The following is a 113,430-nucleotide window of genomic DNA, read 5'->3' on the forward strand; positions in this document are numbered from 1 at the left end:
GCCTGGTGCGAAGAGCAGGCCGTAACGCTTGCCCGCACTCTGCCCGGAGACTGGCTGTGGGTCGGCAACGCCCCCGGCCTGCCGGTCAATTGCGCGCCTTCCGCGGTGCGCACGCTGTTAGGTCAGGAGTTTCTCCATGCGGTGTTTGACGCGCGAAGCGGTCTGGACGCCGAAGCGCTGGCGGTACTGGCAGGCACGCTGAAGGCGGGAAGCTGGCTGGTGTTGCTCACGCCAGACTGGACGGCATGGCCTGAACAGGCGGACAGCGACGCCGCACGCTGGAGCGACAGCCCTCAGCCCATCGCCACGCCGCATTTTATTCACCACCTCCAGAGAAGCATGCAAAGCGATGCGGAGGTCGTGTGCTGGCGTCAGGATCAGCGCTTCGAACTGAAACCTTTTCCCTTACGCCCACGCTGGCAAGCCGCCAGCGGCGCTCCGCAGCAGGAGCAGGAGAGGATACTGACGGAGCTGCTCGCCATGGCGCCCGGCGTGGCGGTCGTTACCGCGCCGCGCGGGCGAGGCAAATCGGCGCTGGCGGGCATGCTGCTGGCGCGTCTTGCAGGCTCCGGGCTGGTGACAGCGCCCTCCCGCGCGGCGACCGATGTTATCGCCGCGCATGCCAACGAGGCGTTTGAGTTTGTGGCGCCCGACGCGCTTCTTGCTGCGCTGCCTTCGCTTCATGCCGACTGGCTTATTATTGACGAAGCGGCCGCGCTGCCGGGGCCGGTGCTAAGAAAGCTGATTCACCGTTTTGCCCGCGTTCTGCTCACAACGACCATTCAGGGCTACGAAGGCACCGGACGCGGCTTCTTGCTAAAGTTCTGCGCCTCGGTGCCGCAGTTGCGCCAGTATTCGTTAAGCGCCCCGATCCGGTGGGCTATGGGCGATCCGCTTGAGCGCTTTATCGCCGGCGCCCTGTTATTTGACGATGAAGATTTTAGCGATGCGCCGCAGGGGGAAATCCACTTCAGCGTGGTGGAACAAACGGCCTGGGACCAGCAGCCTGAGCGGGCGGCTGGGCTTTATCGCCTGCTTTCGGGCGCGCATTACCGCACCTCGCCGCTGGATTTACGCCGCATGATGGATGCGCCGGGGCAGCGCTTTATCGCCGCTGCGACGGCGGAAAAAACCGTAGGCGCGCTGTGGCTGGTGGAGGAGGGCGGATTAGGCGACGCGCTGAGCCAGGCCGTCTGGGCCGGTTTTCGCCGCCCGCGCGGCAATCTGGTCGCGCAGTCGCTCGCCGCGCACGGCGGCGATCCGCTGGCGGCGACGCTGAAAGGCTGGCGCGTTAGCCGCATTGCGGTGCACCCGGCTCGTCAGCGCGAAGGAGCGGGTCAGGCGCTGGTGGCGTTTGCGCGTCGACATCTGCCCGCCTGCGACTATCTCTCCGTCAGTTTTGGTTATACGCCGGAGCTGTGGCGTTTCTGGCAAGCGTGCGGCTTTACGCTGGTGCGTTTCGGCAGTCACCGGGAAGCCAGCAGCGGTTGTTACACGGCGATGGCGTTATTCCCGCTCACCCCTGAAGGTGAATCGCTCACCCGTCTTGCGCACCAGCGGTTACAACGTGATGCCGGGTGGCTGCAACCCTGGGTGGAGGAAGCGCTGCCTGTCAGCGGTAAAGCGTCTACCCTTAATGAGAGTGACTGGCGGGAGCTGGCGGGCTTTGCCTGGGCCCATCGTCCGCTGGAAACGTCTGTTGGTAGCCTGCACCGTTTGCTGCACGCCAGTTCTTTGCCGTTGCTGGCGTTGCGGGGACGGCTGGAAAAGCGCCTGGCGCTAAACGTATTGTGTCGGCAGCTGCGGCTTTCCGGGCGCAAAGCGCTATTGGCGGTTCAGCGTCGGGAAGCGGCAATGGCGCTCGCTTCTCTCGATGCGGCGCGCGCGCAGGCGCTAAAAGAGTGGGTTTTGCAACTGCAATTTTTCCACTAACTCATTCAGTTAAATGGCATGGTCATTATCTCTGGCAGGCGTAGACTGCCTTCTGTTAACTAAGGAGACCGCCATGAAACCCGAACATTACATTGTGCAAAGTCCTGTCGCTCCGGCAAAACAGCTGCTGTTGCTGTTTCATGGCGTGGGCGATAACCCGGTCTCTATGGGCGAGATTGGCAGCTACTTCGCGCCGCTTTTCCCTGAAGCGCTGGTCGTTAGCATTGGCGGTCCTTGCGCAAGCGGCCCTGCGCCGGGACGGGAGTGGTTTTCGGTTCAGGATGTTACTGAAGAAAACCGCCAGCAGCGGGTTGATGCCGTGATGCCGACTTTTCTGAGCGTGGTGCGTTACTGGCAAGAGCATAGCGGCGTTGACCCCAGCGCCACGGCGCTGATTGGCTTTTCACAGGGTGCCATCATGGCGCTGGAAGGCATTAAGGCGCAGCCGGGACTGGCCGCCAGAGTTATCGCCTTCAATGGCCGCTTTGCCGAGCTTCCCGAGGAGGCCACCACCGCCACTACCGTGCACCTTATTCACGGCGAAGAGGACCCGGTGATTGACCCCCGCCACGCTCAGGCCGCCGAAGAGGCGCTGATTCGCGCGGGCGGCGATGTAACGCTGGACATCGTCGAAGACCTGGGACACGCCATCGATAACCGCAGCATGCAACTGGCGCTCGATCACCTGCGTTATACGGTGCCGAAGCACTACTTCGACGAAGCGCTGAGCGGCGGCAAACCGAAAGATGACGACATTATCGAAATGCTCTGAAATCGGAGCGCGGCAGTAATAAAAAAGGCAAGCCATCAGGCTTGCCTTTTTACGTTATCGGGCTTGCGAGTTATTTCTTTTTCGGCCAGTCGTCATCATCGTCCCACTTGTCGTTGAAGTCGCGATGCGGCGGGAGTTCCGGGCGGTTATCCATAAATTTTTTATGGTCCACCCGCTTTAAATCTTTAATGACGTTCAGCAGGACGCCGAGCAGAAAAACCAGCACCAGCACCCACCAGTATTTAGAAAGCCATTCCATGCGCCTGTCCTCTTTGCCGGAGCGCTTGTCAGGCGACAAGCTGCTCCATCACGCGTTGATACATACGAGCCAGCAGTTGCAGATCCGACGCCTTCACGCATTCGTTGATTTTATGAATGGTGGCGTTGACCGGACCAAGTTCGACGACCTGCGCGCCCATGCGGGCGATAAAGCGTCCGTCGGAGGTGCCGCCTGTGGTCAGCAACTGCGGTTTGATTTCATTATAGTGGTGAACGGCGTTTACTACCGCATCCACCAGCTTGCCGCGGTCTGTTAAGAACGGCTGCCCGGAGAGCCACCAGTCGAGGGTATAGCGCAGCTGGTATTTGTCCAGCAGCGCCTGTACGCGTTGCTGAATAATTTCCGCCGTCACCTGGGTGCTGAAGCGGAAGTTAAACTGTACAAACAGGTCGCCCGGGATAACGTTGTTGCTGCCGGTACCGGCCTGAATATTGGCGATTTGCATGCTGGTGGGCGGGAAGTAGGCGTTGCCCTGATCCCATTCGATAGCAACCAGCTCGTTCAGCATGGGAGCGGCGCGGTGCACCGGGTTATCCGCCAGATGAGGATAGGCGACATGCCCCTGCACGCCATGCACGGTCAGGTTGCAGGTAAGCGACCCCCGACGGCCGTTTTTTACTACGTCGCCAACCACTTCGCTGCTGGAAGGTTCGCCAACGAGGCAGTAATCCAGCCGTTCATTGCGCGCCATCAGCGTTTCCACCACCTTGACGGTGCCGTTAACCGCGCTCGCTTCTTCGTCAGAGGTGATTAAAAAAGCCAGCCGACCGCGGTGATGTGGGTACTGCGCAACAAAACGCTCCGCCGCCACCACCATTGCCGCAAGCGAGCCTTTCATATCGGCCGCGCCGCGACCGAACAGCATGCCGTCGCGAATGGTGGGTTCAAAAGGCGGATTGATCCAGCGATCGACATCGCCTGCCGGCACGACGTCAGTATGCCCGGCGAACGCCAGCGTCTCGCCTTTGCCGCGCCACGCCCAGAAATTCTGCGTGTCGCCGAAGTCCATGCGCTCTACCGTAAAACCGATGGCGCGCAGACGTTCGATAAGCAACGCCTGGCAGCCTGCGTCATCAGGACTCAGGGAGGGACGACGAATAAGCTGCTGCGTCAGCTCAATTACCGGGCAAGACATATTACTGGACCTCATTGAAATACTGCTGATAAGTGGATTCGCTGAAACCCAGCAGCATAGGCTTACCGGGCGTGCAGAGCAATGGTCGTTTGATAATTGCCGGCATCTCCAGCATCAGTTCGACGGCGGAATTCGCATCGGTAATCGCTGCGCGACGGGATTCATCGAGCTTGCGCCACGTTGTACCGCGCGTGTTCAGCAACGCTTCCCAGCCCAGTTCAGCGATAAATTTATGCAGCAGTTCTGCATCTATTCCATCGACGCGGTAATCATGAAAACGATAGTCAGGCTGGTGCATCTCCAGCCAGCGGCGCGCTTTTTTGATGGTGTCACAGTTTTTTATGCCGTACATAATCGTCATGCATGAATCCTTTTGGCTTTATGAGCGTTACTTAAACAAATAATTAGAACAATGTGTAAAATAAACCATAGCAGGCTAAATATAACGTAATTCGGGCGAGGCCGTGTAACAAATATAACCAGCTTGATACAAATTGAATAAAAGTTCGCCTTGTCAGTATTTCATCCCCTCACCAGACTTATTCAATATGCCTTAAATTAAATTTAATAATTAATCAGTTTGCTAATTAAATTTTTCACAGAAAATAAGGCAGATGAATATCAAACAGTTGTACGGCAAACGCCTTCAGAATGCGATCCAGGTTTCATTTTTCTGACAGGTTTGCAGTGCAACCCCAGAGCAGGCAAAGGCTGCAACGTATCGGGTAAATGTTTCTGAATATTGCTAAGCGTCACATTATGCCACAGCCATATTAGGCATATTAGGTTCATAACGGCGGATCATCAGGAGGAGTAATCAAAGCGATTGATTAAATTCTCTTCACACGCAGCGGCAAGTTTAGTAATATAGCAACAATAATAAGAGAGGTTGTTATGATTGAACATGAACTGGGGAACTGGAAAGATTTTATTGAAGCAATGCTTCGTAAATAATATCCAGTGAATGCACAAAGCACGTAAAATTAAAGAAAAACAGTGGTGAGTAACTCTCCCGCGATAAAACCGACAAAAAAGGCGACCTTACAGGTCGCCTTTTTATTGCTCGTTGCTCAGGCGTCGTGCGGCGGTCGTAGTGGAAAGCGGCGACGCACCAGCACAAAGAATAGCGGCACAAAGAAGATAGCCAGAACGGTGGCGGATATCATCCCGCCCATCACGCCCGTACCTACCGCATGCTGGCTTGCCGAGCCCGCGCCGCTGCTGGTGGCCATCGGCAATACGCCGAAGATGAAAGCGAGCGAGGTCATTAAAATGGGTCGCAGACGCTGACGGCACGCCTCAAGCGTGGCGCTGAGCAGATCCTGCCCTTTGCTGTTCATCTCATTGGCAAATTCCACAATCAGGATGGCGTTTTTGGCGGAAAGCCCGATTACCGTCAGCAGACCGACCTGGAAATAGACATCGTTTTCAAGCCCTCGCATCCAGGTGGCGAGCAGGGCGCCGATCACCCCGAGCGGCACGACCAGCATCACGGAAAAAGGCACCGACCAGCTCTCATACAGCGCTGCGAGACACAAAAATACCACCAGCAGTGAAATAGCATACAGGGCGGGCGCCTGCGCGCCGGAGAGGCGTTCCTGATAAGACATGGCGGTCCACTCCAGGCCAAAGCCGCCTGGCAGTTGGCGCACAAGGTTTTCCATAATCGTCATGGCCGTACCGGTGCTAACACCAGGCGCCGCTTCACCGACAATTTCCAGCGCCGAATAGCCATTGTAACGCTCAAGGCGCGGCGAACCCGTTTCCCAGCGCGAGGTCGCGAAGGCCGAGAAGGGCACCATGCCGCCTTCGCTGTTGCGTACATACCACTGATTAATATCAGACGGCAGCATGCGGAATTTGGCGGCCGACTGCACATAGACCTTTTTCACGCGGCCGCGATCCATAAAGTCATTCACATAGCTTGAGCCCCAGGCGGTTTGCAGCGTGTCGTTAATATCGTCGATGGCGACGCCAAGCGCCTGCGCCTTGCGCTGGTCGATATCAATCTGCAACTGCGGGCTGTCGTCGAGGCCGTTGTGGCGCACGCGGGTGAGCTGCGGGTTTTTCCCGGCCATGTCGAGCAGCCGATCGCGGGCCTGCATCAGCGCGTCGTGACCCGCCCCGGCATGATCCTGCAGCTCCATATCAAAGCCCGCTGAACTGCCAAGACCGCTGATAGCAGGCGGACTGTTAGCGAACACGCGCGCTTCGTTAATGCTGCGAAACGCTTTCGTCGCGCGCTCGATAATAGCATCGGCGCTGCCGGTATCCGGGTCACGCGCGTCCCAGTCTTTCAGGCGGATAAACATGCGCGCCACGTTCTGCCCGTTGCCGCCAGGGCCGGAACCCACGGTGGCGAAGACCGAGGTCACGTTCTCTTTCTCCTGGGTAAAAAAGTAGTGTTCGACTTTTTGCACCACTTTTAGCGTCTGCTGCTGGGTAGAGCCGCTCGGCAACTGTACGGAGGTGATAAACATGCCGCGGTCTTCCTGCGGCAGAAACGAGGTCGGCAGGCGTAAAAAGAGCACCACCATGCCGACCAGCAGCAATCCGTAAATCACTACCCAGCGAAAGCTGCGATGAAGGATTTTCGCCACCCCTTTTTCGTAGCGGTCGGCGTTGCGGTTGAAGACACGGTTGAACCAGCCGAAAAAGCCGCGCTGGCCGTGATGTTCGCCTTTATGCAGCGGTTTAAGAATCGTGGCGCAAAGGGCAGGAGTGAGGATCATCGCCACCAGCACCGAAAGCACCATCGCCGAGACGATGGTAATAGAAAACTGGCGATAGATAGCGCCGGTGGTGCCGCCGAAGAAAGCCATGGGGATAAATACCGCCGAAAGCACCATGGCGATGCCGACCAGCGCCCCCTGAATCTGGCCCATCGATTTTCGCGTCGCTTCGCGCGGCGATAACCCCTCTTCGCTCATGATGCGCTCGACGTTTTCTACCACCACGATGGCGTCGTCCACCAGCAGACCTATCGCCAGCACCATGGCGAACATGGTGAGAGTGTTAATGCTGTAGCCGAATGAATAAAGCACCGCGAACGTGCCCATCAGGACCACCGGCACGGCGATAGTGGGAATCAGCGTGGCGCGAAAATTCTGTAAAAAGAGGTACATCACCAGAAACACCAGCAGGATCGCTTCCAGCAGCGTTTTCACCACGTCGATAATAGACGCCTTAACGAATGAGGTGGTCTCATAGGCGACTTTGTATTCCAGCCCGTGCGGGAAATAGTTCGACAGCTCGTCCAGCCGGTCAAGCACCCGCTCCGCCGTCGCCATTTCGTTGGCGCCCGACGCGAGCTTCACCCCCAGTCCTGACGCGGGGTTACCGTTATAGCGGCTAAGGTAGTCATATTTCTCCGCGCCCATCTCCACCGTCGCCACCTGGCCCAGCGTCACCGTTGAACCATCCTGATTCACGCGCAGCGTAATATCGCGAAACTGCTCCGGCGTTTGCAGCAGCGACTGGGCGTTAATAGTGGCGTTAAGCGCCTGATTATCTACCGATGGCGTGCCGCCAAGCTGCCCGACGGCTATCTGGCTGTTCTGCGACTCTATCGCGCTTACCACGTCCTGCGTGGTGAGCTGAAAACTGGTGAGCTTGTTCGGGTCGAGCCAGATGCGCATTGAGTATTGCGATCCATAGGCGTCGATATCGCCGACGCCGTTTATGCGGCTTAGCGGGTCCTGAATGTTGCTCGCCACATAGTCAGCGATATCCTGCTTATCCATACTGCCGTCGGTAGAGACGAAAGCGATGGTGAGGATGTTGGTGTCGCCTGTTTTACGCACCGTCACCCCCTGATTTTGCACCGCCTGCGGCAGTTTACGGAGCGCCGATTGCAGCTGGTTTTGCACCTGCTGCACTGCTTCATCCGGATCGGTGCCTGCAAGAAAACTCAGCGTCACGGTAACCTGCCCCGTACTGCTGCTCTGCGATGACATATACATCAGGTTATCGAGGCCCGTCATGTTCTGCTCGATAACCTGGGTGACGGTGTTTTCCAGCGTCTGGGCGGACGCGCCGGGATAGTTAGCGGTAATGCGAACATTAGGCGGCGCCAGCTCCGGATACTGCTCGACCGGTAAAGACATAATCGACAGCGTGCCTGTAAGACAAAGCAGAATTGCCAGAACCCAGGCAAAAATGGGGCGATCGATAAAAAAATTCGCCATCAGAATCAGTACCTCTTAATACTTCGTATCGTTATTATTGGTAGCCGCAATCACTGTAGCGTTAAGCGACGGGTCAAACGTGGAGAAATTGAGGAGAAAGTGTAAATTATCATGCGGTTTTTGCAGGCTGCTGTCAGCCTGCAAGAGGCTCACTGCGTACGGGTGTTGAGAAACAAAACGGTAGCCGCCACGCGCGAGCGCACGTTAAGTTTACGCAGCAGGTTGCGGATATGCACTTTTACCGTTTCTTCAGAGATATGCAGCGTGGCGGCAATTTGTTTATTCGACAGCCCGCGCGCCACTTCCTGCAGCACATCAAGCTCACGCTCGGTTAACAGGACAAAGGGGCTGTCGCTTTTGCTTTTATCGTTACGTTCAGCAAGGTAGCGGCGCACTTGCTCGCTGAACGCATCGCCATGCGCTGCGCCGTGGCGAATGGCGCTAAGCAGCGCTTCCGGGTCGCTGTCTTTCAGCAGATAACCGTCCGCCCCGGCGTCTATCAGCGCATAAATATCGCTGCGGGCATCGGAAACGGTGAGCACGATAATCCGGGCGTTTACGCCGTCGCGCCGCAGGCCGTTCAGCGTATCCAGCCCGCTTAGCCCCTTCATATTCAAATCCAGCAGGATGACATCAGGCGACAGGCGGCTTGCGAGACTGATGGCCTCTACGCCGCTGCTCGCTTCGCCCGCCACGCTGAAATAACTGTCGGTTTCCAGCAGTTGCCGGATGCCGCGGCGCATCAGTGGATGATCGTCGACAATCAGCACCTGACAGGTGGGTTTTTCTGACATTGCGTGCTCCCGGGTATTAATCGTTATCGTCATTGTTGTTATCCGGCCTCCCTGCCGTTTGTTCGCCGCTAAGCGTGGTAAAACTCACGCTCACCAGCGTGCCGCCATTGCGCTGGCGGCTAATGGTCAGCGCGCCGCCTAACCTTTCGGCGCGCTCTCGCATGATAGTGAGCCCATAGTGGCCTTCAGGCTCATTCACGCTTTCGATGCCGCAGCCGTCGTCGTGAATATATACCGCATGATGCCCCTCCGGTGCGCTGACGCAGCTCACTGAAATCTCCTGTGCGTCTGCATGTTTTATCGCGTTCAGCACCGCTTCGCGGATTATCTGCAACAGATGCACCTGCTGCTGCGCATCCAGCGCCAGCAGCGACAGGCGGCAGTCGAGTCGGATAGTCGCTGCCGTTTGCGCGCGCAGCGGTTCAATCATCTCTTCCAGCGCCGCGGGAAAGTCCGCCTGCTGGAGCGTCAGGCGAAAGGTGGCCAGCAGTTCGCGCAGTTGCTGGTAAGCATCATTCAACGCGCGGGTAAAATCGCCGATGATACCCTGCGCCGCGCGGTTCTCTTCCGGCACGGCCCGTCGCAGCAGGGTAAGCTGAATGCGCAGATAAGAGAGTACCTGCGCCAGCGAATCGTGCAGTTCGCGCGCAATGGTGGCGCGCTCCTCCATCAGCAGCAGTTGCTGGGTGTGCTTTTGCGCCTGGTTAAAATAAAGCCCGCGGCCCAGCATGTTCGCGACGCTTTGCATCAGTTGCGGCGAGGGTTTGTCAGCCGTTTCGCCCTGCCAGCGCAGCTCGCCGAATCGGGTCTCCTGCATCGTGATAGGCAGCGTCTGCCAGGGCGCGTCCGCCTGCGCTTCGCCCTCCTGCAAACGCCACGTCGCGCCGACCGCCATCTCTACGCTGCTTACCGGCTCGTGCTCGCGGACAAGCTGGAGGATATGGCGAAAACAGCGGCGGTCGATGGTGCCGACGTTCAGCGCCTGCGAGCAGTGAAACAGCACCTCCAGCATGCGATTCGCCTCCTGCAGGCTGAGGGTTTTCTCCGCCACGCTCTCTTCAAGCGAACGGTAAAGCTTCTCCAGCTCGCCTGACATGCGCGTGAAGGTGCGGCCCAGCAGGCCGAGTTCGTTAGTCAGGCGGGTTTCCAGCGGCGGGTGATCGAATCGCCCCTGTTCAATGCGGCGGCTGGCTTCCACCAGCGCGCTAAGCGGCGCCACCACCTGCTGGTTAATGCGCCGCAGGGTGAAAAAGACCAGCAGCAAAATAGCGCCGAAGCCCAACAGGCAGATGGCGACCACCAGCAGCATTTTTCGCTCGGCGTAGTGTTGCAAAGCCAGAACGAAGCTGTCGATTTGCGCTACGTAGCTTGCGATATTCTGCCGGTACCAGATGATGTCGCCGCGCGCCAGACGGGCATCCATTTGCCGCCAGCGATCGTGGAGCAGGGCATAGCTTTCCTGTACCTGCATCGGCACCCAACGGTGGTGAAGCTGCTGAAAAACGGGGGAGTCAAGCGTCCGGCCATATTGCTGACGGTGCAAGGCCAGTTGCGGGTCGTTCGCCTGTAAGTCATACCCCAGTCGGTAGCTTTGCATACGTAAGGAACCCGCAATGTTGACCGCCTCGGCGTCGCGCAGGCTGCTGGCGAGCGTAAGCAGCGCTACGCCGGTGGAAAGCAGCGAAAGCAGAACGATACAGAAAAAAGCGCGTGCCAGGCTTTTCGAGACCGGACGTTTAACAATCACCGGGGAGTTCCTCATCTTAACTGTGGACGCAACCTACCAGAAAGCGAGGCCGGGGAAAATGCGTGAGGTCCGGGTTAACTCCTTTATCTACGCGATCATTGCGGCACGTCACGAACGCCGCGTCTTGCCGGGTTTTTTTCCCCAACAGCCACCGCTTCCAGCGCGAAAGCCGGAGTTTGCGCCTGGCGCGCTGCAACCTTGATCCCGCATCGTGATTTACCCCTAAAGAGGGATGCCTGACTACTCCCTTGTAACTTAATGTTACGCCGCAATAAAAGCCGCACTTAATGCGGGGATACCCACTTTCGCGGCGCCTGCCGCAGCGCAAAACAGGGAAGGGAAATGGCGGAAATGTCGAGACGTGGCCTACTGACCGGACGCAAAGCGCCGGTTATTCGTCCGCCCTGGAGCGGGTCGGAAAGCCATTTCACCGAACGGTGCAGCCGTTGCAACGCCTGCCTGAACGCCTGCGAAACCGGTGTCCTGCGCGCTGGCGCAGGCGGCTTTCCACAGCTTGATTTTACCCATGCCGGCTGCACATTTTGCTACGCCTGCGCCGCCGCCTGCCCGCAACCCATTTTTGCTGAGCGAAGCGCCCGTCCCTGGGAATACCAGCTTGCTCTCAGCGCACAATGTCTCGCCCTGCATCGGGTGGAGTGCCGCTGCTGTCAGGATGTCTGCCAGACGCAGGCCATCCGTTTTACACCTGTGTTGACCGGCGTCGCGATACCGCATATCGCGCCAGAAGCGTGCAATACCTGTGGCGAATGCCTGCGCGCCTGCCCGGTGTCGGCATTAAGCCTGAGGATAACGCATGACCGCTGAATGGCACGTATGTGGATTACTGGTTCAGGCTCGCCCCGGTGATATCGCGGCGGCGGCAAAGAGCATTAGCGCGCGGCCTGGCTGCGAGGTCGCCGCGCAGGATGAGGCTGCGGGCAAGCTCGTGGTTGTAATGGAAGCCGCGACCAGCGCGGCGTTATTAGCCAACATTGAGTCGGCGCGCCAGCTTGAGGGCGTACTGGCTGTGTCGCTGGTTTATCACCAGCAGGAAGCATGTGAGGAACACCATGAAACTCAGTCGTCGTAGCTTTATGAAAGCTAACGCCGTCGCCGCAGCGGCAGCGGCAGCGGGCCTCAGCGTACCTTCAGTCGCCCGCGCGGCGGCGGGCGATGCGCAGACTATCAAGTGGGATAAAGCGCCGTGTCGCTTTTGCGGCACCGGTTGCGGTGTGCTGGTGGGCACGCAAAATGGCAAGGTCGTGGCAAGCCAGGGGGACCCGGACGCGCCGGTCAACCGCGGCCTTAACTGCATTAAAGGCTACTTCCTGCCAAAGATAATGTATGGCAAAGATCGCCTGACGCAGCCTCTGCTGCGCATGAAGGATGGCCAGTTCGATAAAGAAGGCGAGTTTACGCCCGTCAGCTGGGAGCAGGCCTTCGATATTATGGAAGAGAAGTTTAAAACCGCGCTGAAAGCGAAGGGGCCGGAAGCCATCGGCATGTTTGGCTCCGGCCAGTGGACCGTCTGGGAGGGATACGCTGCCGCCAAGCTTTTCAAGGCGGGATTTCGCTCCAACAACATCGACCCGAACGCGCGGCACTGCATGGCGTCCGCCGTTGTGGGCTTTATGCGCACTTTCGGCATGGATGAGCCGATGGGGTGTTATGACGATATCGAACAGGCGGATGCTTTTGTGCTCTGGGGCTCCAACATGGCGGAGATGCACCCTGTTCTCTGGTCGCGCATCGCTAACCGCCGCCTCTCTGACAGCAGCGTCAATGTTTCGGTGCTCTCGACCTTTGAACACCGCAGCTTTGAACTGGCGGATAACGGCATGGTCTTCACGCCGCAAACCGATCTCGCCATTCTTAACTACATCGCTAACTACATTATTCAAAACGATGCGGTAGATAAGACGTTCCTCAGCCAGCATGTGAATATCAAACGCGGCGCCACGGATATTGGCTATGGGCTGCGTCCCAGCCACCCGCTGGAGCAAGCGGCGAAAAACCCCGGCTCCGACGCCGCCGAACCGATGAGTTTTGACGAGTACAAAGCGTTTGTGGCGGAGTATACGCTGGAGAAAACCAGCGCCCTGAGCGGCGTGCCTGCCGACCAGCTGGAAGCGCTGGCGAAGCTTTACGCCGACCCGGATAAAAACGTCATCTCCTACTGGACGATGGGGTTTAACCAGCACAGCCGCGGCGTATGGGCAAATAACCTTTGCTACAACCTGCATCTTCTGACCGGCAAAATCTCGAAGCCCGGCTGCGGGCCTTTCTCCCTGACGGGCCAGCCTTCCGCCTGCGGCACGGCGCGCGAAGTGGGGACGTTCTCCCACCGCCTGCCTGCCGACATGGTCGTGACAAATGATAAGCACCGCGACATCGCCGAGCAGAAATGGAACCTGCCAGCGGGCACTATTCCGGCGAAAGTCGGCCTGCACGCCGTGGCGCAGGACAGGGCGCTGAAAGACGGCAAGCTCAACGTTTACTGGGTGATGTGCAACAACAACATGCAGGCCGGGCCGAATATCAATCAGGAACGTATGCCAGGCTGGCGCGATCCGCGCAACTTCGTGATCGTCTCCGATCCCTATCCAACGGTGAGCGCGCTGGCGGCGGATCTGATCCTGCCGACCGCTATGTGGGTGGAAAAAGAGGGCGCTTACGGCAATGCCGAACGTCGCACCCAGTTCTGGCGTCAGCAGGTTAAAGCGCCAGGCGAGGCGAAATCGGATCTCTGGCAGCTCGTTAACTTTGCGAAGCGTTTTAAAACCGACGAGGTGTGGAGCGAAGCGCTGCTGGCGCAAAAGCCGGAGCATCGCGGCAAGAGCCTTTATGAGGTGCTGTTTGCAAGCCCGGCGATAAGCCGCTTCCCGCTGAGCGAGCTGGCGGAGGACCAGCTTAACGATGAGTCCCGCGAATGCGGGTTCTATCTGCAAAAAGGGTTGTTTGAAGAGTACGCAAGCTTTGGACGCGGACACGGCCACGACCTCGCGCCGTTTGATGATTACCACAAGGCGCGCGGTTTGCGCTGGCCGGTCGTGAACGGTCAGGAAACACAGTGGCGTTACAGCGAAGGACACGATCCCTATGTCAAAGCGGGCGAGGGTTTTAGGTTCTACGGCAAACCGGACGGCAAGGCCGTTATCTTTGCGCTGCCTTACGAGCCTGCGGCGGAATCGCCGGATAAAGAATATGACCTGTGGCTCTCTACTGGTCGCGTGCTGGAGCACTGGCACACCGGCAGCATGACGCGCCGCGTGCCGGAACTGCACCGTGCGTTCCCGCAAGCCGTGCTTTTCATTCATCCGCTGGATGCAAAAGCGAGGGGATTCAGGCGAGGGGACACCGTAAAAGTGGTCTCCCGTCGTGGCGCAGTCACATCGATTGTTGAAACCCGCGGCCGCAACCGTCCGCCGCAGGGGCTGGTCTATATGCCGTTTTTCGATGCCGCGCAGCTGGTAAACAACCTGACGCTTGACGCCACCGATCCGCTCTCGAAAGAGACGGATTTCAAAAAGTGCGCCGTGAAGCTTGAGAAAGCCTGAGGCGTAACGGCGTTACCGCGGCGCGGCGAGAGGCTGCGCCAGAGCGAGTTTCATAATAATGACAGAGGGAATTCGGGAGCTAATCATGAAGAACCATTTCCTGAAAAAGGGGCTGTTTTATTGGGCGGCGCTGTTGCTGCTCTTAAGCGGCGCGGCATGGGCGGCTGGCGGCATGGATTTTAGCCAGTCGCCGGAAGTGTCGGGCACCCAGGAGGGCGCTGTGCGCATGCCGAAGCAGCAGGAGCGAATGGCGCTGAACTATGTTAATCAGCCGCCGCTGATCCCGCACAGCGTGGATGGCTACCAGATAAACACCAACACTAACCGATGCTTGCAGTGTCACGGCGTGGAACACTACCGCGCCACGGGCGCGCCGCGCATAAGCCCAACCCACTTTATCGACAGCGAAGGCAAAGTGCTGGCGGGCGTCGCGCCGCGTCGTTATTTCTGTCTGCAATGCCATGTGCCGCAAACGGACGCGTCGCCCATTGTCGATAACACCTTTACGCCGTCTAAAGGCTTTGGTCAGTGAGGCGCGCCATGAACCCTTCCCGCAAACCTGGCGTACTTAAACGCCTGTGGCTGTGGTGGCGCCGTCCGAGCCGTCTGGCGCTCGGCACGCTGCTGCTCATTGGCTTCGCCGCCGGCATTATTTTCTGGGGCGGCTTTAATACCGGCCTTGAAATGACCAACCGTGAAGCGTTTTGCATCAGCTGTCATGAGATGCGCAATACCGTGTATCAGGAATACATGCAGACGGTGCACTACAGCAACCGAAGCGGGGTGCGCGCCACCTGCCCGGATTGCCATGTTCCCCATGAATGGGCGCCGAAAATGGTGCGTAAAATTCAGGCCAGCAAAGAGCTTTACGCCAAAGCGTTTGGCTTAATCGACACGCCGAAAAAGTTTGAAGATCACCGGCTGGCGATGGCGCAAAATGAATGGCGGCGAATGAAAAACAACAATTCTCAGGAGTGCCGCAACTGCCATAATTTCGATTTTATGGATTTCAGCGCGCAAAAAACCGTGGCGGCAAGCCTGCACGATAAAGCGATTAAAGCAGGGCAAACCTGCATCGACTGTCATAAAGGCATCGCTCATAAGCTGCCGGATATGGCTGAGGTGAAAAACGGCTTTTGAGTCCCTCTCCCCTGATGGCAGGGGAGGGGTTTCAGACGCCTTCGCGCGACAAATCCCTTCCGGCGGCTTACTATAAACGACCCGACAGTGTTGAACAGGAAGCCGCGATGTCGCTCAACATTACTCTTGTTAAAGATAAAATCCTCTCCGAAAACTATTTTGTCCTGCGCAACGTGACCTATGACCTGACGCGAAAAAATGGCGAAGTTATCCGCCACAAGCGCGAAGTCTATGACCGGGGCAACGGCGCCGCCGTTCTGCTTTATAACCGCGAAAAGCAAAGCGTGGTGCTGATTCGCCAGTTCCGCGTCGCCACCTGGTTGAACGGCAACGCCGACGGTATGCTAATAGAAGCCTGCGCGGGCCTGCTTGATGACGACGAACCGGAAGTTTGCATTCGCAAAGAGGCGATTGAAGAGACGGGCTATGAAGTCGGCAATGCCACTAAGGTCTTTGAACTTTATATGTCGCCGGGCGGCGTTACCGAAATTGTGCATCTTTTTATCGCCGAATACAGCGACGCACAGCGCGCCAGTGCGGGCGGCGGCGTGGAAGACGAAGAGATAGAAGTGCTGGAAATGTTGTTCAGCGACGCGCTGGCACAAGTAAAAAGCGGGGAAATCCGCGACGCTAAAACGGTGATCTTGCTACAGCACCTGCATGCCAGTGGAATAATGTATTGATTTCGCGAGGCAATTAAACAGGTATTTTAAATGAATCAATCCGATAAATCTGATTGAGCAGCCTGCGGCAGGCGATGAAGATAGGCGCATAAATCCTCAGTTGACCTCTTTTTGTTCAGGGTATGTGCCGTTCATGTCGTCTCGCCTTTTTCCATTGCTTACGTTTTTTTTGTTTCTGGCGCCCTGCGCTTTCGCCGCGCCAGTACAAAAAAACTTTACCGACTGGCAAGTTACCTGCAACAACCAGAACTTTTGCCAGGCCCGCAACACCGGCGAGCACCAGGGCCTGGTGATGACGCTCTCCCGCAGCGCCGGCGCGCGGGCCGATGCGCAACTGCGTATCGACTTCGGCAACCTTAACGGCCTGAATAAAATCCCGCCTAAAACGCCGCCCATTGCGCCGCGTCTGTTGCTTGATGATAAATCGTTGACGCCTGCGGGTGATAAATGGCGCATCAGCCCTAACCGCATGGCTACCGACGACCCGACGACCATCAACGCCTTTTTGACGCAGATACAGGAAGCCTCCGCCATTACGCTTAAGGGCGGCGCAGGTAACCTTTCACTTGCCGGGCTCAAGGCGGCGTTAATGTTTATCGATGCGCAGCAAAAGCGCATCGGCAGCGAAACTGCATGGATCAAAAAGGGTGACGAGCCGCCGCTTAGCGTGCCGCCTGCGCCTGCGCTCAAAGAGGTCGCTATCACCAACCCGACGCCTACGCCGCTCTCCCAAAGTGAGCTTAACGATCTGCTTGATTACGGCGCGTGGCGCATGAACAACAGCCAGTGTTCGCTGGACCCGGCGCGGCGCGAAGTGCGCGTGTCAGCGTTAAGCGATGACAAAGCGCTGATGATAATCAGCTGCGAAGCGGGCGCGTATAACACGGTCGATCTCGCCTGGCTGGTATCGCGCAAAAAGCCTTTCGCCTCCTGGCCGGTCAGGCTGCGGCTGCCCTTTACGCCCGCGAGCGATAACCCGGATCTGGAGCTGATGAACGCAACCTATAACGAGAAAACCAAAGAGCTCGCCACGCTTGCCAAAGGGCGCGGGATGGGCGACTGCGGCGTCGCCACACGCTGGCGCTATGACGGACAGCGTTTTCGGCTGGTGCGCTACGCCGAAGAGCCAAGCTGCGACGGCTGGAACGGCCCCGACAGCTGGCCCATTCTCTGGGTAACAAAATAATCCCGTTGTTGCCGCTGCGCTTTTTTGCGTATATTTTCGCGGACTTAGCAAGACAAAAAGAGGCGGCGGCAAATGGCGGTTACTGGCAGCAAAGGGATGCGCGGCGCGGCGGCGTTGATGTTCTTTTTACCTCTGGCCTGCGCTGGCGCGGCGTTGACGCCGCAGGATGAGCAGGAAATAGGCAAGCTTATCGCGCAGTGGAACGTTTTTAAAAATCGTCCGCAGGCGGCCTCTGCTGCCGCTCTGTATGCCGGGCAGATTACGTTTTATGGCAAAACCCTGCCATTGAGCGCTGTGGTTGAGCAGAACGCGGCGTTTGTGCAGAAACATCCTCACTACACCCAGAAAATCGTCAACAGGCTGACCATTGACGCGCTTGATGAGGCGCAGCCCGCCGCGCAGGTGACTTTCGTGAAAGCCGCAGGGCTTGAGGCATCCAGCGAGCGTTACTACCCGGCGACCCTGCTGGTGGCAAAGCAGGCTGAAGGCTGGCGCATCCGTGAAGAAAGCGACTGGATAACCGAGTCTAACCAGCAAAAAGAAAAAGATTACCGGGTCGCGGGCGGGCGCTTTAATGGCGTGACCAAAAGCTATGCCTGGCTGAGCGCAAGCGATCCCAAAACCGGCGGCGTTTGCGATGAAAGCGGCGACTGCGAGTGCGACGTCTGGAACAGCGACCCGGCGATAGCGCCTGCGAAGCTGCCCTCCTGCATCGGCGGCGGGGTCGAAACTCTTGCCGGGCTGGATGAGAGCGGCCGCGATCGCCTGCTCATTTACCCCCAATGGTGGACCAGCGCCTGGAGCGTGGCTTATCTCTATGACATTCAGCAAAAACAGTGGGTAAAGGCCATCCCTTCGTTTTCAATGAATACCAATGTGCAGGAAAACGCGCAGGGGAAAGAACTGGTCGCCCGTGACGCGCGACATCCAGGCCAGGTCATCGTGGCGCAGGCGAAATGGGACGAAGAGAAAGAGGATATTGTGATTGAGAAAGCGTCCGTGCCGCTCAACGTGCTTAATTAAAAGTGTGGCGATTCAGCCCGGCGGCTGAATCGCCAGCAGCTTTACTTCTTAAGCACTTTTTTTGCTTTTTCCACCACGTTCTCTACCGTAAAACCGAAGAACGGGAAGAGTTTTTCCGCGGGCGCAGATTCGCCATAGCCAGTCATGCCGACAATCGCGCCCTTCAGGCCGACATATTTGTACCAGTAATCCGCAATGCCCGCCTCCACGGCTACGCGCGCTTCCACGTCGGAAGGCAGCACCGACTCTCGGTACGCTTCATCCTGGGCTTCAAACACGTCGGTGGAAGGCAGCGACACCACGCGCACCTTATGGCCTTCGGCGGTCAGTTGTTCCGCCGCCTGCATGGTAATTTCCACTTCCGAACCGGTAGCGATGAGGATAACGTCCGGCTTGCCGTCGCTCTCTTTCAGCACATAGCCGCCGCGGGCAATATTCTCAACCTGCTCCGGCGTACGGTCCATCTGCGCCAGGTTCTGGCGAGAGAGGATCAGCGCGGTCGGGCCGTTATGGCGTTCCACGGCCGCTTTCCAGGCCACCGCCGCTTCCACCTGGTCGCACGGGCGCCAGCTGGTGAAGTTCGGCGTTAGCCGCAGGCTCGCCAGCTGTTCCACCGCCTGGTGCGTCGGGCCGTCTTCGCCAAGACCAATCGAGTCGTGGGTATAAACCATAATCTGGCGAGCGCTCATCAGCGCGGCCATGCGCGCCGCGTTGCGGGCGTACTCGACGAACATCAGGAAGGTAGCGGTATAAGGTACGAAGCCGCCATGATGGGCAATGCCGTTGGCGATAGCCGTCATGCCGAATTCACGCACGCCGTAATGGATATAGTTACCCGCTTCGTTTTCCTTAAGCGATGTTGAACCCGACCAGATGGTGAGGTTGCTTGGCGCAAGGTCCGCTGAACCGCCGAGCAGCTCCGGCAATGACGGGCCGTAAGCGTTAAGCGCGTTTTGCGACGCTTTACGGGTGGCGATTTTCGCCGGTTCCGCCTGCAGCTTCTTAATGTAATCCTGGGTAAGCTGCTCCCAGTTCTCCGGCAGGCCGCCGCTCATGCGCCGGTTAAATTCTGCCGCCAGCTCCGGGTGCGCTTTTTCATAAGCGGCGAATTTGTCTTTCCAGCTCGCTTCCTGCTGCTGGCCTTTTTCGCGAGCATCCCAGGCCTGGTAGATCTCCTGCGGAATTTCAAACGGCGGATAGTTCCAGCCAAGCTGCTTGCGCGTCAGCGCCACTTCTTCTTCGCCGAGCGCCGCGCCGTGCGCTTCCTCTTTACCTGACTTATTCGGCGAGCCAAAGCCTATCACCGTACGGCAGATAATCAGCGAAGGCTTGTCCTTCACGCTCTGCGCCTCTTCGATAGCGCGCTTGACCGCCTGCGGGTCGTGGCCGTCAATCTCATGGACCACATGCCAGTTGTAGGCTTCGAAGCGCTTCGCCGTATCATCGGTAAACCAGCCTTCGGTTTCGCCGTCAATGGAAATACCGTTGTGGTCGTAGAAGCCAATCAGCTTGCCAAGCCCCAGCGTGCCCGCCAGCGAGCAGACCTCGTGCGAGATGCCTTCCATTAAGCAACCGTCGCCCATGAAGACATAGGTGAAGTGGTCGACAATCTCATGATCCGGACGGTTGAACTGCGCCGCCAGCGTGCGTTCGGCAATTGCCAGGCCTACCGCGTTCGCCAGCCCCTGGCCGAGCGGCCCGGTGGTGGTTTCCACGCCCGGCGTATAGCCGATTTCCGGGTGGCCGGGCGTTTTGGAGTGGAGCTGGCGGAAGTTTTTCAGCTCTTCCATCGGCAGGTCGTAGCCTGAAAGATGCAGCAGGCTGTAAAGCAGCATAGAGGCGTGACCGTTAGAGAGAATAAAACGGTCGCGGTCATACCATGCCGGGTTGGTCGGATTGTGCTTCAGGAAATCATTCCACAATACTTCGGCGATATCCGCCATGCCCATCGGCGCGCCCGGATGGCCGGACTTCGCTTTTTGCACCGCATCCATACTCAGGGCGCGGACGGCGTTAGCTAACTGCTGTCGTGACATGTTTCACTCCATGGCAAAGTTAAAGTTTGGCGGCGAGCAGATCTTCCAGCGCGCGCTGGTCCACGGCGAACTGGCGAATGCCCTCGGCAAGTTTTTCAACGGCCATCGCGTCCTGGTTATGCTCCCAGCGGAACTCCGCTTCGGTCAGCGGTTCCGGACGGCGGTAGCCTTGTTTATTGGGGATAAGCTTGCGTTCCACGACGTCCTCTTTTTCCTGCAACTCTTTAAGCAGGTTAGGGGAGATGGTCAGACGGTCGCAGCCCGCCAGCGCCAGAATCTGCTCGGTACGGCGGAAGCTTGCGCCCATAACGATGGTGTCGTAATTGTGCTGTTTGTAGTAGTCGTAGATATTGCGCACCGACTTCACGCCCGGGTCTTCATCCACGACATACGGGTCCATCGGCTTGCGGCTGTTGTACCAGTCGTAGATACGGCCGACGAACGGCGAAATCAGATAAACCCCCGCTTCGGCGCAGGCGCGCGCCTGGGCGAAGGAGAAGAGCAGCGTCAGGTTGCACTTGATGCCCTCTTTCTCCAGCTCCTCAGCGGCGCGGATGCCTTCCCAGGTTGAGGCGAGTTTGATCAGAATGCGATCCCGGTCGACGCCTTGATCCTGGTAAAGCTCTACCAGGTGGCGCGCCTTCTGCATGCTTTTTTCTTTATCAAACGACAGGCGGGCGTCCACTTCCGTGGAAACGCGGCCCGGGATGCTTTTCAGAATTTCCGCACCCACATTGACCGCCAGCTTGTCGCTCGCTTCGGCGACCTGCTGTTCCTGCGTTTTACCGCGCTGCTTGCCCCAGGCGAGCGCATCTTCGAAAAGGTGTTGATAATGCTCAAGACTTGCGGCTTTCAGCAGCAGGGAAGGGTTAGTGGTCGCATCCTGCGGCTGATAGTGCCGGATGGATTCAATGTCGCCGCTGTCGGCGACTACGGTGGTGAATTGTTTGATGCCTTCTAGCTGGTTCATGGTCAATACTCCTTGAAAAGCAAATGCTTAGCAGAGCGTTTCCTGACACGCTCCGGAAAAACTCATAGAGAACATAACTAAAAAGCATAGCAGACGAGCGTGGCGTTGCTTCTGGCGTTAGGTAACATACTCTCTATAAATTGCTAACATTCCTTACCTTACGGCCGGGAATTTTGGGAGCGTTCAAAGTTTACGGCGTCGCAAGCAGCCATACTATTCGCCTCTCAGGCGTGCCAGTGACGGTTCGCCCCTCTGACCTTACTGAAAGACAGATAAAAAAGGATCGAACAAATGGATGATCAACTGAAGCAAAGCGCCCTCGACTTCCATGAATTTCCGGTGCCCGGAAAAATTCAGGTCTCGCCTACCAAACCCCTCGCCACGCAGCGCGACCTGGCGCTGGCCTATTCGCCGGGCGTCGCCGCGCCCTGTCTTGAGATTGCGGCGGACCCGCTGGCGGCGCACAAATATACCGCCCGCGGCAACCTGGTGGCCGTTATCTCCAACGGTACGGCGGTGCTTGGGCTTGGCAACATCGGCGCGCTGGCCGGCAAGCCGGTGATGGAAGGCAAAGGCGTGCTGTTTAAGAAATTCGCCGGTATCGATGTGTTTGATATCGAAATCGACGAACACGATCCGGATAAACTGATTGATGTGGTGGCCGCGCTCGAACCCACTTTCGGCGGCATTAACCTCGAAGACATCAAAGCGCCTGAGTGCTTCTATATTGAGCAGAAGCTGCGCGAGCGCATGAACATTCCGGTGTTTCATGATGACCAGCACGGCACCGCGATTATCTGTACCGCTGCGGTGTTAAACGGCCTGCGGGTGGTGAAAAAGACTATCTCCGACGTGCGGCTGGTGGTTTCCGGCGCGGGCGCCTCCGCTATCGCCTGTATGAACCTGCTGGTGGCGCTTGGCATGCAGAAGCACAACATTGTGGTCTGCGATTCCAAAGGCGTTATCTACAAAGGCCGTGAAGCGAACATGGCGGAGACCAAAGCCGCCTATGCGATTGACGATAACGGCAAGCGCACGCTGGGCGAGGTAATTGAAGGCGCGGATATTTTCCTGGGCTGCTCCGGCCCGAAAGTACTCACCCAGGAGATGGTAAAACAGATGGCGGATTCGCCGCTTATCCTGGCGCTGGCGAACCCGGAGCCGGAAATCCTGCCGCCGCTGGCGAAAGAAGTGCGTCCGGACGCCATCATCTGTACGGGGCGCTCGGACTATCCGAATCAGGTCAACAACGTGCTCTGCTTCCCGTTCATCTTCCGCGGCGCGCTGGATGTGGGCGCGACCGCCATTAACGAAGAGATGAAGCTCGCTGCGGTACACGCCATTGCGGAACTAACCCACGCCGAGCAAAGCGAAGTGGTCGCTTCCGCCTATGGCGACCAGGAGCTTTCGTTCGGGCCGGACTACATTATCCCGAAACCGTTCGATCCGCGTCTTATCGTGAAAATCGCCCCTGCGGTGGCGAAGGCGGCGATGGATTCCGGCGTGGCGACGCGGCCGATTGATGATTTCGAAGCCTATAAAGACAAGCTCACCGAGTTCGTTTACAAAACCAACCTCTTTATGAAGCCGATTTTCTCCCAGGCGCGCACCGATCCGAAACGCGTCGTGTTAGCGGAAGGGGAAGAGGCGCGCGTGCTGCACGCCACGCAGGAGCTGGTCACGCTTGGCCTGGCGAAGCCGATTCTGGTGGGCCGCCCGAGCGTCATCGAAATGCGTTTGAAAAAGCTGGGCCTGCAAATTCAGCCCGGGGTGGATTTTGAGATAGTGAATAACGAATCGGACCCGCGTTTTAAAGAGTACTGGAACGAGTACTACACCATCATGAAGCGTCGCGGCGTCACCCAGGAGCAGGCGCAGCGCGCGGTGATCGGCAACACCACGGTGATTGGCGCGATCATGGTTCATCGCGGCGAAGCGGATGCGATGATTTGCGGCACCATCGGTGATTATCACGAACATTTCAGTGTTGTTCAGGAGATTTTCGGCTATCGCGAAGGGGTAAAAGCGGCGGGCGCGATGAATGCGCTGCTGCTGCCGAGCGGCAACACCTTTATCGCTGATACGTATGTTAATGACGACCCTGCGCCGGAACAGCTGGCGGAGATTACCGTGATGGCGGCGGAAACCGTGCGTCGGTTTGGCATTGAGCCGAAGGTAGCGCTGCTTTCGCACTCTAACTACGGTTCGTCGAATTCACCCGCCGCCACCAAGATGCGTGAAACGCTGCGGCTGGTGCGCGAGTGTGCGCCGGAGTTGATGATAGATGGCGAAATGCACGGCGACGCGGCGCTGATTGAAAGCATCCGCAACGACCGCATGCCGGACAGCCCGCTGAAAGGTTCCGCCAATATCCTTATCATGCCGAACGTGGAAGCGGCGCGAATTAGTTACAACTTACTTCGCGTTTCCAGCTCCGAAGGGGTGACCGTCGGGCCGGTCCTGATGGGCGTGGCGAAGCCGGTGCATGTGCTGACGCCTATCGCCTCGGTGCGCCGCATTGTCAATATGGTGGCGCTGGCGGTGGTGGAAGCGCAGACGCAGCCGCTGTGATCGGTTGTTAAACGTAACGCTCCGTTCTCTTGCTGGAGCGGCGGCTTTCGCCCTCTCCCCGTTGGGGAGAGGGGCGGGGTGAGGGGTATCTGTGGGGGCGGTGAAAGGTGCCGTTCGCTTTTGCGTCGCGTTCACATGAAATCTCGCATCCCGCGAACGGGTTAAGGGGGCTCGCCGCCGCCCCCTTAACAATCCCGGCTCGCGGCAGAAGGGCAGCCGCAGGAAAACCCCCGCATCCGCGTTGGTTGTGAATTCTGGATTTTCGTAGGATGGATAAGCGAAACCGCCTCTCTTTTTCCGATGGCGCACTGGCGGGTGGCGGCTGCGCTAACCCGCCTTACGGCAGAGTCAACCTCTAAGCCGTTCTTTTGCTGGAGCGGCGGCTTCTCCCTTTCTCCACTGGGGAGAGGGGCGGGGTGAGGGGTATCTGTGCGGGCGGTGAAAGGTGACGTTCGCCTTTGCGTCGCGTGCACATGAAATCTCGCATCCCGCGAACGGGTTAAGGGGGCTCGCCGCCGCCCCCTTAACAATCCCGGCTCGCGGCAGAAGGGCAGCCGCAGAAAAAAAACCTCGCATCCGCGTTAAGACTTGGAATTCAGGTTATTTTTTGTAGGATGGGTTAGCGCTGCGCTATCCGTTCTGCACCACGAGGGAAAAGAGCGGTTAACGCCGCCCCAACGGTACAACCAGCGGCGTACCCGCCACCGGGTCTTCGATAATCATGCAGCGCAGACCGTAAATCGCCTCAATCAACGCTGGCGTCACTATCTCCTTCGGCGCGCCTTCCGCCACGATTTTCCCTTCCCGCAGCGCAATCAGATGCGTCGCGTAGCGGCACGCCTGGTTAAGGTCATGCAGCACTGCCGCCAGCGTATAACCCTGCTCGCGGTTCAGCTCGCTCAGTAGCTCCAGCAAATCTATCTGGTGGCTGATATCAAGCCAGGTGGTGGGTTCATCCAGCAGCATGATAGAGGTTTCCTGCGCCAGCACCATGGCTATCCAGGCCCGCTGCCGCTGGCCGCCGGAGAGGGTATCCACGCCAAGATGCGCAAGCGAAGCCACGCCCGTCGCCGCCATCGCCTTTTGTACCGCGCGCTCATCTTCCTCGCGCCAGCGGGTAAACAGCGGCTGGTGGGGGTATCGTCCGCGCGCCACCAGCTCCTGCACCGTAATATCCCCCGGCGCGCTGGCGTTTTGCGCCAGCAGCCCAATGCGCCGGGCGACCTCTTTCGTGGCGTAGCGCTGGATCTGCTCGCCATCCAGCCACACGCTGCCCGCCGCAGGCTTCATCAGGCGGCTTAAGGTGCGAAGCAGCGTCGATTTGCCGCAGCCGTTCGGGCCGATGATGGCGGTAAACTGGCCGTCCGGGATTGTCACGCTGAGGTTTTCGGCAACGAGGTAGTCGCCATAGCCCAGCGTCAGGGCATCGCCATGCAGGCGCGTTAAGGTGCTCATCGCTTACGGGACTCCTGAATCAACAAGGCGATAAGATAAAGACCGCCGAGGCTGACGGTGACCACGCCCACCGGCAGCTGATAAGGGGCAAAGAGGTGCTGCGCGCCAAGGTCGGCGGCGAGCAACAGCAGCGCGCCGCAGAGCGCCGACTGGAAAAGCCCCCAGCGGGCGGTGCGGCTCAGACGGCGGGCGATGTGCGGCGCCACCAGCGCGACAAACGAAATGGGGCCTGCAAGCGCCGTGGCGGCGGCGGTCAGCACGACGGCGACCAGCATCAGCAGCAGGCGCGAGCGCTCAACCGGCACGCCGAGCGCGCAGGCGCTGTCGTCGCCCATCTCTAAAAGCCGCATCCGGCGCACCAGCAGCGCGCTCGCCAGCAGACCCAGCAGCATCAGCGGCGCGGCGGGGAACGTTTTGCTCCATGTGATGCCGTTAAGCGACCCGGCGTTCCACAGGCCTGCGGACAACGCCGTCTCAAGCGAGGCCTGCAATAAAAGCCAGGTATTGAACGCCACCAGCATGGCGCGCAGGCCGATGCCGATGATAATCAGCCGGAAGGTGTCGATGCCGTTTCGCCAGGCAAGCGCCCAGACGGCAAGCGAGGTAAGGATGCCGCCCGCCATCGCCGCCGCGGCGATGGCCGTCTGATGTTGACCAAACAGCACCATCGCCACCAGCACGCCGCTCCAGGCGCCGGTATTAAAACCCATCACATCCGGGCTGCCTAAGGGGTTACGCATTAAAGACTGAAAAATCGCGCCGCTGACGCCAAGCGCCGCGCCGAGCAGCAGCGCCATCGTCACTCGGGGCAAACGCCACTCCATGACAATGAGGGATACGTTACGTGGGGCATCGCCCCGTAGCGCATCCGCGACCTGAGCGATGCTCAGCGAAACGGCGCCCTGGCCCAGCGCCCATACGGCAAACGCGGCGCTGAGCAGCAAAAACAGGCCGCTGACCAGCCATAAGCGAGGAGAAGCCTTCATAACGACACCCCGCCGCGACGGCGGCGCACCAGATAAATCAGCACCGGCGCGCCGATAAACGCGCTCACCACCGAAACGCGCATTTCACCCGGCACGATCAGCCGGCCAATCATATCGGCCAGCAGCAGCAGGGCGGGGGTGGCGAGCAGCGTAACCGGCAATGACCAGCGGTGATCCGGCCCCACCAGCCAGCGCGCCATGTGCGGCATCATCAAACCGATAAAGGCGATGGGACCGACGGCCGCCGTCGCGCTGGCGCACAGCACCGTTATCACCAGCAGGCCAAGCAGCTGTGTGCGCACCACCCGGCTGCCGAGCGCGGTCGCCGTATCGCTGCCCATGCTCAGGCTGTTTAGCGCGCGGCTTAATCCCAGCGCCAGCGCCATGCCCGACAGCACCGGCAGAACGATGATTTTGAGGGTAGAAAGCGTGCGAATGTCGAGCGAACCCGCCTGCCAGAAGCGCAGCCTGTCGTAAACCACCGGGTTGAGCAGCGAGACGCCGCTGGTAAAGCCTTCCAGCACGGCGGTAAGCGCGACGCCAGCCAGCGTCAGACGCACCGGGCTGAGCTGACCGCCGCCTGCGCTGCCGGTAAAGGCGACGATAAGCGAGGCGCACAGCGCGCCGGCGAAGGCAAAACCCAGCAGGGAAAGCGAAGAGGAGGCGCCCCACAGGGCGGCGCCGATGACGATAGCGAAACTCGCTCCGGCGTTGACGCCAAGCAGGCCCGGGTCCGCCAGCGGGTTGCGAGTGAGGGTTTGCATCAGCGCGCCCGCCACGCCCAGCGCGCCGCCCGCGAGCAGGCCCGCCAGCGTTCGCGGCAGCCGCGCATCAAGCACAATGGTGCAGTCCGCGCTCCGGCACTGACCGCTCAGGGCGTCCAGCACCACCGACAACGGTATGGACTTAGCGCCCACCAACAAACTTAACGCCGCGATAAGCAGCAAAAAAAGAAAAAGGCCCAGCAGGGAGAAAGCCCGTGCTGAAAACCGTGAGGCCGACATAACGCACATCCCATAACGATAATGATAGTTATTATCACTCTTATCGGGCTATGTTAGCATGGGCGTCCCGTTAATCGGTAAGGAAAATTCGCTCTCAAGGCCCTGTAATGAACCGACATTCGCTGTTGCTCAACCTGAGTTTATTGAAAACCCATCCGGCTTACCGCGCTGTCTTCCTGGCGCGTTTTATTTCCATCCTCGCGCTGGGGCTGCTCGGCGTGGCGGTGCCGGTGCAGATCCAGACGCTCACCGGCTCCCCTTTTCAGGTGGGGCTTTCGGTCACGCTCACCGGCGGGGCGATGTTTATCGGCCTGATGACCGGCGGCGTGCTGGCGGACCGCCATGAGCGCAAAAAACTGATTCTGCTGGCGCGCTCCACCTGCGGCGTGGGGTTTATCGGGCTGTGGATTAACGCCATGCTGCCTGAGCCTTCGCTTGTCGTCATTTACCTGCTTGGCCTGTGGGACGGCTTTTTCGGCGCGATTGGCGTCACGGCGCTGCTGGCCGCCACGCCCGCAATTGTCGGGCGAGAAAATTTGATGCAGGCGGGGGCGATTACCATGCTGACGGTGCGTCTGGGGTCGGTTATTTCGCCGCTTATCGGCGGCCTGCTGCTGGCCTCTGGCGGCGTAACATGGAATTACGCGCTGGCGGCGCTCGGCACCTTCATCACGCTGCTGCCGCTGCTTACGCTACCAAAACTGCCTGCGCCGCAGATGCAGCGCGAGCATCCGCTAAAGGCGCTGGCGAGCGCGTTTCGCTTTCTGCTGGCAAGCCCGGTGGTGGGCGGCGTGGCGCTTATCGGCGCCCTGCTCACGATGGCGAGCGCGGTGCGCGTGCTTTATCCGGCGCTGGCTAACCACTGGCAGATGGCGAGCGGCGAAATCGGCGCGCTTTACGCCGCCGTACCGCTGGGGGCGGCGGCAGGCGCTCTCACCAGCGGTCGGCTGGCGCACTCCACGCAGCCGGGGCGCGTTATGCTCTTCACTTCCGTGCTGGCGTTCGTCGCGGTAGGCATTTTCAGCCTGATGCCGTTCTGGGGCTTAGGGGTTGTCTGCCTCGCGCTGTTCGGCTACCTGAGCGGCATCAGCTCGCTGGTTCAGTACACGCTGATTCAGACGCAGACGCCGGACCACATGCTCGGGCGTATTAATGGGCTGTGGACCGCGCAGAACGTAACGGGCGATGCGATTGGCGCGGCGCTGCTGGGCGGCATGGGCGTTGCGCTCTCGCCGGTCAGCTCGGCGAGCGTCAGTGGAATGGCGCTGGCGGTTGCAGGCGTTGCGCTTACGCTGCTGTTAAGCGAGCTTCGCCGCCTGCGGCAGCCGCCGCCGCAATTGGTGAAGCCATAAGAGAAGGGGCCGTGCGGCCCCTTTTTTACGCTTTAAATAACGTCGCCAGCCGTTCGAGTATCAGGCTCGCGCTGTAATAATCCAGGCGGAAGGTCTCTGGCCCCAGCGCATAAACGCGCTGGTTTTGCACCGCGGGCAGATGAGAGAGCAGGGCGTTGCCGGTAAGCGCCTGAGCGTCTTTTTCATCGCTGGCGAAGAGAAAGAGCGATTCGCCGTTCAGCCCCGCAGCCAGGTTTTCACCCCCCAACTGTACGATGTCATGGCGCTTGCCCATGCTGCTAAGCGCAGGCAGCAACGGCGGCGTCGCGAGGGTAAAGCCCAACTGCTGCAACAGCTGCCCCTGAGCGGACATCGGCGTAAAGAGGTTCGCCCCATGCGCGGCGGCGTTGTAGACCAGCGCGCTCACGGGCTGCGGCGGCAGCTTCATGTGCGCTTTCACCTGGTCAAGCTCTTGCGCGAAGCGTGCAATGCGCGCCTGCGCCTCTTTCTCATGGCCGGTTATCTGCCCAAGCTGGGTTAACAACTGCTGCCAGCTTTTGTCGTCGTAATTGATGATAAGCGTGGGGGCGATAGCGGAGAGCTGTTCGTAAAGCGCCAGCGCCGAGTCGCCGCCGGTGGCGCTGATTAAAATCAGGTCCGGCATCTGCGCCGCTACCGCCTCGGCGTTCGGTTCGCCAATGTACAGGCGCTGCACGTTACGCTTTTTCGCAATCTCTCCCCACTGGCGCAGAAAGCCCTGGTCGTCCGCCAGCCGGTTGCCGGGCGTGGTCGCGCCGCTTGCCACCACGGGCGCGTCCAGCGCCAGCAGCGAACCAGTCAGGGTTACGCTTGTGGAAACAATGCGCTGCGGCGCTTTTTCCAGCGTTTGCACGCCGCGGCTGTCGGTCACCTGACGCGGCCATTCCGCCGCCTGCGTGAGTGAGGAAAATCCTAAAACCAGTGCACTGAAAAGCAGCAGCGCCCGTCGGGCGAAATGGGAGATCACAGCGTTGCATCCTGTAAAAAGCAAGGTTAGTAATGCTTCTCATTTTCACTATTTACCGCAGCGATGCAAGCGCGCCGCTTAACGGAAAATGTGGCGTCGGTTGACATGCCCGGCGTTTCGTCTTAGGTTACGCCACCAAATACAAATGATAACAATTATCAGTTCTCTTATCATTTTTGGAGGAGCGCATGGACACGTCTTTGGCTGAGGAAACGCAAGTGGGGAGGATAACCCTTTCACCAGACAGCTTTTTCTTCATGTCGCCGTATCGCAGCCTGGCCACTTCCGGCTGTTTCGCCCGGTTGACGACGCCTGCCGCCGATGGCGCCGATCGCAACGGAGCCTTCCAGAAGGCGTTGCAAAACCACTTCACCGCCGCCCGCGCGCAGGGCGTCAGCAACCCCATCGTCGTCGGCGCCATTCCGTTCGACACCCGCAAGCCTTCGGCGCTGTTTATTCCCCAAACGTGGCGCGTCTTTAACCGCCAGCGTTATCGCAGCAGCGTAAAGCCGCAAAAACCGCTGCAGGTAACGCGCCGTCAGGCGATTCCTGAACAGCCGCAGTTTATGGAGATGGTGGCCCGCGCCGCCGCGCTTACCGACACGCCGCGCGTCGATAAAATCGTGCTGTCGCGCCTTATCGATATCACGACGCAAGACGCGCCCGACAGCGTTGCGCTGCTGGAGCGGCTTATCGCCCAGAACCCCACCAGTTTTAATTTCCACGTGCCGCTGGAAGCGGGCGGGGCGCTGCTTGGCGCAAGCCCGGAGCTGCTGCTGCGCAAATCGGGCGAGTGTTTCAGCTCGCTGCCGTTGGCCGGTTCCGCCCGTCGCATGCAGGATGAAGCGCAGGACAAGGAGGCGGGTAATCAACTGCTGCGTTCTGCGAAAGACAGGCATGAACATGAGCTGGTGACGAAAGCGATGAAAACCGTGCTGGCGCCGCGCAGCCGCCTGCTCAGCGTGCCGGAAACGCCGGCGCTTATCACCACGCCCACCCTCTGGCACCTTGCCACCGCCATTGAAGGCGAGACGCAGGACGCCCGCGATAACGCGCTAACGCTCGCCTGCCTGCTGCACCCGACGCCCGCCCTGAGCGGCTTCCCCCATGAGATAGCCAAAACGCTTATCGCCGAGCTGGAGCCGTTCGACCGTGAACTGTTCGGCGGCATTGTCGGCTGGTGCGATGACCAGGGCAATGGCGAGTGGGTGGTGACTATCCGCTGCGCGCAGCTTAACGGCAACCGCGTGCGGCTTTTCGCCGGCGCAGGCATTGTGCCCGCCTCTGAGCCACAGAGCGAATGGCGCGAAACCGGCGTCAAGCTCTCGACCATGCTCAACGTATTTGGACTGAATGAAGGAAGCCCTGCATGACCCTCCCTTATACCCGCTGGCCAGATGATTTCGCCGTCCGCTACCGTGAAAAAGGCTACTGGCTGGATCTGCCGCTCACCGATATTTTAAGCCGCCACGCCAGCAGCGACGCGACGGCGCTGGTAGACGGCGAGCGCCGCTTCAGCTATCGCGAGCTGGAGCAGGCCGCCACGCGTCTTGCGGGCGCGCTGCAGCGCCGCGGGCTGAAAACCGGCGATACCGCGCTGGTGCAGCTTGGCAACGTTGCGGAGTTTTACATCACGCTGTTCGCGCTGTGGAAAATCGGCGTGGCTTCCGTTAACGCGCTTTTCAGCCACCAGCGCACCGAGCTTGACGCCTACGCCAGCCAGATTGCCCCGGCACTGCTGATTGCCGACCGCGAGCACGGCCTGTTTGGCGACGACGCCTGGCTTGAAACGCTGAAAGCCAGAACGCCTTCGCTGCGCGTTATCGCCCTACGCAACGACACGCTGGAAGCGCTGATTGACGAGCCGGCAGATAACATTGTCGCCTCGCCTTCCGCGCCGGATGAAGTGGCTTTTTTCCAGCTTTCCGGCGGCAGCACCGGCACGCCAAAGCTGATTCCGCGCACGCACAACGACTACTACTACAGCATTCGCCGCAGCGTAGAGATTTGCCGTTTTGATAGCGAAACGCGCTACCTCTGCGCGCTACCCGCCGCCCATAACTACCCGATGAGCTCGCCCGGCGCGCTCGGCGTCTTCTTTGGCGGGGGCTGCGTGGTGCTGGCGAGCGACCCGAGCGCCACGCTCTGCTTTCCGCTGATTGAACAGCATCAGATTAACGTCACCGCGCTGGTGCCGCCCGCCGTCAGTCTCTGGCTGCAGGCGGTGGGGGAAGGGGGTTCTGACGCGCAGCTCGCCTCGCTGAAGCTGTTGCAGGTTGGCGGCGCTCGCCTTTCCGATTCTCTCGCCGCGCGTATTCCGGCGGAGCTCGGTTGCCAGTTGCAGCAGGTGTTCGGCATGGCGGAGGGGCTTGTGAACTACACCCGCCTGGACGACCCGGATGAGCGCATCTTCACCACCCAGGGGCGCCCGATGAGCCCGGATGACGAAGTCTGGGTCGCGGATGAAAACGGCGAACCGCTGCCGCCCGGCGAAGTCGGCCGCCTGATGACGCGCGGCCCTTATACCTTCCGCGGCTACTACAACAGCCCGGAACACAACGCCCGCGCCTTTGATAAAAACGGCTTTTACTGCTCGGGCGATCTGATCGCCATCGATGAGCAGGGCTACATCACCGTAAAAGGGCGCGAGAAAGATCAGATCAACCGCGGCGGCGAGAAGATCGCAGCCGAAGAGATCGAAAACCTGCTGCTCAGCCATGAGGCTATCGTTCATGCCGCGCTGGTCTCGATGGAAGACAGCCTGATGGGCGAGAAAAGCTGCGCTTATATCGTCACCTCCCGCCCGGTAAAGGCGGTGGAGATCCGCCGCTTTCTGCGTGAGCTTGGCGTCGCCGATTTCAAGCTGCCGGATCGCGTGGAGCGCGTCGACGAACTGCCGCTTACGCCCGTCGGCAAAGTGGATAAAAAACAATTGCGTCAGTGGCTGGCGGCGCGTCAGTCCGCATCTGAGTAAGGAGAGAACATGGCTATTCCAAAACTGAACGCCTATGCATTGCCGACAGCGGCAGACATGCCACATAACAAAGTCCAGTGGGCGTTTGAGCCAGACCGCGCGGCGCTGCTTATCCACGACATGCAGGACTATTTCCTTAACTTCTGGGGTGAAAACTGCCCGATGATCGAGCAGGTTGTGGCGAATGTCGTCGCGCTGCGTCAGTTCTGCAAACAGAACGGCATCCCGGTTTACTACACCGCGCAACCTAACAACCAGAGCGATGCCGACCGCGCGCTGCTGAACGACATGTGGGGCCCGGGGCTAAACAACCATCCCGATAAACAAAAAGTGGTGGATGCCCTTACCCCGGACGCAGACGATACCGTGTTAGTGAAATGGCGCTACAGCGCGTTTCACCGCTCGCCGCTGGAGCAGGCGCTGAAAGAAGCGGGTCGCGACCAGCTGATTATTTGCGGCGTCTATGCGCACATTGGCTGCATGATCACCGCAACAGACGCCTTTATGCGCGACATTAAGCCCTTTATGGTGGCGGACGCGCTGGCGGACTTCAGCCGTGAAGAGCACCTGATGGCGCTGAAATATGTCGCAGGGCGCGCTGGCCGCGTGGTGATGACCCGCGATATCGCGGCGAAAGCCGAACTGCCGCAGAGCAAAGCGGAACTTCGCGCGTTGATCCTGCCGCTGCTGGATGAATCCGACGAGCCGGAAGATGATGAGAACCTTATCGACTACGGTCTCGACTCCGTGTGCATGATGGCGCTGGCCGCCCGCTGGCGCAAAGCGCATGGCGATATCGACTTCGTCATGCTGGCGAAAAACCCGACGCTGGACGCCTGGTGGGCGCTGCTCGCCCGGGAGCCGCAGGCATGAGCCTTGATTTTAGCGGCCAGACGGTCTGGGTGACCGGCGCGGGCAAAGGCATCGGCTACGCCACGGCGCTGGCGTTTGTGGAAGCGGGTGCAAGCGTCGTGGGTTTCGACCTCGCCTTTGAACAGGAAAATTATCCGTTTGCGTGCGAAACGCTGGATGTGGCGGACGCCGCCGCCGTTGCGCGTACCTGCCAGCGTTTGCTGGCGGCAGAAAAGCGCCTCGATGTGCTGATTAACGCCGCCGGCATTTTGCGTATGGGGCCGACGGACGAGCTTTCCGCCACCGACTGGCAGCAGACCTTTGCGGTAAACGTTGGCGGCGCGTTTAACTTCTTTCAGCAGACCATGGCGCAGTTTCGCGCGCAAAAGGGCGGGGCTATCGTCACGGTAGCCTCTGACGCCGCGCACACGCCGCGCATTGGCATGTCCGCCTATGGCGCGTCGAAAGCGGCGCTGAAAAGCCTGGCGCTGACCGTAGGCCTCGAGCTTGCCCCCTTCGGCGTGCGGGCGAATCTGGTTTCGCCTGGCTCAACGGATACCGATATGCAGCGTACGCTCTGGAAGAGTGAAGATGCCGAACAGCAGCGCATTCGCGGCTTCGCAGAGCAGTTCAAGCTCGGTATCCCGCTGGGTAAAATCGCCCGTCCGCAGGAGATTGCCAACGCTATCCTGTTCCTGGCGTCCGCCCAGGCGAGCCACATTACGCTGCAGGATCTCGTTATCGACGGCGGCTCAACGCTGGGGGCATAGATGATCTGGAAACGGCACATGACGCTGGAGGCGCTTAATGCCACCAGCGAAGGGACGATGGTGGCGCATCTTGGCATCGTTTACACCCGGCTTGGCGACGACCTGCTTGAGGCGACCATGCCGGTGGACGCCCGCACCCATCAGCCGTTCGGCCTGCTGCATGGCGGCGCCTCGGCGGCGCTGGCGGAAACGCTGGGTTCAATGGCGGGTTATCTCACCACCCGCGACGGTCAGTGCGTGGTCGGCACGGAGCTTAACGCCACCCATCACCGTGCGGTTTCGCAGGGCACGGTGCGCGGCGTTTGCCAGCCGCTGCACCTTGGCAGGCAGAGCCAGAGCTGGGAGATTGTGATTTTCGACGAGCAGGGCAGGCGCTGCTGCACCAGCAGGCTGAGTACGGCGGTGCTGGGGTAAAGGAGCGTGACTTGCAGGACATCCGTCTTGTTGCCTTTGCATACGTTGAGGGTGCGCAGACGGTGAAAGGTTCTGTTCGCCGGAAGATGGTTTTTATATTTCACCTTCCATCAGGCGAACATGCTAAGGGAGCTCGTCGCCGCTCCCTAAACCATCCCGGCTCCCGGCTTAAAATCGCCCCTCTTCGGGGCAGACCTTCCGCGCTGTCATCTGGCTTCGGGTCGGTCATGCCGGGGCCATCCGGCGTGTCCGGTCCGCCGCCAGCACGGAAGGCGGTTTTGAAGCTGGAGAAAGCCCTCGCTGCACCGCTGATTTTTGGCTCACCTGCGCATTCGCATCAGAAATCGTGTTTAAACTCCCAGGGACAAGCAGCCGTCCCCGGGTTTTCCCTTCGCCCCTTCCCGTGATCCCGCTAGCAGACTGACGTAAATCCCTGCGCCAACCCCGCGTTTCTCCAGTAGCCAAGTTGTTAAATCTTCTGTCGTGATATAGAAACAAAATGTAACACCTCTGTTTCATTCCACCTTCACTGAAGGGACAATTCTTATGACGAATTCAGGGAAATACTTGCTGTGGGCGGGGCTCTCCGTGGCGGCCGCCTTCGCGATGGGCTACATCGCGCTTAACCGCGGCGAGCAAATTAACGCGCTGTGGATAGTGGTCGCCGCTGTCTGCATCTATCTCATCGCCTACCGTTTTTATGGTCTCTATATCGCAAAACGCGTGCTTGGCGTGGACGCCACGCGCATGACGCCCGCCGTGCGCCATAACGACGGCCTCGACTATGTGCCTACCGACAAAAAAGTGCTGTTCGGTCACCATTTTGCCGCCATCGCTGGCGCAGGCCCGCTGGTGGGGCCGGTGCTGGCGGCGCAGATGGGCTATCTGCCGGGCATGCTCTGGATCCTCGCAGGCGTGGTGTTTGCCGGCGCGGTGCAGGATTTCATGGTGCTGTTTGTCTCAACCCGTCGCGACGGCCGCTCGCTTGGCGAGCTGGTGAAAGAAGAGATGGGCAACACGGCGGGGGTTATCGCGCTGATAGCCTGCTTTATGATCATGGTGATTATCCTCGCCGTGCTGGCGATGATCGTCGTGAAAGCGCTTACCCATAGCCCGTGGGGAACCTATACCGTCGCCTTTACCATCCCGCTCGCTATTTTTATGGGCATCTATATTCGCTATCTGCGTCCCGGACGCATTGGCGAGGTTTCCGTTATCGGCCTCGTTATGCTGGTCTTCGCTATTATTTCCGGCGGCTGGGTAGCGCAAAGCCCGACATGGGCGCCGTACTTCGATTTCACCGGCGTGCAGTTGACCTGGATGCTGGTAGGCTATGGTTTCGTGGCGGCGGTGCTGCCGGTCTGGCTGCTGCTCGCCCCGCGTGATTACCTCTCCACCTTCCTGAAAATCGGCACCATTATTGGTCTTGCCATCGGCATTCTGATTATGCGCCCGACGCTGACCATGCCGGCGATGACGAAATTTATCGACGGCACCGGGCCGGTGTGGAGCGGCAACCTCTTCCCGTTCCTGTTTATTACCATCGCCTGCGGCGCAGTTTCCGGCTTCCATGCGCTGATCGCCTCCGGCACCACGCCGAAGATGCTGGCGAACGAAAATCAGGCCTGCTTTATCGGCTACGGCGGCATGCTGATGGAATCGTTTGTCGCCATTATGGCGCTGGTTTCCGCCTGCGTGATCGACCCGGGCGTTTACTTCGCCATGAACAGCCCGATGGCGGTGCTGGCGCCTGCCGGTACGGCGGACGTGGTGGCTTCGGCGGCGCAGGTGGTCAGCGGCTGGGGCTTCCAGATAACGCCGGATACGCTTAGCCAGATAGCCGCTGACGTGGGCGAACAAACCATTATCTCCCGCGCGGGCGGCGCGCCGACCTTAGCCGTCGGCATGGCCTATATTCTGCACGGCGCGCTCGGTGGGCTGATGGATGTCTCGTTCTGGTATCACTTCGCGATTCTGTTCGAGGCGCTGTTTATTCTGACCGCAGTGGACGCGGGCACCCGCGCGGCGCGCTTTATGCTGCAGGACCTGCTGGGGGTAATTTCGCCCAACCTCAAGCGTACCGAGTCGCTACCCGCTAACCTGCTGGCGACGGCGCTCTGCGTGCTGGCGTGGGGCTACTTCCTGCACCAGGGGGTGGTGGACCCGCTTGGCGGCATCAACACCCTCTGGCCGCTCTTCGGTATCGCCAACCAGATGCTGGCGGGCATGGCGCTGATGCTTTGCGCCGTGGTGCTGTTCAAGATGAAGCGCCAGATGTACGCCTGGGTGGCGCTGTTGCCGACCGCCTGGCTGCTTATCTGCACGCTGACGGCGGGCTGGCAAAAGGCCTTCAGCCCGGATAATAAAGTCGGCTTCCTGGCCATTGCCAACCGCTTCCAGGCGATGATCGACAGCGGTAATATTCCGGCGCAGTACACCCAGGCGCAATTGAGCCAGCTGGTGTTTAATAACCGTCTTGATGCCGGGCTGACCATCTTCTTTATGGCGGTGGTCGTCGTGCTGGCGCTCTTTTCGCTAAAAACCGCGATGAAGGCGCTGAAAGAAAATCGCCCGACCGCCAGGGAGACGCCGTACGAGCCGATGCCTGAGAACCTCGACCGCGTTGTCACCGAAGCGAAAAGCGCGCATTAAACCTGTAACGTATATATGTCTCTCCCCTTTTCCTCAGCATTGTGGCTGAGGGGGAGGGGATAACGAGGATAAAACGATGTTCGATACCCTTGCCAAAGCCGGGAAATACCTCGGCCAGGCGGCGAAAATGATGATTGGCGTGCCGGACTACGATAACTACGTAGAGCATATGCGCGTCAACCACCCGGACCAGACGCCCATGACGTATGAAGCGTTCTTTCGGGAACGTCAGGATGCCCGCTACGGCGGCAAAGGTGGGGCGAAGTGCTGCTAAGCGCCGGTTAGCGGTACTGCACCAGTTGTTCCGGCTGGCAGCCATAGAGCGCCGCCAGTTTTTCGCGGGTACGTTTTTGCGGACGTGAATCAGGGGACTCCAGCTGCGAAACGGCAGACTGGCTGATGCCGAGTTTTTCAGCCACCTCCTGCTGCGACAGCCCGCGCCAGATACGCCAGGCGGCCTGTAAACTCACGTTCTGCTCGACTGTAATGCCAACCACCTCATGCGGCAGCGTGACGTCATCGTCGCTATCCGGCTCATATGGCAGTGACGCCAGCGCCTCGTCATCTTCCAGTTGCGCCAGCACAGACAGATAGAGCTCATAAGGGATGACCGCATATTCGGGTTTGCCCTGTTTATCATGAATAATTTGTGCGTTGAGCATATCGATCCCCCGTTAATTTAGGTAAGTCGTCGTGGTTCTGCGTTTCACTTCCAGAATGAGGCAGATAACCGGTACGCCTGCCACGCGCTCGTAGATAACCCGATAACTCCCCACCCGCAGCCGGTAACGGGGTTTCAGCCCCGCCAGTTTTACAATGTCCAGCCTGGTGTCTTCAGCGGCGAGCGCGGAGACCTTCTTATAGAGCGTAAGCCTGTCGCTTTCCGGTACGGCATTGAGTTGTTTGTACGCCCGCTTTGTCCATCTGATCTCCATGATGTTCCCTCACTCTATCCGCTTCCGTATTATAAGTAAAATATAAGAATATAAGCTTTTATCTGAAAGTGATTTGCTTATATGAAGTACGCTAAACGGGGAACGGGCGGGAGGAAAGCGGCAGCGAAAGGTTTCTCGTACCGTCTCGCAAAAACGCCTTCCGGGCGGAAGGCGTTGCGTATTCAGGCGGCTTCGGGTTTCGGCTCTTCCAGCCGCTGACGCTTGCGCAGCGACGGGAAGAGACGCATCCAGAGCCCCACCACCACCAGCGTGCCGATGCCGCCTATCGCCGCGGCGGGGACGGCGCCGAGCAGCGCCGCCAGCATGCCGGACTCAAACTCCCCAAGCTGGTTAGAGGTGTTGATAAAAATAGAGTTAACGGCATTCACGCGGCCCAGCATGTCGTTGGGCGTATCAAGCTGCACCAGCGCGCCGCGAATAACCATGCTCACCATGTCAAACCCGCCCGTGGCGAAGAGCGCGATAAGCGAAAGCCACAGGTTGCTTGAGAGCGCGAACACCAGCGTCGCCACGCCAAAACCGGCAACGCAGAGGAACATAATCATGCCGACGTTCTTTTCCAGCGAATGGCGGCTCAACCAGAAGCCCACCAGCAGCGCGCCGACGGCGGGGGCCGCGCGCAGCAGGCCCAAACCCCACGGGCCGGTATGCAGAATATCGTGCGCATAAATGGGCAGCAGCGCCGTAGCGCCGCCCAGCAGCACGGCAAAAAGGTCAAGGGAGATGACCCCCAGCACGTCTGGCCGCTCACGAATAAACTTCACCCCGGCGAAGAGGGTGGCGAGGCTTGCGGGCTGGCGCTTCGGCGGCGCCTGTTCATAACGCAGGCGGCTGACCATCGCAATAGAGATGAGGTACAGCACGGCGGTCAGCCCATAGACCACGTCCGCGCCAAAAGCGTACAGCAGGCCGCCCAGCGCCGGACCCATAATCATCGCCGCCTGGCTTGAAACCGCGCTCGCCGCCGTGGCGCGGGCCAGCAGGGCGGGCGGCACCAGGGCGGGCAGCATCGACTGCAATGACGGCGCCTCCATCACTTTCGCCACCGAAATTACAAAAATCAGCCCGAGAATGATATTTACATCCGCCAGATGCATCACCGTGACGGCGGTAAGGGCGCCGATGGCCAGCCATTCCACCAGTTGTCCCAGCAGCACCACGTGGCGGCGGTCGCGCTGGTCGGCGACGTGACCTGCCCAGAGCGCAAGCGTAACAGAGGGAAGAAACTGCACCAGACCTATCAGGCCGAGATAAAACGCGCTGTGGGTGAGCGCGTAAATCTGCCAGCCCACCACAATAGACAACATCTGGAAACCAAAGCCGGAGCAGGTGCGCGCCAGCCAGAAGGCGACAAACGAGCGGTGCGCCAGCAGCGACGCCCCGCCGTCAGAGTGTACAGAAGCCATAAACCATCCCATTAACGCAAAAAAAAGGCGGCGCGAGTAAGTGGTTTATCGCCGCATCAACAAGCTTTTAAGCCTACAGGGATTTTGCGAAAAGTGGCATGGCGGCGCGTGCTTTTCCTTAGCGTGCGAAGCTTTCCACTTTTTCAAACGCCGCGCGCAGGGCGGCAGGCGTTAGCGTCACCGGCAGGTAGTGAATCGACTCGACCGGGCGCAGCGTATGGGCAATCACGCGCTCCAGATCTGCGGCGTTGCGGATATCTACCTCCAGTTCGCCAAGCGTGGTCGGCAGGTTAAAGCGCTGATAGGCGTTAATCAGCTGCGCAAGCACCTCATCCTGGCCGAGCAGGGCGCTCTGCACCAGAATGCCGTAAGCCACCTTGGTGCCGTGGAGGAATTTCTCGGTCTGCGGCAGCACGGTGAGACCGTTATGCACCGCATGCGCCGCCGCCACGCGGGTGTAACGTTCGCCAAGGCCGCCCACCATGCCGCCGCCGGCGATAATCGCATCGACCACGTCGCGGAAATCCTGGGTCAGTTCGCCGCGCTGCTGGTCCGCCAGCGCCGCTTCGCTTTGCTCAAGCAGTACGTCGCGAATGGCCAGCGCGCCGTTAATGCCCAGGCGCACGGTCAGCGGCAGGGTTTCAGGCTCTGGCGCCAGCACCACCGCTTCATACCATTTGGCGAGCGTATCGCCGATGCCCGCCAGCAGATACTCCACCGGCGCGCGCAGGATAATCTCCGGCTCCACCAGCACCAGGTGGTTGGCATCGTTGAATATCTCAAAATGCAGCGCCTGGCCTGCGTCGTTATACCAGACCGAGAGCGGCGTCCAGGCGGCGCAGGTGGCGGCGATGGTCGGTATGGCGACGACCGGCAACCCCAGGCGGCGGGCCAGCGCTTTGGCGGTATCAAGCAGCGCGCCGCCGCCTACGCCAATGACTACCGCGCGGTCCTCTCCCGCTTCCTGCGCAAGCTTCGCCACATCGCTTTCGCTGCAGTGGCCCTGAAAGAGGCATTTTTTCGCGCCCGGGGCGTTAAACGCGTCCGGCAGAAAAGGCCGGGCGGCGGCAATAGCGCGTTCGCCATAAACCCAAAAAGCGCGGGAAAGTTGTTCGGGCGTGTAGAAGTCCGCAAGGCGCGCCAGCGCGCCTGCGTGAGAATAGTAGTTGGCCGGGCCGGGAACGACGCGAATATCAGTGTTGCTGCTCATGATGGTGTCCTTGTTATGTTTTCTCTCACCCTACCACAAACAGACTTCCAGACGTCTGATGTAATCGCGGCGGCATGTTGCATTTTTTTCATGATGCAGGGCGAAGCGCGCCGATCATGAATTATTTCGATGTTACTTCTGGACATCTGGACGGCTAATACTTTTTCGCTTTATCTTATGCCGATTCGTTCATTGCCAGCAGACAGGTCTGCGTGAAAAAGTGGCAAATCATCGCGTTATTACCACCCGGAGAGCCCCGCCATGCCTGTTTCGCAGCGCCTTGAAATGCGCGCTATCTCGATTGCCTTTGCCGGGTTTCAGGCGCTCACAAAAGTCGATTTCACGCTGCGCGGCGGCTCCGTCCACGCGCTGACGGGCGCCAACGGCGCGGGGAAATCGACGCTGATGGCGGTGCTGTGCGGCACCTATCCCGATTATCAGGGCGAGATCCTCATTGACGGCGAACCGGTGGTTATCCGCTCGCCGCGCGAGGCCAAAGCGCTTGGCATTCATCTGGTGCAGCAGGAAGTGGACGTCGCGCTGGTGCCGGGGCTGAGCATTGCGGAGAACATCATGCTCGACCATCTGGCGCAGCCCGGCCACTACTATCGCTGGCGCGCCATTCGCGCCAGCGCGCAGCAGGCGCTGGCGCAACTGGATGTCGTGCTCGACGTGAACCGGCGCATTGAGCGCTGCACCCTTGCCGAAAAGCAGCAAATTTTGCTGGCGCGCGCGCTTTCCCACCGCTGCCGTTTTTTAATTCTCGACGAACCTACCGCGCCGCTGGACCAGCATGAAAGCGAGCGGCTTTTCACTGTTGTGAAGCGGCTGCAGGGGCAGGGCATCGGCGTGGTGTTTATCTCGCACCGCATACATGAATTAAACGCTATCTGCGACACCCTGACGGTGCTGCGCGACGGCAGGCTGATTGAGAGCGGCCCGATGGCGGCGCTCAGCGGCGAACAGATAGTCGAGAAGATGCTCGGCCATGAACTAGCGGATATTTACCCGCCAAAGCGTCCAACGCCAGGCGACAAGACGCTGCTGCGCATCGAGGGGCTGCATGATGAAAGCCTGCTGCACGATATTTCCCTGCGCCTTAAGCGCGGCGAAATTCTTGGCATCGCCGGACTGGCGGGGGCGGGCAAAACAGAACTCTGCAAGGCGCTGTTCGGCGCGACAAAAAGCACGCTGCGCGCAGGCGAGCTGAACGGCAAGCCCTGGCGGCCGCGCGACCCGGCGCATTCGGTGGAGCAGGGGCTGGCTCTGATCCCTGAAGAGCGGCGCAAAGAGGGCATTTTTATCGACGAGCCGGTCGTCATGAACCTGGCGGTGAGCGCTGATAACACTTTCGCCCGCGCAAGCCTTTTTCGCCATCGCGAGGCGTGGCGCTGGGCGCTTGAAAGCATCGCGAAGCTTGGCGTGCGCACTACCGGCCCGGCGCAGCCGCTGCGTCGTCTTTCCGGTGGCAACCAGCAGAAGGTGGCCATCGGCAAATGGCTGCGCGGCCAGGCGGAAGTGCTGATTTTTGACGAGCCGACCAAAGGGGTGGACGTGAAAGCGAAAACCGACCTTTTCACTCTTATCGACCAGCTGGCCCGCGAAGGCAAAGGGATTATTTACGCCTCCGGCGAATTCGCCGAGCTGGTGGGCCTGTGCGACCGTATCTGCGTGCTCTGGGACGGGCGCATCGTCGCGGAGCTGGAGGGTAAACAGGCCAGCGAAGAGACCTTACTACTTTACTCCACCGGAGGAACCCCTGCGTGAGCAAAGCCGCAACCCTTAAGACGACGCCCTCGGCGCGTCATCAGCTGTTTGAATTTTTCTATAAGTGGGGAATGCTGCTTACGGTGGTGGCGCTGATTGCGCTGTTCGGCATCGCCTCCGACAATTTCCTCGACCCGTTCAATATCATCAACATTCTGCGCTCTATCGCCATTGTGACGGTGATAGCCATCGGCGTGTCGGTATCGCTCACCGTCGGCGGGTTTGACCTCTCCGTGGGCTCTACCGCCTCGCTTGCCAACGCGCTGGTGATTTCACTCTTTGTCTGGCACGGCTTCGGCACCACCGAGGCCATCGTCATCACGCTGCTGCTCTGCGCGCTGGTGGGGCTGTTCAACGTCTTTTTGATAGTGGTGCTGAAAATCCCCGATATGCTCGCCACCCTCGCCAGCCTGTTTGTGATTCAGGGCGTGGCGATGACTTATAGCTACGGCGGGTCGATTACCGAAAACATGGTGCTGCCGAGCGGCGAGATGGCGGAGGGGACTATCCCTGAAGCGTTCGGGCTGCTGGGACAGGTGCCAACCATTGTCATCATCATGCTGGTTGTCACCGTGGTGGCGCAGCTTGGCCTTTCGCTCACCACCCACGGGCGGCGCATGTACGCCATCGGCGGCAATCCGGAAGCGGCGCGCCTTTCCGGCATTCGCACTACCCGCTACAAAGTGGCGGCCTACATGATAGCGTCGCTGCTGGCGGGGCTTGGCGGCATTTTACTTGCTTCGCGCATCGGCTCTTCGCAGGTGAATGCGGGCGGCGGCTATTTGATGGACGCCGTCGCGGCGGCGTGGATAGGCTTTTCGCTCGCCGGAAGCGGCAAGCCGAACGCGCTCGGCACGTTAGTGGGGGCGGTGATTCTGGGCGTGCTCTCTAACGGGCTGGTGATGCTCTCGGTGCCGTACTACGCCATGGACATTATTAAGGGGCTGGTGCTTGCTGGAGCGCTTGCCATCACGTATATCCAGCGCCGTTAATCACAGAACAGGGAATTAATCATAATGAAAAAATTTACGCTCTCTTTACTGGCGCTGGGTCTCTTTTCCGCGCTGCCGGGATTCGCCGCCACGCCTGCGCCAGTGCCGGAGGCTATCGCTAACCACAGCGGGCCTGTTCGTATCGCCGTTATTCGCAACCTCGGCTCGGACGACAACACCACCCAGTTTGTGGCGGGCGCGATTCAGGAAGGGAAAAAGCTGGGCTTTAAGGTCAGCACGTTTCTCAGCAACGGCGACGACGCGAAATTCCAGGATTTCGTCAACCAGGCGATTAGCCAGAAGTATGACGGCATCATCCTCTCTCAGGGGCGCGACCCTTACTCCACTCAGCTTGTGAAACGCATTGTCGATGCCGGCATTAAAGTTTCCGTGTTCGATACCGCCGTGAACGGCGAGATCCCGGGCGTGACCGTCACCCAGCAGGATGACGCTTCGCTGACCAATCTCTCTGTCGGCCAGCTGGTGAAAGATTTCAACGGCAAGGCGAATATCATCAAGCTGTGGGTCGCGGGCTTCCCGCCGATGGAGCGCCGCCAGGCGGCGTATCAAGAGATCCTTAAGCAGAACCCGGGCATTAAAGAGCTGGAGTCCATCGGCGCGGTCTCCTCCGACGTGCAGGGCGACACGGCTAACAAAGTGGGCGCGGTGCTGGCGAAATACCCGAAAGGGCAAATCGACGCCATCTGGGGCGCCTGGGACGCCTTCAGTCAGGGTGCGTATAAAGCCCTGAAAGAGAACGGACGCACCGAGATTAAGCTCTACAGCATTGATGTTTCCAACCAGGATTTGCAGCTGATGCGTGAAGCGGGCAGCCCGTGGAAAGTGACCGTGGCGGTCGACCCGAAACTGATTGGCGCCACCAACGTGCGTCTTGTCGCCAACAAGATTGCAGGCGAGCCGACGCCGGCGACCTATGACTTTAAAGCCGCGGCTATCCCGCAGGCCTTGCTGGCGACTCAGGGTGGGGCGGTGAACGTGGCGAGCCTTGGCAAAATCATCCCAGGCTGGGGCCAGACGGAAGATTTTATCGCGCCGTGGTTCGCCACGCTTGAAGCGAAGAACAAATAATGGCCGCCCACTTACCGCAGCCCGAATACAGCCGCAATATGCGGCTGATTGGCCACTCCGACCAGGGCGGCCGCCCGGACGGCGTGCAGTTGATGGTCCACCGGGGCTTTGCGTACATCGGCCATATGGTGTCGCAGGGCTTTTCCATTGTGGACGTGCGTGACCCGAAAAACCCGAAGGCGGCAGGCTTTGTTCCCGCGCCGCCGGGCACATGGAACGTGCATCTCCAGGCGCATGACGATCTGCTGCTGGTTATCAACGCCCGCGACCTCTTTGCCGATGCCCGCTTCGCTGACGAGAAGGTTTATTACACCCGCTCGGTAGGCGACACGGTGCGCGATGTACAAGAGCAAGGCTGGAGCGCCGGGCTGCGGGTGTTTGATATCTCCACGCCCGATAAACCACGCGAGATTGGCTTTTTGTCGCTGAGCGGCATCGGCATCCACCGCATCTGGTATGTGGGCGGGCGCTGGGCCTATGTTTCCGCGCTCATTGACGGCTTTACCGACTACATCTTCCTGACCATCGATCTGGCCGACCCGCGTAAGCCTGAAGTGGCGGGGCGCTGGTGGCTGCCGGGCATGAACGAGGCGGCAGGCGAGCAGCCCATGTGGCCTGAAGGCAAGCGCTATGCGCTGCACCACGCGATTATCGCGGGCGATACCGCCTACGGCAGCTGGCGCGACGGCGGTCTGACTCTCCTGGATGTGAAAGACCGCAGCCAGCCGAAGCTTATCGCGCATCGCAACTGGAGCCCGCCGTTTGGCGGCGGCACCCATACCGCGTTGCCGCTGCCGGACCGCGACCTGCTGGTGGTGCTGGATGAAGCGGTGCTCGACAACCAGCAAGACGGCGAGAAGTTTATCTGGCTGTTTGATATTCGCGAGCCGTCGAACCCGGTGAGCATTTCGACTTTCCCGCAGCCGGATGAAGCGGATTACGTGGCGAAAGGGGCGCACTTCGGCCCGCATAATTTGCATGAAAACCGTCCCGGCAGCTTTATCAGCTCGACGTTGATTTTCGCTACTTACCAGAACGCGGGCGTGCGGGCTTATGATATTTCGAATCCGTATCGTCCGGTGGAGGCTGGCGCGCTGGTGCCTGCTGCGCCTGCCAGAATGATGGACACGCGGCCAGGCCGCCCGCAGGTGATTCAGTCCTGCGATGTGTTTGTCGACGCGCAGGGCATTATCTACAGCACCGACTACAACGGTGGGCTGTCGGTGATTGAGTATCTGGGGTAGGCGTTGGCGCTTTTGTTATGACCTTTACTCTCACTCTTTTCCAGGACGCTACCGGGTTAAGTCCCGTGTCCGTTGCTGAAAATGATTGTGAACACGCCTCCAGGCGTCAGCAACAAGCTGCCATCGAAATCACGCCTTTTACGTCACAAGCGCCGTAAAGCGCGCTCAGCGGGGTTAAAAGAAACTACCGGGACTTCTGCATTGTTGAAACCAGGTTTGGGCTAATCAGGGCGGGGATTGGCCAGGCAGAATATTTGGCGCTGCAACCGGCTACGTCGGGTATACGGCGTTTTCCCGCCACGGAGTGACAGACAATATTATCTGGCGCCTCCATGCCGCTAGCGCGGCATTTAAGGGCAGGCTGCGCACTGCATTAATAAGGAATGTCAGCTTTGTGCCAGGAGCGGACGTTTAAGCGACCAGTCTTATTGGTCAGGTTTATGCTTAGCATAAAAACCGTCCCATTGGGGACGGTTTAAAACGTAATGCTAAATGAGATTTTCAGCTAAATTAATCTAAAACCCTACAACAATGATTTATAATTCTTAATATCAATAAAAAAATTATGATGTTAATCGACTTTTGAATTACTCAAGTATTGTCTCATTCCCTCATCGATTGAATCCTTATGAAAAAGGGAATTCATTTCATTGTGAACGGCTGTCAATATTGTATCGACTTGCAGTGACAATTTTAGCAACTCATCCTTTTTTTCGTCTGTGTCAAATATCATTCTAGTGCCGTCAGGTACTTCCAGCTTCTTTGCTTCTTCAAAGTTATGCCATAACCAGTCAAGCCAGCGCTGAGTTTCACCTAGTATTGCAAGCTCATAGAAGTGACCTCTTAAGAGATTTCCCATATCAGCATGATACATAATAGAAGCAATATCAAAACTGCTGAGGTTTATTTCTACGCCTTCCTCATGCGCATCTGCTTTAATGTTTTTAAGTAATCTTATTGATTTCCTTAATCCGCCTAGCGTTGTTTTGCAACGGCTCTCAATATAATCAATATGAAGGAATGGCGTATTATAAATTCGTTGGTTATTCTTTATATTTAGAATTGCCACGCCCCTGTCAACTTCATTTCCTGTATCCTGATATCTGGCATTATTCCACCAAACAGCCGGAACTACATCCACATCTCTAGCTAAAGAGCCGCCGGTTATTTTTACTGCTTTGGAGTTTTCAGTATGAATCTTTGCAGCCGGGAACGCAGCCCTGAGACTATCTTCAATTTCTTCCCGTAAGATCTGAAGTACATCTACAGCTTTTTTCTTGGATAAAATATAACTGCTTGCTTTACTTCCTTCGTTTGAAAAAATGAATAGCTGTTCATCAATAGTAAGAATGTCTACATCGCTAACACCTTTGATATGGATGTTAAGCGGCACAGAACCCTGCAAACGAAATGAAGCTGAAATTCCCTTTTTTTCCAATCGGTTAGCAAGTTGATTTTCTATTCTCTTCCCTGTTTCGATGCTAACCCTTGTATAAACTGGATCAACTTCCTGCATGGCTCCTAATGCATATTTGGTAGCTGATTTCCCGGAAGCTCTGCTTTCCCAAGCTTCTTGTTGTCGAGATTTCTCCAGTAAGATCTCTCTGCTTTCAAGGCCGCTGTCCATTGCAAATATTTCATTTATCCCTCTTCTTCGTGTTCTTAAACGTTCGATTCGCGATGAAAAGTTATCGGCCATATTACAATTTCCTTAGCTTCATTGTCCCAAAGGTATTCCGACCTCTGCCATTAAAATACTCACCATCAGCAGTTGTCAGGCTCTTATTAAAAGTTAATTCTGCAAATCCCATATGTGGGCTTAACTCTTTTTCGTTTATTCTCGGATCATTTCTGTAGTTGTAAACTAACCGATAACCTATTTCGCCATCATATATGATAGAAGCAGCTATACTGTCAGAACCTGACTGTGAGGTTTGCAACCGTATATGAACTTTATCCCATGACTGGAATATTTTAATTTTAGCATTCCATGAAAAAACGTCTCCTTCCTTGTTTTCGCCGCGCCCTTCACAATCCCACTCTCCCGATAGATCCGGGACGTTAATAATTTTTGATATTAACTTCCACTTCCATAATCTTGAGTCAAAAATCCAGTAGAGAACCAGATACATTGTACCTGCACTAACGAGTGAAGATACTGTTGGGGTCATTACAGATTTCGCTTCAATGTAAGAATGACTTTCAAGGTAACTTAAAATAAAAAAGACTAGAATCCCTGATATCAGAGAAGCTAAGGAACCAATTATTTTACCTACCTTGCTCCTGTTAAAACCGCTTATAACAATATATTCATGGCTTTTCATATGACTCCTGAAAGTATGAGAGTGATAGATGTACCGTTAAGTTGCTCCTGAAAATGATAACATTATCTTATAAGAATTATCCTAATTCCACATAATTGTAAAATTTTCTTTCAAACCTAGACTCTACAATCAGTTGCATCAAGTCTGCTTGCCGGTCTTACCAAAAGATTTGGTAATTTGGTAAAATGCCTATTCTGCCGAATCGCCCCGCTGCGGCGCAGATCATTACATGTTGTGCCTCTCTCAGCTGGCAGACCTACCAGATATAGTGGTCAGGCGTGCAACGCCGGGGCAGGCCGCACCGGTTCCCCGGCTGCGCCATTCGGTAAAAATCCGGCGGAGGCTTTAACCGAATCAGATTTACCACCAGCGGAGTTTTTCAACTTGCTTTTTTGCAGACTTCCCAAGGGTGATGTGGAGTTAGAAAATGTCTTTGCTAACATTAATCTAACTTCCGCTTTTCGCTCAAAGCAGACCTTCACACTTTTCCGCTTCGTGGCAGGAGCTAATATCGCCAGGTCCGTACTGCATTGATTTTCAGGAAGCAGATTGCAATGGGTAGCAGGTCACAATGATTCAACGCCGCCTCTAAAGGCGGCATTTTATCCCAGCTAAGCACTATACTTAAAAGTCTTTTTCATTATGTTCCGCTTAATCGAACGCCCTGTAGACCGCTCACTCCCGACTGGACCTTATTAAAGAACTTTGATTCCGATTTTAACTGTGCCATCAGCTGTGTCGAACAGACGGTTACCGCTGCCCCATAGATGATGGGGGTGGCAGAAGCGTTGCGGGTAGTTAGTTGGCTACAAGGGAGAGGGGACCGAAAGGCGCGGTTGGCAAGGGCGGAGGATTTTCCCCCTCTCCCCGTCGGGGAGAGGGGAAACGTTTAACCGTACTGCCGCACCCGGGCGACCAGCTCGTCGGCGCTGTCGATGCGCGGGGCCAGCACAATCAGCGCTTTGCCAAGCTCAATGGCGTGGCGCAGGCAGGAGAGCTTCATCTCTTTATCCTGAATGGTGTCGATATCCGCCACGTGGGAAAGGCCGACGCTTCGGCGAATCAGCTCCGTACCGGCAAAGCCGATGGCGTCTGCCCAGACTTTCTTCAGAAACTCGCTGGCGTAGCCGGGGAAGGCGAGCGCCGCGTCGCGGGTCTTCTCACGCGCAAGCCACTGGAAGCGCTCGGCGAAGGTGTTCCACAGTTCGACAATATCCGCAAGACGCTGGTCGCGGCCGCTTGCCGCCTCGCGAATGCCAAGCTGTCCCGGCAGGCCGCAATAGTTCAGCAGCAGGTTGCCGATGGCGGTGCCGACGTCAAAACCGACCGGGCCAAAATAGCCAAACTCGGCGTCAATCGCCTTCAGGCTGCCGTCAGCGACAAAAATCGAGCCGCTATGGATATCGCCGTGCAGCAGCGCTTCGGCGTGAGAAAAAAAGCGGTGCTTGAGCGCGGCGACGGCGGTTTTGAGCTGCGCATCGTCACGCAGCGCCGCGACTTCCGGCTCCAGTTCTGCCGGATAGTTATTACGCTCATGAATCTGATACGGGTCGTTGAAGAAAAGATCTTCAGTGATTTCGCACATCTCGGGGTTGATAAAGCGCGCCACCTGGGCTTTTTTCTCGTGGGGATGGAGATAAAAATCGCTGGTATGAAACAGCGTCTGCGCCAGGTATTCACCAAGCTGGCTCGCCGCTTGCGGGTAATAGACGCCGCTTATCAACTCGCCGCGCCAGATGCGGTGGCTTGAGAGATCTTCCATTACCATCACCGCCAGCTCCGCGTCGTAATGGTGAATTTTTACCGTATGCTGCGGGCAATGTTTGTAGTGTTCGACCAGCGTCTGCGCTTCAAGCCGCGCGCGGTCGAGCGTCAGCGGCCAGGATTCGCCTACGCAGCGGACATAAGGCAGCGCCTGCTTGACGATAATGCGGCTAACGCCCTGGGTATCAAAAATTTTAAACACCAGATTGAGGTTGCCGTCGCCCACTTCCTGCGCTTCCACAAGGCTGGCCGGATCCGCCAGTCCGCCAAACTGTTGCGCGTAAGCCACTGCGTCGTGGGCCGTGAAGGTTCGGTAGTGCGACATTGCTAATATCCTCATGCAATCAGGTTATAAAGCCGTTCAGACGTCTATACATCCGTTTCGCATCCTGACACAATACGCCACAATAACGCAACAGGGATTTAACTCATGCAGACACTTCAGACAACCAGCCTGCGGGTGGTGGACAATAAGCTCTGGATCCTCGACCAGCAGGCGCTGCCGCAGCAGAAAAACTGGCTGCCCGCCGACAGCGTAGAGGCGCTGGTCGGCCATATTCATGCGCTGCGGGTGCGCGGTGCGCCGCTGATTGGCCTGTCGGCAAGCCTGCTGCTGGCGCTGCTGGGCGAACGCGGCCTGAGCCGGAAAGAACTGACCCATGCCCTCGAAACGCTGCGCGCCGCGCGGCCCACGGCGGTTAATCTGATGAATAACCTCGACCGCATGAAAGAGGCGCTGGCGCAGGAGAACGCCGCCGCCGCGCTGGAAGCCGAAGCGGTTCGCCTGGTGCAGGAAGACCGCGAACTGTGCGACCGCATCGCCCGGGCGGGCAGCCAGCTTGTGAAGCCAGGCAGCCGCCTGCTCACCCACTGCAATACCGGCGGGCTGGCGACAGCGGGCGTGGGCACTGCGCTTGGCGTTATCGCCCAGGCGTTTGATGAAGGTAAGGTCGCCAACGTCTGGGTGGATGAAACCCGACCTTTGTTGCAGGGTGGTCGCTTAACGGCGTGGGAGCTTGGCGAGCTCGGCATCCCTTATCAGCTGATTACCGACTCGATGGCGGCGAGCCTGATGGCGCAGGGGCTGGTGGACGCTATTTGGGTAGGCGCGGACCGTATCGCCGCCAATGGCGACGTGGCGAATAAAATCGGCACTTACAGCCTTGCGGTGCTGGCGAAGTTTCATCATATTCCGTTTTATGTTGCCGCGCCGCAGACCACGCTTGACCCGGATTGTCCGAACGGCGCGGCTATCCCCATTGAGCAACGGGCACCAGCCGAGGTGACGGGCGTGGCGGGCAGCTTTGGCGCGGTGCAGTGGGCGCCGGAAAATGCGCGGGTTTACAACCCGGCGTTTGACGTCACGCCAGCGGCGCTGATTAGCGGCTGGGTGCTGGACAGCGGGGTCGTGACGCCGGATGACGTGGCGAACGGACGATTCAAAAAATAACGGCGCCTTTTCAGGGGCGCCGCGGTAGTTATACCCACTCGCGAACCGGCAGGAAATCGCGGTAGAGGGCCGCTTCCGGGCTGCCCTCTTCAGGCTGGTAGTTGTACTCCCAGCGCACCAGCGGCGGCATCGACATCAAGATAGATTCGGTGCGCCCGCCGGTTTGCAGGCCAAACAGCGTGCCCCGATCCCACACCAGATTGAACTCTACATAGCGCCCGCGACGATAGAGCTGGAAGTCGCGCTCGCGCTCGCCCCAGGGCTGCGCCTTGCGACGTTCGACGATAGGCAGGTAAGCGTCCAGATAGCCGTTGCCCACCGCCTGCATAAAGCGAAAGCTGTGGTCGAAGTCAGGCGTATTGAGGTCATCAAAGAACAGGCCGCCAATGCCGCGCTGCTCGTTGCGGTGCTTAAGAAAGAAATAATCGTCGCACCACTTTTTGTAACGCGGGTAAACCTCTTCGCCAAAAGGCTGGCAGAGGTTACGCGCCGTTCGGTGCCAGTGCACGGCGTCTTCTTCAAAACCGTAAAAGGGCGTTAAGTCAAAGCCGCCGCCAAACCACCAGACCGGGTCAGCGCCCGGCTTCTCGGCGATAAAAAAGCGCACGTTGGCGTGGCTTGTCGGTACATAAGGGTTGCGCGGATGCACGACCAGCGAAACGCCCATCGCCTCGAAGCTGCGTCCCGCCAGCTCCGGGCGGTGCGCGGTGGCGGACGCGGGCATCGCATCGCCATGAACGTGCGAAAAGTTAACGCCCGCCTGTTCGAAGACGTTTCCTTCGCGCAGAACGCGGCTGCGACCGCCGCCGCCGCCCTCGCGCTGCCAGGCGTCTTCAACAAACGCGGCGCCGTCGATAGCCGCCAGCTGCTGGCAGATGCGGTCCTGCAAATCGAGCAGGAACGTTTTTACTAACTGAATGTCCGGTTGCATCGGTTAGCCTCGCTTCGAATGGGCTTTGTGGTTATCGAACCAGTTGAAATAGCTGATGACGCCGTTGGCGATAGCGGTAGCGATTTTCTGGCGAAACGCATTGGTGCCGAGCAGCTTTTCCTCTTCCGGATTGGTAATAAAAGAGGTTTCTACCAGCACGGAAGGAATGGAAGGCGATTTGAGCACCACAAACGCCGCCTGTTCGGTCGACCGGCTGTGCAGGCGATGCACCGGTTTAATCTGGCGCAGGATATGCGAGCCGAGCGTAAGGCTGTTTTTAATGGTATCGGTCTGCACCAGGTCGAACAGCACCTGTTGCAGATAGTGATCTTTATTTTTTACCCGGCTGCCCGCTACGTCGTCGGCGGCGTTTTCGCGATCGGAGAGGTATTTCGCCATGGCGCTACTCGCCCCGCGGTTAGAGAGCGCAAACACCGACGCGCCTGCGGCGGTGGGGCTGGTGAAACCATCGGCGTGAATCGACATAAAGAGATCCGCGCCATGCTGGTGGGCTATCTCCACCCGGTCATAGAGCGGAATAAAAGTGTCGTCGCTGCGGGTAAGGCGGGCGTCGATACCTCGCGCGCGCAGAATAGCGCGCACTTTTTTGGCAATCGCCAGCACCACGTGTTTCTCTTTTGAGCCGTTATGGCCAATAGCGCCGGTATCGATGCCGCCGTGGCCCGGGTCGAGCATCACCACGCGCTTCGCGCCCGCTTTTTTGGCTTTCGGCTTGCTGTGGCTGTTACTGGTGGCGAGCGGTTTCTCTTCTTTAGCAAGGGCTTTGTTAATGCCGGTAACCGTCAGGGCTGCGAGGCCCGTAAGCAGCAGCTGACGGCGCGATGTGAGTTTTTTTAAGGGCTTAATAGTGCTCATGCGTCCTGACTTCTGTTTTTATGGTCCCGCAGTGTTATAGCGTATCGCTCTTCAGGGGACGACATTCCGTAGCGGGAAAAGTTTTACTTTTCATTTCAAGGCGAGGCGAAAGGGTAGTATGCCATTTTTCGCGAAGTTTTGCCGGGGATATTGGCTATTGCAACAGATAGCGCCATAATCACTGTTTTTATTGCGCAAAAGATGGGTAATACCATGGAGATACGTGTTTTTCGCCAGCCAGATTTCGAAGAGGTCATTACCCTCTGGGAGCGTTGCGACCTGCTGCGCCCCTGGAACGATCCGGAAATGGACATTGAGCGCAAGCTGAACCACGACCCCGATCTGTTCCTGGTCGCCGAAGTGAACGGCGAGGTGGTGGGTTCAGTAATGGGCGGCTACGACGGACATCGCGGCTCGGCGTACTACCTGGGCGTACACCCGGAGTTTCGCGGACGCGGCATCGCCAATGCGTTATTAAGCCGTCTTGAGAAAAAACTCATCGCCCGCGGCTGCCCGAAAATCAACATTCAGATCCGCGAGGATAACGACGTGGTGCTGGGTATGTATGAACGTCTGGGTTACGAGCACCAGGATGTGATAAGCCTTGGCAAGCGGCTGATTGAAGACCAGGAATATTAATGGTCACCCGGCGCAGGGCCGGGTGAAAAGCGCTTAGCCTTTGGTCACTTTTTTCACGTCGATTTCAACGGAGTTCCAGTCTTTATCCACTTCCCCCTCGATACGCACTTTGTCGTTCGGGGTGACGGTGACGCCGTTCCAGACGTGATCGTCAATTTCCACATTGACAGAGCCGCTTGCGTCGCGGAACTCATAAAGCTCTTTGCCAATCTTACGCACGATGTTGCCTTCCAGCGCCACCCAGGCGTCATCGCGCAGGCTTTTTGCCTGTTCCACCGTCGTGCTGGCCGCATCCGGCCCAACGAAGCCGCCTTTCGCGGCGGCGGTGGTGTTATCCGGACCGCTAAACCCTCCCTTCTGGGCGATAGCCGGGGCCGCCGTCAGCGCGGCCGTCGCAAATAACAACGCAATGCTACGTTTTTTCATCTCAATCTCCTTTTGGTTATCTCGTGCGAAGCGCTTTCTTCGCACCCTTACAGGGTGACATAATTCTGCCTTTTATGACGGCGGATCCCGGAATTTATACATGTTTTTACCTTCCGATTACGACAGCCAGGGGCTGCTGAAGCTGCCCGCGCTGTTCTGGGGCGTGCTGCTGTTGCAAGCGCGCACCTGGGCGCTGTTTGTGCTGGCGGGCGCATCGCGGGAGCAAGGAGAAGCGCTGCTCGCGCTCTTTTACCCCGACCGCGCCGCCTTCTGGCTCGGCTTGCTGACCGGCGTGCCGGCGGCGCTGGCTTTTCTGCTAAGCGAGCGACGGGAGCGCTTCCCACGGCTATGGCACACCTGGCGCTGGGTGCTTATCGTTACCCAGGTCTGGCTGCTAACCTCACAGCTGTTTATGCTGGCAAACAATGAAGGGCAGAGCGGGGCGGCGATGATTCTGCTGGCCGCCGACCTCTTCGCGCTCTGGTGGCTTGGGTTTAACGCCCGGTTGCGCGCCTGCTTTACGCCCGATACAGATTAACCGGCACTTTTTTCGGTTTAGAGGTTCCAACAAGCGATAATGCTTAAGAAAGGGATAAAAAATGAAAAACCTGCGTTTGCTGCTCTGCGGTCTGCCGCTCGTGTTGACGGGCTGTTCCACGCTATCGAACGTACACTGGTCCGCCGCCGCGCCGTGGAACTGGTTTGGCTCGTCGCTTGAAGTGACCGAAAAGGGCTTAGGGGATATCACTGCCGACACGCCGCTGAAAGAAGAGGCGATCGCCGACGCGCTGGGCGATGATTATCGCTTGCGCAGCGGGATGAAAACGCAGGGCGGCGCAGTGGTGCGCTATTTCGAAGCGCTAAAGAATGACAAGCTTGCCGTAGTGGTTAACGGCGAAAACGACAAAGTCAGCCGTATCGATGTGCTGGATAACGATATCGCGACCGACAGCGGCGTGAAGATTGGCACGCCTTTCAGCGATCTGTATGACAAAGCGTATGGCGCCTGTAAAAAAGCGCTGGATGACGACAGCGACGGCGTGGAGTGTCAGGCGCCCGGCAGTCATCATGTCAGCTACGTTTTTACCGGCGAATGGCGCGGCCCTGAAGGGTTAATGCCTTCTGACGATGCCCTGAAAAAATGGACGCTGCACAAGATAGTCTGGCACCGTTAACGGCTTGTTTTAGCGCAACGCGCCGGCAAAAAAATCGGGTACAATAGCCCGATTCATGCCACCTTCGTGGCATCGTTTTTGCTGGAGGAGAGATGTCTCAGGTTCAAAGCGGCATTTTGCCGGAACATTGCCGCGCCGCCATTTGGCTGGAAGCGAAAGCGCAGGGCGATCGCGACGCGCTGCGTCAGGGCTGTAAAGCCTTCGCTGATAAAGTCGCGACCTTTCAGGCGCAGTTCCCGGAAGCCAGCCTCGGGGTGGTGATAGGCTTCGGCCATGACCTCTGGCGTGAATTAAGCGGCGGGGTAGGGGCACAGGAGCTGAAAAACTTTACCCCGCTTGGTAAAGGACTGGCGCCCGCCACCCAGCACGACGTGCTGATACACATCCTTTCTCTGCGCCATGACGTGAACTTTTCCGTGGCGCAGGCCGCGCTGGCGGCCTTTGGCGACACGCTCAACGTGCAGGAAGAAACGCACGGCTTCCGCTGGGTGGAAGAGCGTGACCTGAGCGGCTTTGTCGATGGCACCGAGAACCCGGCCGGCGAAGAGACGCGTCGCGCCGTTGCGGTGATTAACGACGGCGTGGACGCGGGCGGCAGTTATGTCTTTGTGCAGCGCTGGGAGCATAACCTGAAGCAGCTTAACCGCATGAGCGTGCCGGATCAGGAGATGATGATTGGCCGTACCAAAGTGGCCAACGAAGAGATTGACGGCGACGCGCGTCCGGTTACTTCCCATCTGACTCGCGTTGATCTCAAAGAAGAGGGCAAGGGCCTGAAAATTGTGCGCCAGAGCCTGCCTTACGGCACGGCAAGCGGCGTGCACGGTCTGTACTTCTGCGCCTACTGCGCGCGTCTTTATAACATTGAACAGCAGTTGCTGAGCATGTTCGGCGATAAAGACGGCAAGCGCGACGCCATGCTGCGCTTCACAAAGCCAGTTACCGGCGGTTACTATTTCGCCCCCTCTCTCGAGAGGCTTTTCGCGCTTTAACCCCCTCGCGGCGCGGCTTTCCGTCGCGCCGCTGGCTTATATCCTTTCGCAATTGCAAATCGCTAAACGGTATATAAAAGCGTTACAGCTTTAATGCCCGTTATAAATAAACTGATGCCTGATCGTCATCACATTTATAAGGGTGCGCAATGGCCGTTAAAATCACTAGAAAAGCATGGAGTGCAATCGCCATCTCTCTGTTAATGGCAGGACACGCTCAGGCAACCGAGCTGTTGAACAGCTCTTACGACGTTTCCCGCGAGCTTTTTGCCGCCCTTAACCCGCCTTTTGCGCAGCAGTGGGAAAAAGAGAATAACGGCGACAAGCTGACCATAAAGCAGTCGCACGCAGGCTCGTCCAAGCAGGCGCTGGCCATTCTGCAGGGCTTAAAAGCAGACGTTGTAACTTATAACCAGGTGACCGACGTTCAGATCCTGCATGATAAAGGCAAGCTCATCCCGGCCGACTGGCAAAGCCGTTTGCCGAATAACAGCTCGCCGTTCTATTCCACCATGGCTTTCCTGGTGCGTAAGGGCAACCCGAAAAATATTCACGACTGGAGCGACCTGGTGCGCCCGGACGTAAAGCTTATTTTCCCGAACCCGAAAACCTCCGGTAATGCCCGTTACACCTATTTAGCCGCCTGGGGCGCGGCGGACAACGCCGACGGCGGTGATAAAGCCAAAACCGAACAGTTCATGACGCAGTTTTTGAAAAACGTTGAGGTGTTCGATACCGGCGGTCGCGGTGCGACCACCACCTTTGTTGAACGTGGCCTGGGCGACGTACTGATTAGCTTTGAGTCGGAAGTGAACAACATCCGCAATCAGTACGAAAAAGAGGGTTACGAGGTCGTCGTGCCGAAGGTCAATATCCTGGCGGAGTTCCCGGTGGCGTGGATTGATAAAAACGTCAAAGCCAACGGCACCGAGAAGGCGGCGAAGGCTTATCTGAACTATCTCTATAGCCCGACGGCGCAGCAGATCATCACCAACTATTACTACCGCGTGAACAACCCGGCAGTAATGGACAAGCTGAAGGATAAATTTCCGCAGACCGACCTTTTCCGCGTGGAGGATAAATTCGGCGGCTGGCCGGAAGCGATGAAAACCCACTTCAACAGCGGCGGCGAATTTGACCGGTTGGTCGCGGCGGGGCGTAAGTAATGTTTGCAGTCTCTAAGCGTGTGTTGCCGGGCTTTACCTTGAGCCTTGGCACCAGCCTGTTGTTTGTTTGTCTGATTCTTCTGTTGCCGCTTAGCGCGCTGGTGATGCAGCTTGCCCAGATGAGCTGGGAGCAGTACTGGGAAGTGATTACCAACCCGCAGGTAGTGGCGGCGTATAAAGTGACGCTGCTCTCCGCGGCGGTGGCCTCGGTATTTAATGGCGTATTCGGGTTATTGATGGCGTGGATCTTAACCCGCTATCAGTTTCCTGGCCGTACGCTGCTGGATGCGCTGATGGACTTGCCTTTCGCCCTGCCGACGGCGGTGGCGGGCCTGACCCTCGCTTCGCTTTTCTCCGTGAACGGGCTTTACGGCGAATGGCTGGCGCAGTTCGACATTAAAGTGACCTATACCTGGCTTGGCATCGCCGTGGCGATGGCGTTCACCAGCATTCCCTTTGTCGTGCGCACCGTGCAGCCTGTACTGGAAGAGTTAGGCCCGGAATACGAAGAAGCCGCGCAGACGCTCGGCGCCACCCGCTGGCAGAGCTTTCGTAAAGTGGTGCTGCCGGAACTTTCTCCGGCGCTGATGGCGGGCGTGGCGCTCTCGTTTACCCGCAGCCTTGGCGAATTCGGCGCGGTGATTTTTATCGCCGGCAACATCGCCTGGAAGACCGAGGTCACCTCGCTGATGATTTTCGTACGGTTGCAGGAGTTTGATTACCCGGCGGCCAGCGCTATCGCTTCAGTGATCCTCGCCGCTTCGCTGTTGCTGCTGTTTGGCATTAACACTCTGCAAAGCCGCTTTGGCCGGCGCGTGGTAGGTCACTAATGGCTGAAGTTACTGAAGTGAAAAATTACGATCGCCCCGGCGTGAACTGGGGCAAATGGTTGCTTATCGGCACAGGCGTGCTGGTTTCCTGCCTGATCCTGCTGGTGCCGATGATTTCTATCTTCGCGCAGGCCTTTTCGAAGGGGCTGATGCCGGTGCTGGAAAATATCGCCGACCCGGACATGCTGCACGCCATCTGGCTGACCGTGCTGATCGCGCTTATCACGGTGCCGGTGAACCTGGTGTTCGGTACTTTGCTCGCCTGGCTGGTGACGCGCTTTGACTTTCGCGGCCGTCAATTATTGCTGACGCTGCTTGATATTCCGTTTGCCGTCTCGCCGGTGGTGGCGGGCCTGGTGTATCTGCTCTTTTACGGCTCTAACGGCCCGCTCGGCGGCTGGCTGGATGAACATGATATGCAGATTATGTTCGCCTGGCCGGGCATGGTGCTGGTGACTATCTTCGTCACCTGTCCGTTTGTGGTGCGCGAGCTGGTGCCGGTCATGCTGAGCCAGGGCAGCCAGGAAGATGAAGCGGCTATTTTGCTTGGCGCTTCCGGCTGGCAGATGTTTCGCCGCGTAACGCTGCCGAATATCCGTTGGGCGTTGCTGTATGGCGTGGTGCTGACTAACGCGCGCGCTATCGGCGAGTTTGGCGCGGTGTCGGTGGTATCCGGCTCGATTCGCGGCGAAACGCTTTCGCTGCCTTTACAGATTGAATTACTGCAGCAGGATTACAACGCGGTGGGTTCGTTTACCGCCGCCGCCCTGCTGACGTTAATGGCTATTTTGACCCTGTTTTTGAAGAGTGCGTTGCAGTGGCGCCTGAATAATCAGGAAAAACGCGGGCAACAGGAGGGAAATCATGAGCATTGAGATTGCCAATATTAAGAAGTCTTTTGGTCGCACCCAGGTGCTGAATGATATCTCACTGGATATCCCTTCCGGCCAGATGGTAGCGCTGCTGGGGCCTTCCGGCTCCGGTAAAACGACGCTGCTGCGTATTATCGCGGGGCTTGAGCATCAGACCAGCGGGCGCATTCGCTTTCACGGCACCGACGTGAGCCGCCTGCATGCCCGCGACCGTAAGGTGGGATTTGTGTTTCAGCACTATGCGCTGTTTCGCCATATGTCGGTGTTCGACAATATCGCGTTCGGCCTGACCGTGTTGCCAAGGCGCGAGCGCCCGAACGCGGCGGCTATCAAACAAAAAGTGACGCAGTTGCTTGAGATGGTGCAGCTTTCTCATCTGGCGGACCGCTATCCGGCGCAGCTTTCCGGCGGCCAGAAACAGCGCGTGGCGTTGGCTCGCGCGCTGGCGGTGGAGCCGCAAATCCTGCTGCTCGACGAGCCTTTCGGCGCACTGGACGCCCAGGTGCGTAAAGAGCTGCGCCGCTGGCTGCGCGAGCTGCACGAAGAGTTAAAATTCACCAGCGTTTTCGTTACCCACGATCAGGAAGAGGCGATGGAAGTGGCCGACCGCGTGGTGGTGATGAGCCAGGGCCATATCGAACAGGCTGATGCGCCGGAGCAGGTGTGGCGTGAACCCGCCACGCGCTTCGTGCTGGAGTTCCTTGGCGAAGTTAACCGGCTGAAGGGCACCGTGCGCGGCAGCCAGTTCCACGTCGGCGCACACCGCTGGCCGCTTGGTTTTTCTCCTGCGCACCAGGGGCCGGTTGACCTGTTCCTGCGCCCGTGGGAAGTGGACGTAAGCCGCCGCACCAGCCTTGATTCGCCGCTCCCGGTGCAGGTGCTGGAAGTGAGTCCGAAGGGACACTATATGCAACTGGTCGTGCAGCCGCTCGGCTGGTATGACGAACCGCTAACGGTCGTGCTGCGCGAAGACTATGTGCCGCACCGCGGCGAGCGTCTCTATGTGGGCCTGCAGCACGCCCGTCTTTACAACGGCGATGAGCGGATCCAGAGTGTTGCTCTGGCTGAGACGGCCTGATAGGTTAACGTCCTACACGACGAGCAAGCGGCCCCGTGGCCGCTTTTTTTATGCTTTGGACAGACTGACGTGAACACATTAGAACAGACTATCGGCAATACGCCTCTGGTGCGGCTGCAGCGGACCGGGCTGACCAACGGCGCCGAAATTTGGGTCAAGCTCGAAGGCAACAACCCGGCGGGTTCGGTGAAAGACCGTGCGGCGCTCTCGATGATTACCGAGGCGGAAAAGCGTGGCGAGATTAAGCCCGGCGACGTGCTGATTGAGGCGACCAGCGGCAATACCGGCATCGCGCTGGCGATGATAGCGGCCCTGAAAGGCTACCGTATGAAGCTGCTTATGCCGGACAACATGAGCATGGAGCGCAAGGCGGCGATGCAGGCTTACGGCGCGGAGCTGATTCTGGTAAGCCGCGAGCAGGGGATGGAAGGCGCGCGCGATCTGGCGAAAGAGATGGGCGAACGCGGTGAAGGTAAGGTGCTGGACCAGTTTAATAACCCTGATAACCCTTACGCGCATTACACCACCACGGGGCCTGAAATCTGGCGGCAAACCGAAGGGCGCATTACGCACTTTGTTTCCAGCATGGGGACAACGGGCACCATTACGGGCGTGAGCCGCTTTCTGCGCGAACAGGCGAAAAAGGTGACGATTGTCGGCCTGCAGCCGGAAGAAGGCAGCAGCATTCCGGGAATTCGCCGCTGGCCCCAGCAATATCTGCCGGGCATTTTCAACGCGTCGCTGGTGGATGAGGTGCTGGATATCAGCCAGCTTGATGCGGAGAACACCACCCGCGAGCTGGCGCGTAAAGAAGGACTTTTCTGCGGTGTGAGTTCCGGCGGGGCGGTAGCGGGCGCGTTGCGCGTTGCGCAGGCAAACCCCGGCGCGGTAGTCGTGGCGATTATCTGCGATCGCGGCGACCGCTACCTTTCGACCGGCGTATTCGGGGAAGAAAGCTACAGCCAGGGCGCAGGCATTTAACCGTGGCGGCGGACGCAAACGTCCGCCGGTTTAGATTTCACGTGGAATTGTCGCCGCCGCGTCCTCAAGCAGCCTGTCCAGGCTCTGCTGCGAAAGGTAACGTTTTACGGGCCTACTTACCCGGTGCAACGCTTTACCCGGCAGGGCAGGCATCGCATAAATGCTGACTACCCCGGGAAGATGCTCGTAAATAAGCAATCCATCCACCTGATAGCCATCTTTATCTTCAAACGCCGCGAGTTGTTGCTGCATCCGGTTACGGGCATTTTCATCGCCTCTGACGGCAAGGCGCAGCGCGTCTGCTGACAGACCCGGCGGCAGACGATAAAGATAGAGCACCTCAACCTGAGCGCTTTCCTCGCATAAAAAACAGGTTTCTCTTTCCGCTACTGATGGCGCTTTACGCAGCGCGGCGGTAAGGGCCTGGCCGTCGTTGAGCGGTGGGGCGGAAATGTCGATAAACGCCAGCACGTAAGGGCCGGGAGAACCCGCATAAAGCCATGGGGCGGGCAGCAGGGCAATGAAGCACAGCCAGAGGGAACGCCAGCGGCGCATAGTTCAAAGTCCGATAAGGGGCCGAAGGATAAAAAAATGGCGCCTTGCGGCGCCATTTTCGAATACGAGTCAGTCTTACTTCTTGATACGGATAACCGGCGTTTCGCCCACGGTTACGCTACCAGAGAGTTTGATCAACTCTTTGATTTCATCCATATTGGAGATAACGACCGGCGTCAGCGTAGATTTCGCTTTTTCTTCCAGCAGCGGCAGGTCGAACTCGATAACCGGGTCGCCTTTCTTCACACGCTGGCCTTCTTCAGCGAGACGCTTAAAGCCTTCGCCTTTCAGTTCGACGGTGTCGATACCGAAGTGAACGAACAGCTCAATGCCGCTATCGGATTCGATAGAGAACGCATGGTTGGTTTCAAAGATTTTGCCAATGGTGCCATCTACCGGCGCAACCATTTTGTTGCCGGTCGGTTTGATAGCGATGCCATCACCAACAATCTTCTCTGCGAACACTACATCCGGCACGTCTTCAATGTTAACGATTTCACCGGACAGTGGAGCAACGATCTCAATGGTTCCGGTGTCGCTATTGCCTTTATCACCGAACAGCTTACTAAATAACCCCATTAGCCTTCTCTCCTAAGCAGTAATTTGGGCCGCATCTCGTGGATTAGCAGATTGTTTTTTCTTCAATGAACTTGTTAACCAGCGTCATTAACTCGTCCGTTGTCGGTTGAGCAAGAGCCTGCTCTGCTAAAACCTTCGCATCTTCGAAGTTCGTGTTACGAATAATCTTCTTAATGCGCGGGATAGAAATGGCACTCATACTGAATTCATCCAGACCCATCCCCAGCAAAAGAAGTGTAGCACGTTCATCGCCAGCAAGCTCACCACACATGCCCGTCCACTTGCCTTCAGCATGAGATGCATCAATTACTTGCTTAATCAGGTTCAGCACAGACGGCGACATCGGCTGGTAGAGGTGGGAAATCATATCATTACCACGGTCAACTGCCAGGGTGTACTGCGTCAAATCGTTAGTGCCGATACTGAAGAAATCGACCTCTTTCGCCAGGTGACGAGCGATGGTCGCCGCCGCCGGGGTTTCTACCATCACGCCAATTTCGATCGTTTCGTCAAACGCTTTGCCTTCATCGCGCAGCTCTTGTTTAAACGCTTCGATCTCTTTTTTCAGCGCGCGCACTTCTTCCACTGAGATGATCATCGGGAACATGATGCGCAATTTGCCGAAAGCGGAGGCGCGCAGAATGGCGCGCAGCTGGTCACGCAGGATCTCTTTACGATCCATAGCGATACGAATCGCGCGCCAGCCGAGGAACGGGTTCTCTTCTTTCGGGAAGTTCATGTACGGCAGCTCTTTGTCGCCGCCGATATCCATGGTGCGAACGATAACCGCCTGAGAACCGCAGGCTTCCGCCACGGCTTTATAAGCCTGGAACTGCTCTTCTTCAGTCGGCAGCGAGTCACGGTCCATGAACAAAAATTCGGTACGATAGAGGCCTACGCCTTCCGCGCCGTTACGCTCGGCGCCCGCGACGTCGCGCACGGTACCGATGTTGGCGCAAACCTCAACCTGATGGCCGTCAAGCGTGATAGCCGGCAGATCTTTGAGTTTGGCGAGCTCTGCTTTCTCTTCAGCCACCTGGGCTTGAGTGTTGCGCAGCGCTTCGATCTCTTCGTTGGTCGGGTTAACGTAAACTTTGTTGTTAACCGCATCGAGGATCAGGTAATCGTCGTTTTTTACCAGAGAGGTAACGTTGCCAGTGCCCACAATCGCCGGCAGCTCAAGAGAGCGCGCCATGATAGAGGTGTGGGAAGTGCGGCCGCCCAGGTCGGTGATGAAACCGAGCACCTTTTTCAGGTTCAGCTGTGCGGTTTCCGACGGGGTCAGGTCAGCGGCAACCAGAATAACTTCATCCTGAATCGCGCTTAAATCGATGATGGCGAGGCCAAGGATATTGCGCAGCAGACGCTTGCCGATGTCGCGCACGTCAGCCGCACGCTCTTTCAGGTACTCGTCGTCAAGCTCTTCCAGCGCGGTAGCCTGACCTTCGATAACCTCGTGCGCCGCGGCGTCTGCGGTAACGAGCTTATCCTTAATCAGGGCTATGATTTCCTGCTCCAGCTCTTCATCTTCCAGCAACATGATGTGGCCTTCGAAGATAGCTTCCTTTTCTTCACCGAAAGTCTCACCGGCTTTCACCTTGATCGCTTCCAGCTGAGAAGAAGCCTTAGCGCGCCCGCTCAGGAAACGCTCAACTTCCTGATCAACCTTGTCGGCAGAAATTTTTTTCCGGTCGATGACAATTTCATCTTCCTTCAGCAGCAGTGCTTTGCCAAAGGCGATACCCGGAGATGCTAAAATGCCTGAAATCATAACCCTACCTTACTTGTGACTGATTTTGAAAAGAACCCGGAATTTACTCGAGTTCAGCCATCAGTTTTACCAGATGTTCAACTGCCTTCTGCTCATCTTCGCCTTCCGCAGAAATGGTCACAACAGTGCCCTGAGTCAGACCCAGAGTTTGCAGCTTGAACAGGCTTTTCGCGCTGGCGCTTTTGCCGTTGGAAGTCACAGTGATCTCAGAGGTGAAGCCTTTCGCTTCTTTTACAAACTGAGCAGCAGGGCGGGTATGCAGACCGTTCGGAGCGGTAATGGTAACTTCTTGCTGGAACATTGTATTTCCCCAACTTATAGGTTTAGTGTTGTGGAACTAAAGTCTAGCCTGGCGGCCAGACTTTAGCCTGTATTGTTAGCGCCGACGTAAACGGAACGCAGCACAGGATGCCAGAACGACGAAAATCGCACGGCATCGATTCCATGCGGCACGCGTTTCGCTCGTCATTAATCATTATGCCGCGAATAAAGCGGCTTAACCAAATCATTAAATCGATTCAGCAAACACGAATGGTGCCAATGATTAATTTCACGCATCGAAATAATTTGCTGGTTAAATACCAGACCCTACAGACTGAAGCAATGCCAGGGGAGGTAAAACTTTGACGTACGCCACAAAAAAGCACCCTTGAGGGTGCTTTTTTAGCCAGATTTAACAATCTGGTATCACTGTTGCAGTTCTTTCTCGGTAAAGAGATCGGCAAACAGCGCAGTACTAAGGTAGCGTTCGCCGGAAGAGGGGAGAATGACCACGATATTCTTATTGCTGAAGGCTTCATCTTCCTGCAGTTGGAGGGCTGCCGCGACGGCCGCACCTGAAGAGATACCGGCCAGAATGCCTTCTTCTTCCATCAGACGGCGGGCGGTGGAAATCGCTTCTTCGTTGGTGATGCCAATGACTTTATCAATCAGCTTGAGGTCCAGGTTGCCAGGAATAAAACCTGCGCCGATGCCCTGAATTTTATGCGGACCTGGTTTCAGCTCCTGGCCTGCCAGCGCCTGGGCGATAACCGGAGAATCGGTCGGCTCAACCGCTACGGTGATAAGGTCGGTTTTGCCTTTGGTGTTTTTGATATAACGCGTCACGCCAGTCAGCGTACCGCCGGTACCGACGCCTGCGATAAACACGTCAACCTGACCGTCAGTATCTTCCCAGATCTCAGGCCCTGTGGTTTTTTCATGAATTTCGGGGTTAGCCGGGTTGCTGAACTGTTGAAGCAGCAGATATTTTGACGGATCGCTCGCCACAATCTCTTCAGCTTTCTGGATTGCGCCTTTCATGCCTTTCGCGCCTTCAGTCAGCACAAGGTTAGCGCCCAGCGCTTTAAGCAGCTTACGGCGTTCAATGCTCATGGTTTCTGGCATGGTCAGCGTGAGCTTGTAACCGCGGGCGGCGGCGACATAAGCCAGCGCGATGCCGGTGTTGCCGCTGGTCGGTTCAACCAGTTCCACGCCCGGCTTCAGTACGCCACGTTTTTCGGCATCCCAAATCATATTGGCACCGATACGGCATTTGACGCTGAAGCTCGGGTTACGGGACTCGACCTTCGCGAGGATGCGTCCATTACCGATACGGTTCAGTCGAACCAGAGGCGTATGACCAATAGTCAACGAGTTATCTTCAAAAATCTTACTCATGGCCTGTCCTTAACTGTATGAAATTTGGGAACCGCTCCAGCATACCCGCTCAGGTCTTATGCGGAAGTAAGGAATTCGCATATCTATATACTGTCGCGAAATAATGCTTATCAGTATGGAATAAGAGGCGGCATATGCCACCTCTGCTGGGTTACTTCCAGAGCGCATGCTGGGTGCGGTAGCAATCCACCCACATGGCCGTTGCGCCGCATACGGCAACAGGCATGATGAACAGGTTAAGTACTGGTATGAGGGTAAAGAGGTTAACCAGCGCGCCAAACTGCATATTGGTTATTTTTTGTCGGCGCAGCGCCTGGCGCATCTCTTTAAACGGCACTTTATGATTGTCGAACGGATAATCGCAGTACTGAATAGCGAGCATCCATGCGCTAAATAAAAACCACAGCACCGGCGCTACGGTCTGGCCGATGCCGGGAATAAAATAGAGTATCAGCAGCACTACAGCGCGCGGCAGATACCAGACGAACTTTTGCCATTCCCGCTTCATGATGCGCGGCACATCTTTCATTATGCCGACGATACCGGTATCTGGCGGGGTAGCGCCTGTCAGGCGGGCTTCAAGTTGTTCAGCCAGCAATCCGTTAAACGGGGCGGCTATCCAGTTCGCGAGCGTCGAGAAGAGATAGCCGAAAACGAGCAAAATGGACAACACGGCGATGGGCCAGAGCAGGTAGCTTAGCCATTGCAGCCAGTCAGGAACGGAGGCCATTAACTGCGGTATCCAGCGATCGAGCTGTGTAAAAAGCCACCAGAACGCGCCGCCCATGAGCAGGATATTCACCAGAAGCGGTAAAAGGACGAAGCGTTTTAATCCCGGCTGGCTTAACAATTTCCAGCCTTGTGAAAAGTAATAAAGGCCGCTGCGCGGGGCTGTACCTGTATATGAAACCATATCTCTTACTGTGCTCCTGAATATCGGCCCGAAAAGGGGCAGGATTATCTTAACCGAGCCGGTTAAATGCGCCAGTTCGGAAATGGTCGAAAAAACAGCAAAAAGCAGTTTTTCTTACATCTTTATGCTGAGAAAACCGAGTGCGCACTTGCACTTGAGCAGATGGGCAAATACTCTTAGTGAGTAAATGTTTGCCGTGGTGGCAAGGTGTTAGAACAACAGAGAATATAATGATGCAGGATTTGCGTCTGATATTAATCATTGTTGGCGCGATAGCCATAATAGCCTTACTGGTTCATGGACTCTGGACCAGCCGTAAGGAGCGTTCTTCCGTGTTCCGCGATCGTCCGCTTAAGCGAATGAAATCGAAGCGTGACGAAGAGGATTTTGATGAAGACGCCGAGGACGATGAAGCGGAAGGTGTTGGTGAAGTGCGTGTACGCCGCGTAAATACGCCTCAGGACAACGCGAACTGGGAACAGGAAACGCCGCGTCAGCCACAGCACAACTACCAGCCGCCTTATGAGTCGGCCCAACCGCGCCAGCCAGCTCAACAAGCGCCTGAACAGTCGCCTGTCGCTGCCCCGCGCCCGCAAGCGCCCGTGCAACAGCCTGCACCGCAGCAATCCGTAGCGCAGCCGCAACCGCGCGCGCCGGTTCAACAACCTGTTCAGCAGCCCGTGCAACCCGTCGCGCCGCAATACGCTCCGCCCCCTGTGCAGCAGCCAGCGCCGCAACCTGCGATGCAACAACCTGCGCCGCAGCCTGTTGCTGCGCCTGCTCAGCCTGAGCCTGTCGAGACGCCAAGGCCGCAGCTTAAAGAAACGGTTATTGTCATGAACGTAGCGGCGCATGCTGGTACGCAAATCAACGGCGATGTCCTGCTCAACAGTATCCAGCAGGCAGGCTTCAAATTCGGCGATATGAATATCTTCCATCGCCACCTGAGCCCTGACGGCAGCGGCCCGGTCCTGTTCAGCCTTGCCAATATGGTTAAGCCTGGCTCTTTTGATCCTGAAATCATGACCGACTTCTCCACGCCTGGCATTACCATCTTTATGCAGGTGCCCGGTTTTGGCGATGAGTTGCAGAATTTCAAACTGATGCTGCAGTCGGCTCAGCATATTGCTGATGAAGTGGGCGGCGTGGTCTTAGATGACCAGCGTCGTATGATGACACCGCAGAAGCTGCGTGAATATCAGGATCGCATTCGCGAGGTCAAAGAGGCTAACGCCTGATATCATCCTGGCCCCCGAACTTTATAACAGCCCCCGCATGTCGGGGGTTTTTTATCATTGATGGTGCGATATGGACTCAATCGAAGAAAAACTGACTCAACTGCGAACCACGCTTCGCCATCATGAATTTCTCTATCACGTCATGGACGCGCCCGAAATCCCGGATGCGGAGTATGACCGCCTGATGCGCGAACTGCGCGCCATGGAAGAGGCGCACCCGGAACTGATTACCCCCGATTCGCCCACCCAGCGCGTGGGCGCTATGCCGCTTACGGAATTCAGCCAGGTGCGTCATGAAGTGCCGATGCTGTCGCTGGATAACGTTTTCGATGAAGCCAGCTTTTTGGCCTTCAATAAGCGCGTGCAGGACCGACTGAAAAGCGCCGACGCGCTGGTTTATTGCTGCGAGCTGAAGCTTGACGGGCTCGCGGTCAGCCTGCTGTATGAAAACGGCCTGCTGGTGCGCGCCGCCACGCGTGGCGATGGCACGACAGGGGAGGATATTACCCTGAATGTGCGCACCATCCGCGCTATCCCGCTTAAACTGCACGGCAAAGATATTCCCTCGCGCCTGGAAGTGCGGGGCGAAGTTTTTCTGCCTCAGGCGGGCTTTGAAAAAATCAACGAAGAAGCGCGCCGCAATGGCGGCAAAGTGTTCGCCAACCCGCGTAACGCCGCTGCGGGCTCCCTGCGTCAGCTCGACCCGCGTATTACCGCAAAGCGTCCACTGACCTTCTTCTGCTATGGCGTAGGTCTGCTGGAAGGCGGCGAGCTGCCGCGCAGCCATATGGCGCGCCTGCAGCAATTTAAAAAATGGGGGCTGCCGGTCAGCGACCGCATTCGCCTGTGCGAGACGCCGGAAGCGGTGCTGGAGTTTTACCGCAAAGTAGAGGCGGACCGCCCTGGACTTGGTTTCGATATCGACGGCGTAGTCATCAAAGTTGATTCGCTGGAGCTGCAGGAACAGCTGGGCTTTGTCGCTCGTGCGCCGCGCTGGGCTGTGGCCTTTAAATTCCCGGCGCAAGAACAGATGACTACCGTGCGCGATGTGGAATTTCAGGTTGGGCGCACCGGGGCTATCACCCCGGTGGCGCGTCTTGAGCCGGTGCAGGTCGCGGGCGTGCTGGTAAGCAACGCCACCCTGCATAATGCCGATGAAATTGAACGTCTCGGCCTGCGTATTGGCGACAGAGTGGTGATTCGCCGTGCGGGCGACGTTATTCCGCAGGTCGTCAACGTTGTGCTTTCCGAACGCCCGGAAGAGACGCGCCCGGTCGAATTTCCCGCGCATTGTCCGGTTTGCGGTTCTGATGTCGAGCGCGTTGAAGGCGAAGCGGTGGCGCGCTGTACCGGCGGACTGATTTGCGGCGCTCAGCGTAAAGAATCGCTCAAGCATTTTGTCTCCCGCCGTGCGATGGATGTCGATGGCATGGGAGATAAGATAATCGATCAACTGGTGGAAAAAGAGTACGTGCACACGCCAGCGGATCTGTTTGGCCTTGGCAAAGAGACGCTTGAGCGTCTTGAGCGGATGGGACCCAAATCGGCGCAAAATCTGGTGGACGCGCTGGAGAAAGCGAAGCAAACCACGTTCGCCCGCTTTTTGTACGCCCTCGGCATCCGTGAGGTTGGCGAAGCGACGGCGGCCGGGCTTGCCGCTTACTTCGGTACGCTCGACGCGCTGATGGCCGCCTCGATTGAAGAGCTGCAAAAAGTGCCGGACGTCGGCGTTGTGGTCGCCACGCACGTCTTCAACTTCTTTGAAGAAGAGAGCAACCGTGAGGTTATCCGGGAGCTGGTTGAGCAGGTAGGCATCAGCTGGCCTGCGCCGCTTGTCGTTAAAGCGGAAGAGATAGACAGCCCGTTTGCCGGGAAAACCGTCGTATTGACCGGCTCTTTAAGCCAGATGTCGCGTGATGACGCTAAAGCTCGTCTTGAGGCGCTTGGCGCTAAGGTGAGCGGCAGCGTTTCAAAGAAAACCGATATGGTCATCGCTGGCGAAGCGGCGGGTTCTAAGCTTGCCAAAGCGCAGGAGCTGGGCATAGAAGTTATTGATGAAGCGGAAATGCTGCGTCTGCTTGGAGAGTGAAATGGAAAAGGCCCAGCTCATTGAGATAGCGAATACCGTGATGCCGTTTGGCAAATATAAAGGGCGGATGCTTATTGATTTGCCGGAAGAGTATCTGCTCTGGTTTGCCCGCAAGGATGAATTTCCGGCGGGCCGTCTCGGCGAGCTGATGGCCTTTACGCTACTGATTAAAAGCGAGGGGCTGACACACCTGGTGCAGCCCCTGAAGCGTCACTAAGCCTGGACGGCGCGGGCATCCGCCTGCGCTTTCGCGGTCTGGCGCTGATAACGACGCGCCAGCGCCGCACAGACCATCAGCTGGATCTGATGAAAAATCATCAGCGGCAGCACCATCACCCCAACCGCGGCGGCAGGAAAAAGAATATTCGCCATTGGAATGCCGTTAGCGAGGCTCTTTTTCGAACCGCAGAATACGATAGTGATTTCATCCGCCTTATTAAAGCCGAGACGGCGGGCGACTACCGTGTTAACAATGATAACTATCGCCAGCAGCACCAGGCTTACCGCCACGATAAACAGCAGCGATCCCGCGCCCACCTGATGCCATATGCCGTTAACCACCGCCTCGCTGAAGGCGCCATAAACCACCAGCAGAATGGAAGCCTGATCGGTCTTGCCTATCCATTTTTTATGCTTTGCTACCCAGTCGGCAATCCAGCGGCGGGAAAGATGGCCCAGTACGAACGGCAACAGCAGTTGCAACATAATGGTGCCGACTTGCTCAAGGCTGCCACTGGCGCCGTTAAGGTGCATCAACAGACCAACCAGTAAAGGGGAAAGGAATATTCCCAGCAGGCTTGATGCAGAAGCGGAGCAGACCGCCGCCGCCACGTTGCCGCCAGCAAGCGAAGTAAAAGCAATAGCGGATTGCACGGTGGCGGGCAGAATGCACAGATAGAGGAAGCCGGAATAGAGCTCGGGGCTTACCGGCACCGGCGCCCACCAGGCAAACAGCACGCCCAGCGCGGGAAAGAGGATAAATGTGCTACACATCACCCACAGGTGCAGGCGCCAGTGACTGCCGCCTGCGATGATGGCTTCTCGTGAGAGCTTCGCGCCATGCATAAAAAAGAGCAGGGCGATGGCCGCATTGGTCAGCCAGTCGAACCAGGTGACCCATTCTCCACGAACCGGGAAGAAAGAAGCCAGCAGAACCACTGCGATAAGCGTAAGGGTGAAAGGATCGAGGATGCGAAAAAGTTTCATAACCGTTCCTGCCATAAGAAAGCTCCATTGTGCTCAAGGCGGTTTAAGAAATAAAATTGATTTATTGCATCCATTGATGAATAAAAAAGATGAATTATACCTTACGCCAGCTTCGTATTTTTGTCGCCGTCGCGCAGGCGGGCAGCTTTAGCCGTGCCGGCAGCCAGATAGGGCTGAGCCAGTCCGCTGTTAGTCATAGCATTAAGGAACTGGAGATGCAGACTGGCGTGCGGCTGCTTGACCGTACCACGCGTGAAGTCGTACTGACTGAGGCTGGTCAACAGCTGGCGGTGCGTTTGCAAAGGCTCCTTGATGAGTTAAGCAGCACACTGCGTGATGTCGGCAGGCTGGGGCAGCAGCTCTCGGGTACGGTGCGGGTAGCGGCCAGCCAGACTATCTCCGCTCACCTTATTCCTCAGTGCATCGCCGAAGGAAATCAACGCTATCCGGATATCGACTTTGTCCTTCACGATCGCCCGCAGCAGTGGGTGCTGGAAAGTATTAGGCAGGGCGATGTGGATTTTGGCATCGTGATCGATCCGGGACCGGTAAACGATCTGACGTGTGAAGTCGTGCTCGCGGAGCCGTTTCTTCTGCTTTGCCAGGAAAATGCTCCTCTGGCTTCCCTGCCGCATGTCACATGGCAGGATTTGCAAGGGGCTAAGTTGGTGCTACAAGATTATGCTTCCGGCAGCCGTCCGCTGATCGATGCTGCGCTTGCCGCCCAACAGGTGCAGGCGATGATTGTGCAGGAGATAGGACACCCGGCAACGCTGTTTCCGATGGTAGAAGCGGGAATCGGCATCAGCGTGTTGCCTGCACTGGCGCTGCCGTTGCCGCAAGGAAGTCGTCTTATGGTACGACGTTTAACGCCTGTCATTGAGCGTAAACTGATGCTGGTGCGCCGTAAAAACCGCTCACTATCGGGCGCTGCCCAGGCTATTTGGGACGTGGTGCGTGAACAGGCCCGGCAGTTAACCGAGGCCCGACGTGGCGACCCGCTGTTTGAGGAAGAATAAACTTAAACGTAGATATCAATCTGGTGATCGCCAGAGGCAGCCTTAATTTCATTGGCCATATCTGCTTTCTGCTGTGCGGCCTGCGCTTTTTGTTGTTGCTGTTGTTGCAGTTGCTGGAGTTGTGCTTCCAGCATCTCTATTTGCTGCTGAACAAGCTCTTGCTGACGCTTCTTTTGTTCAGCGCTGCCGCTGCCGCTGGTTATTTCTTTAAGCTGTTGCGTCAGTTTTATAATTTTTTGCGTAATTTGCTCGATTTGGGACGATACGTTGCTGCTATTGCCTGCAGAAGGTGAAGAGCTGGTGGCGCTGATGGTAATAGACATTCGTTTCTCCAGACGGAAATGGTACGAATGTTATCGGCAGAGAAAATAATATCTTGAGCAAAGCAGTTTTTGATGAATGAATGGGCTTTGTTAGCATGACGCTAAAAAGCAAAAAGGCGCCTTTAGGGCGCCTTTTTACATTGGTGGGTCGTGCAGGATTCGAACCTGCGACCAATTGATTAAAAGTCAACTGCTCTACCAACTGAGCTAACGACCCGAAGTGGTGGGTGATGACGGGATCGAACCGCCGACCCCCTCCTTGTAAGGGAGGTGCTCTCCCAGCTGAGCTAATCACCCACTTCGGTACTTCATATATAAGAAATTTCGCTGGCGAGAAAGTGGTGGGTGATGACGGGATCGAACCGCCGACCCCCTCCTTGTAAGGGAGGTGCTCTCCCAGCTGAGCTAATCACCCACTTCTCAATTTCTTATCTACACTGCGGAAGCCACTTGTTTAGAGTGGTGGGTGATGACGGGATCGAACCGCCGACCCCCTCCTTGTAAGGGAGGTGCTCTCCCAGCTGAGCTAATCACCCCCGCTGTGTGGAGTCGCATTATAGGGAGAGTTGAAAATGAGTCAACGCCTTTTCCAAAGTTTTTGTTTGTTCGTCGTAAAATTAGCCAGGGTGATGGTTTGTTAAGCTTTTTCGCCTGAATTCGCGCCAAAATCATGCTTTGTACCGCTGAGCTCAGGCGGCAACATTGAGGATTCAATTCAGGGTGGTAGAATATTGCGCACTGAAATTCCCTGGCATTTGCCGCTTTTCGGCACTGTTCAACACTAAGGCCACTTAATGAAAATCAAAACCCGCTTTGCGCCGAGCCCGACTGGCTATCTTCACGTCGGCGGCGCTCGTACTGCTCTCTATTCCTGGCTTTTTGCGCGTAATCAAGGCGGCCAGTTTGTGCTGCGTATTGAAGATACCGATCTTGAGCGTTCCACACCGGAAGCAATCGAAGCCATTATGGATGGTATGAACTGGCTGAGCCTGGAATGGGATGAGGGTCCGTACTTCCAGACTAAACGTTTTGACCGCTACAACGCGGTTATCGATGAGATGCTGGAAGCGGGTACTGCTTATAAATGCTATTGCTCGAAAGAGCGTCTGGAAGCCCTTCGCGAAGAGCAAATGGCGAAAGGCGAAAAGCCGCGTTATGACGGCCGTTGCCGCCATAATCATGAGCATCATGCTGACGATGAGCCTTGCGTCGTGCGTTTTGCTAACCCGCAGGAAGGCTCCGTCGTATTTGATGACCAGATCCGCGGACCTATCGAGTTCAGCAACCTTGAGCTGGACGATCTAATTATTCGTCGTACAGATGGTTCGCCAACCTATAACTTCTGCGTCGTGGTTGATGACTGGGATATGGAAATCACGCATGTTATCCGTGGTGAAGACCATATCAACAATACGCCGCGTCAGATTAACATCCTGAAGGCGCTGGGTGCGCCAGTGCCGCTCTACGCACACGTCTCTATGATCAACGGCGACGATGGCAAAAAGCTTTCTAAACGTCATGGCGCGGTGAGCGTGATGCAGTATCGCGACGACGGTTATCTGCCGGAAGCGCTATTGAACTATTTAGTGCGCCTGGGCTGGTCTCACGGCGACCAGGAAATTTTCAGCCGCGAAGAGATGATTCAACTCTTTACCCTGGGGGCGGTCAGCAAATCCGCCAGCGCGTTCAACACCGACAAACTGCTGTGGCTGAACCACCATTATATCAACACTATGCCAGCGGAATATGTGGCAACGCATCTGCAGTGGCATATTGAGCAGGAAGGGATTGATACCCGTAATGGTCCGCAATTGGCGGAGCTGGTGAAACTGCTGGGCGAACGTTGCAAAACGCTTAAAGAGATTGCCCAGACCTGCCGCTACTTCTATGAAGAGTTCGCTGAGTTTGATGCTGACGCCGCGAAGAAACACTTGCGTCCGGTTGCTCGTCAGCCGTTGGAAGTGGTTCGCGATAAGCTGGCTGCTATTAACGAATGGACGGCGGAAAATGTTCATCAAGCCATTCAGGCTACGGCCGATGAGCTGGACGTCGGCATGGGCAAAGTTGGCATGCCGCTGCGTGTCGCGGTGACCGGGGCAGGTCAGTCCCCTGCGCTGGATGTTACGGTACATGCTATTGGCAAATCCCGCAGCGTAGAGCGCATTAATAAAGCGCTGGCTTTTATTGCAGAGCGTGAAAGTCAGCAATAATAAGCGGCAGGAAATTGTCAGTTATAAAAAGCCGGTCTTGTACCGGCTTTTTACTCTTCTTCTATCCCGAGCCGTGAAAGCAAACCGCTGACGCCTTCATTTTCCAGTAATTCGCTAAGCCTGTGCTGCTCACTTGCCGTCATCATGCTGAGCGCTTCCTGTAACTGGAGGGCTAAATCGCTGGTAGAGGTGCTGTAATCGGCGGGCGTTTCCTGCGCGTAAGTAATTTCACCAGCAAAGTAACGCAGCTGCTTTGTGCTGAGAAGATACTCGCGTACCGCGGCATTAACGAAAATCTCAAGCTGACGCTTGCTGCCTTTCAGCTTTCTTCTTTTCCAGTTTTGCGCTCGCGCCCAGCGACTAATCGTCTGCGGCGTAGTGGCCGCCAGTGCTGCCAGCTCCGCAGAGGTCATCCTTGTTTTAAACTTAATCATTCTTTATTCCGCGCTTCGGATACCCAGACGCAGCAACAGCCCGGAAATGCCTTCTCGCAGCAATAGCGAAGTCATTTGCTTTTGTTCCGACGCTGTCATCTCTTTAAGGGAATTTCGCAATAAGATCTCAAGGGGCGTGTCAGGAACGGCCGCGATGTAAACGCCGGTGTTATCTGCCGCCCGCTGCGTGCTGCGGATGAAATTTCTGACCTGTTCATCAACGTGGATCAGCCTGGCTTTACCACCCTGTACGCCGGGTTTAGGCGAGGTTTCCCATCCTTCTTTACGAACCCACTTATTAATTGTTTGACGGCTATAACCCGTCATCATCGCCAGTTCTTCAGGCGTCATTCGTTCCTTGAGCATGAATAGTCCTGCTGACAGTGTGTTTATTAGGGCTTCATCTTAACGCGTAATTTTACTGGAAACTGTGATGTGAATAACTAGCGGATTCGGGAAAGCCGCTTCTTTTCAGATAAGTTGCTGGCTTTTTCAGCGTTTGAAAAGGGATGATAAATTTGCCGTTGACAGTATGGAAGGGAATTCTTATTATGCCGCCCGTCAACACGACAGAGTGTTTACGTTGGGGCTATAGCTCAGCTGGGAGAGCGCTTGCATGGCATGCAAGAGGTCAGCGGTTCGATCCCGCTTAGCTCCACCAAATCTTATCCCACAAGATTTGGTTACGTAACACGACATTCCGTGGGGCTATAGCTCAGCTGGGAGAGCGCTTGCATGGCATGCAAGAGGTCAGCGGTTCGATCCCGCTTAGCTCCACCAAAATTCAAACCCTCGCCAAACGGCGGGGGTTTTTCATTTGTGCTATTCCCTGCCACAGAACGTTTCTTAAACGGTAGCTAAATAACGCTTTAAGTAACAATAAATATATATAATTATTTGTGGTTTATTTTTATTTAATTCAATTGGTGAATGTAATTTTACTAAAAAGGTAATTCATCTTTTGCCGCCTTGTCACACCGGTGAAAGGTATTTACCATTGGCAATGAATTCCCTTTCTTTTAAACGACAGAAAAATAACATTCATTGCTATGAAATATTACAATCAGCTGCGGAAATCAGGCATCGCTCTTGGGTTATGTTTTCTGTTAATGCCCTTATCCCGCCTGTTATCTCCTCAGGCTGAGATCGATGGCGCTATGCTTTATCTCGCTTATTTGCCCTTAAGCGTAGCTATAGCCATGATGTTTATTTTTGGACGGTTCGCCTTACTTCCCCTTTTTATCAGCTTTTATTTCTGGTATTGGCAACAGTTGTCGCTGGAAACACTGCAAAATCTAACGCTGGTATCCTGTTTTATTATTTCGCTTATTGCCGGGGGACTCGTTTGTCGACGCTTACTTGGCCCGCGCTGGCGCTATGCTCTGCCGGGTAAAGGGGTGGGGATTCGGCTGTTTGGTTTTGGTTTGATAACGCCTTGCGTACTGAAATTATTGATGCTGCTGGCAGGGGTTTCTCTTGGTTATCCCACTACCATCGCTTCTTATTTTGGTGAAAGCTCGCTGTTTTACAGTGTGGTGGATTTCCAAAACCTGTTTCTTACTGCCTCGGCTTTTACCGTACTTTTTTACTATCCTTTGCGAATAATATTGAGCAAGGTCGTTACCAGAAATTTTTGGCGACGCTGCGTGCTCCCTGCGATAGCGCCGGACAAAATTATCTTTACCCTTGGCTGGTTATTTACCGTTGTTGTATTAACTTCGCTTTTTTGCTTGCCTTATAAGGCAGTGATTATCTCCGGCTATATGGTTCCGGTTGTTTTTATCTTATTTACTATGGGCGTATTCCATCTGGGACCCCGGCTGGTAACACTGTGCTGGGCGCTTGTGGCGTTATCGCTTCTTTCCTGGTACAGCGGTTTTATTCCAGATGAAAATGCGCAATTCATGCTTTGCTTCGTGCTTTCCATTTTTATCGCTTTCACTGTCTCTATGCTTTTTATGACGGTGATATTTCAGCGTAATGCCTGGATGCAGCGTCGTTATCATACGCTTGCTCAGACCGATCCACTGACCCAGTTGCCTAACTTACGCGCGCTGGAACTCCACCTGGAACGGGAACGTGCCGGCACGCTCTGCTGTCTGCGCCTGGGGAATCTGGAGATTCTCAGCCGCCATTATGGCTTGCAGATGCGCATTCACTGTAAAAAGACCGTCGTTCAGGCTCTGCAACCCTGGCTTGGTGTTAACGATAGCGTGTTCCATTTGCCGGGCTGCGATTTGTTGATCTTTCTCGCCGGGCCGGAGCCTGCATCCCGGCTGCGGCATATGGTCGACATGCTTAACAGTAAGCGTATCCACTGGCATAACACGGTGCTTGAACTGGATTACGGCGCTGCCTGGGCGAGCGTAGAAAACAATAAAGATTTGCTTTACCGGCTTATCGGCCAACTCAGCTATCTGGCTGAGCAAACGCAAATGAGCGAGCCGGTGCTGGCGCTGAACGAGCGTGAAGCTAACGTTTCAGGCCAAATCACTGGACAAGTGCTTATGCTGCAAAGCGTGAAGCGCGCTCTGGATGAAGACCAGATAATGCTCTACGCCCAGCCGATCGTTGACGGGAACGGCCGGGGATATCATGAAATCCTTTCCCGTCTTTACTGCGACGGGCAGGTTATTGCGCCAGATAAATTTATGCCCATTATCGCTCAGTTTAACCTTAGCGCCTGCTTTGACATGCTGGTGCTGCAAAAGCTGCTTCATTACCTGAGTGAGCGTCCGCAAGCTGACAACGAGGCGCGCTTTTCCCTCAATTTAATGCCGATGACGTTGATGCAAAAGGGGATTGCGAGACAAATCGTTTCGCTCTTCAACCAATATCAGGTTTCGTTCAGCGCAGTGATTCTCGAAGTGACCGAAGCGCAGGCCTTTTCAGATTCGGAAACCAGCCTGAAAAACGTCGCTCTGTTGCGCCAGAGCGGGTTGCGTATCGCCATTGATGACTTTGGTACAGGTTACGCTAACTATGAGCGTCTGAAGCATATTGAGGCGGATATCTTCAAGATTGACGGCTGTTTCATTAAAGACATTATCAACGATCCGGTTGATGAAATGATTGTGAAATCGATCTGCGAACTGGCGAAGGTCAAATCTCTGACGGTGGTGGCGGAATATGTTGAAACACAGGCGCAGCGTGAAATGCTGCTTCGTCTTGGGGTGAATTATCTGCAAGGTTATCTGCTCGGCAAACCCGAACCACTGCAGTTCTGATATAAAAAAACCGGAGCCTGAGCTCCGGTTTTTTATTTTTTATCTATTACAGCACCAGCGCGGCGATAGAAGCGGAAAGCACGCTGACAAGCGTTGAGCCATATACCAGCTTCAGGCCAAAGCGGGAAACCACGTTACCCTGTTCTTCGTTCAGGCCTTTAATCGCACCGGCGATGATGCCGATGGAAGAGAAGTTAGCAAATGAGACCAGGAACACGGAGAGGATGCCTTCGGCGCGGGGTGAAATTTGGCCAGCCAGTTTCTGCAAATCCATCATGGCGACGAATTCGTTAGAAACCAGTTTAGTCGCCATGATACTGCCCACCTGCAGCGCTTCGCTTGCCGGAACACCCATCACCCAGGCTATCGGGTAGAAGATGTAGCCCAGAATGCCCTGGAAAGAGATGCCAAGCACCGCCGCGAACAGGGCGTTAAGACCAGAAATCAGCGCGATAAAGCCAATCAGCATTGCGGCGACGATAATCGCTACTTTAAAACCTGCCAGAATGTACTCGCCCAGCATTTCGAAGAAGCTCTGACCTGCGTGCAGATCGGACATCTGCAGATCTTCTTCATTTTCAACACGGTACGGGTTAATGATTGAGAGGACGATAAAGGTGCTGAACATGTTCAGAATCAGCGCTGCCACCACATATTGTGGTTTCAGCATGGTCATGTAGGCGCCGACAATCGACATGGAGACCGTGGACATCGCCGTTGCGGCCATCGTGTACATGCGGTTGCGCGACATTTTGCCCAGGATATCCTTATAGGCGATAAAGTTTTCTGATTGTCCCAGAATCAGCGAGCTTACCGCGTTGAAGGATTCGAGCTTGCCCATACCGTTAACTTTAGAAAGCACAGTACCGACAGCGCGAATAATAATCGGCAGCACGCGAATATGTTGCAGAATACCGATCAACGCAGAAATGAAGACGATAGGGCAGAGCACTTTCAGGAAGAAGAACGCCAGGCCTTCATCGTTCATTTTGCCGAAAACGAAGTTAGTCCCTTCGTTAGCGAAGCCAAGCAGTTTTTCAAACATGTCGGCAAAGCCTTTTACGAAGCCCAGGCCGATATTCGAGTTCAGGAAGAACCAGGCCAGAAGAACTTCAATGACTAATAACAGACCAATATAAGGCAGACGAATTTTCTTGCGGTCATGGCTAACCAGCAAGGCAAGCAGCGCAACAACAGCAAGCGCCAGAATAAAGTGCAGAACGCGGGACATGTTTGCTCCGAATATGAGGCAGGTTTAATTTCCGTGCACATTCTATGCAACAAACATTTAGAAAACGAGAGTAAACGCACACTATAGTAAGGTCCTGTGACGGAACGCAAAAAAAGTGATCCATCATACAATTCTGATATGTTAAGTAAGGAAGTGAAAAGTTACGTCATACTGCTACACTTGCATAACAACCGGGTCGCCAGAGCCGTCGGCTGTGACCGGACGCCATAAACCCCACCTTGCATTGTTTTCAGCTATCAGAGAAATCACGATTACCTTTCTTTAATGAACTTGATAATCATTCTCATTTTGTTAGCATGAAACATAGCAAAGGCTATATTTAGAGGCAAAGCATGAACAACAGTCGCGTTGAGAGTGGCAGTGGGCGTACAGCGCGTAAGTTAAGGCTGGCGCTAATGGGGCCGGCATTCATTGCGGCCATCGGCTATATCGATCCAGGCAACTTCGCTACCAATATCCAGGCGGGGGCCAGCTTTGGCTATAAGCTGCTGTGGGTCGTAGTCTGGGCGAACCTGATGGCCATGGTTATTCAGGTGCTTTCCGCCAAACTCGGTATCGCCACCGGTAAAAACCTCGCAGAACAAATCCGCGACCATTATCCGCGCCCGGTAGTCTGGTTTTACTGGGTGCAAGCTGAGATCATCGCTATGGCGACCGATCTCGCTGAGTTCATCGGCGCCGCTATTGGCTTTAAGCTTATCCTTGGCGTTTCGCTATTGCAGGGCGCGATATTAACGGGTATCGCGACCTTTCTGATTCTAATGTTGCAGCGGCGTGGACAAAAGCCGCTGGAAAAAGTGATAGGCGGCCTGCTGCTCTTTGTCGCAGCGGCCTATATCGTTGAGCTCATTTTTTCTCAACCCAAAGTCGCCGAGCTGGCGAAAGGGATGATTATACCGAGCCTGCCCACTTCTGAAGCCGTCTTTCTTGCCGCTGGGGTGCTAGGGGCGACTATCATGCCGCACGTTATTTATCTGCATTCTTCATTAACGCAGAACCTTCATGACGGTTCACGCAAAGAACGTTACTCCGCCACCAAGTGGGACGTCGCCATAGCGATGACAATCGCAGGCTTTGTTAATCTTGCGATGATGGCGACCGCGGCGGCGGCTTTCCACTTCAACGGCCACAGCGGCGTGGCGGATCTCGATCAGGCTTACCTGACGCTTGAACCGTTGTTGAGCCACGCGGCAGCCACCATTTTCGGCCTGAGTCTGGTCGCCGCAGGGCTTTCCTCGACGGTAGTCGGCACGCTGGCCGGGCAGGTGGTGATGCAGGGTTTTGTGCGTTTTCACATTCCGCTGTGGGTACGCCGCTCTATTACCATGGCGCCTTCCTTTATCGTTATCCTGATGGGGCTCGACCCAACTCGTATTCTGGTCATGAGCCAGGTATTGCTGAGTTTTGGCATCGCGCTGGCCCTCATCCCGCTGCTTATCTTCACCAGCAACCCGAAGTTAATGGGTGAGCTTGTCAATACCACGCTGGTCAAACGCACCGGTTGGGCAATTGTTACCGTGGTGGTGGCGCTGAATCTCTGGCTTCTGGTGGGGACGGCGCTGGGGCTGTAAGGGCATCGTCAGGTAAGAAAAAAGCAGGCGTTACGCCTGCTTTTTTTGTTCGGTTAGTGATGGTGATGGTGGCCTTTTCGCCCCCAGCCATGGCGGTCGCTGCGGTCTTCCCAGCCGGCGCGGTAGCCGCGCTCATAGGCCCGGCGATTATCCCAGCCGCGTTTTTTATCCCAGCCGTGGTGCCAGCCATTATCATGGCGCCACCAGCGGCCATCGCGTCGTTCATAGTGACGATGCCAGTAATCACGGTCGCGCCAGCGGCCGCCGTCCCAGTAGTTACCGTAATTGTCACGATCGCCAATTTGTAATTTTATCGATGGCAACAGGGTGATTTCGCCAGCACTGGCGATAAGCGGCGTACCAGCGAGTAATACTGCCGCAAGAATCAGGGACCTGAACATACTCTTCTCCTTCACGATCGGGGCCATAAGGGCCTGTTACGAGAATATTACGGTCAGGTAAAGAACTCCTTTATCGCTTTAACTCCTAAATCCTGCGGCATAGCACTTTTTGCAAAATGTTTCAGGCGAGTTCGCCGTTGAGTATGGTTTCGATTTCCTGCCGTTCTTCCTGCGTAAACTGCCGATTTGCCAGCATGCCAACAGCATCCTCAAGCTGGCTGGTCTTGCTTGCGCCAATCAACACCGAGGTTACTTTTTCATCACGCAGCACCCATGCGAGCGACATTTGCGAAAGCTTCTGGCCGCGGCGCTCCGCCATCGCGTTGAGCTGACGCACCTTCTCAAGCTTCTCTTCGGTAATCTGATCCGGATTGAGGAAGCGGCTGCCGCTTGCCGCGCGGGAGTCTGGCGGAATGCCGTGCAGATAACGGTCGGTAAGCTGCCCGCCCGCGAGTGGTGAAAAAGCAATGCTGCCTACCCCTTTTTCTGCCAGCACATCCAGTAATTCCTCTTCCACCCAGCGCTCAAACAGAGAATATTTGGGTTGGTGAATAAGGCAGGGGGTACCGAGCTCGTTCAAAATATCAATTGCCTTGCGGGCAAGCGGCGCCGGGTAATTGGACAGGCCGACATAAAGCGCTTTACCCTGGCGCACCGCATGATCCAGGGCGCGCATCGTCTCTTCCAGCGGCGTCTCCGGGTCTGGCCGGTGATGATAAAAAATATCTACGTACTCAAGCCCCATACGTTGCAGGCTCTGGTCGAGACTGGAAAGCAGATATTTACGCGATCCCCAGTCGCCGTAGGGGCCGTCCCACATGGTGTATCCCGCCTTCGAAGAGATGATTAACTCATCCCGATAAGGCAAAAAATCTTCCCGTAAAATGCGGCCAAAGTTGCTCTCCGCTGAACCTGGCGGCGGCCCGTAGTTATTGGCAAGGTCAAAATGCGTAATGCCCAAATCGAAAGCGCGGCGCAACAGCTGGCGGCTGGTTTCCAGCAGCGTGGCATCGCCAAAGTTATGCCAAAGGCCAAGAGAAATAGCCGGAAGCTTCAGCCCGCTGCGGCCGCAGCGGCGATATTCCATCGTCTGGTAACGAGCCGGATCTGCCTGATAAACCATGAAGAAAGCCTCAGTGTGAAGGTCTGCAGTAAGTGTATGCGTTTACACAAAAATGGTCGATCATCAGCCTACACCGCAGCACGCCGTAAATCCTGCTTTCCAGTCTGAATTGCTGCCGCATTCTGGACAGCGATCACACTTCTTCGATACTCAAATCAGGCCCTTATTAAAAGGATGGCTGTTATGTCTGCTCATTACAGCGTTGCGGATTATCTTCTCGACAGGCTGGCAAGCCTCGGCATTTCTCATTTGTTCGGCGTGCCGGGAGACTACAACTTACAGTTTCTGGATAATGTAATTAGCCACCCGCAGGTCAGGTGGGTCGGATGCGCTAACGAACTCAACGCCGCGTATGCAGCAGATGGTTATGCCCGCTGTCAGGGCGCAGGGGCGTTGCTGACAACTTTTGGTGTCGGCGAACTCAGCGCGCTTAACGGCATTGCCGGAAGCTATGCCGAATATGTCCCGGTTTTACATGTGGTTGGCGCGCCCTGTCTTGGCGCTCAGCGTAAAGGAGAATGTCTGCACCATACGCTGGGTGATGGCGACTATTCTCACTTTCTGCGTATTGCACGCGAAGTATCGGCAGCGCAAGCGTTGCTGAAGCCGGAAAATGCCGGTGCTGAAATCGATCGGGTTATCCGCGAAATGCTGACGACCCGGCGGCCTGGTTATGTGTTGTTACCTGCCGACGTGGCAAAAATGCCTGCCACTGCTCCTGTAAACGTTCTCACTGAGGCCGCTATTCCTTCCGATGAAAACGGGCTGGCGGCTTTTAGCGAAGCGGTTAACCAGCGGCTGGCGCAAAGTCGGCGGCCTGCGCTACTCGCTGATTTTCTGGCGCAGCGCTTTGGGCAACAAAAAGCGTTACAGCAATGGCTGGATGATACGCCGATGCCGCACGCTTCGCTGTTGATGGGCAAAGGATTGCTGGATGAAAGCCAGCCTGGGTTCGCAGGCACCTACAGCGGCGCGGCAAGCGTTGACCGCGTACGCGAAGCCATCGAAGAGGCGGATTTGGTCATCTGCGTGGGCGTACAGTTTTCCGACACGATTACCGCCGGCTTTACCCAAAAGCTCTCTTACAGCCAGACTATCGACATCCAGCCGCAGGCTGCGCGCATCGGCGACCAATGGTTCAGCCCTTTACCGATGGCGCAGGCGGTGGAGATCCTGCATCAGGCCTCTAAGCGTTATGTGCAGCGCTGGCCGCAGCCCGATATCAAACCGCCCCGTCCCGAGCGGGGGGAGGGGAAAGGGCTGGACCAGGCTGCTTTCTGGTGCGAAATACAAAGGTTCCTCCGCCCCGGCGACATCGTGGTCGTGGACCAGGGAACCGCCGCTTTCGGCGCGGCGGCGCTGCAGTTGCCCGCAGGCGTGACGTTTCTTGTGCAGCCGCTTTGGGGCTCTATCGGTTACGCGCTGCCCGCCGCCTTTGGCGCGCAAACCGCCTCGCCGAACCGGCGCGTAGTACTGATTACCGGCGATGGCGCGGCACAGCTTTCCATTCAGGAACTGGGTTCAATGCTGAGGGAATGGCAAAAGCCTGTCGTGATTATCCTTAACAATGACGGCTATACGGTTGAGCGCGCCATTCACGGCGCGGAGCAGCGCTACAACGATATTACCCGCTGGGACTGGACGGCGCTGCCGCATGCCCTGGACGTCAGTCATCAGGCACAAAGCTGGCGCGTCTGCGAGCCGGTGCAGTTGCGGGAGGTGCTTGAACGCTTAAGCCAACCCGCGCAGTTGAGCCTGGTGGAAGTGGTGCTGCCGAAAGAGAGCCTGCCTGCGCTGCTCGGCGCCGTCAGCGCGGCGCTTGAGGCGCGCAACGCTGGCGGCGAAGGTTAGCTATCGTCGCGCGAAGCCATCATCAACGGTTTGCCCGCCAGCAGCAGCCAGGCGGGCAGCATAACGATGCACAGCAGCGGCAAAAGATTGAGATCCGGCACTATCGCCGCCGCCATAAAGAGGCTAAGCCAGCCGTCGCGTGTGACGACCAGCACCATTCCCAGGACCGCGCAGGAAAGCGTAATGGCGGCGGGCACCGCTTCTACATGTTCATGCAGCATGAACCCAAGCGACACGGCGACGAACACCGCCGGGAAGATTCGACCGCCGCGAAAGCCGCAGGCGGCGGCAATGACCAGCGCAGCCAGTTTTACAATCGTAAACAGCAGATAATCCGCCACGCTGTAGGTCTGGCTGAAGGCGAGTTGCTGCATCTCATCCAGCCCTTTGAATAGCGTAACGTGCCCGCCGATAATGCCGAGCAGGCCCAGACAGAACCCCCCCACGCCCAGGATCAGCACCGGGTGTTTTAGCCTGTGCATGAGTTTGTGCAGGCGCGGCAGGCACCAGACGGCGACCATTCCAAGCGCGATGGCGATAGCCGCCACCACCGCCCCGCTGAGAATGTCCACCAGACGCATCTGGCCATAAGGTGCGACAGACAGCGAAAAATGGGGATGGAAAAAGAGGCTGGTGGTTATTCCGCCAGCGGCGGCGGCCATTAGCGGCGCGAAAAGTTTATCCCACAGCGGCGCATCGTTGCTGCTGTTAAGGGTTTGCGAAAAGATAAGCGCGGCGGCGACCGGCGTGCCAAACATCGCGCCGATAGTGCCCGCCGCGGCAAGTATCGTCCAGTCCAGCAGATGGACGCGAGGCAATACCCGCGCGCCAAGCGCTACGGCAAGCGCAATATTCAGCGCCATAATCGGATGCTCTGGCCCAAGACTCACGCCGCCCGCCAGTCCCAGCACCAGCGCGATAATAAGACCCGGCAGCGCGAGCGGCGATACCGGCGCGCCGATAAGCGGTTCCAGCGCCGGGTCTGGCCCGCCGTGGCCGGGCAGATAGCGAATCACCAGCCCTACCGCCACGCCGGTCAGCGTCAGCATTAATAAAATCCAGAAAGGGGAATCGAGAGACACGCCGAGCCGGGAGGGAAGCGACTGCCATAACAGCGTTTGCAACGCCGCCGCCATCTTCATAACGCATAACAGGACGAGGCTTGAACCCACGCCAATCATCAGGGCGGGGAAGGAGAGCAACAGCATGGTTCGGGCTCGCGGATGGAGCATGATACCTTCCTTAACATATTGTACCGTTGTCTTATTCAGACCGCGCGCGCCCCTGTGCCATAATCGCATGACAAAAGGTGCTGAAACGGTAAAGGTAATCTGTGACAGCAGTCAATAAACCTGGGGCACTTATGCTATGACCATTGTTGTTCTGGCGCCGGGAAATTACAGTGTGCCAGGGACCAATTCTGAATTTAGCGGAGCAGTGAAATAATGACAAAATATGCTTTGGTGGGGGACGTCGGCGGCACCAACGCACGCTTAGCGCTATGCGATGTGGACAGCGGCGAAATTCTGCGGGCGAAGACCTATTCCGGGCTGGATTATCCGAGCCTTGAGGCGGTGGTGCGTGTCTATCTGGATGAACATAACGTCACTGTTACCGACGGTTGTATCGCTATCGCCTGCCCCATTACCGGCGACTGGGTGGCGATGACCAACCATATCTGGGCTTTCTCCATCGCAGAGATGAAAAAGAACCTCGGCTTTGCGCATCTGGAGATAATCAACGATTTTACCGCCGTGTCGATGGCCATTCCGATGCTCAAACAAGAAGAGCTGATCCAGTTTGGCGGCGGCGCCGCTCAACCGGGCAAACCTATCGCCGTGTATGGCGCAGGAACCGGGCTTGGCGTAGCGCATCTGGTACATGTTGATCGCCGCTGGGTGAGCCTGCCGGGCGAGGGCGGGCATGTGGACTTCGCGCCTAACAGCGAAGAAGAAGCGATTATTCTTGAACAACTGCGCGCCGAAGTGGGCCACGTTTCCGCCGAACGAGTGCTCTCCGGCCCGGGTCTTGTGAACCTTTATCGCGGGATTGTAAAAGCCGATGGCCGCCTGCCGGAAAATCTGCAACCGAAAGACATTACTGAACGAGCGCTGGACGACAGCTGCACCGACTGCCGCCGCGCGCTTTCGCTGTTCTGCGTCATTATGGGCCGTTTTGGCGGCAACCTGGCGCTGACGCTGGGAACCTTTGGCGGCGTTTATATCGCAGGCGGCATTGTGCCGCGCTTCCTGGATTTCTTCACCGCGTCAGGTTTTCGCGGCGGGTTTGAAGACAAAGGCCGCTTTAAAGCCTACGTGCAGGATATTCCGGTTTACCTCATCGTGCACGACCAGCCAGGGCTGCTCGGCGCAGGCGCACACCTGCGCCAGACGCTGGGGCAAATCCTCTAATCTCAGGCGCCGCAAGGCGCCTTTTTTATAACCGCATCAGCAGGCGAAATTCTTTTACTTTGCTTCGGCTCACCGGCACCTGAAAGTCGAGATCCCGCAGGCGCAGAATATACGTGTTGTTAAACCACGGCTCTATTTCGCGGATTTTATTCAGGTTAACGCAGTAGGAGCGATGGCAGCGGAAGAAATGCGCCTCCGGCAGACGGCTGCAAAACTCGGTGATGTTTATGGGCATCACATAAGCTTCGCGGCGGGTATAGACGAAGGTCATTTTTTCATGCGCTTCGGCATAATAAATATCGTTAATATCGGTAACGATAATTCGCTCATCTTTAACGAGGTTTATCGTCGCGTTTTCGCGGTTTGCCGGGGCTGCGGCATGCGGGCTCGTCTGCTGTGAAAATGCCGCCTCCAGCTTCTGCAGCATGCTGATGATGCGCGATTCCTGATAAGGCTTAAGAATGTAGTCAAACGCCTCCAGTTCAAATGCTTCCACCGCATGCTCTTTCCAGGCGGTGATAAAAACGATAAACGGCTTATGGGCGAATTTACTGATGTTCTGCGCCAGCAGCACGCCATCCAGCGAAGGAATATTGATGTCGAGAAAAATGGCGTCCACGCGGTTGTGCTGTAAAAATTTCAGCACGTCCAGTCCGTCGTCGAAGATGCCGACAATTTCCATCTCGCTGTGTTCTTTGATAAGCCAGCTCAGCTCCTGCTGCGCCAGCACTTCATCTTCAACAATGATGACTTTCATACGGCTCACCGTTACGGCTGAAGGGCGGCAGACGCGGCCAGCGCCTGCGGCTGATTAGGAACATAAAAAGCAATTTCAGTGCCCGGGTCGAGGCGGCGGATAAGCAGCCCTTCGCCATAAAGCAGTCTGACGCGGTGGTGCACGTTCAGAAGACCTATCTTATTGCCCGGCATTTCGTTCGCCTCCACCCGGTCGATAACCTGCTGGTCAATGCCGTGGCCGGTATCACGTACAGCGATGCGCACGCGGTTGCCGCTCTCCGTGACGCTAATCGTCACCACGCCTTTACCCTTGCGGGGCTGGATGCCATGCACGATAGCGTTTTCCACCAGCGGCTGGATAAGCAGACTGGGCACTACGCAGTTAACCTCTTCATCGATGTCGTAGATGACGGTCAGCTTGTCGCCGAAGCGCGCCTGCTCAATAGCGATATAATCTTTTATCTGATAAAGCTCTCTTTTAATGTCTATCTGCTCATCATCGTTGAGTTCAATGTTGTAACGCAGGTATCGAGAAAGATTAAAAATCAGCTGGCGCGCGGTGTCCGGATTCAGGCGAATGGAGGAGGAAATCGCGTTCAGCGCGTTGAATAAAAAATGCGGATTAATTTTACTTTGCAGCGCACGCAGCTCCGCTTTGTTCGCCATCTCGCGCAGCTGTTCGGTGCGGGAAACCTCAAGCTGAGTAGAAATGATTTGCGACAGGCCAATAGCCATCTCCTGAAGAGAAGAGGTTATCTGGTGCGCGTGACAGTAATAGATTTTTAGCGTCCCGGTCACCACCCCTTTTTCCCAGAGCGGAATAACGAGCATAGAGTGAATTTCCGGGGTGCGGTGCGCTTCGTCATTGTTTTTAATAATGATCTTGCCGTAGCGGATCGCCTGTAGCGTTGTAGGACTAAGTTCGTCGTTATTGTCCCGATAGTTGTGCTCGCCCACGCCTACATAAGCCAGCACCCTTTCATTGTTAGTGATGGCAACGGCGTCGGCCTTAATATCCCGACAGATAATCGCGCACACCTGGCGCAGCGATTCGCTGTTGACCTGACGAAACAGCGGCAGCGTTTTGTTGGCGATATCCAGTGCGAGTTTCGCCTGGCGCGCGGCGCTGGCCTCTTTTTCGCCTTCCACGCTTCTGACCAGCAGCACAATAAAGCCAATCGACACCGTGCCGAGAATCATCGGCACGCCGATTTTCGACACGATATCGAGCCCAAGCGACAGCGTCGGCGCCCAGACGATCACCAGAATCATTGTCAGGCTTTCACACGCCATCCCGGCAAGAATACCGATGCGCCAGTGCTGCGCTTTCGGCACCCGCTGGTGGATCCAGCCTGAAAGGCAGCCCGCCACGATGCTGGTAATAAAACAAGGAATAGAGGTAATGCCGCCGATATCAATCAAATAGCGGTGAACGCCTGCGATAAGGCCGGTAATAATACCCACCCAGGGGCCAAAAAGGATGCCGCCGGACATGACCGCAATTATTCGCACGTTAACCAGCGAGCCTTCCACCGGTACGCCGGACCAGGTGCTGAACAGCGCGAACAGAGAGAAGATGGCGGTAACCGCCAACAGCTCTTTGGCGGTGTGAGCGCTTTTATGCAGCAACTCGCGGAAAAGGCGGATGCGAATCAAAAAGAAGAGGCAGATAAGCATTAATGCCGCGCGGTCAAACACCGCCAGCAGCATGTTGAAAATTTCGTGCACGTAATACTCGGGTTGTCATCAGGGAGAAAGGTCATAATAGAAAACCTGGCGGCAGATGACCAGCCGCCAGGTGTGCTGCGTTATTCGCCTTTCAGCTGTTCACGGCCGGCCGGGGTGAGACAGGCTTCGGTAGCGCGGCCGGTAAAATCCACTTCAAAGTCGTCGGCGGCGAAATCGGGCGGGGATCTGCCTTCAACAAACGCCGGCCACTGGCGCTTGAGGTAGGCGGCGTTTTTCTCGCACCAGGGGGCGGCGGCGATATACATTACGTTGCTGTCAAACTCGCCCTGATGTTCGTTTTCCACGGCGTGTATAACATCACAGTGCCAGAAAACCGTGTCGCCCGGCTCCATATCAGGAATTGAGGAAATCCCAGTCAGTAAAAGGGGATGCCACTGTTCGTTAATAGATAATGCGCGGCCAGGCTTCGCCTCGCACAACGACTCCTCCGGCACATCATCCTGAAGGGCGCGCAGCAGGATGTAAGCCATGGCGTTGGCAATGGGCAGCAGCGTCAGCGTGCCGCCGTGTTTGCGCTGTTCGCTCAGCGCCGTCCAGCCCTGGAAAGTGCGGAACATAGAGCAGACCGCCGGGGAGGGGATTTCCCGCGCTTCGGTGCGTCCCTCAGCCTCAAAGGGATTATAACGACGCCATTCGCCGCTAAAGACATGACGATAAACGTGGCGGAAATTTTCATCCAGCCAGCGTTCCACCGAGCCGCCATCCACATGCGGCGACAGGCCCAGCGAAGAGGAGCGCGGCGGGCGGCGGCGGGTGCGGTCTGCATAAGTCACTACGCGGTTCGGATCGAAATGCTGCTTGCCCTGGCTTTCCGTCTGCCAGAGGTTATTGAGGAACACCTGCGCGGCTTTCATGCGTTCGTGCTGACGCGCTTCTACCTGTGGCTTCGACCAGTAGATGCCGTAGATCTGCGGTTTACTGTCGGCAAGCGTACCGAAGTAGTTATCTTCAGCGGCGTTTTTCAGTTTTTCGACGAAGTTATTGCGTTCCAGGTAGTCGCCGATTTCCTTATTCCAGGCGCGCGCCTGGTTTTCTGCAAACACCCCTTTAATCACGCAGCAGCCGCGCTCGCGGATTAACGCTTTTTGTTGGTCGCTGATGCGGTTATGCAGAATATCTTCGGCGTGGATTTGCGGAACCGGGCTTTCGCCGCGCTCCATCTCTTCGCGGATAGCCTGGATTTGGCGCTTCATGTCCGCTTCCAGTTCGTTAAACACCGCTTTGTAATGAGGTAAGTCGCGGCGAAGCTTCTGTTTAACGTCACGAATAGCGGCGGGCAGATCGTTGATTTGCAGGGTCATCGCGGTAACTCCATAAGTGAGAGGGAAGAGGTTATAGGTTTGTTGCGACAGAGTTAATATAGCGCCTGGCAATCGGATAAAACAGGGATATCTTTCAAATGAAAGTTCCCGTTTTTCTCGACGTCAAAAATTGTTTGTTTTGCCTCTCGACAGAAGAAAATTTTTCAGGCTATTTTGTATACATGCCACAATCGTGGCGGCGTCGCTCGGACGGTCCGGGCGCTAACGTAAACCTGAGGAACCTATGGCTGACTCCAGCGCTATCCGTCGTTTTTCCCGTATCGATCGTCTTCCCCCGTACGTTTTTAATATCACTGCTGAACTGAAGATGGCTGCGCGTCGGCGCGGCGAAGATATTATCGACTTCAGCATGGGGAACCCCGATGGCGCTACGCCACCGCATATCGTGGAAAAGCTTTGTACCGTTGCGCAACGTCCCGATACGCACGGCTACTCAACCTCACGCGGTATTCCGCGCCTTCGTCGCGCCATTTCGCGCTGGTATCAGGAGCGTTACCAGGTAGATATCGACCCTGAAAACGAGGCGATTGTCACCATTGGTTCGAAGGAGGGGCTGGCGCATCTGATGCTGGCCACGCTCGACCACGGCGATACCGTGCTGGTGCCTAACCCGAGTTATCCCATCCATATTTACGGGGCGGTCATCGCGGGCGCTCAGGTGCGCTCAGTCCCGCTGGTGGAAGGGGTGGATTTTTTCAACGAGCTGGAGCGGGCTATCCGCGAAAGCTATCCGAAGCCGAAGATGATGATTCTGGGCTTCCCCTCAAACCCAACCGCGCAGTGCGTAGAGCTGGAATTTTTTGAGAAAGTGGTGGCGCTCGCTAAACGGTACGACGTGCTGGTTGTGCATGACCTCGCTTACGCCGATATCGTCTATGACGGCTGGAAAGCGCCTTCTATCATGCAGGTGCCGGGCGCGCGCGACGTGGCGGTAGAGTTTTTCACGTTGTCCAAAAGTTACAACATGGCGGGCTGGCGAATTGGCTTTATGGTCGGCAATCAGCAACTGGTGAGCGCGCTGGCGCGTATTAAAAGTTACCATGATTACGGCACGTTTACCCCGCTGCAGGTGGCGGCTATTGCCGCGCTGGAAGGGGATCAGCAGTGCGTGCGCGATATTGCAGAGCAGTACAAACGTCGCCGCGACGTACTGGTAAAAGGTCTTCACGAAGCTGGTTGGATGGTGGAGTGCCCGAAAGCGTCTATGTATGTCTGGGCGAAAATCCCGGAGCAATACGCCGCTATGGGGTCGCTCGAGTTCGCCAAAAAGCTGCTGCAGGATGCGAAAGTCTGCGTTTCCCCAGGCATCGGTTTTGGGGAATATGGCGACACGCATGTCCGCTTCGCGCTGATTGAGAATCGGGATCGCATTCGACAGGCTGTGCGCGGCATTAAGGCGATGTTCCGGGCGGATGGTCTGCTGCCCTCAGGGAGTAAAACCGCAAGCGAAAGCGCCGAATAAAACAAAACAGGAGCCCAATGGCTCCTGTTTCACTCAGGTGTTTTGCTAAATCATCAGGGCAAACGTGCCGGCCCACAACAGCAGAATCACCGATACGCCCATAAAGAAGTATTTCACGTCACATCGCTCCGCATACTCTATTGTATGCTTAAAAACTCTACGCAAGGTCTCAGTATAGAGAGATAAAACCGCAGCCAGAGTACTTTGAGATTTTTCCCGTCCTGACCTGTCGATTCCCCCGAAAACGTTGACTATTCTGGGGCGCCAGCGGCCGCTAATGTACCCCTAAATTTTGAGGGAGACAAGCGGCTGCCGACCCGCTAAAAATTATTTTTTTGTGGCTCTGCTTAACGATGTTATCTCATTAAAAATACTAGAAAAAAGATAATGTTCGGTGAGTAACTATTCACTCGCTTCCCCTTGCCTGACAGCCGCCAGGTATGTAAATGTAAGTAATTTGTTGTATCAGCAGAGCAGGATAAATGGTCATCAGTAAAACTAACGCAGAACACTACCTGTGGGGTGGGGACTGCGACGGCTGGCATCTGGTAAAAGCCCAGGATTTAAGCGTCATTCAGCAGCGTATGCCGTCGGGCCGGGGAGAGCAGTGCCACTACCATGAAACAGTAAGGCAGTGCTTTTTTGTCATCAGCGGTGAAATGACGGTCGAGCTTAACAACACGGTTTTTGTACTGAAACCGGGCGAGTCACTCGAAGTCGCCCCAGGGCAACTTCACCAGATTCGTAACGAGGCCAATCCTGATACCGAATACCTGGTTATTTCCCAGCCTATGACGCGCAACGACCGTCACGATTTTGCGGACAAATCAGGGGCGAAGCGTTAAGCGTCAGGCCCCGCTTAAAGCCAGCCCGTTTTCCGCAATTTGCGATAAAGCAGGTAACAGGCCAGGAAAGTGCCGCCAATCGTAACCGGATAGCCATAAATCGATTTTATTTCCGGCATGTGTTCGAAGTTCATGCCGTACATACTAAAGACTATGGTTGGGATAACCAGGATAGCACCCCATCCCGCCAGCCGCTTGGTCACTTCGTTTTGCTGTACTGTCACCAGCGCCAGGTTTACGTGCATGGCGCTGGTCAACATTTCATGCATATTTTCCGCATCCATTACCGCGTGATGAGCATGGTCCTGCACGTCTCGCAGATAAGGCCGAAGCGATTTCGGAAAAATATCTTCATGCAGGCGAATTAGCTGATTGCAGATTTCGTTAACGGGTAGCGCGGCATTGCGAATTTCCAGCAACTGCCGACGGAGTGTATAAACCTCCTGCATCGCCTGCTTATCGAATTCGCTGCGGAACATTTTTTCTTCAAGCTTTGTAATACGTTCTCCAAGCGAAGCGGTAATTTCCAGATAATGATCGACAATAAAATCGAGCAGGCAATAAAGCGCGTAACCCGGGCCGCCTTCCGTCAGCATTTCCGGTCGCTCCTGAGCCCGCATACGGACTGGCGCATAGCTTTGCGAAGGGCCATGACGTACAGAAACCAGGTAATTTTTGCCAACAAAGAAGTGGGTTTCGCCAAAGTCGATGCGGCCGGCATCGGACATATAGGCGGTTTTCACCACAATAAAAATCGACTCGCCATACTGATCGATTTTAGGGCGCTGGTGCGCCGTCAGGGCATCTTCAATAGCCAGTTCATGCAGGCCGAACTCTTCCTGCATGTTTTGCATAAACGGCGGATCGGGCTGCCAGAGACCGAGCCAGACAAAGTTATCCGGCGATTTTAGCGCGTCGCTGATGTCTTCGACATTAATCACTTCAAACTCGCCGCCAGGACGATAAACCATACTGTTAACAATCATATTTCTTCCCTGCGCACGCATAGTAATAGGGTAACTATAGCGACCGTTATGCTGCGTTTCCTGTTTAGTTTTCTGAATGTTGCGAAGGGCTGCTGACCTTTTTTAGAAATAGCCAGTCTTGCAAGATTCATCTTCATGGCGTTCTGCCAGCGTAAGCGCGCTTTTATGTCCCTGCAGGCGTCGGATGAGGTTAATATGCGTTTGAGTGGACAACTCTTCACGTTGCCAGCAACAGGCAAAACGCTCGCTCGGTCATACCTGACCCGCCCTTCGTTAACTCTCTTACCTAAGGATTGCTGGAGATATCCAACTTATAGTCGCGCCACGGGCTCTTAAATACGCGTTCAACTATTTCCTCTTTACGTTGATCCAGTAGCATAAAGTATCGTGAACAAAGATGCCTTATCGATGCGTCGGGAGGGCTTTACGAAAGTGAAGGCATAATGGATCCGGTGCCCGGGATAAAGGTAATTTTTGCGTCTCAAAATACTTTCCAGGTTGATATTATGCCTTTGGTTTATCAATTTATCGTATACATAATCCAGAGAGTAATATTAACCATAAAAATCCTCTCCTTTATTTTCTACGCTAAATAAGCATGGCGTGAGGAAAGGGTATTTTCTCCTCCATGGCAAGTGCTTAACGTAAGTGCCAGGAACGGGCGTGTATTTTTTCACGTAAACAAAAATGGTTTTATCATATCGATTCGCCAGGTAAATTTTTTTTTGTTAATTCATTCTGGGATTCAATGGAATTTTGATTTTTAACGGTATTCTTCCTGGGATTATTAATATTTTCCTAATAGCTTTGGAATTGAATTGTTACCGTGTAGAAATATTTTTCAACAGAAAATAACTAAGAAAAAAAGGCCGGTATATATTTCCTGACGCCGGAATATCTGCCTTAACCGAAAATAATTTGAAATCCATTTGCTCTGGAATTGCGGATTTCTCGTAGCGCTCAGATCATGAGTATTTACATTTACGCGCTATTCCCCTCTTGTTTGTGCATGCCATTCGCGTAGCATTTCTAACGTAACTGTCTGTTTTATACATTCTATTTCATCGCTGTGGATGCGGCGAGGTGCTGTCCGGAAGATGTGCCAGAGGTTTCCGGTAATCAGCCGTCTGAAGCACGTCATATGAAGGAACATTGCATGTCCGGTTCATTCCAGGAAGAAATTCCAAAAGCCCGTATTAACCTCAAATTGAACCTGCACACAGGAGGCGCTCAGAAAAAAGTGGAGCTGCCGCTTAAATTGCTGGTGACCGGTGATTTCAGTAACGGACAAGAGAACCGTCCGCTGTCTGAGCGTACCAAAATCAACGTTAATAAAAATAATCTGGGTAGCGTTCTAGCTGAGTTTTCACCGTCCGTTAACCTCACTGTTGAAAATACCCTCGCTGGTGATGGCAGTGAAGAAAACATCCGTCTCAGCTTTAAGGAAATGAAAGATTTTGAGCCGGAGCAGGTGGCCCGCCAGATCCCTCAGCTTAAAGCGATGCTTGCCATGCGTAGCCTGTTACGCGATCTCAAATCCAATCTTCTGGATAACGCCACATTTCGTAAAGAGCTGGAAGCCATTTTGCGCGATCCGACGCTCAGCAATGAATTGCGCGCTGAACTGAATGCCCTTGCTCCGAAAGCCTGACGGAAAAAATTAAAGGAAAATGTTGATGTCTGTACACAATGAAACCGCTGTGCCAGCAGGTGAGACGCTTGTCCAGGAACGTTCCGCAATTGAGGGGGTTTACGCCTCCTTGTTTGAAAAAATCAATCTGAAACCCGCTTCCAGCCTCAGCGACCTGTCAGTCTGGCAGGATGAAACTGCCATGGCGGAAGCCGGTGCTAACGAACGCATTACTGCAGGTGTGCAGGTGTTCCTGGAGCGTCTGCGCCAGTCGGGTCAAAGAGTGGAGAAGCTCGATAAGACGCTGATTGATCATCATATCGCCGAGCTGGATCACCAGATTAGCCGCCAGTTGGATGCCGTCATGCACCACGAGGCGTTTCAAAAAGTTGAGTCATTGTGGCGCGGCCTGAAACATCTGGTGGATAACACAGATTATCGCCAGAACGTGAAGACCGAGAGCAATATGTCGCCTTGTTCTGGTGAAAAAGTTTCACCACGCGTCAGTTGTACCGGGCCATTAAGTCCGGCCAGCCACAGTGCCGCAGATTCTCCGGCGGGACGTTCTGTGCCTGACTGCGCCGCGATGACCTGACACCCGGCGATCAGTATCGTGTCATCAGGTTTGGCTCCGGCAAGCTCGCCCGCTATTTCAGCCAGGCTGGCTTCCCCTTGCCAGGGCTCAGGCCGGGCTGGCAGTGCAATATCCGGGAAAGCGATCGCCATCTGTGCGCGAAATACCTGCCAGGTGATGTCGGCCCCCAGCCAGTAGCAACGCAGCGGTGGAGTGAGTTTTTTTTCACTACGCTGCTTTTGCCACTCAATAACCAGCAGTTCCGCCAGCCGCTTTTCACGAGCGGAGGGATCCATAACCGAAATTTGTGGCAGCCTCAGTACGCTGCCACCGCCCTCTTTTTTTTCCTCCGGTGGGCGTTGTTCACGATTAAGTACACGCAGCCAGTCAACTGAACGCGTATCGGATTATCAGCTCACGGCTCTGCATACGCTACGTAATGACGCCGGTCGCCTGCAGCACCGCATTCAGGATGGAGCCCCCTGGTACCAGCGCTTTGGTCTGGACCATAACCAACAACTGCTCGACGCGCTGCTGCCGTGGTACGGCGTGGCAAACAACCGCCTGATACGCGATCCGGCAAATACTGCCCTGACGCAAAAACTGACAGCGCTGGTCAATTCAGCGCCCAACAGCGACCAGCGGGCACAGCTGGCGAAGCCGGGCTATGACCAACTGAAGGCCTGGCTGATGATGTCCCGTCCGGATATCCCTGGAGGACATGACCAGCGGTACCGATGCGCGGCGACTGTTCACCACCGAGGAAGTGGTGCCAGGCATGTTTACCCGCCAGGCGTGGGAAGGGGGCATTCAGCAGGCTATCGAAAAGGCCGCAAATTCCCGCCGGGATGAAATTGACTGGGTGCTGAGTGACAGCCGGAAAGCGGTTTCCTCAGACCTGTCACCAGAAGCCTTGAAAGCACGTCTGACGCAACGTTACTTCACTGACTTTGCCGGCAGTTGGCTGAGCTTCCTCAACAGCCTGCGACTTAACCCGGCGAACAACATTGCTGACGTCACCGACCAGTTGACCCTGATGAGTGATGTCCGGCAGTCGCCACTGATTGCCCTGATGAATACCCTCGCCTGGCAGGGACAGACCGGTCAGAAAGTCGACGGCCTGTCTGACTCGATTATTAAATCCGCGAAGGACCTGGTCGCCGGAAAAGAGAAACCGGTAATTGACCAGAGCGCAACTGGCCCCCAGGGACCGCTGGATGAAACCTTTGGCCCGCTGCTTCAGCTTCTGGGTAAAAACAAAGGCAGCAATGTGATGTCGGCTGACAACTCGCTGAGCCTGCAGACGTATCTGACCCGCATCACCCGCGTGCGCCTGCGCCTGCAACAGGTGGCCAGTGCTTCTGATCCGCAGGCAATGATGCAGACCCTGGCGCAGACCGTATTCCAGGGCAAAAGCGTGGATCTCACCGATACCCAGCAGTACGGAAGTCTCATCTCTGCAAGCCTTGGCGAAGAGTGGAGCGGTTTTGGCAGCACGATGTTTGTGCAGCCACTGACCCAAGCCTGGGAGACCGTGCTTCAGCCGTCGGCGGCGAGTCTGAATGACAAATGGAGCCGCTCCGTGGTGGCGAACTGGCACACCGCCTTTGACGGACGTTTCCCGTTTGCCGCCAGCAAAAGTGATGCTTCTTTGCCGATGCTGGCTGAATTTGTGCGTAAGGACAGCGGGCGTATAGAGCGCTTCCTGACGACAGAGCTCAACGGTGTGCTGCACAAAGAGGGCAGCCAGTGGGTACCGGATAAGGTCAACAGCCAGGGGCTGAGCTTTAACCCGGCTTTCCTGCGGGCCATTAATCAACTGAGCCAGCTGTCAGACATTCTGTTCATCGATGGTAGCCAGGGCATCAGCTTCGAATTGCAGGCACGCCCGGCACCGCAGGTGGTGGAAACTCAGCTGACCATTGATGGACAAAAGCTGCACTACTTCAATCAGATGGCCGACTGGCAGAGCTTCCGCTGGCCGGGAGACACTTACAAGCCGGGGACGATGCTGACCTGGACCACGGTCAACGCTGGTGCGCGCCTGTTCGGGGATTACAGCGGGACCTGGGGCTTTATTCGCTGGCTGGACCAGGGCAAGTGTGCGCAGCTTGACCGCAGCCAGTGGATGATGAGCTTTACCGCCCCGGACGGTCGCACCCTGCAGTGGGTGCTGCGCTCGCAACTCGGAAAAGGTCCGCTGGCGCTGCTGGATCTGCGCGGTTTCACGCTGCCGGATCAGATATTCAGTGTCGACAGCGCGGCCACCGCGCAGGCGCTGATGGCCAGTGCCGGAAACAGTGACATGGAGGGAGTCGAATAATGAGCACTCTGCAAAATCTGGTCGCGGCCTGTCAGGCTGACGACGCGCAGCTGCGGCGGCAGGCGCAGGCACGCACGGAAAACTGGCAGCCCTGGCTTGCTCCGGTAAGTGATGCCAGTCCGACGGGAGAAGACCCCGGCTATGACGATGATTTTCAGCGTATCCGGGAGGAGGTCAATAAACTTTCCGGCATCGATACCGGGTTGATTTGCACGCTTGCCGAAAAACTGCTGACCACTACAGCCAAAGACATCCGGGTCGCTACCTGTTACTGCTGGGCGCGTCTGCACCGGGACGGGGAAACCGGATTTGCCGAAGGGCTTGAACTGCTGGCGGGGTTGATACAGCGCTATGGAACGCAGCTTCACCCTCAGCGCGAGCGGAGCCGTAAAACGGCGCTGGAGTGGCTCGCAGGCTTCCGAGTTCTGGACAGCCTGTCACTCTGGCCGGAAGTGGCACGCGACGATGCACTGCGCACTGCCGGTGCGCTGTTGCTCATCCACGACAGTCTGGAGACAGAGCCGGAGGCGTCACGACCAGAGCTGAATGCCCTGTACAGCGCCCTGGAATCTCGCCTGATAAAAGCCGGTGGCGTGGATGCCGTGGTCCCGCAGAACGCCGGTAATAAGGCTCAGTCACAGACCTCCACGCACACGACCGAGTCAGATGCGCCAGTTCTGAGCCGCATTACCTCCGGTCAGGATTTGCTGGCTCAGGCCCGTACCCTGACCGGATATCTGCGTGAGCAGCCCGATGGCTGGCTCGCCGCACACCGGCTGATGAAAAGCCTGCGTCATGACACGCTGAGTGCTATTCCGGCACCGGATGCCGAAGGGAAAACCCGAATAGAACCGCCGCGCGCTGACCAGCGGGCGATGCTAAAACGCCTCTATCTGCAGCAGAGCTGGCTGGAGATATTCCGTCACCCGGATATGGTCAACAACACCTGGAAGCTGGTGATAGGGCGCGAAGACCTTGACCCGGATAAGCCGCGCATTCTGGAAGCCGGTAACAATCATCTGATTCTGCAACCTCTTAAGGATGAATGATGCCCCAGGGACTCAACACACCTTCACTGTATGAAATGCTGACCGGCAACTTTACCGGCGGCCTCGATCTTCATCAGGTCAGTGAAGAAAATCAGGTGATCCTCTCGGTGCTCGACAACATGCAGCGCATCCTCAACTGCCGCGCCGGCACGCTTAAACATCTGCCGGACTATGGCCTGCCTGACATGACTAAAATCCTCCAGGGTATGCCGGGTACAGCCCATGAACTGATGGGCATATTGTCCGCCGTACTGCTCAAATATGAACCCCGTCTGAAAAAGGTAGCCGTTGTCCTGCTGGAACAGGACGTCCCCGGTGAGCTTCGCTATGCCATTGACGCTGAACTCAAAGGGGTTGGACTGGTGCGCTACGGCACAGAGTTTATGCCGGAGGGGCGGGTATTGTTACGCCACCTGAAACAACAGCATTATCTCGACGCGACAACCCGCCTCCGTCCCGTTCAGCAGAAAGCGTCAGGTTGATATTGCAGAGTTTCATCTGCGAATGGAGCGGCTTCAGGAGCGAATGGAGGTGTGATGGGGGGACTAAACAGAATGTGCAGTGCAGACATTGCTGCATTCATCAAGGGCCCGCTGGTGGAGGGCGAGGTTTTTTCTATTCCTGTTACTCGGGGTAGATGATCATGGATGTAAAAAGAAATTAAACATGGCGCAAAGATATCAATACTGCAGATATCGTTCTGGTCCTTACTGGTGTTCTGGCCTGGGACGTTTATGCAGCTGTAAGAGCTTTAAGCAATCTTAATGAGCGGTTTAGTGAATCCGTATCTGATCGGCCAGGCGTCCTGTTTGTTGATTGCTGTTGCGATGGTACTGCGGATTTTAAGTTACCGGGGCTACAGGAAGAAAACAGACAGCGCGTGAACAGGCTGTGTCAGGTCTCGCTCAGAAAGAAAACACTTGAAGAGACAGTCACTACCGAAGCGGCCCGTGGTATATCCTTCAAACGTTTACCCATTCACGTTGAATTGAGTAGACATGGGCTTATGGCGGATCGCCAGGGTTGAGAGTTTACTGCTGGTTATAGGGGGAGATTGAATTCAGTAGAGGTCAGGAAGCGTATCGATGGCGTCCCCTGCAGGAATCGAACCTGCAACTAGCCCTTAGGAGGGGCTCGTTATATCCATTTAACTAAGGGGACAAGGCGGCGTTAGTATACCGATTTTTACCCTCGCGTTAAGGGCTGCGCCGCCTGTTTGTTCACTCTGTCGCCAATGCTCAACGCGCCGCGCGTCGCGCCTCCTGCTCTTTTTGCGCGATAACCCGCTCGCTTTTCGCCTGCGCGTTGGCCTTCTCTTTTTTCTGCGTCGCCATGTCGTTGCGAATTTGCGCATGGCTTAACAGCGCAAAAATAAACGTCCCGCCACAAATGTTGCCGGCAAGGGTCGGCAGGGCGAAGGGCCAGAAAAAGTCGCTCCAGTGAATGGTGCCGTTAAACACAAGGTAGAGAATTTCCACCGTACCCACGACGATGTGCGTTGTGTTGCCCAGCGCGATAAGCCAGGTCATCAGGATGATCACCAGAATTTTCGCCGCGCCCGCCGCCGGGAACATCCAGACCATGGTGGCGATGATCCAGCCGGAAATAATCGCATTGGCGAACATCTCGCCTGGCGTGTTCTGCATCACTTCCATGCCGATAGAGACAAACGCATCACGCGTCGCTTCGTCGAAAATCGGCATAAACTCAAACGCCAGCGCCGCAAGGCCGGTGCCGATAAGGTTGCCGAACAGCACCACTCCCCACAGGCGAAACAGCAGCTTGAAGTTCGTACTGGTGGGTTTGTGCATCACCGGCAGTACCGCCGTGACGGTGTTCTCCGTAAACAGCTGCTGGCGCGCCATGATGACGATAATAAAGCCGAAGGTGTAACCCAGGCTCTCCAGCAGAAAGCCGCCGGGAATGCCTTCCAGATGCACATGGAAAATCCCTTTCGCCAGCAAAGAGGCGCCCATTGAAAGCCCTGCTGCCACGGCGGACCAGAGCAGCGCCATCGCGTCGCGCTCCAGCTCTTTCTCCCCGTCCTGACGAATATGTTCGTGGATAGCCATCGCTCGCGAAGGCAGCTCTTCCTCATTCACCTCTATCTCTTCGCCGCTCTCTTTCTCTTCGCTTTCCACTTCCAGTTCATCGGTGGATTCGTCGATTTTATCTTCGCCAATTTTGTCCATAAGAGCTCTCCACAGGAAATATCGCTATCACTAAGCGTAGCGCTTTTATGCGTTTTGCCCGCAGATAAGCGAAAATTCGGATGATTATTGATCCTGAAACTAAGATTACTCCTTTTGGAGTAGGCTGCATCGCCGCCCCGGATTTCTGGGCAGCGCCGCAGCTGTGCTATTATGCCGCCTCCCTGTAATAGAAGGAGCCGCGCGCCCATGCTGGAAGCACACCATCTCACCTGCGTTCGTGACGAACGCGTCCTCTTTGAAGCGCTGAGCCTGACCGTTCAGCCCGGTGAGATAGTGCAAATCGCAGGCGTCAACGGAGCGGGAAAAACCTCGCTGCTGCGTATCCTTACCGGCCTCGCTACCCCCGAATCGGGAAACGTCTGCTGGCAGGGCGAACCCATCCGCCGCCAGCGCGACGTTTTTCATCATCAGCTTCTCTGGCTCGGCCACCAGCCCGGCGTGAAGGCGGTGCTCACCGCCGATGAAAACCTGCGTTTTTACCATCCGCGACTGTCGCAGGATGCGCGCTGGGCGGCGCTTGCTGCGACAGGCCTGGTCGGTTATGAAGATGTGCCGGTAGCGCAGCTCTCCGCCGGTCAACAGCGGCGTGTGGCGCTGGCCCGCCTGTGGCTGAGCGACGCCGCGCTGTGGGTGCTGGACGAACCGTTTACCGCGCTCGACGTCGCCGGCATCGAAACGCTGACGCGCCGCCTGGAGCGCCACGCCTCACGCGGCGGCGCGGTTGTGCTCACCACCCACCAGCCCTTGCGCCCTGTGAACTGTCCACTACGCTGTATTACGCTTAATGCGCCGGAGGCGGCGGCATGATGTGGCAGGTCTTTCAGAGAGAGCTTCGTCTGGCGCTGCGCAAAGGGGCGGAGATAATCAACCCGCTGTGGTTCTTCCTTATCGTCATTACCCTTTTTCCGTTAGGCATCGGCCCGGAGCCGCAGATGCTCTCGCGCATCGCGCCAGGCGCAGTCTGGGTGGCGGCGCTGCTCGCTTCGCTACTGGCGATGGAGCGGCTGTTCCGCGACGACTGGCAGGATGGCTCGCTGGAGCAGCTTATGCTGCTGCCGTTGCCGCTGCCGGCAATGGTTGTCGCGAAAGTGGCCGCTCACTGGGTGGTCACCGGTCTGCCGCTGATTGTGCTGTCGCCGCTGGCTGCGCTGCTGTTGGGGCTGGATATGCGAAGCGCCACGACGCTCACGCTGACCCTACTGCTGGGCACCCCGACGCTGAGTTTTCTTGGCGCCACGGGCGTCGGATTGACAGTGGGATTGCGGCGCGGCGGCGTGCTGCTGAGCCTGCTGGTGCTGCCGCTTACCGTGCCGCTGCTGATTTTCGCTACCGCGGCGGTGGACGCGGCGTCAATGCATATGGCGGTGAACGGTTATCTGGCGATTCTGGGCGCGTTTCTGGCGGCCAGCGCCACCTTAAGCCCGTTCGCGACGGCGGCGGCGCTGCGAATCAGTATTCAATAACAACAGCCCGGAGCGGGCATGATAAGTTTTGTGAGCGATAACCATGTGGAAAGCGTTACATCAGTTGGCTAAACCGGAGCGGCTCTACGCGCTCTGCGGCCGTTTTATCCCGTGGCTGGCGTTGCTGAGCGTTGCGCTGCTGGCGGTAGGCTGCGTCTGGGGCTTTGTCTACGCCCCGGCAGATTATCAGCAGGGGCAGAGCTATCGCATTATGTACCTGCACGTACCGGCGGCGATGTGGTCGATGGGCATTTACGCCTCGATGGCGATAGCGGCGTTTATCGGGCTGGTCTGGCAGATGAAAATGTCAGATCTGGTTGCAGCGGCGATGGCGCCGGTCGGCGCGGTTTATACCTTTATCGCGCTGGTGACCGGCTCCGCCTGGGGCAAGCCGATGTGGGGAACCTGGTGGATCTGGGATGCGCGGCTCACCTCCGAACTGGTGCTGCTCTTTTTATATGTTGGGGTTATCGCGCTCTATAACGCTTTTGACGATCGCCGCCTCGCAGGCCGCGCGGCGGGCATCCTGATTCTGGTCGGCGTGGTGAACCTGCCAATTATTCACTACTCGGTGGAGTGGTGGAACACCCTGCACCAGGGCTCTACCAATATGCAGCAGACCATCGACCCCTCTATGCGGATGCCGCTGCGCTGGACCATTTTCGGCTTCCTGGCGCTTTTTGTGACGCTGACGCTGATGCGTCTGCGCAATCTTATTCTTATTCAGGAGCGTCGTCGTCCGTGGGTGGCGGCGCTTGCCAGCCGGAAAGGAGCCGCGCAATGAACTCTGCTTTCAATAGCTGGGGCGATTTTTTCGCCATGGGCGGCTATGCCTTTTACGTCTGGCTGGCGGTCGCTTGTACGCTTATTTCGCTTGCGCTGTTGGTGGGGCATACCCTCTGGCAGCGCCGGGCGCTGCTGGCGCAGGTGCGCCGGCAGCAAGCGCGGGAACGCCGCATTCAGGCGGCGCGGCAGACAAAAGTTAAGGAAGCATAAGTGAACGCTCGTCGTAAAAATCGCCTTTATCTCGCTGTCGCGGTACTGATGGGGTTAGGGCTTACTATCGCGCTGGTGCTCTATGCGCTGCGCTCGAATATCGATCTTTTTTATACTCCTGGCGAAATTCTGTACGGCAAAGGCGAAGCGCAGGAAAAACCGGAGCCGGGGCAGCGTCTGCGCGTCGGCGGCATGGTGATGCCAGGCAGCGTGCAGCGCGACAGCAAAACGCTGGAAGTGCACTTTAAGCTTTACGACGCCCGCGGCGTGATAGACGTAAGCTACACCGGCATCCTGCCGGATCTCTTTCGTGAAGGGCAGGGCGTCGTGGCGCAGGGTGTGCTGGAAGCGGGCAATCAGGTGGCGGCCAAAGAGGTGCTTGCTAAACATGATGAGAACTACACCCCGCCGGAAGTGAAAGCGGCGATGCAGGAGAACCACAAGCGCCCGCCGGAAGCTTATAAGGATAACCACTCATGATGCCGGAGATTGGCAACTACCTGCTCTGCCTTGCGCTCGGCGTTTCGCTGCTGCTGAGCGTCTACCCGCTGTGGGGCGCCGTGCGCCAGGACACGCGCTTGATGGCGCTTGCCCGCCCGCTCGCCTGGCTGCTCTTCTTCACGATCCTCGGCGCGTTCCTTATCCTGGTGCACGCTTTTGTGGTGAACGATTTCACTGTGCAATATGTCGTGAGCAACTCTAACCGCGAGCTGCCGGTCTGGTATCGCGTGGCGGCCACCTGGGGCGCCCATGAAGGGTCGCTGCTGCTCTGGGTGTTGCTGATGAGCGGCTGGACCTTCGCCGTGGCGATTTTCAGCCGCGGCATGCCGCAGGACGCGGTAGCGCGGGTGCTCGCCGTGATGGGGATGATAGCCTTTGGCTTCCTGCTTTTTATCCTCTTTACCTCCAACCCTTTCACCCGCACGCTGCCCGATTTCCCCATCGACGGGCGTGACTTAAACCCGCTGTTGCAGGATATCGGCCTGATTTTCCATCCGCCGCTGCTCTATATGGGGTATGTGGGCTTCTCGGTCGCTTTCGCCTTTGCTATCGCCTCGCTGATGGCCGGACGGCTGGATACCGCCTGGGCGCGCTGGTCGCGTCCCTGGACGCAGGCGGCGTGGGTCTTTCTCACCATCGGCATCGTGCTTGGCTCCGCCTGGGCTTATTATGAACTGGGCTGGGGCGGCTGGTGGTTCTGGGACCCGGTGGAAAACGCGTCCTTTATGCCCTGGCTTGTGGGCACGGCGCTGATGCATTCGCTGGCGGTAACCGAAAAGCGCGGCAGCTTCCGCGCCTGGACGGTGCTGCTCGCCATTACCGCCTTTTCCCTTTGTCTGCTTGGCACTTTTCTGGTGCGCTCCGGCGTACTGGTTTCGGTACACTCGTTCGCTTCCGATCCGGCGCGCGGCATGTTCATCCTTGCGCTGCTGGTGATTGTGATTGGCGGTTCGCTGCTGCTTTACGCCGTGAAGGGCGGGCAGGTTCGGGCGCGGGTGAGCAACGAACTCTGGTCGCGCGAATCTTTCCTGCTTGGCAACAACGTGCTGCTGGTTGCCGCCATGCTGGTGGTTTTACTCGGCACGCTGCTGCCGCTGGTGCATAAACAGCTGGGGCTTGGCAGCATCTCCATTGGCGAGCCGTTCTTTAACACGCTCTTTAGCGCGCTGATGGCGCCGTTCGCGCTGCTGCTCGGCATCGGGCCGCTGGTGCGCTGGCGTCGGGACGAGCCGCAAAAGCTGGTTAAACGGCTGGCGGTAGCGCTGGCGGTGACCGTGGCGTTTTCCCTGCTGCTGCCGTGGCTGATGCAGGATCGCATTGAGGCCATGACGGTTGTAGGACTGCTGATGGCAGGTTGGGTGCTGGTGCTGGCGCTGATGGAACTGCACGAGCGCGCCACGCATCGCCACGGTTTCTGGCGCGGCCTGGCGACGCTTTCGCGCAGCCACTGGGGAATGGTGCTGGGCCATGTGGGCGTGGCGGTGACGGTGGTCGGCATCGCTTTTAGCCAGAACAACAGCATTGAGCGCGACGTGCGCATGAAGGCGGGCGACAGTATCGACATTCACCAGTACCACTTCGTCTTTCGCGATGTGCATGACGCCACAGGCCCCAACTGGCGGGGCGGCGTGGGCATTATCGATGTTACCCGCAACGGCAAACCTGAAGCCACGCTGCATGCCGAGAAACGCTATTACAACAGCAGCCGGATGATGATGACCGAGGCGGCCATCGACGGCGGCCTGACGCGCGATCTCTACGCCGCCCTTGGCGAAGCGCTGGATGACGGCAGCTGGGCGGTGCGGCTTTATTACAAACCTTTTGTGCGCTGGATCTGGTACGGCGGCGTGTTGATGGCCCTTGGCGGCCTGCTGTGCATGCTCGACCCGCGCTACCGTCTACGTAAAACCCTGAAGGAGGCGCAATGAAGCGCAAGGTGCTGTTTATCCCGCTTATCCTCTTTCTGCTGCTGGCGGGCGCGCTGCTCTGGCAACTGGTGCGCAACGCGGGCGGCGATGATCCGACCACGCTGGAATCCGCCCTGATTGGCAAACCGGTGCCGGTGTTTCGCCTGGAGTCGCTGAACGAGCCGGGCAAAATTTACGACCAGGCGGTACTGACGCAGGGCAAGCCGCTGCTGCTTAACGTCTGGGCGACCTGGTGCCCTACCTGTCGCGCCGAACACCAGTTTTTAAACGGCCTTGCCGCGCAGGGCGTGCGGGTCGTCGGCATGAACTATAAAGATGACCGCCGCAAGGCGGTGAACTGGCTGAACGAACTGGGCAATCCTTACGCGTTGAGCCTTTACGACGGCGACGGCATGCTGGGGCTGGATCTGGGCGTTTACGGCGCGCCGGAAACGTTCCTTATCGACGGCAACGGCATTATTCGCTACCGCCACGCGGGCGATCTTAACGATCGCGTCTGGCAAAACGAGCTTAAGCCGCTGTGGGAGAAATACAGCAAGGGGGCGGGCGCATGAAACGCGTTTTCGTGCTGTTTGTCGGCCTGCTTTTGAGCCTGAGCGCCTGGGCCGCCATCGACACCTATCAGTTTAAAGACGAAGCGCAGGAGCAGCAGTTTCGCCAGCTTACCGAACAGCTGCGTTGCCCGAAATGCCAGAACAACAGCATTGCCGATTCTAACGCCATGATCGCTGCCGACATGCGCCAGAAGGTCTACGAGCTGATGCAGCAGGGACAGAGCAAGCAGCAGATTATCGACTATATGGTGGCGCGCTATGGCCATTTTGTGACGTACGAACCGCCGGTCACGCCGGGCACGATTATTCTCTGGCTGCTGCCTGCCTTGTTTGTTCTCGGCGGCGCAGTGATGATTGTTCGCCGCAGCCGTAAAAGAGCCGCGCAGGGCGCGCTCAGTGAAGCAGAACGCCAGCGGCTGGCGAAGCTGCTCGATGAAAAAAGGAACCTGCCATGACGCTGCTAATTACTGTCATTGCTGTTTTACTGGCGGCCGTTTCGGCGTTGCTCTTTTTTCCGTGGGCCGGGCGCCCGGCGGTCGATCGCGATACGCTTAACCGCGCTTTTTACCACTCTCGCCTGCGCGAGCTGGAAGAGGAGAAAATCCCCGGGCGCGATGAAATGGTGGTGGAGTTGCAGCAAAGCCTGCTCGCGGATATTCCTGAGCAGCAGCCTGCGAAACACCGCCCCTTCGGCCGTCTGGCGCTGTTGCCAGGCGTCATTCTGCTGGCGGCGGTCAGCATTGGCGCTTTTATCAAAACATCCAGCCTGTCTCACGTGCTGGAATGGCAGCAGGTTACGCAACAGACGCCAGCGCTTATCCAGCGGGTGATGGACCCGGACGCGAAACCGCTGACGATGGAAGAGATGGCGCGCCTGGGGCTTGGGCTGCGCACGCGTCTGCAGGATGACCCGCAAAACGCCGAAGGCTGGATGATGCTTGGGCGCATCGGTATGGTGCTGAACAACGCTTCCACCGCCACGGCGGCCTTTGAGCGCGCCTGGCGACTGGCGCCGGATAACCTTGACGCGAAGCTCGACTATGCTGAAGTGCTTACCCGTTCGTCGGATGCGGAAGATAACCAGCAGGGCGAAAAATTGCTCCGGGAGGTGCTTTCCCAACAGCATACCAATATTCGCGCGCTCGGCCTGCTCGCTTTCAGCGCTTTTGAGCAGCAGCGTTATAAAGAAGCGATTGGCGCCTGGCAAATAATGCTGCGCTTGCTGCCTGCTGACGATGAGCGCCGCGCGGTTATCATGCGCAGCATCGCGCAGGCGAAAGTGGAAAGCGGCATGGACAACGCGAAAGTGGCTGTTAAAATCACGCTGTCGCCGCAGGCGGAAAAAGCCTTACCCGAGAAGGGGATAGTCTTTGTTTCCGTCACTGATGGCGTTTCAGCAGTGCCTGTCGCGGCAAAAAAATTGCCGCTGGGACATTTTCCGCTAACACTTACTCTTGACGATACCAACGCCATGATGCCGGACAGGCTGCTTTCCTCGGTGCGTCAGGGAATTATTAAAGTGCATATTTCGCAGGCGGGCACGCCCGCACCGCAGACGGGGGACTGGACAGGCCAGAGCGCGCTGATTCAGTTCAATGCTTCCACGCCGGTGGAAGTTGAGGTTTCGCAGCCTCAACCCTGAGCGCGACGACTTTACAGGGAGACTGAGATGAAATTTCGCCTGACCGGGCTTGCTCTGGCCGCCACGCTGCTGGTGGGCTGCGCCAGCTCTTCGCAAACGGAGCAGGGACGTTCGGACCCGTTCGAAGGGTTCAACCGCACCATGTATAACTTCAACTTTAACGTGGTAGACCCGTACGTACTGCGCCCGGTGGCGGTCGCCTGGCGCGATTATGTGCCGCAACCTGCGCGCAATGGCCTGAGCAACTTCACTGGCAACCTGGAAGAGCCGGCGGTGATGGTGAACTATTTCCTGCAGGGCAATCCTTACCAGGGGATGGTGCACTTTACCCGCTTCTTCCTCAACACCCTTCTGGGGATGGGCGGCTTTATCGATGTGGCGGGCATGGCGAATCCCAAGCTGGCGCGCGAAGAGCCGCACCGTTTTGGCAGCACGCTGGGCTATTACGGCGTGGGCTATGGTCCTTATCTGCAACTGCCTTTTTACGGCAGCTTTACGCTGCGTGAAGATGGCGGCGACGCGGTGGATACGCTCTATCCGGTGCTCTCCTGGCTGACCTGGCCGTTGTCGGTTGGGAAATGGGCGGTGGAAGGGGTGGAAACCCGTGCGCAACTGCTGGATTCCGACGGCCTGCTGCGCCAGTCTTCGGACCCTTATATTCTGGTGCGTGAAGCTTACTTCCAGCGCCATGACTTTATCGCCAATGGCGGTAAACTCAAGCCGCAAGAGAACCCGAACGCCCAGGCGATTCAGGACGATCTCAAAGAGATTGATGCTGAATAAGCGATGGCAGAATGTAAAAAAGGCGAACTCCGGGTTCGCCTTTTTTATCGGCGCCGGTTGAAACCAGGCCGGTTTGCAGGGCAGGTAATATTCCCACGCAAAAGAAAAGGCGAGCCATCGGCCCGCCTTTTTTGATAAGTAAACCGTTATCAGAACGCGTAGTTAAAGTTCACGCCATACAGCCAGGCTTTACCTTCAGATTTGAAGGTATACGGGCCTTCGGTGAATTCCACGTGCTGACCGTGCATATAAGAAATGCCGGCGTCCACGGAAGCATCTTTATTGAAGGCGTAAGTAGCGCCGGCGCTCAGCCACAGACGATCCTGGTCCGGAATGGAGATGGAGCGGTGGTCGGCTGGCACCGGGCTGTCGTCAAACGCGATACCGGTGCGGAAGGTCCAGTAATCGTCCATGTAATAAGTGGTGCCCAGCGCGATGCGGTAAGCATCCCTGAAGTTCTCTTCTTTCTGGAACAGCGTCTGGCCGTTGCTGTTGGTCGCCTTCAGCTCTTCAAACTGGCTCCAGCTGGTGTAGGTCAGGCTGTAGTGTACGGCCCACTGCGGCGCCACTTTGTTATAACCGGAGATTTCCCACATTTCAGGCAGGTTCAGCGTCAGCGAGCCGCCCGTAGTGCTGCCGCCGGTGCCGTAAGGCAGACCCAGACCATAGGCGGCGTTAATCGGGTTAATCGCCGCAGGCAGGCTGCTCTTATAATCGCCGTCAAAGTCGATTTTTACTTCAGAACGGTAGGTAAAGCCGTAACGGTTATCTTTATCTACTTCATAAAGGATCCCCGCGTTCCAGCCGAAGCCCCACTCATCGCCTTTCAGATAGGCGATTTGAGTATCAGAACTGATGCCAGCCGCCTGGGCTGCAATAGCGCGCGCAGTCGCCGCAGGAATAAGACCCGCCTGCGCTTGTCTTGCAATGCCGCCTGCAAGCAGCTGCGGCAGATCGCCTGCGTAACGTTCAATCTTCGCGCGCGCATAAACCGCGTCGAAGCCTACGCCGAAGCTCCAGTGGTTGTCCAGGCGATAGGCGCCGCTTAAGTTAAGGTTAATGGTTTCGAGGTCAGTCTTGCCGCCCACAGAGCCAGCGGTATAGCTGTCGTTATATTCCGTCGCCAGGCCGTAGTTAGAGGTAACTGACGCGCCCCAGCCAAACTGCTCGTTAATCGGCGCCACGAAATGCAGGTTCGGCACCCAGGCGGTCGGCGCGATGTTGTCCGAGTCCAGGCTGCGGCCTGTCTGCGAACGGCCGGAGACGTTGACGTCCGGGTCTACAAAAATGGCGCCGCCGGAGAAGGTCGGGCGGTCAAACATCATAATCAGCGCCGGGTTGCGGCTTGCGTTGCCCGCATCATCGGCGATAGCGCCTTCCCCTGAATAGGCACGGCCCAGGCCAGAGGAAGAAAATTCGTTTAGCTGGAAACCTGCAGACCAGGCTTGAGAAGAGACGATTGCCACTGCGACCGCGAGAGCAGATTTGGTAAACAGGGTTTTCTGGCTCATGACCATAACCTCATCCATTTATTATTTTTAAATAATGTTACCTAAGGTAACAGGAGCGCGAAGTGTAGGGTCTGAGGTACAGCTTACAAATCAGACCAGTGGCGAGAGTATAGGTCCGACCAGCCGATATGTTGCAAGTATGTTTATAACATTTTTCAATTGTGATCTTCGAAACGCGATCCCGTCTGCAAAATTCGAAGCGGCGTCGATCATCAGGTTGGGTGAATTTTGCGTTAGATCATTTTTAATTGTGATTTCGGTCACTTATCGCCGCTTAAACAAAGTTAATGTGGAGGGTGAATTTCCGGCAGCGTAAAATAACCGCATCGTTTTTGCGTTATTAAAAGAGGAAATCACAATGAGTAAATGCAGTGCTGATGAAACCCCGGTTTGTTGCTGTATTGATGTGGGTACCATCATGGACAATACCGATTGTACCGCCTCTTACAGCCGCGTATTCGCAAGCCGCGCCGAAGCAGAGGAAACCCTGGCGGCCCTGACGGCGAAGGCCCGTGAAGTGGAGTCGGAGCCGTGTCAGGTCACGCCGCGCTTTACCGAGGTGGAAGGCGGCGTACAGATGGATATCGATTTTGTTTTTGCCTGCCAGGCGGAAACCATGATCTTCCAGCTCGGCTTGCGGTAAACCCTTCTTCTTAAAACGCCTTCTTTTTGCCAGGAAGGCGTTTTCTTTTGCCCCTCAATTCGTGTTTCGCCTCGCACTTTTTCCTCTCTCTGATTGGCTCAATGTAAATTTTTGGTTAAGAATGTTATCAGGTCAGACCACTTTTGCGCTTTAACGTTTTTACAGGGGAAGGTTATGAGTCAGGCATTACCGCTGGTCACCCGGCAGGGGGATCGCATCGCGATTATCAGTGGGTTACGTACCCCTTTCGCCCGTCAGGCGACGGCGTTTCACGGCGTTCCGGCGGTCGATCTCGGCAAGATGGTGGTCGGTGAACTGTTGACGCGCAGCGAAATCTCGCCAGACGTTATCGAACAGCTGGTGTTTGGCCAGGTTGTGCAAATGCCGGAAGCGCCCAATATCGCTCGTGAAATTGTGCTTGGCACCGGGATGAACGTTCATACCGACGCTTACAGCGTCAGCCGCGCCTGCGCCACCAGCTTCCAGGCGGTAGCCAACGTCGCGGAAAGCCTGCTGGCGGGCACGATTCGCGCCGGGATTGCCGGCGGGGCGGATTCCTCTTCTGTGCTGCCGATTGGTGTGAGCAAAACGCTGGCGCGCACGCTGGTGGATGCGAACAAAGCGCGCACCATGAGCCAGCGGCTTAAGCTTTTTTCACGTCTGCGGATGCGCGACTTGCTGCCGGTGCCGCCAGCGGTAGCGGAATACTCCACGGGCCTGCGGATGGGCGATACCGCCGAGCAGATGGCGAAAACCCATGGCATTACCCGCGAGCAGCAGGATGCGCTGGCGCACCGCTCGCACCAACTGGCCGCAAAGGCCTGGGAAGAGGGGAAACTTGCGCAGGAGGTTATGACCGCTTACGTGCCGCCTTACCGCGAACCCTTTAGCGAAGATAATAACGTTCGCAAAAACTCGACAATAGCCGATTACGCTAAGCTGCGCCCGGCATTCGACCGTCAGCACGGCACCGTAACCGCCGCGAACAGCACGCCGCTCACCGACGGCGCTGCGGCAGTTATCCTGATGACCGAATCCCGCGCCAGAGAGCTGGGGCTGCA

103 protein-coding genes, 7 tRNA genes and 3 pseudogenes (2 of these 113 running past the window's edge) are annotated in these 113,430 nt (G+C 56.7%); 64 read left to right on the plus strand and 49 right to left on the minus strand.

Annotated elements, in window-relative coordinates; translation table 11 throughout:
- Nucleotides 1–1,932: the 3' portion of a tRNA(Met) cytidine acetyltransferase TmcA gene (locus IEX01_RS16205; RefSeq protein ID WP_229701867.1), read on the plus strand. 78 nt of this gene lie to the left of the window's left edge; the window shows 1,932 of its 2,010 coding nt (coding positions 79–2,010); its start codon lies off the left edge, out of view; the stop codon is at nt 1,930–1,932.
- A gap of 73 nt (nt 1,933–2,005) precedes the next feature.
- Complete coding sequence (gene ypfH, locus IEX01_RS16210; protein WP_024558705.1) at nt 2,006–2,704, plus strand: esterase; 699 nt, start codon at nt 2,006–2,008, stop codon at nt 2,702–2,704.
- A gap of 70 nt (nt 2,705–2,774) precedes the next feature.
- Here ypfH and IEX01_RS16215 read toward each other — a convergent pair whose 3' ends face one another.
- Genes IEX01_RS16215 through IEX01_RS16225 form a run of 3 tightly spaced genes read right to left on the minus strand, consistent with a single transcriptional unit; the run spans nt 2,775 to nt 4,480 of the window.
- A complete protein-coding gene (locus IEX01_RS16215) occupies nt 2,775–2,963 on the minus strand; it encodes a YpfN family protein (protein ID WP_024558704.1) in 189 nt (62 codons plus the stop codon).
- Nucleotides 2,964–2,991: 28 nt separating this feature from the next.
- Nucleotides 2,992–4,119, minus strand: coding sequence for a succinyl-diaminopimelate desuccinylase (gene dapE, locus IEX01_RS16220; protein ID WP_024558703.1), 1,128 nt, complete (start codon nt 4,117–4,119; stop codon nt 2,992–2,994).
- 1 nt (nt 4,120) lies between these two features.
- Complete coding sequence (locus IEX01_RS16225; protein ID WP_024561443.1) at nt 4,121–4,480, minus strand: ArsC family reductase; 360 nt, start codon at nt 4,478–4,480, stop codon at nt 4,121–4,123.
- A gap of 533 nt (nt 4,481–5,013) precedes the next feature.
- Between IEX01_RS16225 and ypfM the strand changes: the two genes are divergently transcribed.
- A complete protein-coding gene (gene ypfM / locus IEX01_RS16230; protein WP_100207200.1) occupies nt 5,014–5,073 on the plus strand; it encodes a protein YpfM in 60 nt (19 codons plus the stop codon).
- A gap of 116 nt (nt 5,074–5,189) precedes the next feature.
- Here ypfM and acrD read toward each other — a convergent pair whose 3' ends face one another.
- From acrD to narQ, 3 genes are all read right to left on the minus strand, one after another.
- On the minus strand, nt 5,190–8,306 hold the full coding sequence (gene acrD, locus IEX01_RS16235; protein ID WP_188724173.1) for a multidrug efflux RND transporter permease AcrD: 3,117 nt from the start codon (nt 8,304–8,306) through the stop codon (nt 5,190–5,192).
- Between the two features lie 149 nt (nt 8,307–8,455).
- On the minus strand, nt 8,456–9,100 hold the full coding sequence (narP, locus tag IEX01_RS16240; RefSeq protein WP_024558695.1) for a nitrate/nitrite response regulator protein NarP: 645 nt from the start codon (nt 9,098–9,100) through the stop codon (nt 8,456–8,458).
- 16 nt (nt 9,101–9,116) lie between these two features.
- Nucleotides 9,117–10,847 (minus strand): nitrate/nitrite two-component system sensor histidine kinase NarQ, encoded by a 1,731-nt coding sequence (gene narQ, locus IEX01_RS16245; RefSeq protein WP_188724174.1) that lies wholly within the window; start codon nt 10,845–10,847, stop codon nt 9,117–9,119.
- A gap of 351 nt (nt 10,848–11,198) precedes the next feature.
- On the opposite strand from narQ, the gene napF reads away from it, so the two are divergent.
- The 8 genes from napF to IEX01_RS16285 all read left to right on the plus strand — a co-directional run bounded on the left by napF (nt 11,199) and on the right by IEX01_RS16285 (nt 18,436).
- Nucleotides 11,199–11,672: a ferredoxin-type protein NapF gene (napF, locus tag IEX01_RS16250; RefSeq protein WP_373289692.1), complete on the plus strand. Its 474-nt coding sequence runs from the start codon at nt 11,199–11,201 to the stop codon at nt 11,670–11,672.
- Complete coding sequence (locus tag IEX01_RS16255; RefSeq protein WP_024558692.1) at nt 11,662–11,937, plus strand: chaperone NapD; 276 nt, start codon at nt 11,662–11,664, stop codon at nt 11,935–11,937. The genes napF and IEX01_RS16255 overlap by 11 nt, the downstream gene beginning before the upstream one ends.
- Nucleotides 11,918–14,404 (plus strand): nitrate reductase catalytic subunit NapA, encoded by a 2,487-nt coding sequence (gene napA / locus IEX01_RS16260; RefSeq protein WP_188724175.1) that lies wholly within the window; start codon nt 11,918–11,920, stop codon nt 14,402–14,404. Before IEX01_RS16255 ends, napA begins: the two co-directional genes overlap by 20 nt.
- Nucleotides 14,405–14,489: 85 nt before the next feature.
- On the plus strand, nt 14,490–14,936 hold the full coding sequence (gene napB / locus IEX01_RS16265) for a nitrate reductase cytochrome c-type subunit (RefSeq protein WP_024558690.1): 447 nt from the start codon (nt 14,490–14,492) through the stop codon (nt 14,934–14,936).
- A gap of 8 nt (nt 14,937–14,944) precedes the next feature.
- Nucleotides 14,945–15,544 carry a cytochrome c-type protein NapC gene (gene napC / locus IEX01_RS16270; protein ID WP_024558689.1) on the plus strand — a complete coding sequence of 200 codons (600 nt, stop codon included), beginning with the start codon at nt 14,945–14,947 and terminating at the stop codon, nt 15,542–15,544.
- Between the two features lie 107 nt (nt 15,545–15,651).
- Nucleotides 15,652–16,227 (plus strand): GDP-mannose pyrophosphatase NudK, encoded by a 576-nt coding sequence (gene nudK, locus IEX01_RS16275; RefSeq protein ID WP_024558688.1) that lies wholly within the window; start codon nt 15,652–15,654, stop codon nt 16,225–16,227.
- A gap of 133 nt (nt 16,228–16,360) precedes the next feature.
- Nucleotides 16,361–17,413, plus strand: coding sequence for a DUF1176 domain-containing protein (locus IEX01_RS16280; RefSeq protein ID WP_024558687.1), 1,053 nt, complete (start codon nt 16,361–16,363; stop codon nt 17,411–17,413).
- Between the two features lie 72 nt (nt 17,414–17,485).
- On the plus strand, nt 17,486–18,436 hold the full coding sequence (locus tag IEX01_RS16285) for a hypothetical protein (protein ID WP_373289693.1): 951 nt from the start codon (nt 17,486–17,488) through the stop codon (nt 18,434–18,436).
- 41 nt (nt 18,437–18,477) lie between these two features.
- Here IEX01_RS16285 and tkt read toward each other — a convergent pair whose 3' ends face one another.
- Both tkt and tal read right to left on the minus strand, forming a co-directional pair.
- Nucleotides 18,478–20,472, minus strand: a complete 1,995-nt coding sequence (gene tkt / locus IEX01_RS16290) for a transketolase (RefSeq protein ID WP_024558685.1) — start codon at nt 20,470–20,472, stop codon at nt 18,478–18,480.
- A 19-nt stretch (nt 20,473–20,491) separates the two neighbouring features.
- Nucleotides 20,492–21,442, minus strand: a complete 951-nt coding sequence (gene tal, locus IEX01_RS16295) for a transaldolase (protein WP_024558684.1) — start codon at nt 21,440–21,442, stop codon at nt 20,492–20,494.
- 291 nt (nt 21,443–21,733) lie between these two features.
- Between tal and maeB the strand changes: the two genes are divergently transcribed.
- Entirely contained in the window at nt 21,734–24,013 is a 2,280-nt protein-coding gene (gene maeB / locus IEX01_RS16300) for an NADP-dependent oxaloacetate-decarboxylating malate dehydrogenase (RefSeq protein WP_188724176.1), read from the plus strand.
- Between the two features lie 663 nt (nt 24,014–24,676).
- On the opposite strand, the gene fepC is transcribed toward maeB, so the two are convergent.
- Genes fepC through fepD form a run of 3 tightly spaced genes read right to left on the minus strand, consistent with a single transcriptional unit; the run spans nt 24,677 to nt 27,458 of the window.
- Entirely contained in the window at nt 24,677–25,468 is a 792-nt protein-coding gene (gene fepC / locus IEX01_RS16305; protein WP_024558682.1) for an iron-enterobactin ABC transporter ATP-binding protein, read from the minus strand.
- Entirely contained in the window at nt 25,465–26,454 is a 990-nt protein-coding gene (fepG, locus tag IEX01_RS16310) for an iron-enterobactin ABC transporter permease (protein ID WP_024558681.1), read from the minus strand. Before fepG ends, fepC begins: the two co-directional genes overlap by 4 nt.
- Nucleotides 26,451–27,458 carry a Fe(3+)-siderophore ABC transporter permease gene (fepD, locus tag IEX01_RS16315; RefSeq protein ID WP_188724177.1) on the minus strand — a complete coding sequence of 336 codons (1,008 nt, stop codon included), beginning with the start codon at nt 27,456–27,458 and terminating at the stop codon, nt 26,451–26,453. The genes fepG and fepD overlap by 4 nt, the downstream gene beginning before the upstream one ends.
- Before the next feature lie 107 nt (nt 27,459–27,565).
- Between fepD and entS the strand changes: the two genes are divergently transcribed.
- Entirely contained in the window at nt 27,566–28,810 is a 1,245-nt protein-coding gene (entS, locus tag IEX01_RS16320; protein WP_188724178.1) for an enterobactin transporter EntS, read from the plus strand.
- Between the two features lie 25 nt (nt 28,811–28,835).
- On the opposite strand, the gene fepB is transcribed toward entS, so the two are convergent.
- Nucleotides 28,836–29,795 (minus strand): Fe2+-enterobactin ABC transporter substrate-binding protein, encoded by a 960-nt coding sequence (gene fepB, locus IEX01_RS16325; RefSeq protein ID WP_029697066.1) that lies wholly within the window; start codon nt 29,793–29,795, stop codon nt 28,836–28,838.
- Between the two features lie 188 nt (nt 29,796–29,983).
- Here fepB and entC point away from each other — a divergent pair, with 188 nt between their 5' ends.
- The 7 genes from entC to IEX01_RS16360 all read left to right on the plus strand — a co-directional run bounded on the left by entC (nt 29,984) and on the right by IEX01_RS16360 (nt 37,731).
- On the plus strand, nt 29,984–31,168 hold the full coding sequence (entC, locus tag IEX01_RS16330) for an isochorismate synthase EntC (RefSeq protein ID WP_188724179.1): 1,185 nt from the start codon (nt 29,984–29,986) through the stop codon (nt 31,166–31,168).
- Nucleotides 31,165–32,769: a (2,3-dihydroxybenzoyl)adenylate synthase gene (locus tag IEX01_RS16335; RefSeq protein ID WP_188724180.1), complete on the plus strand. Its 1,605-nt coding sequence runs from the start codon at nt 31,165–31,167 to the stop codon at nt 32,767–32,769. The genes entC and IEX01_RS16335 overlap by 4 nt, the downstream gene beginning before the upstream one ends.
- Before the next feature lie 9 nt (nt 32,770–32,778).
- A complete protein-coding gene (locus IEX01_RS16340; protein ID WP_188724181.1) occupies nt 32,779–33,642 on the plus strand; it encodes an isochorismatase in 864 nt (287 codons plus the stop codon).
- Nucleotides 33,639–34,391 (plus strand): 2,3-dihydro-2,3-dihydroxybenzoate dehydrogenase EntA, encoded by a 753-nt coding sequence (entA, locus tag IEX01_RS16345; RefSeq protein WP_024558674.1) that lies wholly within the window; start codon nt 33,639–33,641, stop codon nt 34,389–34,391. Before IEX01_RS16340 ends, entA begins: the two co-directional genes overlap by 4 nt.
- Nucleotides 34,392–34,805, plus strand: a complete 414-nt coding sequence (gene entH / locus IEX01_RS16350) for a proofreading thioesterase EntH (RefSeq protein WP_024558673.1) — start codon at nt 34,392–34,394, stop codon at nt 34,803–34,805.
- Nucleotides 34,806–35,351: 546 nt separating this feature from the next.
- Entirely contained in the window at nt 35,352–37,457 is a 2,106-nt protein-coding gene (gene cstA / locus IEX01_RS16355) for a pyruvate/proton symporter CstA (RefSeq protein WP_024561515.1), read from the plus strand.
- 76 nt (nt 37,458–37,533) lie between these two features.
- Nucleotides 37,534–37,731: a YbdD/YjiX family protein gene (locus IEX01_RS16360; protein WP_024558671.1), complete on the plus strand. Its 198-nt coding sequence runs from the start codon at nt 37,534–37,536 to the stop codon at nt 37,729–37,731.
- A 7-nt stretch (nt 37,732–37,738) separates the two neighbouring features.
- Here IEX01_RS16360 and IEX01_RS16365 read toward each other — a convergent pair whose 3' ends face one another.
- From IEX01_RS16365 to IEX01_RS16380, 4 genes are all read right to left on the minus strand, one after another.
- On the minus strand, nt 37,739–38,119 hold the full coding sequence (locus IEX01_RS16365; protein ID WP_024558670.1) for a helix-turn-helix domain-containing protein: 381 nt from the start codon (nt 38,117–38,119) through the stop codon (nt 37,739–37,741).
- Between the two features lie 12 nt (nt 38,120–38,131).
- The gene (locus IEX01_RS16370; RefSeq protein WP_024558669.1) at nt 38,132–38,392 is read right to left on the minus strand and encodes a type II toxin-antitoxin system RelE family toxin; all 261 of its coding nucleotides are present in this window, start codon (nt 38,390–38,392) and stop codon (nt 38,132–38,134) included.
- A 182-nt stretch (nt 38,393–38,574) separates the two neighbouring features.
- Complete coding sequence (locus tag IEX01_RS16375; protein ID WP_188724182.1) at nt 38,575–39,819, minus strand: MFS transporter; 1,245 nt, start codon at nt 39,817–39,819, stop codon at nt 38,575–38,577.
- A 118-nt stretch (nt 39,820–39,937) separates the two neighbouring features.
- Nucleotides 39,938–41,029: an oxidoreductase gene (locus IEX01_RS16380; protein WP_024558667.1), complete on the minus strand. Its 1,092-nt coding sequence runs from the start codon at nt 41,027–41,029 to the stop codon at nt 39,938–39,940.
- A 261-nt stretch (nt 41,030–41,290) separates the two neighbouring features.
- Between IEX01_RS16380 and IEX01_RS16385 the strand changes: the two genes are divergently transcribed.
- Genes IEX01_RS16385 through IEX01_RS16400 form a run of 4 tightly spaced genes read left to right on the plus strand, consistent with a single transcriptional unit; the run spans nt 41,291 to nt 46,121 of the window.
- On the plus strand, nt 41,291–42,796 hold the full coding sequence (locus tag IEX01_RS16385; RefSeq protein ID WP_188724183.1) for a sugar ABC transporter ATP-binding protein: 1,506 nt from the start codon (nt 41,291–41,293) through the stop codon (nt 42,794–42,796).
- On the plus strand, nt 42,793–43,788 hold the full coding sequence (locus tag IEX01_RS16390; protein ID WP_188724184.1) for an ABC transporter permease: 996 nt from the start codon (nt 42,793–42,795) through the stop codon (nt 43,786–43,788). Before IEX01_RS16385 ends, IEX01_RS16390 begins: the two co-directional genes overlap by 4 nt.
- Before the next feature lie 24 nt (nt 43,789–43,812).
- Nucleotides 43,813–44,877, plus strand: coding sequence for a sugar ABC transporter substrate-binding protein (locus tag IEX01_RS16395; protein ID WP_029593550.1), 1,065 nt, complete (start codon nt 43,813–43,815; stop codon nt 44,875–44,877).
- A complete protein-coding gene (locus IEX01_RS16400) occupies nt 44,877–46,121 on the plus strand; it encodes an LVIVD repeat-containing protein (RefSeq protein WP_188724185.1) in 1,245 nt (414 codons plus the stop codon). The genes IEX01_RS16395 and IEX01_RS16400 overlap by 1 nt, the downstream gene beginning before the upstream one ends.
- Before the next feature lie 571 nt (nt 46,122–46,692).
- Here IEX01_RS16400 and IEX01_RS16405 read toward each other — a convergent pair.
- From IEX01_RS16405 to mtnK, 3 genes are all read right to left on the minus strand, one after another.
- Complete coding sequence (locus IEX01_RS16405) at nt 46,693–47,820, minus strand: nucleotidyltransferase-like protein (RefSeq protein ID WP_188724186.1); 1,128 nt, start codon at nt 47,818–47,820, stop codon at nt 46,693–46,695.
- A 1-nt stretch (nt 47,821) separates the two neighbouring features.
- Nucleotides 47,822–48,445, minus strand: coding sequence for a Cap15 family cyclic dinucleotide receptor domain-containing protein (locus IEX01_RS16410; protein WP_188724187.1), 624 nt, complete (start codon nt 48,443–48,445; stop codon nt 47,822–47,824).
- An 889-nt stretch (nt 48,446–49,334) separates the two neighbouring features.
- The gene (mtnK, locus tag IEX01_RS16415; protein WP_029593543.1) at nt 49,335–50,534 is read right to left on the minus strand and encodes an S-methyl-5-thioribose kinase; all 1,200 of its coding nucleotides are present in this window, start codon (nt 50,532–50,534) and stop codon (nt 49,335–49,337) included.
- A gap of 105 nt (nt 50,535–50,639) precedes the next feature.
- Between mtnK and mtnA the strand changes: the two genes are divergently transcribed.
- On the plus strand, nt 50,640–51,659 hold the full coding sequence (gene mtnA, locus IEX01_RS16420; RefSeq protein ID WP_024559085.1) for an S-methyl-5-thioribose-1-phosphate isomerase: 1,020 nt from the start codon (nt 50,640–50,642) through the stop codon (nt 51,657–51,659).
- 28 nt (nt 51,660–51,687) lie between these two features.
- Here mtnA and hemF read toward each other — a convergent pair whose 3' ends face one another.
- Nucleotides 51,688–52,590, minus strand: a complete 903-nt coding sequence (gene hemF, locus IEX01_RS16425) for an oxygen-dependent coproporphyrinogen oxidase (protein ID WP_048888546.1) — start codon at nt 52,588–52,590, stop codon at nt 51,688–51,690.
- 3 nt (nt 52,591–52,593) lie between these two features.
- A complete protein-coding gene (gene amiA, locus IEX01_RS16430) occupies nt 52,594–53,466 on the minus strand; it encodes an N-acetylmuramoyl-L-alanine amidase AmiA (RefSeq protein ID WP_024559083.1) in 873 nt (290 codons plus the stop codon).
- Between the two features lie 213 nt (nt 53,467–53,679).
- On the opposite strand from amiA, the gene IEX01_RS16435 reads away from it, so the two are divergent.
- The gene (locus IEX01_RS16435; protein ID WP_024559082.1) at nt 53,680–54,105 is read left to right on the plus strand and encodes a GNAT family acetyltransferase; all 426 of its coding nucleotides are present in this window, start codon (nt 53,680–53,682) and stop codon (nt 54,103–54,105) included.
- 33 nt (nt 54,106–54,138) lie between these two features.
- Here IEX01_RS16435 and IEX01_RS16440 read toward each other — a convergent pair whose 3' ends face one another.
- Entirely contained in the window at nt 54,139–54,531 is a 393-nt protein-coding gene (locus IEX01_RS16440) for a YgiW/YdeI family stress tolerance OB fold protein (RefSeq protein ID WP_024559081.1), read from the minus strand.
- A gap of 100 nt (nt 54,532–54,631) precedes the next feature.
- On the opposite strand from IEX01_RS16440, the gene IEX01_RS16445 reads away from it, so the two are divergent.
- From IEX01_RS16445 to cysM, 8 genes are all read left to right on the plus strand, one after another.
- Complete coding sequence (locus tag IEX01_RS16445) at nt 54,632–55,069, plus strand: DUF2919 domain-containing protein (RefSeq protein ID WP_188724188.1); 438 nt, start codon at nt 54,632–54,634, stop codon at nt 55,067–55,069.
- Between the two features lie 61 nt (nt 55,070–55,130).
- On the plus strand, nt 55,131–55,706 hold the full coding sequence (locus IEX01_RS16450) for an RpoE-regulated lipoprotein (RefSeq protein WP_188724189.1): 576 nt from the start codon (nt 55,131–55,133) through the stop codon (nt 55,704–55,706).
- Between the two features lie 92 nt (nt 55,707–55,798).
- Nucleotides 55,799–56,698 carry a Dyp-type peroxidase gene (locus tag IEX01_RS16455; protein WP_024559078.1) on the plus strand — a complete coding sequence of 300 codons (900 nt, stop codon included), beginning with the start codon at nt 55,799–55,801 and terminating at the stop codon, nt 56,696–56,698.
- Nucleotides 56,699–56,847: 149 nt separating this feature from the next.
- The gene (locus IEX01_RS16460) at nt 56,848–57,864 is read left to right on the plus strand and encodes a sulfate ABC transporter substrate-binding protein (protein WP_024559077.1); all 1,017 of its coding nucleotides are present in this window, start codon (nt 56,848–56,850) and stop codon (nt 57,862–57,864) included.
- Nucleotides 57,864–58,694, plus strand: coding sequence for a sulfate/thiosulfate ABC transporter permease CysT (gene cysT / locus IEX01_RS16465; RefSeq protein WP_024559076.1), 831 nt, complete (start codon nt 57,864–57,866; stop codon nt 58,692–58,694). The genes IEX01_RS16460 and cysT overlap by 1 nt, the downstream gene beginning before the upstream one ends.
- A complete protein-coding gene (cysW, locus tag IEX01_RS16470; RefSeq protein WP_024559075.1) occupies nt 58,694–59,569 on the plus strand; it encodes a sulfate/thiosulfate ABC transporter permease CysW in 876 nt (291 codons plus the stop codon). Before cysT ends, cysW begins: the two co-directional genes overlap by 1 nt.
- Nucleotides 59,559–60,644 carry a sulfate/thiosulfate ABC transporter ATP-binding protein CysA gene (cysA, locus tag IEX01_RS16475; protein WP_024559074.1) on the plus strand — a complete coding sequence of 362 codons (1,086 nt, stop codon included), beginning with the start codon at nt 59,559–59,561 and terminating at the stop codon, nt 60,642–60,644. The genes cysW and cysA overlap by 11 nt, the downstream gene beginning before the upstream one ends.
- Nucleotides 60,645–60,713: 69 nt before the next feature.
- Complete coding sequence (gene cysM / locus IEX01_RS16480; RefSeq protein WP_024559073.1) at nt 60,714–61,625, plus strand: cysteine synthase CysM; 912 nt, start codon at nt 60,714–60,716, stop codon at nt 61,623–61,625.
- 30 nt (nt 61,626–61,655) lie between these two features.
- On the opposite strand, the gene IEX01_RS16485 is transcribed toward cysM, so the two are convergent.
- From IEX01_RS16485 to cysZ, 6 genes are all read right to left on the minus strand, one after another.
- Nucleotides 61,656–62,180: a hypothetical protein gene (locus tag IEX01_RS16485; protein WP_048888542.1), complete on the minus strand. Its 525-nt coding sequence runs from the start codon at nt 62,178–62,180 to the stop codon at nt 61,656–61,658.
- A 75-nt stretch (nt 62,181–62,255) separates the two neighbouring features.
- The gene (gene crr / locus IEX01_RS16490) at nt 62,256–62,759 is read right to left on the minus strand and encodes a PTS glucose transporter subunit IIA (RefSeq protein WP_024555239.1); all 504 of its coding nucleotides are present in this window, start codon (nt 62,757–62,759) and stop codon (nt 62,256–62,258) included.
- 43 nt (nt 62,760–62,802) lie between these two features.
- Entirely contained in the window at nt 62,803–64,530 is a 1,728-nt protein-coding gene (ptsI, locus tag IEX01_RS16495; RefSeq protein WP_024559071.1) for a phosphoenolpyruvate-protein phosphotransferase PtsI, read from the minus strand.
- A gap of 43 nt (nt 64,531–64,573) precedes the next feature.
- Complete coding sequence (gene ptsH, locus IEX01_RS16500) at nt 64,574–64,831, minus strand: phosphocarrier protein Hpr (protein ID WP_000487600.1); 258 nt, start codon at nt 64,829–64,831, stop codon at nt 64,574–64,576.
- A gap of 386 nt (nt 64,832–65,217) precedes the next feature.
- A complete protein-coding gene (cysK, locus tag IEX01_RS16505) occupies nt 65,218–66,189 on the minus strand; it encodes a cysteine synthase A (protein WP_188724190.1) in 972 nt (323 codons plus the stop codon).
- Nucleotides 66,190–66,340: 151 nt separating this feature from the next.
- Entirely contained in the window at nt 66,341–67,102 is a 762-nt protein-coding gene (gene cysZ, locus IEX01_RS16510; protein WP_024559069.1) for a sulfate transporter CysZ, read from the minus strand.
- Between the two features lie 230 nt (nt 67,103–67,332).
- Between cysZ and zipA the strand changes: the two genes are divergently transcribed.
- The 3 genes from zipA (at nt 67,333) to IEX01_RS16525 (ending at nt 70,646) form a co-directional block, all read left to right on the plus strand.
- Nucleotides 67,333–68,340, plus strand: a complete 1,008-nt coding sequence (zipA, locus tag IEX01_RS16515; RefSeq protein WP_048888541.1) for a cell division protein ZipA — start codon at nt 67,333–67,335, stop codon at nt 68,338–68,340.
- Nucleotides 68,341–68,410: 70 nt separating this feature from the next.
- A complete protein-coding gene (gene ligA / locus IEX01_RS16520; protein WP_188724191.1) occupies nt 68,411–70,429 on the plus strand; it encodes an NAD-dependent DNA ligase LigA in 2,019 nt (672 codons plus the stop codon).
- A 1-nt stretch (nt 70,430) separates the two neighbouring features.
- Nucleotides 70,431–70,646, plus strand: coding sequence for a DUF3820 family protein (locus IEX01_RS16525; protein WP_024559111.1), 216 nt, complete (start codon nt 70,431–70,433; stop codon nt 70,644–70,646).
- Here the strand turns inward: IEX01_RS16525 and IEX01_RS16530 are convergent.
- Nucleotides 70,643–71,635: a bile acid:sodium symporter family protein gene (locus IEX01_RS16530; protein ID WP_188724192.1), complete on the minus strand. Its 993-nt coding sequence runs from the start codon at nt 71,633–71,635 to the stop codon at nt 70,643–70,645. The two genes, IEX01_RS16525 and IEX01_RS16530, sit on opposite strands and share 4 nt — an antisense overlap.
- An 89-nt stretch (nt 71,636–71,724) precedes the next feature.
- Between IEX01_RS16530 and IEX01_RS16535 the strand changes: the two genes are divergently transcribed.
- The gene (locus IEX01_RS16535; RefSeq protein WP_188724193.1) at nt 71,725–72,654 is read left to right on the plus strand and encodes a LysR family transcriptional regulator; all 930 of its coding nucleotides are present in this window, start codon (nt 71,725–71,727) and stop codon (nt 72,652–72,654) included.
- Between the two features lie 2 nt (nt 72,655–72,656).
- Here IEX01_RS16535 and IEX01_RS16540 read toward each other — a convergent pair whose 3' ends face one another.
- The 5 genes from IEX01_RS16540 to IEX01_RS16560 form a co-directional block, all read right to left on the minus strand.
- The gene (locus tag IEX01_RS16540; protein ID WP_024559108.1) at nt 72,657–72,977 is read right to left on the minus strand and encodes a FlxA-like family protein; all 321 of its coding nucleotides are present in this window, start codon (nt 72,975–72,977) and stop codon (nt 72,657–72,659) included.
- A 141-nt stretch (nt 72,978–73,118) separates the two neighbouring features.
- Nucleotides 73,119–73,194: transfer RNA gene (locus tag IEX01_RS16545), tRNA-Lys, on the minus strand.
- 4 nt (nt 73,195–73,198) lie between these two features.
- Nucleotides 73,199–73,274 (minus strand) — tRNA-Val (locus IEX01_RS16550).
- A gap of 42 nt (nt 73,275–73,316) precedes the next feature.
- A tRNA-Val gene (locus IEX01_RS16555) sits at nt 73,317–73,392 on the minus strand.
- A gap of 45 nt (nt 73,393–73,437) precedes the next feature.
- Nucleotides 73,438–73,513 (minus strand) — tRNA-Val (locus tag IEX01_RS16560).
- 258 nt (nt 73,514–73,771) lie between these two features.
- On the opposite strand from IEX01_RS16560, the gene gltX reads away from it, so the two are divergent.
- Nucleotides 73,772–75,187 (plus strand): glutamate--tRNA ligase, encoded by a 1,416-nt coding sequence (gene gltX, locus IEX01_RS16565; protein ID WP_188724194.1) that lies wholly within the window; start codon nt 73,772–73,774, stop codon nt 75,185–75,187.
- 50 nt (nt 75,188–75,237) lie between these two features.
- Here gltX and IEX01_RS16570 read toward each other — a convergent pair whose 3' ends face one another.
- Nucleotides 75,238–75,621: a YfeC-like transcriptional regulator gene (locus tag IEX01_RS16570; RefSeq protein ID WP_024559106.1), complete on the minus strand. Its 384-nt coding sequence runs from the start codon at nt 75,619–75,621 to the stop codon at nt 75,238–75,240.
- A 3-nt stretch (nt 75,622–75,624) separates the two neighbouring features.
- Nucleotides 75,625–75,987: a YfeC-like transcriptional regulator gene (locus tag IEX01_RS16575; protein WP_024559105.1), complete on the minus strand. Its 363-nt coding sequence runs from the start codon at nt 75,985–75,987 to the stop codon at nt 75,625–75,627.
- Between the two features lie 219 nt (nt 75,988–76,206).
- On the opposite strand from IEX01_RS16575, the gene IEX01_RS16580 reads away from it, so the two are divergent.
- From IEX01_RS16580 to IEX01_RS16590, 3 genes are all read left to right on the plus strand, one after another.
- Nucleotides 76,207–76,282, plus strand: a tRNA-Ala gene (locus IEX01_RS16580).
- A 43-nt stretch (nt 76,283–76,325) separates the two neighbouring features.
- Nucleotides 76,326–76,401: transfer RNA gene (locus tag IEX01_RS16585), tRNA-Ala, on the plus strand.
- Between the two features lie 269 nt (nt 76,402–76,670).
- Nucleotides 76,671–78,848, plus strand: a complete 2,178-nt coding sequence (locus IEX01_RS16590; protein WP_188724195.1) for a sensor domain-containing phosphodiesterase — start codon at nt 76,671–76,673, stop codon at nt 78,846–78,848.
- A 46-nt stretch (nt 78,849–78,894) separates the two neighbouring features.
- On the opposite strand, the gene IEX01_RS16595 is transcribed toward IEX01_RS16590, so the two are convergent.
- Nucleotides 78,895–80,079, minus strand: a complete 1,185-nt coding sequence (locus IEX01_RS16595) for a NupC/NupG family nucleoside CNT transporter (RefSeq protein ID WP_024559103.1) — start codon at nt 80,077–80,079, stop codon at nt 78,895–78,897.
- A 353-nt stretch (nt 80,080–80,432) separates the two neighbouring features.
- Here IEX01_RS16595 and IEX01_RS16600 point away from each other — a divergent pair, with 353 nt between their 5' ends.
- Nucleotides 80,433–81,671, plus strand: coding sequence for an Nramp family divalent metal transporter (locus tag IEX01_RS16600; RefSeq protein ID WP_048888536.1), 1,239 nt, complete (start codon nt 80,433–80,435; stop codon nt 81,669–81,671).
- A 53-nt stretch (nt 81,672–81,724) separates the two neighbouring features.
- Here the strand turns inward: IEX01_RS16600 and IEX01_RS16605 are convergent, their stop codons facing one another.
- Complete coding sequence (locus IEX01_RS16605; protein WP_024559101.1) at nt 81,725–82,072, minus strand: DUF2502 domain-containing protein; 348 nt, start codon at nt 82,070–82,072, stop codon at nt 81,725–81,727.
- Nucleotides 82,073–82,193: 121 nt separating this feature from the next.
- Nucleotides 82,194–83,195 (minus strand): L-glyceraldehyde 3-phosphate reductase, encoded by a 1,002-nt coding sequence (gene mgrA, locus IEX01_RS16610; protein WP_188724196.1) that lies wholly within the window; start codon nt 83,193–83,195, stop codon nt 82,194–82,196.
- 183 nt (nt 83,196–83,378) lie between these two features.
- Between mgrA and IEX01_RS16615 the strand changes: the two genes are divergently transcribed.
- The gene (locus tag IEX01_RS16615) at nt 83,379–85,046 is read left to right on the plus strand and encodes an alpha-keto acid decarboxylase family protein (protein WP_188724197.1); all 1,668 of its coding nucleotides are present in this window, start codon (nt 83,379–83,381) and stop codon (nt 85,044–85,046) included.
- Here the strand turns inward: IEX01_RS16615 and IEX01_RS16620 are convergent.
- The gene (locus tag IEX01_RS16620) at nt 85,043–86,278 is read right to left on the minus strand and encodes an ion channel protein (RefSeq protein ID WP_188724198.1); all 1,236 of its coding nucleotides are present in this window, start codon (nt 86,276–86,278) and stop codon (nt 85,043–85,045) included. The two genes, IEX01_RS16615 and IEX01_RS16620, sit on opposite strands and share 4 nt — an antisense overlap.
- Before the next feature lie 213 nt (nt 86,279–86,491).
- Between IEX01_RS16620 and glk the strand changes: the two genes are divergently transcribed.
- Complete coding sequence (glk, locus tag IEX01_RS16625; RefSeq protein ID WP_188724199.1) at nt 86,492–87,457, plus strand: glucokinase; 966 nt, start codon at nt 86,492–86,494, stop codon at nt 87,455–87,457.
- Between the two features lie 25 nt (nt 87,458–87,482).
- Here the strand turns inward: glk and IEX01_RS16630 are convergent, their stop codons facing one another.
- The 3 genes from IEX01_RS16630 to IEX01_RS16640 form a co-directional block, all read right to left on the minus strand.
- Nucleotides 87,483–88,214, minus strand: coding sequence for a LytR/AlgR family response regulator transcription factor (locus tag IEX01_RS16630; protein ID WP_024558545.1), 732 nt, complete (start codon nt 88,212–88,214; stop codon nt 87,483–87,485).
- A gap of 11 nt (nt 88,215–88,225) precedes the next feature.
- Nucleotides 88,226–89,923, minus strand: a complete 1,698-nt coding sequence (locus IEX01_RS16635) for a sensor histidine kinase (protein WP_188724200.1) — start codon at nt 89,921–89,923, stop codon at nt 88,226–88,228.
- Between the two features lie 80 nt (nt 89,924–90,003).
- Nucleotides 90,004–91,245, minus strand: a complete 1,242-nt coding sequence (locus IEX01_RS16640; RefSeq protein ID WP_024561027.1) for a DUF1479 domain-containing protein — start codon at nt 91,243–91,245, stop codon at nt 90,004–90,006.
- A gap of 244 nt (nt 91,246–91,489) precedes the next feature.
- Here IEX01_RS16640 and alaC point away from each other — a divergent pair, with 244 nt between their 5' ends.
- Complete coding sequence (gene alaC / locus IEX01_RS16645) at nt 91,490–92,728, plus strand: alanine transaminase (RefSeq protein WP_024558542.1); 1,239 nt, start codon at nt 91,490–91,492, stop codon at nt 92,726–92,728.
- A gap of 45 nt (nt 92,729–92,773) precedes the next feature.
- Here the strand turns inward: alaC and ypdK are convergent, their stop codons facing one another.
- Nucleotides 92,774–92,830, minus strand: a complete 57-nt coding sequence (gene ypdK, locus IEX01_RS21860; RefSeq protein ID WP_097566156.1) for a membrane protein YpdK — start codon at nt 92,828–92,830, stop codon at nt 92,774–92,776.
- A 380-nt stretch (nt 92,831–93,210) separates the two neighbouring features.
- Here ypdK and IEX01_RS16655 point away from each other — a divergent pair, with 380 nt between their 5' ends.
- Nucleotides 93,211–93,573 (plus strand): cupin domain-containing protein, encoded by a 363-nt coding sequence (locus IEX01_RS16655; protein ID WP_024561026.1) that lies wholly within the window; start codon nt 93,211–93,213, stop codon nt 93,571–93,573.
- 14 nt (nt 93,574–93,587) lie between these two features.
- Here IEX01_RS16655 and IEX01_RS16660 read toward each other — a convergent pair whose 3' ends face one another.
- Nucleotides 93,588–94,559, minus strand: coding sequence for a magnesium and cobalt transport protein CorA (locus IEX01_RS16660; protein ID WP_024558540.1), 972 nt, complete (start codon nt 94,557–94,559; stop codon nt 93,588–93,590).
- 1,156 nt (nt 94,560–95,715) lie between these two features.
- Here IEX01_RS16660 and tssB point away from each other — a divergent pair.
- On the plus strand, nt 95,716–96,210 hold the full coding sequence (tssB, locus tag IEX01_RS16665) for a type VI secretion system contractile sheath small subunit (RefSeq protein WP_024558539.1): 495 nt from the start codon (nt 95,716–95,718) through the stop codon (nt 96,208–96,210).
- Between the two features lie 19 nt (nt 96,211–96,229).
- Nucleotides 96,230–96,649 (plus strand): annotated as a pseudogene (locus IEX01_RS16670) (type VI secretion system contractile sheath domain-containing protein); the annotation flags it as partial.
- Here the strand turns inward: IEX01_RS16670 and IEX01_RS21750 are convergent.
- Nucleotides 96,625–97,146, minus strand: a complete 522-nt coding sequence (locus IEX01_RS21750) for a KPHS_23130 family T6SS system protein (protein WP_505675667.1) — start codon at nt 97,144–97,146, stop codon at nt 96,625–96,627. The pseudogene IEX01_RS16670 and the gene IEX01_RS21750 sit on opposite strands and share 25 nt — an antisense overlap.
- A 16-nt stretch (nt 97,147–97,162) precedes the next feature.
- On the opposite strand from IEX01_RS21750, the pseudogene IEX01_RS16675 reads away from it, so the two are divergent.
- The 3 genes and pseudogenes from IEX01_RS16675 to tssE all read left to right on the plus strand — a co-directional run.
- Nucleotides 97,163–99,086 (plus strand): annotated as a pseudogene (locus IEX01_RS16675) (ImcF-related family protein); the annotation flags it as partial.
- A pseudogene (locus IEX01_RS16680) lies at nt 99,086–100,018 on the plus strand (type VI secretion system protein TssA); the annotation flags it as partial. The pseudogenes IEX01_RS16675 and IEX01_RS16680, both read left to right, overlap by 1 nt.
- A gap of 116 nt (nt 100,019–100,134) precedes the next feature.
- Entirely contained in the window at nt 100,135–100,617 is a 483-nt protein-coding gene (tssE, locus tag IEX01_RS16685; RefSeq protein ID WP_188724245.1) for a type VI secretion system baseplate subunit TssE, read from the plus strand.
- Nucleotides 100,618–101,221: 604 nt separating this feature from the next.
- Here the strand turns inward: tssE and IEX01_RS16690 are convergent.
- Both IEX01_RS16690 and IEX01_RS16695 read right to left on the minus strand, forming a co-directional pair.
- Nucleotides 101,222–101,296, minus strand: a tRNA-Arg gene (locus IEX01_RS16690).
- A 77-nt stretch (nt 101,297–101,373) separates the two neighbouring features.
- The gene (locus tag IEX01_RS16695; RefSeq protein ID WP_024558518.1) at nt 101,374–102,327 is read right to left on the minus strand and encodes a formate/nitrite transporter family protein; all 954 of its coding nucleotides are present in this window, start codon (nt 102,325–102,327) and stop codon (nt 101,374–101,376) included.
- Nucleotides 102,328–102,534: 207 nt separating this feature from the next.
- Between IEX01_RS16695 and ccmA the strand changes: the two genes are divergently transcribed.
- Genes ccmA through mlaA form a run of 10 tightly spaced genes read left to right on the plus strand, consistent with a single transcriptional unit; the run spans nt 102,535 to nt 110,215 of the window.
- A complete protein-coding gene (ccmA, locus tag IEX01_RS16700) occupies nt 102,535–103,155 on the plus strand; it encodes a cytochrome c biogenesis heme-transporting ATPase CcmA (protein WP_024561250.1) in 621 nt (206 codons plus the stop codon).
- Nucleotides 103,152–103,811 carry a heme exporter protein CcmB gene (gene ccmB / locus IEX01_RS16705; RefSeq protein ID WP_024561251.1) on the plus strand — a complete coding sequence of 220 codons (660 nt, stop codon included), beginning with the start codon at nt 103,152–103,154 and terminating at the stop codon, nt 103,809–103,811. Before ccmA ends, ccmB begins: the two co-directional genes overlap by 4 nt.
- Nucleotides 103,812–103,854: 43 nt before the next feature.
- Nucleotides 103,855–104,595, plus strand: a complete 741-nt coding sequence (locus IEX01_RS16710; RefSeq protein ID WP_024558515.1) for a heme ABC transporter permease — start codon at nt 103,855–103,857, stop codon at nt 104,593–104,595.
- Nucleotides 104,592–104,807, plus strand: coding sequence for a heme exporter protein CcmD (ccmD, locus tag IEX01_RS16715; RefSeq protein WP_024558514.1), 216 nt, complete (start codon nt 104,592–104,594; stop codon nt 104,805–104,807). The genes IEX01_RS16710 and ccmD overlap by 4 nt, the downstream gene beginning before the upstream one ends.
- Nucleotides 104,808–105,287: a cytochrome c maturation protein CcmE gene (gene ccmE / locus IEX01_RS16720; protein ID WP_024558513.1), complete on the plus strand. Its 480-nt coding sequence runs from the start codon at nt 104,808–104,810 to the stop codon at nt 105,285–105,287.
- The gene (locus IEX01_RS16725) at nt 105,284–107,236 is read left to right on the plus strand and encodes a heme lyase CcmF/NrfE family subunit (protein WP_188724201.1); all 1,953 of its coding nucleotides are present in this window, start codon (nt 105,284–105,286) and stop codon (nt 107,234–107,236) included. The genes ccmE and IEX01_RS16725 overlap by 4 nt, the downstream gene beginning before the upstream one ends.
- The gene (gene dsbE / locus IEX01_RS16730) at nt 107,233–107,790 is read left to right on the plus strand and encodes a thiol:disulfide interchange protein DsbE (protein WP_024558511.1); all 558 of its coding nucleotides are present in this window, start codon (nt 107,233–107,235) and stop codon (nt 107,788–107,790) included. The genes IEX01_RS16725 and dsbE overlap by 4 nt, the downstream gene beginning before the upstream one ends.
- The gene (locus IEX01_RS16735) at nt 107,787–108,245 is read left to right on the plus strand and encodes a cytochrome c-type biogenesis protein (protein WP_188724202.1); all 459 of its coding nucleotides are present in this window, start codon (nt 107,787–107,789) and stop codon (nt 108,243–108,245) included. The genes dsbE and IEX01_RS16735 overlap by 4 nt, the downstream gene beginning before the upstream one ends.
- The gene (gene ccmI, locus IEX01_RS16740) at nt 108,242–109,432 is read left to right on the plus strand and encodes a c-type cytochrome biogenesis protein CcmI (protein ID WP_024558509.1); all 1,191 of its coding nucleotides are present in this window, start codon (nt 108,242–108,244) and stop codon (nt 109,430–109,432) included. Before IEX01_RS16735 ends, ccmI begins: the two co-directional genes overlap by 4 nt.
- A 27-nt stretch (nt 109,433–109,459) precedes the next feature.
- Nucleotides 109,460–110,215: a phospholipid-binding lipoprotein MlaA gene (mlaA, locus tag IEX01_RS16745; RefSeq protein ID WP_024558508.1), complete on the plus strand. Its 756-nt coding sequence runs from the start codon at nt 109,460–109,462 to the stop codon at nt 110,213–110,215.
- A gap of 149 nt (nt 110,216–110,364) precedes the next feature.
- Here mlaA and fadL read toward each other — a convergent pair whose 3' ends face one another.
- Nucleotides 110,365–111,732 carry a long-chain fatty acid transporter FadL gene (gene fadL, locus IEX01_RS16750; RefSeq protein WP_024558507.1) on the minus strand — a complete coding sequence of 456 codons (1,368 nt, stop codon included), beginning with the start codon at nt 111,730–111,732 and terminating at the stop codon, nt 110,365–110,367.
- Between the two features lie 352 nt (nt 111,733–112,084).
- Between fadL and IEX01_RS16755 the strand changes: the two genes are divergently transcribed.
- Together IEX01_RS16755 and fadI are read left to right on the plus strand one after the other, a co-directional pair.
- Nucleotides 112,085–112,369 carry a YfcZ/YiiS family protein gene (locus IEX01_RS16755; protein WP_024558506.1) on the plus strand — a complete coding sequence of 95 codons (285 nt, stop codon included), beginning with the start codon at nt 112,085–112,087 and terminating at the stop codon, nt 112,367–112,369.
- A 174-nt stretch (nt 112,370–112,543) separates the two neighbouring features.
- Nucleotides 112,544–113,430, plus strand: the 5' portion of a protein-coding gene (fadI, locus tag IEX01_RS16760) for an acetyl-CoA C-acyltransferase FadI (protein WP_048888519.1). 424 nt of this gene lie beyond the right edge of the window; 887 of the gene's 1,311 nt are visible here — the first part of the coding sequence; its start codon is at nt 112,544–112,546; its stop codon lies beyond the right edge, outside the window.

Origin of the sequence: Franconibacter daqui (assembly GCF_014644275.1) — a bacterium.
In the GTDB taxonomy this organism is placed as follows: Bacteria; Pseudomonadota; Gammaproteobacteria; order Enterobacterales; family Enterobacteriaceae; genus Franconibacter; species Franconibacter pulveris.

Coding starts and splice junctions, on each gene's coding strand:
- IEX01_RS16370 (WP_024558669.1), bottom strand. CDS start 38,392: ATGGAGATCAGATGGACAAAGCGGGCGTACAAACAACTCAATGCCGTA.
- IEX01_RS16615 (WP_188724197.1), top strand. CDS start 83,379: ATGTCTGCTCATTACAGCGTTGCGGATTATCTTCTCGACAGGCTGGCA.
- IEX01_RS16285 (WP_373289693.1), top strand. CDS start 17,486: ATGGCGGTTACTGGCAGCAAAGGGATGCGCGGCGCGGCGGCGTTGATG.
- napC (WP_024558689.1), top strand. CDS start 14,945: ATGAACCCTTCCCGCAAACCTGGCGTACTTAAACGCCTGTGGCTGTGG.
- IEX01_RS16340 (WP_188724181.1), top strand. CDS start 32,779: ATGGCTATTCCAAAACTGAACGCCTATGCATTGCCGACAGCGGCAGAC.
- nudK (WP_024558688.1), top strand. CDS start 15,652: ATGTCGCTCAACATTACTCTTGTTAAAGATAAAATCCTCTCCGAAAAC.
- IEX01_RS16225 (WP_024561443.1), bottom strand. CDS start 4,480: ATGACGATTATGTACGGCATAAAAAACTGTGACACCATCAAAAAAGCG.
- IEX01_RS16535 (WP_188724193.1), top strand. CDS start 71,725: ATGAATTATACCTTACGCCAGCTTCGTATTTTTGTCGCCGTCGCGCAG.
- zipA (WP_048888541.1), top strand. CDS start 67,333: ATGATGCAGGATTTGCGTCTGATATTAATCATTGTTGGCGCGATAGCC.
- cysK (WP_188724190.1), bottom strand. CDS start 66,189: ATGAGTAAGATTTTTGAAGATAACTCGTTGACTATTGGTCATACGCCT.
- cstA (WP_024561515.1), top strand. CDS start 35,352: ATGACGAATTCAGGGAAATACTTGCTGTGGGCGGGGCTCTCCGTGGCG.
- IEX01_RS16590 (WP_188724195.1), top strand. CDS start 76,671: ATGAAATATTACAATCAGCTGCGGAAATCAGGCATCGCTCTTGGGTTA.
- cysA (WP_024559074.1), top strand. CDS start 59,559: ATGAGCATTGAGATTGCCAATATTAAGAAGTCTTTTGGTCGCACCCAG.
- cysZ (WP_024559069.1), bottom strand. CDS start 67,102: ATGGTTTCATATACAGGTACAGCCCCGCGCAGCGGCCTTTATTACTTT.
- IEX01_RS16595 (WP_024559103.1), bottom strand. CDS start 80,079: ATGTCCCGCGTTCTGCACTTTATTCTGGCGCTTGCTGTTGTTGCGCTG.
- narP (WP_024558695.1), bottom strand. CDS start 9,100: ATGTCAGAAAAACCCACCTGTCAGGTGCTGATTGTCGACGATCATCCA.
- mgrA (WP_188724196.1), bottom strand. CDS start 83,195: ATGGTTTATCAGGCAGATCCGGCTCGTTACCAGACGATGGAATATCGC.
- IEX01_RS16660 (WP_024558540.1), bottom strand. CDS start 94,559: ATGATTGTTAACAGTATGGTTTATCGTCCTGGCGGCGAGTTTGAAGTG.
- glk (WP_188724199.1), top strand. CDS start 86,492: ATGACAAAATATGCTTTGGTGGGGGACGTCGGCGGCACCAACGCACGC.
- IEX01_RS16375 (WP_188724182.1), bottom strand. CDS start 39,819: ATGGCTTCTGTACACTCTGACGGCGGGGCGTCGCTGCTGGCGCACCGC.
- ptsH (WP_000487600.1), bottom strand. CDS start 64,831: ATGTTCCAGCAAGAAGTTACCATTACCGCTCCGAACGGTCTGCATACC.
- mtnK (WP_029593543.1), bottom strand. CDS start 50,534: ATGTCGCACTACCGAACCTTCACGGCCCACGACGCAGTGGCTTACGCG.
- napA (WP_188724175.1), top strand. CDS start 11,918: ATGAAACTCAGTCGTCGTAGCTTTATGAAAGCTAACGCCGTCGCCGCA.
- maeB (WP_188724176.1), top strand. CDS start 21,734: ATGGATGATCAACTGAAGCAAAGCGCCCTCGACTTCCATGAATTTCCG.
- ccmB (WP_024561251.1), top strand. CDS start 103,152: ATGATGTGGCAGGTCTTTCAGAGAGAGCTTCGTCTGGCGCTGCGCAAA.
- IEX01_RS16570 (WP_024559106.1), bottom strand. CDS start 75,621: ATGATTAAGTTTAAAACAAGGATGACCTCTGCGGAGCTGGCAGCACTG.
- ccmD (WP_024558514.1), top strand. CDS start 104,592: ATGAACTCTGCTTTCAATAGCTGGGGCGATTTTTTCGCCATGGGCGGC.
- IEX01_RS16445 (WP_188724188.1), top strand. CDS start 54,632: ATGTTTTTACCTTCCGATTACGACAGCCAGGGGCTGCTGAAGCTGCCC.
- alaC (WP_024558542.1), top strand. CDS start 91,490: ATGGCTGACTCCAGCGCTATCCGTCGTTTTTCCCGTATCGATCGTCTT.
- entS (WP_188724178.1), top strand. CDS start 27,566: ATGAACCGACATTCGCTGTTGCTCAACCTGAGTTTATTGAAAACCCAT.
- IEX01_RS16380 (WP_024558667.1), bottom strand. CDS start 41,029: ATGAGCAGCAACACTGATATTCGCGTCGTTCCCGGCCCGGCCAACTAC.
- fepG (WP_024558681.1), bottom strand. CDS start 26,454: ATGAAGGCTTCTCCTCGCTTATGGCTGGTCAGCGGCCTGTTTTTGCTG.
- IEX01_RS16695 (WP_024558518.1), bottom strand. CDS start 102,327: ATGGACAAAATTGGCGAAGATAAAATCGACGAATCCACCGATGAACTG.
- IEX01_RS16410 (WP_188724187.1), bottom strand. CDS start 48,445: ATGAAAAGCCATGAATATATTGTTATAAGCGGTTTTAACAGGAGCAAG.
- IEX01_RS16710 (WP_024558515.1), top strand. CDS start 103,855: ATGTGGAAAGCGTTACATCAGTTGGCTAAACCGGAGCGGCTCTACGCG.
- IEX01_RS16455 (WP_024559078.1), top strand. CDS start 55,799: ATGTCTCAGGTTCAAAGCGGCATTTTGCCGGAACATTGCCGCGCCGCC.
- acrD (WP_188724173.1), bottom strand. CDS start 8,306: ATGGCGAATTTTTTTATCGATCGCCCCATTTTTGCCTGGGTTCTGGCA.
- IEX01_RS16540 (WP_024559108.1), bottom strand. CDS start 72,977: ATGTCTATTACCATCAGCGCCACCAGCTCTTCACCTTCTGCAGGCAAT.
- gltX (WP_188724194.1), top strand. CDS start 73,772: ATGAAAATCAAAACCCGCTTTGCGCCGAGCCCGACTGGCTATCTTCAC.
- IEX01_RS16735 (WP_188724202.1), top strand. CDS start 107,787: ATGAAACGCGTTTTCGTGCTGTTTGTCGGCCTGCTTTTGAGCCTGAGC.
- napF (WP_373289692.1), top strand. CDS start 11,199: ATGTCGAGACGTGGCCTACTGACCGGACGCAAAGCGCCGGTTATTCGT.
- tssB (WP_024558539.1), top strand. CDS start 95,716: ATGTCCGGTTCATTCCAGGAAGAAATTCCAAAAGCCCGTATTAACCTC.
- fepD (WP_188724177.1), bottom strand. CDS start 27,458: ATGTCGGCCTCACGGTTTTCAGCACGGGCTTTCTCCCTGCTGGGCCTT.
- ptsI (WP_024559071.1), bottom strand. CDS start 64,530: ATGATTTCAGGCATTTTAGCATCTCCGGGTATCGCCTTTGGCAAAGCA.
- IEX01_RS16360 (WP_024558671.1), top strand. CDS start 37,534: ATGTTCGATACCCTTGCCAAAGCCGGGAAATACCTCGGCCAGGCGGCG.
- ypfH (WP_024558705.1), top strand. CDS start 2,006: ATGAAACCCGAACATTACATTGTGCAAAGTCCTGTCGCTCCGGCAAAA.
- IEX01_RS16525 (WP_024559111.1), top strand. CDS start 70,431: ATGGAAAAGGCCCAGCTCATTGAGATAGCGAATACCGTGATGCCGTTT.
- tssE (WP_188724245.1), top strand. CDS start 100,135: ATGCCCCAGGGACTCAACACACCTTCACTGTATGAAATGCTGACCGGC.
- IEX01_RS16600 (WP_048888536.1), top strand. CDS start 80,433: ATGAACAACAGTCGCGTTGAGAGTGGCAGTGGGCGTACAGCGCGTAAG.
- IEX01_RS16440 (WP_024559081.1), bottom strand. CDS start 54,531: ATGAAAAAACGTAGCATTGCGTTGTTATTTGCGACGGCCGCGCTGACG.
- IEX01_RS16485 (WP_048888542.1), bottom strand. CDS start 62,180: ATGCGCCGCTGGCGTTCCCTCTGGCTGTGCTTCATTGCCCTGCTGCCC.
- IEX01_RS16400 (WP_188724185.1), top strand. CDS start 44,877: ATGGCCGCCCACTTACCGCAGCCCGAATACAGCCGCAATATGCGGCTG.
- IEX01_RS16575 (WP_024559105.1), bottom strand. CDS start 75,987: ATGCTCAAGGAACGAATGACGCCTGAAGAACTGGCGATGATGACGGGT.
- IEX01_RS16385 (WP_188724183.1), top strand. CDS start 41,291: ATGCCTGTTTCGCAGCGCCTTGAAATGCGCGCTATCTCGATTGCCTTT.
- dsbE (WP_024558511.1), top strand. CDS start 107,233: ATGAAGCGCAAGGTGCTGTTTATCCCGCTTATCCTCTTTCTGCTGCTG.
- IEX01_RS16395 (WP_029593550.1), top strand. CDS start 43,813: ATGAAAAAATTTACGCTCTCTTTACTGGCGCTGGGTCTCTTTTCCGCG.
- entC (WP_188724179.1), top strand. CDS start 29,984: ATGGACACGTCTTTGGCTGAGGAAACGCAAGTGGGGAGGATAACCCTT.
- mlaA (WP_024558508.1), top strand. CDS start 109,460: ATGAAATTTCGCCTGACCGGGCTTGCTCTGGCCGCCACGCTGCTGGTG.
- dapE (WP_024558703.1), bottom strand. CDS start 4,119: ATGTCTTGCCCGGTAATTGAGCTGACGCAGCAGCTTATTCGTCGTCCC.
- IEX01_RS16640 (WP_024561027.1), bottom strand. CDS start 91,245: ATGACCCTGCAAATCAACGATCTGCCCGCCGCTATTCGTGACGTTAAA.
- entH (WP_024558673.1), top strand. CDS start 34,392: ATGATCTGGAAACGGCACATGACGCTGGAGGCGCTTAATGCCACCAGC.
- ccmA (WP_024561250.1), top strand. CDS start 102,535: ATGCTGGAAGCACACCATCTCACCTGCGTTCGTGACGAACGCGTCCTC.
- tkt (WP_024558685.1), bottom strand. CDS start 20,472: ATGTCACGACAGCAGTTAGCTAACGCCGTCCGCGCCCTGAGTATGGAT.
- cysW (WP_024559075.1), top strand. CDS start 58,694: ATGGCTGAAGTTACTGAAGTGAAAAATTACGATCGCCCCGGCGTGAAC.
- ccmI (WP_024558509.1), top strand. CDS start 108,242: ATGACGCTGCTAATTACTGTCATTGCTGTTTTACTGGCGGCCGTTTCG.
- crr (WP_024555239.1), bottom strand. CDS start 62,759: ATGGGGTTATTTAGTAAGCTGTTCGGTGATAAAGGCAATAGCGACACC.
- tal (WP_024558684.1), bottom strand. CDS start 21,442: ATGAACCAGCTAGAAGGCATCAAACAATTCACCACCGTAGTCGCCGAC.
- IEX01_RS16215 (WP_024558704.1), bottom strand. CDS start 2,963: ATGGAATGGCTTTCTAAATACTGGTGGGTGCTGGTGCTGGTTTTTCTG.
- napB (WP_024558690.1), top strand. CDS start 14,490: ATGAAGAACCATTTCCTGAAAAAGGGGCTGTTTTATTGGGCGGCGCTG.
- fadL (WP_024558507.1), bottom strand. CDS start 111,732: ATGGTCATGAGCCAGAAAACCCTGTTTACCAAATCTGCTCTCGCGGTC.
- IEX01_RS16725 (WP_188724201.1), top strand. CDS start 105,284: ATGATGCCGGAGATTGGCAACTACCTGCTCTGCCTTGCGCTCGGCGTT.
- IEX01_RS16630 (WP_024558545.1), bottom strand. CDS start 88,214: ATGAAAGTCATCATTGTTGAAGATGAAGTGCTGGCGCAGCAGGAGCTG.
- cysT (WP_024559076.1), top strand. CDS start 57,864: ATGTTTGCAGTCTCTAAGCGTGTGTTGCCGGGCTTTACCTTGAGCCTT.
- IEX01_RS16450 (WP_188724189.1), top strand. CDS start 55,131: ATGAAAAACCTGCGTTTGCTGCTCTGCGGTCTGCCGCTCGTGTTGACG.
- IEX01_RS16365 (WP_024558670.1), bottom strand. CDS start 38,119: ATGCTCAACGCACAAATTATTCATGATAAACAGGGCAAACCCGAATAT.
- hemF (WP_048888546.1), bottom strand. CDS start 52,590: ATGCAACCGGACATTCAGTTAGTAAAAACGTTCCTGCTCGATTTGCAG.
- IEX01_RS16655 (WP_024561026.1), top strand. CDS start 93,211: ATGGTCATCAGTAAAACTAACGCAGAACACTACCTGTGGGGTGGGGAC.
- IEX01_RS16280 (WP_024558687.1), top strand. CDS start 16,361: ATGTCGTCTCGCCTTTTTCCATTGCTTACGTTTTTTTTGTTTCTGGCG.
- entA (WP_024558674.1), top strand. CDS start 33,639: ATGAGCCTTGATTTTAGCGGCCAGACGGTCTGGGTGACCGGCGCGGGC.
- IEX01_RS16530 (WP_188724192.1), bottom strand. CDS start 71,635: ATGAAACTTTTTCGCATCCTCGATCCTTTCACCCTTACGCTTATCGCA.
- IEX01_RS16755 (WP_024558506.1), top strand. CDS start 112,085: ATGAGTAAATGCAGTGCTGATGAAACCCCGGTTTGTTGCTGTATTGAT.
- IEX01_RS16460 (WP_024559077.1), top strand. CDS start 56,848: ATGGCCGTTAAAATCACTAGAAAAGCATGGAGTGCAATCGCCATCTCT.
- amiA (WP_024559083.1), bottom strand. CDS start 53,466: ATGAGCACTATTAAGCCCTTAAAAAAACTCACATCGCGCCGTCAGCTG.
- IEX01_RS16405 (WP_188724186.1), bottom strand. CDS start 47,820: ATGGCCGATAACTTTTCATCGCGAATCGAACGTTTAAGAACACGAAGA.
- IEX01_RS16620 (WP_188724198.1), bottom strand. CDS start 86,278: ATGCTCCATCCGCGAGCCCGAACCATGCTGTTGCTCTCCTTCCCCGCC.
- ligA (WP_188724191.1), top strand. CDS start 68,411: ATGGACTCAATCGAAGAAAAACTGACTCAACTGCGAACCACGCTTCGC.
- IEX01_RS16335 (WP_188724180.1), top strand. CDS start 31,165: ATGACCCTCCCTTATACCCGCTGGCCAGATGATTTCGCCGTCCGCTAC.
- mtnA (WP_024559085.1), top strand. CDS start 50,640: ATGCAGACACTTCAGACAACCAGCCTGCGGGTGGTGGACAATAAGCTC.
- IEX01_RS16435 (WP_024559082.1), top strand. CDS start 53,680: ATGGAGATACGTGTTTTTCGCCAGCCAGATTTCGAAGAGGTCATTACC.
- IEX01_RS16255 (WP_024558692.1), top strand. CDS start 11,662: ATGACCGCTGAATGGCACGTATGTGGATTACTGGTTCAGGCTCGCCCC.
- IEX01_RS16605 (WP_024559101.1), bottom strand. CDS start 82,072: ATGTTCAGGTCCCTGATTCTTGCGGCAGTATTACTCGCTGGTACGCCG.
- fepC (WP_024558682.1), bottom strand. CDS start 25,468: ATGAGCACCTTAACGCGCCTGCATGGCGATGCCCTGACGCTGGGCTAT.